General features: G+C 70.7%; 93 protein-coding genes and 2 pseudogenes (2 of these 95 cut by a window edge). 52 read left to right on the top strand and 43 right to left on the bottom strand.

Going from position 1 to position 115,343, the window contains the following annotated elements; genetic code table 11:
• Window positions 1-317, top strand: the end of a protein-coding gene (locus OG622_RS12145; protein WP_371575665.1) for an alginate lyase family protein. 943 nt of this gene lie to the left of the window's left edge; only the last 317 of its 1,260 coding nucleotides appear in the window; the start codon falls outside the window, past its left edge; its stop codon occupies window positions 315-317.
• Between the two features lie 176 nt (window positions 318-493).
• Window positions 494-2,104 carry a carboxylesterase/lipase family protein gene (locus OG622_RS12140; protein ID WP_371575664.1) on the top strand — a complete coding sequence of 537 codons (1,611 nt, stop codon included), beginning with the start codon at window positions 494-496 and terminating at the stop codon, window positions 2,102-2,104.
• Window positions 2,105-2,130: 26 nt separating this feature from the next.
• Here OG622_RS12140 and OG622_RS12135 read toward each other — a convergent pair whose 3' ends face one another.
• The gene (locus tag OG622_RS12135; protein WP_371575662.1) at window positions 2,131-2,889 is read right to left on the bottom strand and encodes a helix-turn-helix domain-containing protein; all 759 of its coding nucleotides are present in this window, start codon (window positions 2,887-2,889) and stop codon (window positions 2,131-2,133) included.
• Between the two features lie 227 nt (window positions 2,890-3,116).
• Between OG622_RS12135 and OG622_RS12130 the strand changes: the two genes are divergently transcribed.
• The 3 genes from OG622_RS12130 to OG622_RS12120 are packed head-to-tail and all read left to right on the top strand — an operon-like array spanning window position 3,117 to window position 5,606.
• Window positions 3,117-3,788, top strand: coding sequence for a DUF4097 family beta strand repeat-containing protein (locus OG622_RS12130; RefSeq protein ID WP_371575660.1), 672 nt, complete (start codon window positions 3,117-3,119; stop codon window positions 3,786-3,788).
• A 37-nt stretch (window positions 3,789-3,825) separates the two neighbouring features.
• Window positions 3,826-4,824 (top strand): ATP-binding cassette domain-containing protein, encoded by a 999-nt coding sequence (locus tag OG622_RS12125; RefSeq protein ID WP_371575659.1) that lies wholly within the window; start codon window positions 3,826-3,828, stop codon window positions 4,822-4,824.
• Entirely contained in the window at window positions 4,821-5,606 is a 786-nt protein-coding gene (locus tag OG622_RS12120; RefSeq protein ID WP_371575657.1) for an ABC transporter permease, read from the top strand. Before OG622_RS12125 ends, OG622_RS12120 begins: the two co-directional genes overlap by 4 nt.
• 159 nt (window positions 5,607-5,765) lie before the next feature.
• Here OG622_RS12120 and OG622_RS12115 read toward each other — a convergent pair whose 3' ends face one another.
• Window positions 5,766-6,851: a LacI family DNA-binding transcriptional regulator gene (locus OG622_RS12115; protein ID WP_371575656.1), complete on the bottom strand. Its 1,086-nt coding sequence runs from the start codon at window positions 6,849-6,851 to the stop codon at window positions 5,766-5,768.
• A gap of 184 nt (window positions 6,852-7,035) precedes the next feature.
• Window positions 7,036-7,989, bottom strand: a complete 954-nt coding sequence (gene mmuM, locus OG622_RS12110) for a homocysteine S-methyltransferase (protein WP_371575653.1) — start codon at window positions 7,987-7,989, stop codon at window positions 7,036-7,038.
• Window positions 7,990-8,126: 137 nt separating this feature from the next.
• Here mmuM and OG622_RS12105 point away from each other — a divergent pair, with 137 nt between their 5' ends.
• Window positions 8,127-9,620: an amino acid permease gene (locus OG622_RS12105; RefSeq protein WP_371575651.1), complete on the top strand. Its 1,494-nt coding sequence runs from the start codon at window positions 8,127-8,129 to the stop codon at window positions 9,618-9,620.
• A 151-nt stretch (window positions 9,621-9,771) separates the two neighbouring features.
• Here OG622_RS12105 and OG622_RS12100 read toward each other — a convergent pair whose 3' ends face one another.
• Entirely contained in the window at window positions 9,772-11,835 is a 2,064-nt protein-coding gene (locus OG622_RS12100; protein WP_371584075.1) for an autotransporter-associated beta strand repeat-containing protein, read from the bottom strand.
• Between the two features lie 299 nt (window positions 11,836-12,134).
• On the opposite strand from OG622_RS12100, the gene OG622_RS12095 reads away from it, so the two are divergent.
• Both OG622_RS12095 and OG622_RS12090 read left to right on the top strand, forming a co-directional pair.
• Window positions 12,135-13,223: a family 43 glycosylhydrolase gene (locus OG622_RS12095; protein ID WP_371575649.1), complete on the top strand. Its 1,089-nt coding sequence runs from the start codon at window positions 12,135-12,137 to the stop codon at window positions 13,221-13,223.
• Window positions 13,224-13,234: 11 nt separating this feature from the next.
• Entirely contained in the window at window positions 13,235-14,647 is a 1,413-nt protein-coding gene (locus OG622_RS12090) for an RICIN domain-containing protein (RefSeq protein WP_371575648.1), read from the top strand.
• A gap of 7 nt (window positions 14,648-14,654) precedes the next feature.
• On the opposite strand, the gene OG622_RS12085 is transcribed toward OG622_RS12090, so the two are convergent.
• Window positions 14,655-16,349 carry a rhamnogalacturonan lyase B N-terminal domain-containing protein gene (locus OG622_RS12085; protein WP_371575646.1) on the bottom strand — a complete coding sequence of 565 codons (1,695 nt, stop codon included), beginning with the start codon at window positions 16,347-16,349 and terminating at the stop codon, window positions 14,655-14,657.
• Window positions 16,350-16,541: 192 nt separating this feature from the next.
• Here OG622_RS12085 and OG622_RS12080 point away from each other — a divergent pair, with 192 nt between their 5' ends.
• Window positions 16,542-17,588, top strand: a complete 1,047-nt coding sequence (locus OG622_RS12080; protein WP_371575644.1) for a rhamnogalacturonan acetylesterase — start codon at window positions 16,542-16,544, stop codon at window positions 17,586-17,588.
• A gap of 99 nt (window positions 17,589-17,687) precedes the next feature.
• Entirely contained in the window at window positions 17,688-19,436 is a 1,749-nt protein-coding gene (locus OG622_RS12075) for a DUF2264 domain-containing protein (RefSeq protein WP_371575642.1), read from the top strand.
• Here OG622_RS12075 and OG622_RS12070 read toward each other — a convergent pair.
• The 9 genes from OG622_RS12070 to OG622_RS12030 all read right to left on the bottom strand — a co-directional run bounded on the left by OG622_RS12070 (window position 19,381) and on the right by OG622_RS12030 (window position 32,504).
• The gene (locus OG622_RS12070; protein WP_371575640.1) at window positions 19,381-20,781 is read right to left on the bottom strand and encodes a hypothetical protein; all 1,401 of its coding nucleotides are present in this window, start codon (window positions 20,779-20,781) and stop codon (window positions 19,381-19,383) included. The two genes, OG622_RS12075 and OG622_RS12070, sit on opposite strands and share 56 nt — an antisense overlap.
• A gap of 148 nt (window positions 20,782-20,929) precedes the next feature.
• Window positions 20,930-21,514 carry a TetR/AcrR family transcriptional regulator gene (locus OG622_RS12065; RefSeq protein WP_371575638.1) on the bottom strand — a complete coding sequence of 195 codons (585 nt, stop codon included), beginning with the start codon at window positions 21,512-21,514 and terminating at the stop codon, window positions 20,930-20,932.
• 174 nt (window positions 21,515-21,688) lie between these two features.
• Window positions 21,689-23,044, bottom strand: coding sequence for a jacalin-like lectin (locus tag OG622_RS12060; RefSeq protein WP_371575636.1), 1,356 nt, complete (start codon window positions 23,042-23,044; stop codon window positions 21,689-21,691).
• Window positions 23,045-23,473: 429 nt separating this feature from the next.
• A complete protein-coding gene (locus OG622_RS12055) occupies window positions 23,474-26,374 on the bottom strand; it encodes a glycoside hydrolase family 2 TIM barrel-domain containing protein (protein ID WP_371575634.1) in 2,901 nt (966 codons plus the stop codon).
• 20 nt (window positions 26,375-26,394) lie between these two features.
• Complete coding sequence (locus OG622_RS12050) at window positions 26,395-27,210, bottom strand: carbohydrate ABC transporter permease (protein WP_371584074.1); 816 nt, start codon at window positions 27,208-27,210, stop codon at window positions 26,395-26,397.
• A 59-nt stretch (window positions 27,211-27,269) separates the two neighbouring features.
• Complete coding sequence (locus OG622_RS12045) at window positions 27,270-28,238, bottom strand: carbohydrate ABC transporter permease (protein ID WP_371575632.1); 969 nt, start codon at window positions 28,236-28,238, stop codon at window positions 27,270-27,272.
• A 20-nt stretch (window positions 28,239-28,258) separates the two neighbouring features.
• Window positions 28,259-29,524, bottom strand: coding sequence for an ABC transporter substrate-binding protein (locus tag OG622_RS12040; RefSeq protein WP_371575630.1), 1,266 nt, complete (start codon window positions 29,522-29,524; stop codon window positions 28,259-28,261).
• Between the two features lie 249 nt (window positions 29,525-29,773).
• Entirely contained in the window at window positions 29,774-31,069 is a 1,296-nt protein-coding gene (locus OG622_RS12035; RefSeq protein WP_371584073.1) for an ROK family transcriptional regulator, read from the bottom strand.
• 190 nt (window positions 31,070-31,259) lie between these two features.
• Window positions 31,260-32,504: an FAD-binding protein gene (locus OG622_RS12030; RefSeq protein WP_371575628.1), complete on the bottom strand. Its 1,245-nt coding sequence runs from the start codon at window positions 32,502-32,504 to the stop codon at window positions 31,260-31,262.
• A 159-nt stretch (window positions 32,505-32,663) separates the two neighbouring features.
• Here OG622_RS12030 and OG622_RS12025 point away from each other — a divergent pair, with 159 nt between their 5' ends.
• The 9 genes from OG622_RS12025 (at window position 32,664) to OG622_RS11985 (ending at window position 42,814) form a co-directional block, all read left to right on the top strand.
• The gene (locus OG622_RS12025) at window positions 32,664-33,671 is read left to right on the top strand and encodes a hydroxyacid dehydrogenase (RefSeq protein ID WP_371575627.1); all 1,008 of its coding nucleotides are present in this window, start codon (window positions 32,664-32,666) and stop codon (window positions 33,669-33,671) included.
• A 460-nt stretch (window positions 33,672-34,131) separates the two neighbouring features.
• Window positions 34,132-35,478: a radical SAM protein gene (locus tag OG622_RS12020; protein ID WP_371584072.1), complete on the top strand. Its 1,347-nt coding sequence runs from the start codon at window positions 34,132-34,134 to the stop codon at window positions 35,476-35,478.
• A gap of 215 nt (window positions 35,479-35,693) precedes the next feature.
• On the top strand, window positions 35,694-37,211 hold the full coding sequence (locus OG622_RS12015) for a cellulose binding domain-containing protein (RefSeq protein WP_371575625.1): 1,518 nt from the start codon (window positions 35,694-35,696) through the stop codon (window positions 37,209-37,211).
• 261 nt (window positions 37,212-37,472) lie between these two features.
• Window positions 37,473-38,687, top strand: coding sequence for a cytochrome P450 (locus OG622_RS12010; protein ID WP_371575623.1), 1,215 nt, complete (start codon window positions 37,473-37,475; stop codon window positions 38,685-38,687).
• Window positions 38,688-38,846: 159 nt separating this feature from the next.
• Window positions 38,847-38,987: a hypothetical protein gene (locus OG622_RS12005; RefSeq protein WP_371575621.1), complete on the top strand. Its 141-nt coding sequence runs from the start codon at window positions 38,847-38,849 to the stop codon at window positions 38,985-38,987.
• The gene (locus tag OG622_RS12000; RefSeq protein WP_371575619.1) at window positions 38,984-39,241 is read left to right on the top strand and encodes a hypothetical protein; all 258 of its coding nucleotides are present in this window, start codon (window positions 38,984-38,986) and stop codon (window positions 39,239-39,241) included. The genes OG622_RS12005 and OG622_RS12000 overlap by 4 nt, the downstream gene beginning before the upstream one ends.
• A gap of 261 nt (window positions 39,242-39,502) precedes the next feature.
• Complete coding sequence (gene rsgA / locus OG622_RS11995; RefSeq protein WP_371575617.1) at window positions 39,503-40,690, top strand: ribosome small subunit-dependent GTPase A; 1,188 nt, start codon at window positions 39,503-39,505, stop codon at window positions 40,688-40,690.
• A 181-nt stretch (window positions 40,691-40,871) separates the two neighbouring features.
• A complete protein-coding gene (locus tag OG622_RS11990; RefSeq protein ID WP_371575615.1) occupies window positions 40,872-42,323 on the top strand; it encodes a bifunctional transcriptional activator/DNA repair enzyme AdaA in 1,452 nt (483 codons plus the stop codon).
• Window positions 42,320-42,814, top strand: a complete 495-nt coding sequence (locus OG622_RS11985; RefSeq protein WP_371575613.1) for a methylated-DNA--[protein]-cysteine S-methyltransferase — start codon at window positions 42,320-42,322, stop codon at window positions 42,812-42,814. The genes OG622_RS11990 and OG622_RS11985 overlap by 4 nt, the downstream gene beginning before the upstream one ends.
• Here the strand turns inward: OG622_RS11985 and OG622_RS11980 are convergent, their stop codons facing one another.
• The 3 genes from OG622_RS11980 to OG622_RS11970 all read right to left on the bottom strand — a co-directional run bounded on the left by OG622_RS11980 (window position 42,815) and on the right by OG622_RS11970 (window position 44,758).
• A complete protein-coding gene (locus tag OG622_RS11980) occupies window positions 42,815-42,967 on the bottom strand; it encodes a hypothetical protein (protein WP_371575611.1) in 153 nt (50 codons plus the stop codon).
• Window positions 42,968-43,290: 323 nt separating this feature from the next.
• Entirely contained in the window at window positions 43,291-43,773 is a 483-nt protein-coding gene (locus OG622_RS11975) for a DUF456 domain-containing protein (RefSeq protein ID WP_371575610.1), read from the bottom strand.
• 595 nt (window positions 43,774-44,368) lie between these two features.
• Window positions 44,369-44,758: a hypothetical protein gene (locus OG622_RS11970; protein WP_371575608.1), complete on the bottom strand. Its 390-nt coding sequence runs from the start codon at window positions 44,756-44,758 to the stop codon at window positions 44,369-44,371.
• 721 nt (window positions 44,759-45,479) lie between these two features.
• On the opposite strand from OG622_RS11970, the gene OG622_RS11965 reads away from it, so the two are divergent.
• Window positions 45,480-46,664: a protein phosphatase 2C domain-containing protein gene (locus OG622_RS11965; protein WP_371575606.1), complete on the top strand. Its 1,185-nt coding sequence runs from the start codon at window positions 45,480-45,482 to the stop codon at window positions 46,662-46,664.
• A gap of 505 nt (window positions 46,665-47,169) precedes the next feature.
• On the top strand, window positions 47,170-47,598 hold the full coding sequence (locus OG622_RS11960; protein WP_371575604.1) for an ATP-binding protein: 429 nt from the start codon (window positions 47,170-47,172) through the stop codon (window positions 47,596-47,598).
• A 230-nt stretch (window positions 47,599-47,828) separates the two neighbouring features.
• Here the strand turns inward: OG622_RS11960 and OG622_RS11955 are convergent, their stop codons facing one another.
• Together OG622_RS11955 and OG622_RS11950 are read right to left on the bottom strand one after the other, a co-directional pair.
• Window positions 47,829-48,884: a DUF2637 domain-containing protein gene (locus OG622_RS11955; RefSeq protein ID WP_371575602.1), complete on the bottom strand. Its 1,056-nt coding sequence runs from the start codon at window positions 48,882-48,884 to the stop codon at window positions 47,829-47,831.
• A 336-nt stretch (window positions 48,885-49,220) separates the two neighbouring features.
• Window positions 49,221-50,084, bottom strand: a complete 864-nt coding sequence (locus OG622_RS11950) for a (2Fe-2S)-binding protein (protein ID WP_371575600.1) — start codon at window positions 50,082-50,084, stop codon at window positions 49,221-49,223.
• Between the two features lie 195 nt (window positions 50,085-50,279).
• Between OG622_RS11950 and OG622_RS11945 the strand changes: the two genes are divergently transcribed.
• The gene (locus OG622_RS11945; protein WP_371575598.1) at window positions 50,280-51,131 is read left to right on the top strand and encodes a GntR family transcriptional regulator; all 852 of its coding nucleotides are present in this window, start codon (window positions 50,280-50,282) and stop codon (window positions 51,129-51,131) included.
• A gap of 176 nt (window positions 51,132-51,307) precedes the next feature.
• On the opposite strand, the gene OG622_RS11940 is transcribed toward OG622_RS11945, so the two are convergent.
• Both OG622_RS11940 and OG622_RS11935 read right to left on the bottom strand, forming a co-directional pair.
• Complete coding sequence (locus tag OG622_RS11940) at window positions 51,308-52,084, bottom strand: hypothetical protein (protein ID WP_371575596.1); 777 nt, start codon at window positions 52,082-52,084, stop codon at window positions 51,308-51,310.
• A 151-nt stretch (window positions 52,085-52,235) separates the two neighbouring features.
• Window positions 52,236-53,921 carry a PucR family transcriptional regulator gene (locus OG622_RS11935; RefSeq protein ID WP_371575594.1) on the bottom strand — a complete coding sequence of 562 codons (1,686 nt, stop codon included), beginning with the start codon at window positions 53,919-53,921 and terminating at the stop codon, window positions 52,236-52,238.
• A gap of 342 nt (window positions 53,922-54,263) precedes the next feature.
• Between OG622_RS11935 and OG622_RS11930 the strand changes: the two genes are divergently transcribed.
• From OG622_RS11930 to OG622_RS11905, 6 genes are all read left to right on the top strand, one after another.
• Window positions 54,264-55,151: a xanthine dehydrogenase family protein subunit M gene (locus tag OG622_RS11930; RefSeq protein ID WP_371575592.1), complete on the top strand. Its 888-nt coding sequence runs from the start codon at window positions 54,264-54,266 to the stop codon at window positions 55,149-55,151.
• The gene (locus tag OG622_RS11925) at window positions 55,151-55,753 is read left to right on the top strand and encodes a (2Fe-2S)-binding protein (RefSeq protein ID WP_371575591.1); all 603 of its coding nucleotides are present in this window, start codon (window positions 55,151-55,153) and stop codon (window positions 55,751-55,753) included. Before OG622_RS11930 ends, OG622_RS11925 begins: the two co-directional genes overlap by 1 nt.
• Window positions 55,754-55,756: 3 nt before the next feature.
• Entirely contained in the window at window positions 55,757-58,144 is a 2,388-nt protein-coding gene (locus tag OG622_RS11920) for a xanthine dehydrogenase family protein molybdopterin-binding subunit (protein WP_371575589.1), read from the top strand.
• A 365-nt stretch (window positions 58,145-58,509) separates the two neighbouring features.
• Entirely contained in the window at window positions 58,510-59,967 is a 1,458-nt protein-coding gene (locus OG622_RS11915) for an NCS2 family permease (protein WP_371575587.1), read from the top strand.
• Between the two features lie 59 nt (window positions 59,968-60,026).
• Window positions 60,027-61,181, top strand: coding sequence for an XdhC family protein (locus tag OG622_RS11910; protein WP_371575585.1), 1,155 nt, complete (start codon window positions 60,027-60,029; stop codon window positions 61,179-61,181).
• Window positions 61,182-61,306: 125 nt separating this feature from the next.
• The gene (locus tag OG622_RS11905; RefSeq protein WP_371575583.1) at window positions 61,307-62,038 is read left to right on the top strand and encodes a hypothetical protein; all 732 of its coding nucleotides are present in this window, start codon (window positions 61,307-61,309) and stop codon (window positions 62,036-62,038) included.
• Between the two features lie 29 nt (window positions 62,039-62,067).
• Here the strand turns inward: OG622_RS11905 and OG622_RS11900 are convergent, their stop codons facing one another.
• Together OG622_RS11900 and OG622_RS11895 are read right to left on the bottom strand one after the other, a co-directional pair.
• Complete coding sequence (locus OG622_RS11900; protein ID WP_371575582.1) at window positions 62,068-62,715, bottom strand: class I SAM-dependent methyltransferase; 648 nt, start codon at window positions 62,713-62,715, stop codon at window positions 62,068-62,070.
• Between the two features lie 69 nt (window positions 62,716-62,784).
• Window positions 62,785-63,240 (bottom strand): SRPBCC family protein, encoded by a 456-nt coding sequence (locus OG622_RS11895; protein WP_371575580.1) that lies wholly within the window; start codon window positions 63,238-63,240, stop codon window positions 62,785-62,787.
• A gap of 140 nt (window positions 63,241-63,380) precedes the next feature.
• Here OG622_RS11895 and OG622_RS11890 point away from each other — a divergent pair, with 140 nt between their 5' ends.
• The 3 genes from OG622_RS11890 (at window position 63,381) to OG622_RS11880 (ending at window position 65,994) form a co-directional block, all read left to right on the top strand.
• Complete coding sequence (locus OG622_RS11890) at window positions 63,381-64,679, top strand: cytochrome P450 (RefSeq protein ID WP_371575578.1); 1,299 nt, start codon at window positions 63,381-63,383, stop codon at window positions 64,677-64,679.
• 119 nt (window positions 64,680-64,798) lie between these two features.
• Window positions 64,799-65,227: an ankyrin repeat domain-containing protein gene (locus OG622_RS11885; RefSeq protein ID WP_371575576.1), complete on the top strand. Its 429-nt coding sequence runs from the start codon at window positions 64,799-64,801 to the stop codon at window positions 65,225-65,227.
• 275 nt (window positions 65,228-65,502) lie between these two features.
• Window positions 65,503-65,994 (top strand): MarR family winged helix-turn-helix transcriptional regulator, encoded by a 492-nt coding sequence (locus OG622_RS11880; protein ID WP_371575575.1) that lies wholly within the window; start codon window positions 65,503-65,505, stop codon window positions 65,992-65,994.
• 50 nt (window positions 65,995-66,044) lie between these two features.
• On the opposite strand, the gene OG622_RS11875 is transcribed toward OG622_RS11880, so the two are convergent.
• The 5 genes from OG622_RS11875 to iolC form a co-directional block, all read right to left on the bottom strand.
• Entirely contained in the window at window positions 66,045-67,049 is a 1,005-nt protein-coding gene (locus tag OG622_RS11875; RefSeq protein WP_371575573.1) for a LacI family DNA-binding transcriptional regulator, read from the bottom strand.
• A 303-nt stretch (window positions 67,050-67,352) separates the two neighbouring features.
• Complete coding sequence (locus OG622_RS11870; RefSeq protein WP_371575571.1) at window positions 67,353-68,123, bottom strand: GntR family transcriptional regulator; 771 nt, start codon at window positions 68,121-68,123, stop codon at window positions 67,353-67,355.
• A gap of 127 nt (window positions 68,124-68,250) precedes the next feature.
• Window positions 68,251-70,125: a 3D-(3,5/4)-trihydroxycyclohexane-1,2-dione acylhydrolase (decyclizing) gene (gene iolD, locus OG622_RS11865; protein WP_371575568.1), complete on the bottom strand. Its 1,875-nt coding sequence runs from the start codon at window positions 70,123-70,125 to the stop codon at window positions 68,251-68,253.
• 137 nt (window positions 70,126-70,262) lie between these two features.
• Window positions 70,263-71,141: a deoxyribose-phosphate aldolase gene (locus OG622_RS11860; RefSeq protein ID WP_371575567.1), complete on the bottom strand. Its 879-nt coding sequence runs from the start codon at window positions 71,139-71,141 to the stop codon at window positions 70,263-70,265.
• Window positions 71,142-71,446: 305 nt separating this feature from the next.
• A complete protein-coding gene (gene iolC, locus OG622_RS11855; protein WP_371575565.1) occupies window positions 71,447-72,403 on the bottom strand; it encodes a 5-dehydro-2-deoxygluconokinase in 957 nt (318 codons plus the stop codon).
• A gap of 332 nt (window positions 72,404-72,735) precedes the next feature.
• Between iolC and OG622_RS11850 the strand changes: the two genes are divergently transcribed.
• The 8 genes from OG622_RS11850 (at window position 72,736) to fxsT (ending at window position 84,951) form a co-directional block, all read left to right on the top strand.
• Window positions 72,736-73,755 carry a sugar ABC transporter substrate-binding protein gene (locus tag OG622_RS11850; protein WP_371575564.1) on the top strand — a complete coding sequence of 340 codons (1,020 nt, stop codon included), beginning with the start codon at window positions 72,736-72,738 and terminating at the stop codon, window positions 73,753-73,755.
• Between the two features lie 5 nt (window positions 73,756-73,760).
• The gene (locus tag OG622_RS11845) at window positions 73,761-74,837 is read left to right on the top strand and encodes an ABC transporter permease (RefSeq protein ID WP_371575562.1); all 1,077 of its coding nucleotides are present in this window, start codon (window positions 73,761-73,763) and stop codon (window positions 74,835-74,837) included.
• An 8-nt stretch (window positions 74,838-74,845) separates the two neighbouring features.
• Window positions 74,846-75,820: an ATP-binding cassette domain-containing protein gene (locus tag OG622_RS11840; RefSeq protein WP_371575560.1), complete on the top strand. Its 975-nt coding sequence runs from the start codon at window positions 74,846-74,848 to the stop codon at window positions 75,818-75,820.
• A 337-nt stretch (window positions 75,821-76,157) separates the two neighbouring features.
• A complete protein-coding gene (fxsA, locus tag OG622_RS11835; protein ID WP_063649857.1) occupies window positions 76,158-76,313 on the top strand; it encodes an FxSxx-COOH cyclophane-containing RiPP peptide in 156 nt (51 codons plus the stop codon).
• Between the two features lie 33 nt (window positions 76,314-76,346).
• Complete coding sequence (locus tag OG622_RS11830) at window positions 76,347-78,800, top strand: FxsB family cyclophane-forming radical SAM/SPASM peptide maturase (RefSeq protein ID WP_371575558.1); 2,454 nt, start codon at window positions 76,347-76,349, stop codon at window positions 78,798-78,800.
• A 232-nt stretch (window positions 78,801-79,032) separates the two neighbouring features.
• Window positions 79,033-79,620 carry a TIR-like protein FxsC gene (locus OG622_RS11825; protein ID WP_371575556.1) on the top strand — a complete coding sequence of 196 codons (588 nt, stop codon included), beginning with the start codon at window positions 79,033-79,035 and terminating at the stop codon, window positions 79,618-79,620.
• Between the two features lie 4 nt (window positions 79,621-79,624).
• On the top strand, window positions 79,625-80,965 hold the full coding sequence (gene fsxC / locus OG622_RS11820) for an FxsC protein (protein WP_371575554.1): 1,341 nt from the start codon (window positions 79,625-79,627) through the stop codon (window positions 80,963-80,965).
• Window positions 80,962-84,951 carry an FxSxx-COOH system tetratricopeptide repeat protein gene (fxsT, locus tag OG622_RS11815; protein ID WP_371575552.1) on the top strand — a complete coding sequence of 1,330 codons (3,990 nt, stop codon included), beginning with the start codon at window positions 80,962-80,964 and terminating at the stop codon, window positions 84,949-84,951. Before fsxC ends, fxsT begins: the two co-directional genes overlap by 4 nt.
• Window positions 84,952-85,053: 102 nt before the next feature.
• On the opposite strand, the gene OG622_RS11810 is transcribed toward fxsT, so the two are convergent.
• Together OG622_RS11810 and OG622_RS11805 are read right to left on the bottom strand one after the other, a co-directional pair.
• Entirely contained in the window at window positions 85,054-85,992 is a 939-nt protein-coding gene (locus tag OG622_RS11810) for an alpha/beta fold hydrolase (protein ID WP_371575551.1), read from the bottom strand.
• Window positions 85,993-86,334: 342 nt separating this feature from the next.
• Entirely contained in the window at window positions 86,335-88,092 is a 1,758-nt protein-coding gene (locus OG622_RS11805) for a DapH/DapD/GlmU-related protein (protein ID WP_371575550.1), read from the bottom strand.
• 211 nt (window positions 88,093-88,303) lie between these two features.
• Between OG622_RS11805 and OG622_RS11800 the strand changes: the two genes are divergently transcribed.
• On the top strand, window positions 88,304-89,776 hold the full coding sequence (locus OG622_RS11800; RefSeq protein ID WP_371575549.1) for a hypothetical protein: 1,473 nt from the start codon (window positions 88,304-88,306) through the stop codon (window positions 89,774-89,776).
• A gap of 143 nt (window positions 89,777-89,919) precedes the next feature.
• On the opposite strand, the gene OG622_RS11795 is transcribed toward OG622_RS11800, so the two are convergent.
• Window positions 89,920-91,725, bottom strand: a complete 1,806-nt coding sequence (locus OG622_RS11795) for a serine/threonine-protein kinase (RefSeq protein WP_371575547.1) — start codon at window positions 91,723-91,725, stop codon at window positions 89,920-89,922.
• A 143-nt stretch (window positions 91,726-91,868) separates the two neighbouring features.
• Between OG622_RS11795 and OG622_RS11790 the strand changes: the two genes are divergently transcribed.
• Window positions 91,869-92,300, top strand: a complete 432-nt coding sequence (locus OG622_RS11790) for a PPOX class F420-dependent oxidoreductase (RefSeq protein WP_371575545.1) — start codon at window positions 91,869-91,871, stop codon at window positions 92,298-92,300.
• Between the two features lie 57 nt (window positions 92,301-92,357).
• Window positions 92,358-94,775, top strand: a complete 2,418-nt coding sequence (locus tag OG622_RS11785) for a SpoIIE family protein phosphatase (protein WP_371575543.1) — start codon at window positions 92,358-92,360, stop codon at window positions 94,773-94,775.
• A gap of 177 nt (window positions 94,776-94,952) precedes the next feature.
• On the opposite strand, the gene OG622_RS11780 is transcribed toward OG622_RS11785, so the two are convergent.
• From OG622_RS11780 to OG622_RS11770, 3 genes are all read right to left on the bottom strand, one after another.
• Entirely contained in the window at window positions 94,953-95,327 is a 375-nt protein-coding gene (locus OG622_RS11780) for a hypothetical protein (protein WP_371575541.1), read from the bottom strand.
• A gap of 25 nt (window positions 95,328-95,352) precedes the next feature.
• Window positions 95,353-96,216, bottom strand: coding sequence for a PaaX family transcriptional regulator C-terminal domain-containing protein (locus tag OG622_RS11775; RefSeq protein ID WP_371575539.1), 864 nt, complete (start codon window positions 96,214-96,216; stop codon window positions 95,353-95,355).
• A 314-nt stretch (window positions 96,217-96,530) separates the two neighbouring features.
• Entirely contained in the window at window positions 96,531-97,898 is a 1,368-nt protein-coding gene (locus OG622_RS11770) for an MFS transporter (RefSeq protein ID WP_371575537.1), read from the bottom strand.
• A 295-nt stretch (window positions 97,899-98,193) separates the two neighbouring features.
• Between OG622_RS11770 and OG622_RS11765 the strand changes: the two genes are divergently transcribed.
• The 4 genes from OG622_RS11765 (at window position 98,194) to OG622_RS11750 (ending at window position 101,880) form a co-directional block, all read left to right on the top strand.
• On the top strand, window positions 98,194-98,862 hold the full coding sequence (locus OG622_RS11765; RefSeq protein WP_371575535.1) for an SDR family NAD(P)-dependent oxidoreductase: 669 nt from the start codon (window positions 98,194-98,196) through the stop codon (window positions 98,860-98,862).
• 197 nt (window positions 98,863-99,059) lie between these two features.
• A complete protein-coding gene (locus OG622_RS11760; protein WP_371575533.1) occupies window positions 99,060-99,875 on the top strand; it encodes a VOC family protein in 816 nt (271 codons plus the stop codon).
• Window positions 99,876-100,021: 146 nt separating this feature from the next.
• Window positions 100,022-100,933 carry an alpha/beta hydrolase gene (locus tag OG622_RS11755; RefSeq protein ID WP_371575531.1) on the top strand — a complete coding sequence of 304 codons (912 nt, stop codon included), beginning with the start codon at window positions 100,022-100,024 and terminating at the stop codon, window positions 100,931-100,933.
• 251 nt (window positions 100,934-101,184) lie between these two features.
• Window positions 101,185-101,880, top strand: coding sequence for an alpha/beta fold hydrolase (locus tag OG622_RS11750; RefSeq protein ID WP_371575529.1), 696 nt, complete (start codon window positions 101,185-101,187; stop codon window positions 101,878-101,880).
• Between the two features lie 64 nt (window positions 101,881-101,944).
• On the opposite strand, the gene OG622_RS11745 is transcribed toward OG622_RS11750, so the two are convergent.
• From OG622_RS11745 to tnpA, 3 genes and pseudogenes are all read right to left on the bottom strand, one after another.
• Window positions 101,945-102,730, bottom strand: coding sequence for an MBL fold metallo-hydrolase (locus OG622_RS11745; protein WP_371575526.1), 786 nt, complete (start codon window positions 102,728-102,730; stop codon window positions 101,945-101,947).
• A 414-nt stretch (window positions 102,731-103,144) separates the two neighbouring features.
• A complete protein-coding gene (locus OG622_RS11740) occupies window positions 103,145-104,944 on the bottom strand; it encodes a SulP family inorganic anion transporter (protein WP_371575524.1) in 1,800 nt (599 codons plus the stop codon).
• Between the two features lie 313 nt (window positions 104,945-105,257).
• Window positions 105,258-105,703, bottom strand: a pseudogene (gene tnpA / locus OG622_RS11735) (IS200/IS605 family transposase).
• Between the two features lie 25 nt (window positions 105,704-105,728).
• On the opposite strand from tnpA, the gene OG622_RS11730 reads away from it, so the two are divergent.
• Window positions 105,729-106,952 (top strand): RNA-guided endonuclease InsQ/TnpB family protein, encoded by a 1,224-nt coding sequence (locus OG622_RS11730; protein WP_371575522.1) that lies wholly within the window; start codon window positions 105,729-105,731, stop codon window positions 106,950-106,952.
• A 56-nt stretch (window positions 106,953-107,008) separates the two neighbouring features.
• Here OG622_RS11730 and OG622_RS11725 read toward each other — a convergent pair whose 3' ends face one another.
• Together OG622_RS11725 and OG622_RS11720 are read right to left on the bottom strand one after the other, a co-directional pair.
• A complete protein-coding gene (locus OG622_RS11725; protein ID WP_371575521.1) occupies window positions 107,009-107,374 on the bottom strand; it encodes a BTAD domain-containing putative transcriptional regulator in 366 nt (121 codons plus the stop codon).
• A 292-nt stretch (window positions 107,375-107,666) separates the two neighbouring features.
• A complete protein-coding gene (locus OG622_RS11720) occupies window positions 107,667-108,548 on the bottom strand; it encodes a radical SAM protein (RefSeq protein ID WP_371575519.1) in 882 nt (293 codons plus the stop codon).
• Between the two features lie 239 nt (window positions 108,549-108,787).
• Here OG622_RS11720 and OG622_RS11715 point away from each other — a divergent pair, with 239 nt between their 5' ends.
• From OG622_RS11715 to OG622_RS11705, 3 genes are all read left to right on the top strand, one after another.
• Entirely contained in the window at window positions 108,788-109,180 is a 393-nt protein-coding gene (locus tag OG622_RS11715) for a VOC family protein (RefSeq protein ID WP_371575518.1), read from the top strand.
• 86 nt (window positions 109,181-109,266) lie between these two features.
• Window positions 109,267-109,659 (top strand): nuclear transport factor 2 family protein, encoded by a 393-nt coding sequence (locus OG622_RS11710; RefSeq protein ID WP_371575516.1) that lies wholly within the window; start codon window positions 109,267-109,269, stop codon window positions 109,657-109,659.
• Window positions 109,660-109,733: 74 nt separating this feature from the next.
• On the top strand, window positions 109,734-110,159 hold the full coding sequence (locus OG622_RS11705) for a PPOX class F420-dependent oxidoreductase (RefSeq protein ID WP_371575513.1): 426 nt from the start codon (window positions 109,734-109,736) through the stop codon (window positions 110,157-110,159).
• Window positions 110,160-110,244: 85 nt separating this feature from the next.
• On the opposite strand, the gene OG622_RS11700 is transcribed toward OG622_RS11705, so the two are convergent.
• The 3 genes and pseudogenes from OG622_RS11700 to OG622_RS11690 all read right to left on the bottom strand — a co-directional run bounded on the left by OG622_RS11700 (window position 110,245) and on the right by OG622_RS11690 (window position 111,774).
• On the bottom strand, window positions 110,245-110,760 hold the full coding sequence (locus tag OG622_RS11700) for a MarR family winged helix-turn-helix transcriptional regulator (protein WP_371575512.1): 516 nt from the start codon (window positions 110,758-110,760) through the stop codon (window positions 110,245-110,247).
• A gap of 126 nt (window positions 110,761-110,886) precedes the next feature.
• Window positions 110,887-111,075 (bottom strand): annotated as a pseudogene (locus OG622_RS11695) (DNA polymerase III); the annotation flags it as partial.
• A gap of 165 nt (window positions 111,076-111,240) precedes the next feature.
• A complete protein-coding gene (locus OG622_RS11690; protein ID WP_371575511.1) occupies window positions 111,241-111,774 on the bottom strand; it encodes a GNAT family N-acetyltransferase in 534 nt (177 codons plus the stop codon).
• A gap of 726 nt (window positions 111,775-112,500) precedes the next feature.
• Between OG622_RS11690 and OG622_RS11685 the strand changes: the two genes are divergently transcribed.
• The gene (locus OG622_RS11685) at window positions 112,501-113,751 is read left to right on the top strand and encodes an MFS transporter (protein WP_371575509.1); all 1,251 of its coding nucleotides are present in this window, start codon (window positions 112,501-112,503) and stop codon (window positions 113,749-113,751) included.
• Between the two features lie 191 nt (window positions 113,752-113,942).
• Here the strand turns inward: OG622_RS11685 and OG622_RS11680 are convergent, their stop codons facing one another.
• Entirely contained in the window at window positions 113,943-114,824 is an 882-nt protein-coding gene (locus OG622_RS11680; protein ID WP_371575507.1) for a helix-turn-helix domain-containing protein, read from the bottom strand.
• Window positions 114,825-114,993: 169 nt separating this feature from the next.
• Between OG622_RS11680 and OG622_RS11675 the strand changes: the two genes are divergently transcribed.
• Window positions 114,994-115,343: the start of a zinc-dependent alcohol dehydrogenase family protein gene (locus OG622_RS11675; RefSeq protein WP_371575505.1), read on the top strand. Its footprint extends 667 nt past the window's final position; 350 of the gene's 1,017 nt are visible here — the first part of the coding sequence; its start codon is at window positions 114,994-114,996; its stop codon lies off the right edge, out of view.

Below are 115,343 nucleotides of genomic sequence, written 5' to 3'. Positions count from 1 at the left end.
ACCGGTTCATGAAGGGCGCCCAGTACGTCGCCAAGTACAACCTCGGCCAGGACGTCCCCTTCACCACCTACACCTGGGGCAGCGGCCAGAACTGCGCCCAGCAGACCCACACCGCCGTCTCCTCGACGAGCCGGGGCCAGCTCCGCCCGGTGTGGGACCTCGTCCACTACCACTACGCACGGCGCCGGGGCCTGTCCGTCCCGTACATCACCGCCATGGCCGAACAGGTCCGCCCCGAGGGCGGCGGCGGTGACTACGGCTCGGCCAGCGGCGGCTACGACCAGCTGGGCTTCGGCACCCTGATGTACGCCAAATAGAGCCCACCGCCCACCGCCCCCGGGCACGCAGAACAGCAAGCCGCTGACGCCGAACGGCCGCGCCGTCCCCCGAACGGCCGTCAAAGGTCCGGCACGACCGGAATACCGCGAAGGGATGTGGTGCTCTGAGGTGAACGACGGTTCACGAGCGGGCGGGCGTGAGGAGCTGGGGCGCGATGACGGCAGACCGGCAGGGCCCCGTGGTCAGGACACCGCACGGGACCGTACGCGGCACGTACGAGCACGGGGACGGCTACGAGGACGGGATAGCGGTCTTCCGGGGCATCCCGTACGCGGCCCCGCCCTTCGGCGCCCGCCGGTTCCGCCCACCCTCCCCGCCCGAGTCCTGGGCGGGGGTGCGTGACGCCGTCGACTTCGGGCCGACGCCTCCGAAACCGCCGTACTCGGAGGCGTTCGCCCGCTATCTGTCGGACCCCGTCGTGCCGGGCGACGACTGCCTCAACCTGAACGTGTGGACACCGGAGCCGGGCCGCGGCGCCCGCCTGCCCGTCATGGTCTGGATCCACGGCGGCGCCCTCACCCGGGGCTCGTCGGCGGTCCCGGTCTACGACGGCGCCGCCTTCGCCCGCGACGGTGTGGTGCTGGTGTCCCTCAACTACCGCCTGGGCGTGGAGGGTTACGGCCTCTTCCCGGACGCCCCGGCCAACCTGGGACTGCGCGACCAGCTGGCCGCGCTGGAGTGGGTGCGGGAGTCGATCGCCGGGTTCGGCGGCGACCCGGACCGGGTGACCCTGTCCGGCCAGTCGGCGGGCGCCATCAGCGTCGGCGCGCTGCTGGCCGTCCCCCGCGCGCGGGGCCTGTTCCGGCGCGCCGTCCTGCAGAGCGGGCCGCCGGAGGCCTTGGACCGGGACAAGGTGCGCCGCATGGTCCGTCGGATGGCGACGCGGCTGAAGGTGCCGGCGACCGCCGTGGCCTTCGCCGCGGTGGACCGGTCCACTCTCGTCGAGGCGCAGGCCGAGGTCGGCCGCCTCAGCAGCCCGGTGCTGGGCGGTCCCGCCTTCGGGATCGTCGTCGACGGCGAGCTGCTGCCCACCGACCCGCTGGAGGCCCTGACCGAGCACGGAGCGGCCCCCGGGGTCGACCTCCTCATGGGCTGGACCCGTGACGAACACCGTCTCTGGTTCGTCCCCGGCGGCCTCCAGGAACGCGTCGACCGCCTCGGCACGGTCGCCCTGGCCGGTGCCCGCGCCCGCTGCCGCTGCGGTCCCGAGCTGCCCCACGGCTACCGCGACCTGCACCCCGACAAGGGCACCGCCGACCTGGTCGGCAGGCTCGTCACCGACCACCTTCTCCGCGTCCCCCTGCACCGCGTGGCGGACGCCCGCCTCGGCCAGGCCCGGTCCTACCTCTACGAGTTCGCATGGTCCTCCGGCATCCCCGCCCTCGGCTCCTGCCACGCCCTCGAACTCGGCTTCGTCTTCGACACCTGTGACACCCCCGCCGCCGCCAGGCTCGCCGGCGGGAGCGCCCCACGCGACCTCGCCGACGCGCTGCACTCCGCCTGGGTCCGCTTCGCGACGGACGGCACCCCCGGCTGGCCCGCCTGGGACCCCACCCACCCGGTCCGCGTCTTCGACACGGCGGGCGGCCCGGACGCCCCGGGCGGCATCCGGGTGGCCCTCGGCCCCTACGACCCCGAACTCGCCCTCTGGGACGCGGACGCCAGACGCCCCCGAAGAGTCCAGGGCGCGGGCACCTTCGTCACCTCCGGCGGAGGCCCGCTCCCGGCCCTCCCGGCCCTGCGCCGCTTCCGCCGAAGTCCGTGAGGGCCGCTGCCCGTCCGTGAAGCTGTCTATCCGTGGTCCGAGCCGGGCTCGGCAGCGCCCTCCGCGGGCGTTCGGGGTTTGGTGTGGAGGACCTCGCGGGCCTGTTCCGCGGCGCGGGTGGTGTTCTCGCCGACGAAGTCGAGGAAGCGGGCGACGTTCTCCAGGCGTGCGGCGGCGGGAGTGCCGGTGCCGAGCACGCCGACGCCCTGGCGGGCGGTCTCCACGATCTGGGCGATGGCGCGGGCGCTGGCCATCATCGACTGGTACCAGACGTCGTCGTCGACGACGTAGCGCTCGCGGCGGCGTTCACCCTGTTCCCGGCGGACCATGCCCTGGCCGTCGAGGAACGTGATCGCCTTGGAGATGGACGCCGGGCTGACCTGGAGGTGCTGGGCCAGTTCTGACGCGGTGAGGCTGCCGCTGTCGGTGAGGGTGAGGCAGGCCATCACCCGGGCCATCATCGTGGGCATGCCCGAGGCCATCATGACGGTCGTGAACGTCTCCTCGTACTCGCGTACGGCTTCGGCGTCGCGTCCGTGAGCCTGCTCGGGCGCCTGCGCCTCACGGGGTGTGGTCTGGCGGCGGCGGCGGTGGGCGCGGCGTTCGGTGGCGCGGTGGGCCATCTCGGCGCGGTAGGCGCTGGGGCCGCCGTTGCGCATGACCTCACGTGTGATCGTCGAGGTCGGACGTTCGAGGCGTCTGGCGATCTCCGCGTAGGCGAGGCCGTCGGCCAGCCCCAGCGCGATCTGCTGGCGTTCCTGCTGAGTGAGCCTGCCTCCCGGCATCGCTGTCTCCTTCGTACTCTGCTCCGTGGTGCCCCCACCATAGCGTTCACTTCCATTTCATTGCAACGCGCGTCGTGGGGATTGTTGCGTTAGCTTCAAGCTCGTTGCAACAATTTCTAGCCTTCTACCTGCAAGAACTCACTTCGTTCGCAACGAGTTCGTTGCGAGATCTTTGAATGCAACGTAGCTTTTCCATCGTCAGAAACAAAGACGCGAAGGAGAGCACGATGCAGAAGTTCGACACCCCCGCCCCGATCTCCGCCGTTCTGAACATCCCGGCCGGGCGTGTGCAGTTCATCGCCGCCGACCGGACCGACACCACCGTCGAGGTCCGGCCCGCCGACGCCACCAAGGGCCGCGACGTCAGGGCCGCCGAGCAGACCACGGTCGACTACCGCGACGGGGTTCTGCGGATCGAGGCACCGAAGGCGAAGAACGAGCTCTTCGGCCCCTCCGGAACCCTGGAGGTGACGGTCCAGCTGCCCGCCGGCTCCCGGGTCGAGGCGACGGCGGCAGCCGCCGAGTTCCGCGGCGTCGGCCGGCTGGGCGATGTCGCCATCGACGGCGCGCACGGGAAGGTCAAGCTCGACGAGGCCGCGAGCGCCCGTCTGACCCTCCTGGCCGGCGACGCCCTGGTCGGACGTCTGGACGGTTCCGCCGAAATCACCAGCGGCAAGGGCGACCTGCGCATCACCGAGGCCGCGAGCGGCACCGTCACCCTGCGCACCGGGCACGGCGAGATCTCCATCGGCGCCGCTGCCGGGGTCTCGGCCTCCCTGGACGCCGGCACCTCCTACGGCCGGATCCACAACTCGCTCAGGAACGGCGAGGGCGCCGCCGCCCAGCTCGAGATCCGCGCGACCACCGGCTACGGCGACATCACCGCCCGCAGCCTCTGACCCCGAACCGCGCCCAGCCTCTGAAGGAGCAACCATCATGACCGACCCGGCCATCGCGGCGAACGGGCTGCGCAAGTCCTACGGCGACAAGGTCGTCCTCGACGGCATCGACCTGAGCGTCCCCGAAGGAACGGTCTTCTCCCTGCTCGGGCCGAACGGCGCCGGCAAGACCACCGCCGTCAAGATCCTCTCCACCCTCATCTCCCCCGACGCCGGCTCCGGCGAGATCCGCGTCGGTGGCCACGACCTCGCCGCCGACCCGCAGGCGGCCCGTGCCGCGATCGGTGTCACCGGGCAGTTCTCCGCCGTCGACGGCCTGATCACCGGCGAGGAGAACATGCTCCTCATGGCGGACCTGCACCACCTGTCCAAGCGCGACGGACGGCGCGTCACCGCCGAACTCCTGGACCGCTTCGACCTGGTGGACGCCGCGAAGAAACCCGCCTCCACCTACTCCGGCGGCATGAAACGCCGCCTCGACATCGCCATGACCCTCGTCGGCGACCCGCGGATCATCTTCCTCGACGAACCCACCACCGGCCTCGACCCCCGCTCCCGCCACAACATGTGGCAGATCATCCGCGAACTCGTCACCGGCGGCGTCACCGTCTTCCTCACCACCCAGTACCTGGAAGAGGCCGACGAACTCGCCGACCGTATCGCCGTCCTCAACGACGGCAGGATCGCCGCCGAAGGCAGCGCCGCGGAACTCAAGCGCCTCATCCCCGGCGGCCACGTCCGGCTCCGCTTCACCGACCCGGCCGCCTACCGGTCCGCCGCCTCCGCACTGTCCGAGGTGACCCGCGACGACGAAGCCCTCGCCCTGCAGATCCCCAGCGGCGGCACCCAGCGCGAACTGCGCACCGTACTCGACCAGTTGGACTCCGCCGGCATCGAGGCCGACGAACTCACCGTGCACACCCCCGACCTCGACGACGTGTTCTTCGCCCTCACCAGCCCCGCCACCATCCCCCACCAGCCCAACCAGCCCAACCAGCCCAACCAGTCCAACCAGTCCAAGGAGACCGTCCGATGAGCACCTTCTCCCTCGCCGTGCGCGACTCGTCCACGATGCTGCGCCGCAACCTCCTGCACGCGCGCCGCTACCCCTCCCTCACCCTGAACCTGCTCCTGACCCCGATCATGTTGCTGCTGCTCTTCGTCTACATCTTCGGCGACGTGATGAGCGCGGGCATCGGGGGCAGCGACCGCTCCGACTACATCGCCTACATCGTCCCGGGCATCCTGATGATGACCATCGGCGGCACCGTCGTCGGGACCGCGGTGTCCGTCTCCACCGACATGAACGAGGGCATCATCGCCCGCTTCCGCACCATGGCGATCCACCGCGGCTCCGTCCTCATCGGGCACGTCGTCGGCAGCGTGCTGCAGTGCGTCGCCAGCGTGGTCCTCGTCGGCGCCGTCGGCGTGGCCATCGGCTTCCGCTCCACCGATGCCACGGTCCTGGAGTGGCTGGCGGCGTTCGGGCTGCTCGCGCTGTTCTCCCTGGCGCTCACCTGGATCGCGGTCGGCATGGGCCTGTCCAGCCCGAACGCCGAGGCGGCCGCCAACAGCGCACAGCCGCTGATCCTCCTGCCGCTGATCTCCAGCGCCTTCATCCCGGCCGACACGATGCCGGGCTGGTTCCAGCCGATCGCCGAGTACCAGCCCTTCACGCCGGCCATCGAGACCCTGCGCGGCCTGCTGCTCGGCACTGAGATCGGCCACAACGGCTGGCTCGCCCTCGCCTGGTGCCTGGGCCTCGCGGTACTCGGCTACTTCTGGTCGGCCTCCAGGTTCAACAGCGACCCGAAGTAACCGCCATGACAACGCGGGCCACCTCCCGCAACCCGTCCCACCCGAGGCGGCGTACACCGACACGACGTCGGAGTACGCCGCCCGTTCGCATGCCGGGCAGTCCCGGGAGCCCGGTACGGACACCGAGATCGCATGCCCCGCCTCACCCGGCGCCTCACCTCACCCGGCAGACGCGAAGCCGCCCCCCACCACCCCCACCGATTCACGCACCACGACATGCGTCCCCAACAACAAATGCTCGTCGGGCGGCACATCGCGCCCCCGCCCCCGCTCCAACGCCGTCCGCACAGCGAGCCGCCCCAGTTCCTCGTACGGCACCCGCACGGTCGTCAGCGGCGGATACAGATCCCGCGCGAACGGAATGTCGTCGTAGCCCACGAGGGACACATCCCCCGGCACCGACATCCCGGCTTCGCGCAGCGCGGTGAGCGCCCCCGCCGCCACCATGTCGGTCGCCGCCATCACCGCGGTGAAGTCGAGCCCCACCTGCAACGCCCGCCGCATCGACCGGTACCCGGAGTCCCGCGTGAAGTCCCCGGCCAGCCGCAGCGCCGGGTCCGTCTCGACACCCCGCGCGCGATGTGCCGTCAGATACCCCCGCTCACGCCCCTGCGCGGTCGAGTGTTCCGGCATGCCACCGAGGAAGAGGATCCGCCGGTGGCCCTGGGAGAGGACGTGCGAGCACAGGGCGTAGGCGCCGCCCTCGTTGTCGTACTCGATGACTGTGACCGGGGCGCCGGGGTCCAGCGGCGGGCGACCGCACAGTACGAGCCGTGATCCGGCGGCCGCCAGCCCGTCGGCGACCCGGGCGGTGCGCGAGCGGTACTCGGGGGTGTCCACGCCGCCGCCGACCAGGATGACCGCGGCGGCCCGCTGCGCCCGCATCGTCTCGATGAATTCCAGCTCGTGCGCCGCGTCACCGTCGGTGCTGCACACCAGGCAGAGATGCCCGAGCCGGGTCGCCTCGCGCTCCACGCCGTGCGCCATCAGCGCGAACGAGGGGCCGGTGATGTCGTCGAGGACGAACCCGAGGGTGGGGGTGCCGACGCCGGCGATCGCCTTGGCGCGGGCGTCGGCGACGTAGTCCAGTTCGCGGACGGCCCGCAGCACCTGCGTACGGGTGGCCGCGCTCACCGGGTAGACCCCGCCGAGCACCCGCGACACCGTCGCCGCCGAGACACCGGCGCGCGCGGCGACGTCCCGGATCGTGCTGCGGCCCCCGCCATCAACGTTCTTCCTCGTCATACCCCGCCCCACCCCGCCTGTCGGCGCACTTTGGTAACCGGTTTCCCCGGAAGGGAGGCTAACAGCGGGGGAGCGGCGGGTACGCCGTGTCCGTCAGTTCGGAGTCTTCTCCCCGCGTCTTCTCCCAGAGCGGACCGCAGAGCGTTCCCACAGTGTTCCCCCCAGCGCCTTCAGCCCCGCGTCCTCAGCGCAGTGTCCTCGTGATCGCCGAGATCGCCTCGGGGCCCACCCGGCAGCACCCGCCGATCAGCCGGGCCCCGGCCGCCCGCCACCCCTCGACCTGCGCGGTGGTGAACGTCGTCCGCCCGGTCCAGGCCCGCGCGGACGCGTCCCAGGTCTCACCGCTGTTCGGGTAGACGACGACAGGTTTGCCGGTGACCCGGACGGCCGTCTCGATCGCGCCGTCCACGTCGTCGGGCGAGCAGCAGTTCACGCCCACGGCGACGACCTCCTCGGCGTCGGCGGCGAGCGCGAAGGCTTCCTCCAGCGGCTGCCCGGCGCGGGTGCGGTCGCCGGCGACGGTGTACGACAGCCAGGCGGGCACGTCCAGTCCGCGGATCGCCCGCAGCAGCGCCTCGGCCTCGTCGGTGTCCGGGATCGTCTCCATAGCCAGGACGTCGGGGTGGGCGGCGGCCAGCACCTCGAGGCGGGGCCGGTGGAACCCTTCCAGTTCGGCCACGCTCAGCCCGTACCGGCCCCGGTACTCGGAGCCGTCCGCGAGCATGGCCCCGTACGGGCCGACCGAGGCCGCCGCCCACAGGGGACGCGTGATGCCCTTCGCGGTGGCCTCCATCGCCGCGTCCAGGACCAGATCGACACTCAGGTGTATGAGTTCGGCCGCTCGTTCGCGCCGGATCCCGCGCTTGGTGAAGCCCTCGAAGGTGGCCTGGTAGCTGGAGGTGATCGCCACGTCCGCGCCCGCCTCGAAGTAGGCGAGATGGGCCTCGGTGATGGCTTCCGGCCGCTCCGCGAGCAGTCGCGCCGACCACAGTTCGTCGCTCAGGTCGTGTCCTGCCGACGCCAGTTGGTTGGACATGCCGCCGTCGAGGACGAGGACATCGGCGGCGAGGGCCGCGGCGAAGGGACCGACGGGAGGACCGGGGATGTGGGGGAAGCTGCCGGGTGCGTTGCTGGTCATGCGAACGACGGTAGTCGAGCCGTGGAGACGGGCCCACCCGTCTGTGTCCGGTCCATGAACGGATCGACCACCATGTGGACCGCGGCGGTACCATCGCGCCCTCTCCGTACCCGCCCGCCCCATCCCCGGGAACCGCCATGACCACCACCAGCACCCCCGAGGCCAGCGAGCCCGAACCGACCCCCGCCCCGGCCTCGTCCACGGCCCCGGAACCCGGGACCACCCCGGCGCCCGGGACCACCCCGGTGCCCGGGACCGGCACGAGCGCGGCGGCCCCGGGCCGCAGATTCGGCCTCACCGCGGCCACCGCCCTCGTCATGGGCAACATCATCGGCGGCGGCATCTTCACCCTCCCCGCCGCCGTCGCCCCGTACGGCACGGTCAGCCTGCTCGCCTTCGTCGTCCTCTCCGTGGCCGCCGTCCTGCTGGCGCTGCTCTTCGGCAAACTGGCCAGGCGCAGCCCGGTCACCGGCGGCCTCTACGTCTACCCGCGCGACGCGTTCGGCCCCTTCGCGGGCTTCCTGTCGGCCTGGTCGTACTGGACGATGTGCTGGGTCAGCATCGCGGCACTCGCCGTCGGTGTCGTCGGCTACGTCGACGTGCTGATACCCGTGGGCGACAGCAAGGTCGTCCCGGCGCTGGTGGCCCTGGCCGCCCTGTGGCTGCCGGCCGCCGCGAACTTCGCGGGCACCCGCTACGTGGGCGCCGTGCAGATCGTCTCCACCGTGCTGAAGTTCGTGCCGCTGCTGCTGGTCGGCACCATCGGTCTGTTCTTCATCGACACCGACAACTACGGACCCTTCAACGCCTCGGGCGAGAGCACCCCCGGCGCGGTCGCCGCCGCTGCGGCCCTCCTCCTCTACAGCTTCCTCGGCGTCGAGTCGGCCGCCGTCAGCGCCGGCGAGGTCAAGGACCCCGAGCGCAACGTGGGCCGCGCCAGCATTCTCGGCACCCTCGCCTCCGCGCTCGTCTACATCCTCGGCACGGTCGCCGTCTTCGGTCTGGTCCCGCACAAGGAACTCGTCGAGTCCGGGGCGCCCTTCGCCGACGCCGTCAACTCGATCGCCGGCGGCAGCTGGGGCGGCACGGTGATCGCGCTGGTCGCCGTCGCCTCGATCGTCGGCTGCCTCAACGGCTGGGTCCTGCTCAGCGCCCAGATGCCGTACGCCGCCGCCCGCGACGGCCTCTTCCCGGCGGCCTTCGCCCGCGTCGGCAAGGGCGGCGTCCCCGGCTTCGGCGTCCTCGCCACCGCCGTGCTCGGCACGCTCCTCATCGTCGTCAACTACGCGGACGACCCGGACACCGCCTTCCGCGTCCTGGTGCTCGTCACCACGTTCACCGGCTGCGTCCCGTACCTGCTGTCCGCCGCCGCCCAGCTGTACTGGCTGGCCAGGGGCACGCGAGAGCGGGTCCGCCCGGCCGGCCTGGTCCGCGACCTGCTCGTCGCCGGCCTCTCCTTCGCCTTCTCCTTCTGGCTGATCGCCGGCGCGGGCTACGCGGCCGTCTACCAGGGCACCCTGTTCCTCTTCGCGGGCATCCCGGTGTACGTGTGGCTGCGGGGGCGGCAGGAGGGGGCCGACGGGGCGAGCGGCGAGACCGCCGTCGAGGGCAGGGCGGACGCCGTCGCCTAGGGTCGGTCCCGAGACGAACAGCACGCAGCGGCGGGTTCCGGTATGCCGGAACCCGCCGACCTGTCATCCCGTCGTCCCGCAGACCCCCGCGCGGCGGTCGCCGGCCCCGCCCGTCTCATCCTGGGAGCGCGGGTCTCACCCCGTGTCCGGTTCAGCCCGTGGCCGCGTGCCTGCCGCCTCCACGCCGGCTGTTCCTGCGGCGCCTGGTCACCGGTATCAGGAGCCCGGAGAGTCCGCCGACGGCGAGGGCGTACGGCCACCAGCCGATGCCGCTGTCGGCGGAGGCGCTCGCGTTCTGGGTGCGGGTGTCCTGGGCGCCGCCGGTGCCGGACCCGGCGCCCGCGGCGGCCTTGACGGACGGTGACGGGCTCGCCTTCGCCGTGGTCAGGACGATGTCGTTGCCGTCGCCGCCCCTGTAGGTGATCCGGTACGTGTTGTCGGCGAGCTTCACCTTGGCGCCCTCGCGGAGCCCGGTGAACGTGCCGGTGTTCCCGCCCTTGCCGCGGTGGTCGAGCACGGTGATCTTCTCGCCGGGCCCGCCGGCGGCGGCCAGGGCCGCGAAGTCCAGCTCACCGGCGAGCCTCACCGTCCCGTTCACCTTCAACGGCTTCTTGCGCAGCACCAGTTCGCCCTTCGAGGTCTGGGTGTAGCCGCCCGTCACCGTGAGGCCGGCCACGACCACACCCGCGTTGGTCACCGACCCCTTCACCGTGCCTCTGCCGGACAGTGACCTGGTCACCTTCAGCCCCGCCGTGCCCACGTCGAGCTTCGCCCCGGCGGTGGCGAGCCGAATGGCCCTGCTACGGCTGAGAGTCGCTCCGGAGCGGAGCGCCAGGGTGCCCTCGGTGACGGTCGTCGCTCCCGTGTATGTCACCGCGCCGCCCGTCAGGGTCGTGGTGGCCGCGCCCGACTGGGTGAGCGAGCCACTGCCGCCGACTCGCGGCAGGGTCACCGGCTTCGAGGTGTTCCGGATGATCAGCGAACCGTTGTTGACCACCTTGTAGAGGTCGCCCTTGGTGTACAGGCCGCCGTCGCCGCCGGATCTGCCGCTGCCCAGCCGCAGCACGGCGCCCTTCTCGATCGTCGTGGAGCCGTTGTAGTACTGGACGGCGGCGAAGGTGACGTCGTTGCCCTTCGTCCCCCTGACGAGGATGTCCCCGGCGCCGGGCGCGGCCAGCGTGTCGTGGAAGCGGCCGCCGCCGATGGGGGCGCCCAGGGTGACGGGCCCGTTGTAGTCGAACGTGAGCAGTGAACGGGAGCGGGCGGCGAGGAGGTTGATGTAGACGGTCTCCGCCGTGCCCGGCATGAAGATCTTGTTCGTGGTGCCGTCGCCCCACTGGACGTTCGCGCCCTTGATGTTGGTGCCGCGCTTGTTGACGTTCTTCCGTGCCGGTGTCCAGTTCAGGGCGGGGTCGCTGAGCGAGGGGTTCGTGTCCCCGCCCCGGTCCGACCAGCTGTACTGGCCGGTGAGGATCACCTTGCTGCCGGGCCGGGACTGGACGTTGATGTCGCTGCCGTACTCGCGCTGGTAGAAGTCCATGCCCTGCGTGACGGTCTGGCCCAGTGGGGTGTCCACGGTCCAGGTGCCCTGGTTGAGGACCTTGCGCGCGTTCGGCAGGGAGGTCGCGAACTCCGGGCGTCCGGCGTTCACCTGCGTACCGTTGTCGATCACACCGGTGAAGGGATGGGTGCCCGACAGGTCCCAGGTGGCCCACAGGAACCTCGGCTGGCTGACCAGGCCCGAGCCGCTGATGGTCCCCAGGTTGTACGGGACGTTCTTCAGGGCGAGCCGCAGGGTGCCGTCGACCCGGATGTTGTTCTGGTTGAGCCGGAACGCCGGGGTGCCGTACGGGTAGTGGCCGATCACCCCGGTCGAACCGCTGTCGCCGTACTGGAGGGTCGCGCCCTTCGCGACGGTCACCGTGGGCGGGTCCGCGTTGGTGGTGGTGACGTACGGGTGGTTCCCGCCGAGCGTTCGCACGCTCTGCCGCTGCCGGGACTTCGGCAGGGTGAAGTCGCTGTCCTTGGTGAGGACCAGCGTCCCGGTGCCGCGCACGGTGAGCGTGCCGGTGCCGCTGAACACGCCGTCGTACGTGGTCGTCCCGGACGGCACGGTCACCACCGTGTCGCCGGTGAGGGTGACGTTCCGCCCGGCCAGTACGTCGGAGGTCGCGTCGCGAGGGCCGGCGGCGGACGCGGTCGGGGCGCCGAGCATCAGGGCGGTGACCGCCAGGGCGCCGGCGGCCGCCGCGGTCTTGTGGATATGGGTGCGCACATCGTCGGAGACGGCCCAGGGGCGCACCGATAACAGAAATTTCGTGTGCGCCGACGGGTTTGGACTCCGCGGTTCCGCACTTTCGCGCCGTCGGTACCTGTGAGCTTGTGCAGGTCTCGCCCGACCCGTTGACCTCCGCGTAACACGCCCTTACCTTTTCGCCGTTCGGAATGAAAGATCTTGTGCGATATGTCGAACATTTCTGTTTCCTTTTGTTCCCCCCTCCGAGAGGAAGCCGCATGGGCCGCGACCACACCGTCCCCGAACCCCCGAACCGCCGACTGCTCCTGAAGGGAGCCCTGGCCGCCGGCGCCCTCACCGCCCTGCCCGCCACCGCTGCCCAGGCAGCCCCGTCCCCGGCAGCCGGCTCCCGGCCGGCGTACGTCAATCCACTGGTCCGCAACCGCGCCGACCCGCACATCAACCGGCACACCGACGGCTTCTACTACTTCACGGCGACCGCGCCCGAGTACGACCGGATCATCCTGCGCCGGTCCCGCACCCTGCGCGGGCTGTCGACGGCCGCCGAGTCCGTGATCTGGCGCAAGCACGAGACGGGGGTGATGGGCGCCCACATCTGGGCGCCGGAGATCCACCGCATCGACGGCAAGTGGTACATCTACTTCGCCTCCGCGCCCGCCGAGGACATCTGGGCGATCCGCATCTGGGTCCTGGAGAACTCCCACCGCGACCCGTTCAAGGGCACCTGGGTCGAGCGCGGGCAGCTGAAGACGGCCTGGGAGACCTTCTCCCTGGACGCCACCACCTTCACCCACCGGGGTTCGCGCTACCTCGCCTGGGCGCAGCACGAGCCCGGGATGAACAACAACACCGCGGTCTGGCTGTCGAGGATGGCCGACCCGCTGACCCTGACCGGCCCTCAGGTCCGGCTCACCACACCGGAGCTGGACTGGGAGGTCATCGGCTTCAAGGTCAACGAGGGGCCGTCGGTCATCAAGCGCGACGGCCGGCTCTTCATGACGTACTCGGCGAGCGCGACCGACTTCAACTACTGCATGGGCCTGCTGACCATCGACGCGGACGCCGATCTCATGGACCCCGCCAACTGGTCGAAGTCCCCGACACCGGTCTTCACCAGCAACGACACCACCAAACAGTACGGGCCGGGCCACAACAGCTTCACCGTCGCCGAGGACGGCCGCACCGACGTCCTCGTCTACCACGCCCGCCAGTACAAGGACATCGTCGGTGACCCGCTCAACGACCCCAACCGGCACACCCGCATCCAGCGCCTCGGCTGGAAGCCCGACGGAACCCCCGACTTCGGAGTCCCCGTAGCCGACACAACCACCCCGAACACCCGGTAAGGAAAACTGACATGAGACGTGCGTACGCGATATTCCTCGCGCTCTGTCTGGCGCTGGCCGGCGCCCTCGTCACCGCCGGCCCCGCCCAGGCGGCGGCGCAGACCGTCACCAGCGGAACCCAGTTCACCGACAGCTCCGGCAATGCCCTGCACGCCCACGGCGGCGGGGTCATCAAGGTCGGCTCGTACTACTACTGGTTCGGCGAGAACCGGAACGCCGACAACACCTTCAAGTACGTGTCGGCCTACCGTTCCACGGACCTGAAGAACTGGGAGTTCCGCAACAACGTCCTGACCCAGGCCACCGCCCCGGAACTGGCGACCGCCAACATCGAGCGGCCGAAGGTCATGTACAACGCCTCCACCGGCAAGTTCGTGATGTGGATGCACAAGGAGAACGGCACCGACTACAGCGAGGCCCGCGCGGCCGTCGCCGTCTCCGACACCGTCGACGGCAACTACACCTGGCAGGGCAGCTTCCGTCCGCTCGGCACCCATATGTCCCGTGACATCACCGTCTTCGTGGACACCGACGGCACCGGCTACATGATCTCGGCGGCCCGCGAGAACTACGACCTCCAGATCTACCGGCTCACCGCCGACTACACCGGCATCGCCGCTCTCGTCGCCGACCCGTGGCACGGCGGCCACCGTGAGGCGCCGGCCCTGTTCAAGCGGGGCGGCGTCTACTTCATGCTGACCTCGGCCGCCACCGGCTGGAACCCCAACCAGCAGCAGTACGCCACCGCCACCAGCATCGCGGGCCCCTGGACGGCCATGGCCAACGTCGGCGACTCCACGACGTTCGGCTCGCAGACCGCGTACGTCCTGCCCGTGCAGGGCACCTCGACCACCTCGTACCTCTACATGGGCGACCGGTGGGGCAACTCCTTCAGCGGCACGGTCAACGACTCCCGCTACGTCTGGCTGCCGCTGACCTTCCCGACCTCCACCACGATGTCCATGTCCTGGTCCCCGGAGGTCACCGTCGACACGGCCACCGGCACGATCAGCGGCACCAGCGCCACGTACAACACGCTGATCGCCCGGCACTCCGCCAAGTGCGCCGACGTCACCAGTCAGTCGCTGTGGGCGGGTGCCCAGATCAAGCAGTACACCTGCAACAGCGGCAACAACCAGAAGTACTGGTTCAAGTCCGTCGGCAGTGGCTACTACCAGCTGATGACCCGTCACAGCTCCCTGTGCGTCCAGGAGAACGCCAACACCGTCACTCAGGAGAACTGCAACTCCTCGGCCACCAGCCAGCAGTGGTCGCTGACCACCTCGGGCAGCTACGTCAAGGTCGTCTCCCGCGCGAGCGGTGAATGCCTGGACGTGAACGGCGCGTCCACCGCCGACGGCGCCGCGATCATCACGTACACGTGCAACAGCGGGACGAATCAGCAGTGGACGCGCGGCACATGACGGTGTCTCAGCTCAGGAGGTCGATCGCGTCGATCGACGTACCCGCACTGAGATAGGACGTCGCCCCCGAACCGCTCACCACGTTGATCTTCAGCACGTTGTACTGACTGGTGTCCGACAGCCAGGCGGACGCCGGGACGCTGTAGGTGAACGTGTGGTTGTTGCCCCGGTAGGACCCGTTCGTCAGTGACCGGGTGTTCGGCTGGGTGGGCGGGGAGGGGATCGCCGAGGTCCAGGTGTCGTTGACGACGACCTGCGGCCGGCCGTTGGCGTAGGCCGTCGTCACACCGATGCGCAGGGTGTGAGCGGCGGCGGCCTGCGCGGCGGTCAGCCTGAAGTACACGAGGAGACCACTGTTCACGTCCTTCCAGAGGTAGCAGGGGAAGCCCGAGGTCTCGGTGCCGCTGCCGATGACCACGTTGCCGGTCCAGGCGGCGGCCCGGACGTCCGACGGATGCGCGTACGTCATCAGGTCGGCGTTCTTGAAGCCGCTCGGTGTGCCGTTCCAGTCGTTGATCCGCCAGATCACGCCCGCGTTGGACGGGTCGTTCGAGGACGGGACGGCGATCGAGTTCAGCGTCGTCGTGCCGCCCGCCGTGACCGTCACCGAGGTCGTGTACACGGCCAGCTCACCCTTGAAGACGGTGAGCGTGTACGTCCCCGGAATCACCCCCGGGACGGAGAACCAGCCGTCCGACGCCCGAGCCGAACCCCAGTACTGCGCCGCCGAGTTGGCGAGCCCGACCGTGTACGCGTACGACGTGTTCCGGCCGGTGATGCCGACGCCCGCCACCCGGCCCCGGCCGCTCGCGGAGACGTACCCGGACAGGCCGAGCGAGTCCGCCCACGACGTGGTCAGCGTGCCCGGGAACAGCGACGAGGAGGGCGCCCCGCCGTCCGTGAAGGCGATGACGTACGGGCCCTGGAGGCCGAACCGCTGCTCCTCGGTCTGGTTCTGGCCGTAGTACAGGATCTCGTAGAGGCCGCCGCCGTCCGCGCTCTGGTGGCGCAGCAGGGAACGGTAGAAGGGGCCGCCGGAGGCCTTCTCGTGGTTGCTGCGGACGACGTACAGGCCGACACTGCCGGTGGTCCAGCCGACGTAGTCGTAGTCGATCACCCGGAGCTTGGAGTAGTGCTTCGATCGGGTCTGGCCGTTGGACTTCGCGAAGACGTCCGAGGCCTCGATGGTGGTGGGCGCGTAGGTGTACGAGTCGGGCTCGTCGTTGAGGAAGAGGCCCGCCTTCACGCGCACGATGTAGCGGGTCGCCGAGACCGAGGTGTCGGCCTTGTTGGTCCACAGGTAGATGTTGTTCTCGCCACTGCGGGCCGCGTAGTAGTGCCTGAGCGTGCCGTAGGTGACGGAGACGAGGATCGTCGAGCCGGACTGCCTGATGGTGACGGTCGAGCTGCCGAGGCCGGACTCGATGTGCGAGTTCATGCCGCCGTAGCCCTGGTACTCCGTGCCCCGGTAGACGAGCGAGGACAGGTCGCCGTTGCTCTTGCGGACCTTGAACACGAGGTTCGCGCCGGTGTCGATCACGTAGTTGGTGCCGTCGTCGGTGTAGCCGAAGGCCGCGGCGCGGGCGGTGCCGGCCAGCGGCCCGGCGAGCGCGGCGCCGGCGGCCGTGGCGGCGGTGCCGACGACGAAGCCGCGCCGGCCCAGGCCGGTCGCGGTCGTTGGCCTGTCGGTGGATTCGGACATGGGGGTCCTCCTCGGGTGGTGTGGGGGGAGTGCGGGTGATTCGGAAGGGTGACAGTTGAATCGTTTTCGCGAAAGGGCTTTCGCCGCATGGAAGTTGGCAATCATGTGAATGCGTGCCGACATCTAGAAAGCGCTTGCCAAACGATGTACCGTCCAGCCGCCAGGCCTTGTCACTCTTCGGGAGGAGCCGCAATGAGACGTTTCACCATCGCCGCGCTGACGGTGGCGACGACCCTGGGCACCGTGCTCACCGCCGTACCGGCCGAGGCGAACGAGGGCCGGCCCGTGCTGGGCTTGGAGAACTGCGCCGCGAACGTCTGCCACTTCGACGTCCCCGCCGGCGCCTACGACGTGAGGGTCCGCCTCGGAGGTGAGAACGCGGCGAGCACGAGGATCACCGGCGAGACGCGCCGCACCCTCCTGGCCGAGACGGCGACGGACGCCGGCGAGCACGTCCGCCACAGCTTCACCGTCGACGTCCGCACCCCCGAGGGCGAGCCGACCGGCGCCGACGGCACCGCCGGCCTGGACCTCGTCATCGGCGGTTCGGCGCCCGCCCTCGCCGACATCCGCGTGACCCCCGCCAAAAAACCCCGCCAGATCTTCCTCGTCGGCGACTCCACGGTCTGCGACCAGCCCGGCGACCCGTACTCCGGCTGGGGCCAGCAGCTCCCGCAGTACCTCAGGAAGGGCGTCTCGGTCGCCAACCACGCCGACTCCGGCGAGAGCACGGTGTCCTACCTCGCCGACCCGCGCCTGTGGGCCACCGTCCAGCCGCAGATCCGGCGCGGCGACCTGGTCCTGATCCAGCTGGCCCACAACGACAAGCAGACCGACGAGGCCACCTACCGGGCCAATCTCGAAACCCTGGTCGCGGGCGTCCGCGAGAAGCGCGGGAAGCCGGTCCTGGTCACCCCGATCGTCCGCCGCTGGTTCAACTCCGACGGCACCCTCAACAACAACACGGCCCTGCTGGTCAACGGCCTCGGCGTCGACCACCCGGCGGTCACCCGCTCGGTCGCCGCCACCCACGACGTGCCCCTGATCGACCTCACCGCGAAGACGAAGGCGCTGGTCGAGTCCCTGGGCACCGAAGGCTCCAAGGCGCTCTACCTCTACAACGAGAAGCGCGACAACACCCACACCTCGACGCACGGCGCGACCGTCTACGCCGACCTCGTCCGCGACGAACTCGTCGCCCAGGGTCTGGTGCCCGAGGGCAAGACCAGGGTGGGATAGACCCCTGGGGCGTCCCGACCGGAACCGGGGCGCCCCAGGTTCGAACCGCAGAGCAACAGGTTCGAACCACAGAGCAACGACACAGGAAGCGTGCCGCACATGCCCTCCCAGCCCGCCGAGGACCGCGATCTCAGCCCGTACACCGGTTACACCCGCGCCCACTGGGAGGCGGCCGCCGACTCGCTGCTGGCGGCGGTGGAGCCGTACGCGACCGCCGACGGGGCGCTGTACCACTTCCCCGGCGACCGCCCCAGCTGGGCGGGCCGGCTCTCCGACGGCCTGGAGGGATACGCCCGGACGCTGCTGCTCGCCGCCTTCCGCCGTGACGAGAAGGCGCTCGCGCGGTACGCGGACGGCCTCGCGGCCGGAGTGTCGGGCGTCTGGCCCCGCATCGAGGACCGCAGCCAGCCCCTCGTGGAGGCCGCGTCGATCGCCTTCGCGCTGCGCGTGACGCGGGAGGTGCTCTGGGACCGGCTCGACGACGGCGTCCGTCAGCGGACGGCGGCCTGGCTCGGCGACGCGCTCACCGCCGAACCCTGGCCCTGTAACTGGGAGTTGTTCCCGGTCACGGTCGGCGGCTTCCTCGAAGAGATCGGCCACGAACCGGAGTTGTCCCGCCGGGTGATCGACCAGCGGCTCGACCGGATCGAGCAGTGGTACGTCGGCGACGGCTGGTACACCGACGGCGACGGCCGCAAGTTCGACTACTACAACGGCTGGGCCATGCACCTCTACCCGGTGCTGCACGCCTGGCTCGCGAACGACGAACGCCTCCTCGCCCGCTACGGTGACCGGCTGTCGGCCCATCTCGCCGACTACGCCCGCCTGTTCGGCGGCGACGGTGCCCCGCTGCACCAGGGCCGCTCCCTCACCTACCGTTTCGCGACGACCGTCCCGCTGTGGCTGGGCGCCCTCACCGGCCGTACGCCGCTGTCGCCGGGCGAGACGAGGCGGCTGGCGTCGGGCGCGCTCAAGTACTTCCTCGACCGGGGCGCGGTCGACGACCGGGGCCTGCTGTCCCTCGGCTGGCACGGTCCCGACCCCGCTGTCCTGCAGCGCTATTCGGGCCCCGCCTCCCCGTACTGGGCCAGCAAGGGTTTCCTCGGTCTGCTCCTGCCGCCGGACCACGCTGTGTGGACGGCGACGGAGGAGCCGGGCCCGGTGGAGCGGGAGGACGGACTGCGACCGGTCGGGCCGCCCAACTGGCTTCTCCAGTCGACGAGTTCGGACGGCCTGGTCCGTCTCCACAACCACGGCAGCGAGGACGTCCGCTACGACCCGTTCTACACCCGGCTCGCGTACTCGACGGTGACGGAGCCCGTCCCCCTGGCGGAGCCCGCCGAGTCCTACGACAACAGTGTGATCGTCGGTGGCGACGCGAGCCGCCTCGATATCGAGCCGCTGGGCGTGGGGGAGGGCTGGGCGGCCTCCCGGCACTCGGTCGGTGACAGCGGTGTGCGGGTCACGAGCCTCGTGGTGGCCCAGGGTGCGGTCGAGGTCCGGGCCCATCTGGTGACGGACGCCGCCCCCGGCACCGCGGTGCGGATCACGGGATGGGCGGGGGCGGAGGGCGTACGCACGGACCTACTCCCGGGGCACGGCCTGTCGGCGGACCCGGACGGACCCGGACTCGTCGGCCGGACCGGAGAGGGGGCGACCCTCTTCGTCGCCCTGGCCCGCCTCACCGCCGACCCCGGCCCCCTGCCCCTCCCGGAGCTGGTCTCCGTGGAGGTGCGGGGAGCGTACGAGGTGGCCGTGAACTGGACCCACGGTGCGCGGGCCCAGTACGTGTTCACGGCGTCAGACGGGCGATCTTCAGCGTCTTCGTGGTCGGTGACGCCCCGTTGAGGGCGGTCGTGTAGGACGGGGTGACGGGCGCGTACGCCCAGGTCAGCGTCCCGTCCTTCAGCACCGCGATGTCACCGGAGATCCGGGCCTTGACGACCTTGTCGGCTCCCTGGAGCTTGCCCTTCCAGTCGACGAGGCGGAAGTGGGTGCCCGTGAAGGTGCCGGTGCAGGTACCGCTCGCGCACTTGGCGTTCTTCAGGGTCTCGTACGAGACGAGGAGCCGGTCCTTGCCGTACGGGGCGACGCGCACGTTGACGTGCTCGGTGCCCTTGGCGGAGGTGAGGTAGACCGGCTTGCCCGACGGGGTGTCGCGGTTCTTGAGGAACGCGACGGCGACCTGGTGGGTGCTGGTCTTCGGCTTGACCGTCCAGCCCCGGCCGCTGGAGTCGTCCGGGTTCTTCTTGGCGGAGGCGGCACCGCGAGAGCCGAAGGCGGTGGCGTAGCGGCCCGTGGAGGACTTCACGAGGTCGCCGGTGCGGCCCGCGAAGGTGCCGCCGCAGTAGCCGGCCCAGCACTGCTCGCGCTGGACGACCGGGGCGTTGTCGGGGGCGGCGATACCCGTGGACACGAACAGGCCCGACCGCCAGTCGTCGAAGCAGAGGGAGGTGAAGTTCCCGCTGGTCTCGGCGCGCAGGGCTATGCCCTCGTTGTGGGAGCAGCCCCAGCCCCAGCCGCCGCCGAGCTTCTTGCCCTTCGGGCCCACGTACGACAGCTTGTCGCCGAAGTGGCCGTCGGCGAAGCCGCCCGCGCCGTGCACGACGAAGTAGGCGCCGTACTTCTTGCCGTTCCAGGCGAGCTGGCCGTCGAGCAGGGGGGCCGTGTCGTCGGACGAGGTGCCGGTGAGCTTGGTCCGCCAGGCCTGCTTGCCGTTCTGGTAGCGGATGAGCGCGGCGGCCGTCTCCTTCCACTTGTTGGTGTCGGAGACCCGGGTCAGCAGCGCGAACCCGTCGTTGTGCGCGATCAGACCACCGACCTCCTTCGTCCCCTTGACGACCGTGTCGGCACCGGAACGCTTTCCGGCCGCCGTCAGCGGCGTGACGTGGACACCGTCCGACGCGGGCCAGGCGACCCGCAGCGTGCCGTTCGGAGCCGCGGCCGTCGCCGTCCTCGTCCACTCCCGGCTGTTGTTGTAGCCGGCCGAGAGGTAGGGGAACTTCGCCGACAGGCTCACGGTCGTGTTCGTGACGGTGAGATCACCGGCGGCGGTGGGTGCCGCCCCGGCGGTCGCGTACCAGGCGCCCGCCAGCACGGACGCGGCCACGAGCGAGCCGATGACGGGCTTGCGCGCGAGGTGGCGACGGCGATGCCGGGACGGGGCGGAGGGGATGGGTGTTGCAGGTGTCATGTTCTGTGGTCGCCCCCGAGGCGCGGAAGGTTGCCGCCGGGACGAAAGTTGTTCGAGGCCTCAAGACAGGCCTCTCGTGAAGGGCTGTCCCCCGGTCTATCCCCCGCTCTCTCCCTCCGGTCTCTCCCTCCGGTCTCTCCCCGCCGGGCTACGCCCCTTCGCGGTCGTCCCGGGGCCAGTGCGTGAGGGCCAGATGCAGCGCCTCGACGGACCTGTCCCACGACCTCCGAACGTCGCGGGGCGCACCGAAGCCGCCCCCGGCCTCCAGGGCACAGAAGCCGTGGAAGGTGCTGCGCAACAGCCGTACGGCGTCGGTGAGATCGGGTTCTTCGAGGCCGTACGCGCGGAGCATGCCGTAGGTGATCTCGGCGGTGCGGCGCAGGGCGGGGGAGTCGGTGACGAGGATCTGGTCGACGGGGATCTGTGTGGCCGCGTACCGGCCGGGGTGGCGGAGGGCGTACTCCCGGTAGGCCCCGGCGAAGGCGGCGAGCGCGTCCTTGCCGGCCCGCCCGGCGACGGCCGCCGCGATCAGGTCGATCATCTCGCCGCCGGCGAGCAGGGCCATCCGGCCGCGCAGGTCCTGGAGGTTCTTCACATGCGAGTACAGGCTCGCGTCCTTGACCCCGAAGTGGCGGGCCAGGGCGGACAGCGAGACGTTCTCGAAGCCGACCCGGTCGGCGAGGTCGGCGGCGGCCGCGGTGACGCGGTCGGGGGTGAGGCCGACTCGGGGCATGGGCCACCTCTGGACGGGACAAGAAACCTAGGGGCTCTAGGTTATGGCCCGGTCGCCCTTGGTGTGCACGCGTGTCTCCGGCGGCCCGTGACGGGAACCGGCTGTGCGGGCGGGCCCCACCCCGTGGTGGGCGGGGTGGGGCCGAGGGAAACGCGCGGTCGTTGCGAACGGTGCTCAGCGGATCGGCGCGTACAGCACGCCCAGCTTGTCGATCTCGTCGCCCGTGCGGCCGGTGAAGCCGACGATCTGCCAGCCGGACGGGGCGGTGAAGGTCTTCGCGTCGGAGGTGGCCGTGCCGGAGGTGAGGGAGCGGCCCTTGTCCGTGCCGAAGGCGGCGGAGAAGATCCGGGTGCGGCCGTCCTTCTGGCCCTGCGTCAGCTTCACCGAGGTGAGGTGCTCGCCGGAGGCCAGGGTGAGGGAGGTCGCCGTGCCGCCCGTACCGCCGTGGGCCAGCGTCGTACCGCCGTCGTGCGTGAGCTGGACCGCGTCGAGGCGGGAGCCGCCGCGCAGGGTCAGGGTGCGGGGCGAGACCGTCGACGGGAGGTTGTCCGCGTCGTTGTACGCCGTGCCGTGCGGGCCGCCGAAGAAGTCGCTGGCGCGGAGCCCCGAGTTGAGCTTCCAGGAGAAGTCGACCGTGTGCGGGAAGTGGTCGGAGAGGTTGCCGCCCGCCGAGTCGAGGAACTTCGCCCACTCGTTGTTGTAGCGGCTCGCGGTCAGGTCGACCACGTTGCTGTCCCGGTAGAAGACCTTGTCGACGACCTCGCAGTCGTTGGTCGGGGCGGTCGTCGGGCAGACCAGCGCGTCGCTGCCCAGGGCGGGGGCGACACCGCCCTTGACCAGCTGTACCCAGGGGTCCGTGAGGGCGTTCTCGCCCGCCAGGGTGCGGATGTTGTCGCCGGTGCGCGTGTAGCGGGTGTTGGTGTCACCCATGACGATCACCGCGTTGCCTGCCGAGTTCGCCTTGATGAACTCCGAGAGCTGCGTGACGTTCGCCCGGCGGGCGGCGAGGGCGGCGTCGTCGGAGTCGGCGTTCGTGTGCACGTTGTAGAGGTCGACGAAGACGCCCTCGTCGAGCCGCACCCGGGCGAGCGAGAAGCCCTTCGGGGTCAGGCAGTTGGTGCCGGTGCAGCTGTTCCACTTCACCCGCTCGAAGTCGTCGAACGCGTAGTCCGAGAGGGTGTTGAGGCCGTCGCCGAACGGCACTCCGCCGCTGGTCGCCGTGCGGTACGGGTGGTTGTCACCCGCGTACAGCGCCGCGTGGTAGTTGAAGTCCTCCTGCACGTTCACGATGTCGTACGCCCCGAGGCGCGGCGCGAGCAGCGGGGTGTTCGTCGCCGGTTTGCCGGAGCTCAGCCCCTCCGGGAGGCCGGCGACGTTGTACGTCAGCACGTTGAACGTGCCGCTGGTGGCGGCCGCCGCGGGCGTCGCCCCGGTGGTGGCGAGACCGGTGACGGCCAGCGTGCCGGCGGCGAGGATGCCGAGCAGTCTTCTTGTGGGGCTCGTGGGGCTCGTGGGGCTCGTGCGGCTCATGGGGTTCTCCGGGGGACGGGGGACGGGGGACGGGGAAAGATGAGCGGTGCTCAGGTTCGATGGCAATCAGTGTGACGTGCAAGGTCAGTTGGGGAAACAGGGAAGGAGGTGGCGATCTGTCGTATCCATGACACCGGGTGGTCAACCCTTGATCGTTCGACGTTCACACGCCGCCGCCGACAACATCCCCGCCAACGACACCGCCAACGGCGGTCCGGGCGCCGACACCTGCACAACGGACCCCGGAGACACCCGCATCAGCTGCCCGTAGCCCGACGGACCCTCCACCCCCGACGGACCCTCCACCCCCGTCCGTCATGGGCCCCCGTTCGTCATGAGCCCCCGTCCGTCATGAGCCCCCGTCCGTCGGGGAGACGCGAGAGCGGCCGGTCGGCTTGATCGCCGACCGGCCGCCGTCCTTCGACTGTCCTACGAATCCGTCGTCGAGAACACGAACGAGAACTCCGTCGGCCCGGCCTGCAGGTGGTACTCGGGCAGGGCGCCCGGTCCGCAGGACTGGGAGCCGATGCCCATCTGGCCGTGGTCGAGGTTGACCCACACCGTGTCACCGGCCCGAAGGTCGGTCAGGTGTTCGGCGGCGTCCAGCTGTTCGGTGGTCCAGCGGCGGGCCGTGAACCCGAACTCCGGGTCGCCGTCGACGCGCAGGCCGCCCAGCTCCGCCCAGCGGACGTCGGGGCGGGCGCCGTTCTCCTGCGGCCGGACGTACGGGGTCTGCAACTCGTCGACCGTGGAGTGGTGACGGCTCACCATGGAGGCCGACTTGGTGTCGGGGTATCCCTCGCCGGGGCCGCCGCCGTACCACTTCACGGAGTCGGCGGACGACAGTCCGAAGCGGATGCCGAGCCTCGGCAGTGGAACGGTCCAGTCGCCCTCCGGGTCCACCGACACGGTCAGCTTCAGCCGGTCCCTGTCGGCGGTCCACCGGTACGTCGTGCGCAGGCCGATCTCCCGGGCGGCCGGCGCCACCCGCGTCCGTACGGTCAGCGCGTCGTCGCCCAACTCCACCGCGTCCAGGCGGTGTCGCATCCGGTGCAGGCCGAACTTGCGCCACAGCTCGCTGTAGCGCGTGTCGTCCTGCCAGGAGGCGCCGTCGTCGTTGTCGGTCGGCGCCCGCCACACGTCCAGGCGCAGCCCGGTCACATCGAGGCGGCCGATGGTCTTCAGGGCGCCCGTGCGGATGTCGAAGGAGGCCGGGCCCAGGTAGATCAGCTTCTCGCTCGCCGTGGGACCGTCACCCGGCACCACGGTCGGCAACGGCCGCTCCACGACCGGCAGTTGGGCCCACGCCACCTGGTGGTCCTTCCGGCCCCAGGACGTGTCCTCGGCCAGCAGCGCCCGTACGGTCCACAGCGCCTCGCCCGCCGGTCCGCCGGTCGGCGGCTGCGGCAGCTTCACCTCGGCCGACTCGCCGGGCTTCAGGGCGGGCACCGACAGGGTGCCGGCCTCCACCGTCTTCCCGTCGATCGCGTACGACCACTCGAAGGCCAGCGAGGACAGGTCGGCGAAGTCGAACGCGTTGCGCACCCGGACCGTCCCCGCCGAGCCGTCGCCGTCGATGCGGACCGGCTCGATGACCTTCTTGAACTCGATCAGGCCGGGGGACGGCGTCCGGTCCGGGAAGACCAGGCCGTCGCAGACGAAGTTGCCGTCGTGCAGCTCCTCGCCGAAGTCGCCGCCGTAGGCGAAGCCCAGCTCGGGGTGGGTGATTCCGTGGTCGATCCACTCCCAGATGAAGCCGCCCTGGATGCGGTCGTGGGCCTCGAAGATGCGCTGGTAGTCGGCGATCCCGCCGGGACCGTTGCCCATGGCGTGGCCGTACTCGCACTGGATGAAGGGGAGCCGGCGGCGCTTGTGGGTGCCGCCGTCCAGGCGCCGGCCGATGCGCTCGGTCTCGGCGTGGTCGGCGTACATCCGGGAGTAGATGTCGGTGTCGCGGCAGTCCCAGTCGCCCTCGTAGTGCACGAGACGCGAGCCGTCGCGGCCGTGGATCCACTCGGCCATGGCGGTGAGGCCGCGGCCGGTGCCGGCCTCGTTGCCGAGGGACCAGATGACCACCGAGGGGTGGTTCTTGTCGCGCTCGACCATCCGGGCCGCGCGGTCCAGGAGGGCCGGGGTCCAGCGGTCGTCGTCGACGGGGTTGTCCCGCCAGTTCTGCTCGGTGAAGCCGTGGGTCTCCAGGTCGCACTCGTCGATCACCCAGAGGCCGTACTCGTCGCACAGGTCGAGGAAGGCCGGGTGCGGCGGGTAGTGCGAGGTGCGGACCGCGTTGAGGTTGTGCCGCTTCATCAGCAGCACGTCCTCGCGCATGGTCTCCAGGTCGAGGGCGCGGCCCTTCTCCGGGTGCCACTCGTGCCGGTTGACGCCCTTGAACAGGATCGCCGTGCCGTTGACCTTGAGCAGGCCGTCCTCCAGCACGACCGTGCGGAAACCGATCCGCAGCGGGACGCGCTCGCCCTCGGTCACCAGCTCACCGTCGTACAGGCGGGGCGTCTCGGCCGTCCACGGCTCGACCGGCACGGTCACCGGCTCACCGGTCGTGACATCGATGTCGAGGGCAGGCACGAGGACCCGGCCGTCGACGTCGGAGTCGACACGCAGGGTCCCGATGCCGCCGACGTGGTCGTAGGAGGCGTGCACGAAGAAGTCGAGCGCGCTGCCCGCCGGGCGGCGCAGCAGGGTGACGTCCCGGAAGATGCCGGGCAGCCACCACTGGTCCTGGTCCTCCAGATAGGAGCCCGCCGACCACTGGTGGACCCGGACGGCGAGGACGTTCCCCGCCGGCTTCAGCAGGTGCCCGACCGCGAACTCGTGCGGCAGCCGGGAACCCTTGAACTCACCGATGTCCGTGCCGTTCAGCCACACCCGGGCACAGGACTCCACACCGTCGAAACGCAGCACCGCCCCGCCCTCCAGGAGAGCGGGCCACCCCTCCGGCAGGTCGAAGGACCGCAGATGGTCACCGGTCGGGTTCTCCGACGGCACCCTCGGCGGGTCCACCGGGAACGGGTACAGGTGGTTGGTGTAGATCGGCGCCCCGAAGGCCCCGTCGCCCTGCAGCACCCAGTGGCCCGGTACGGCCACCTCGGCCCAGCCCCCGGCGTCGTACCCGTCGGCCGCGAACGAGTCGTCCTCGGCGTCGGCGGTGGGGGAGAGCCGGAACCGCCAGCTCCCGTTCAGCGACAGGGACTGGGCGTCCGAGGACGCGTACCAGGCGCGGGGCGGAAGGGCCCCGCTGCCCGGTGAGACGTCCTCGACGTAGTCGACGGATGTGCCGGTGCTGCTGGTGGTGCCGGTGGTGCGGAAAGACATCGGTCTCCTTGCTGGTTTTCCTAGCCCTTGATGCCAGTCTGCGCGATGCCCTGCACCAGCCAGCGCTGGAGGAAGAGGAAGACGAGCACCAGGGGCAGGATCGAAATGGCCGTGGCCATGAAGATCAGGTGGTAGTTGACGGTCTGGTTCGTCGCGTACGACGAGAGCGCCACCTGCACCGTCCACGCGCTGGGGTCCTGCCCGATGACCAGAGGCCACAGGAAGGCGTTCCAGCCCGCGATGAAGGTGATCGTCGCGATCGCCGCGAAGAAGTTCAGCGAGTTGGGTACGACGACCCGCCAGTACGCGCCCATGTAACCGAGCCCGTCCACACGCGCCGCCTCCTCCAGCTCCTTGGGGAACCCCAGGAAGTACTGCCGGAACAGGAAGCAGGTGAAACCACTGAACAGGCCCGGAATGATCAGACCGCGGTAGGTGTCCACCCAGCCGAGCGACGAGACCAGCACGAAGCTCGGCACGAAGGTGACGGCCGTGGGCACCATCAGGGTGGTCAGGACGACGTAGAAGACCTTGTTGGCGTGCTTGTACGGGATGCGCGCGAGGCCGTAGCCGGCCAGCGAACAGATGAGCAGGATGCCCGCGGTGTGCAGGACGGCGACGACCAGGGAGTTCCACATCGACTGGGCGAAGTCGACCGTGACGTCGTCGAACGGCTCGCTGACGTTGCCCCACTGGATGTCGGTGGGGAACCACTTCCACTCCTCGCCCGTGATCTCCGGGTCCGTCATGAAGGCGTTGCGGAGGATCAGATAGAACGGGACGAGGAAGAGGAGGGCGGCCACGCCCGTCGCGATGTACAGACCGGTGTTGCCCATGACGCCGCCGACGCGCTTCTTCTTCGCCGGCTTCCTGACGTCGGGTGCTGTGGTGGTGGTCACTGGGACTCGTCACCCCTTCCAAAGCCCATGATCTTGCCCTGCAACAGGGTCACGAGGCAGATGAGTACGGTCAGGACCAGCGCACCCGCGCTGCCCGCGCCGTAGTTCTGGTTCTCGCCCAGAGCCATCTTGTACAGCTCCACCAGGGGCGGTTGGCCCCAGGTGGCCTTGCCGAGCAGGATGAAGAACTCGTCGAAGGCCTGGTAGGCGGCGACAAGCAGCAGCAGGATCACCGCGGTCGACGTCGCCCGCAGTTGGGGCAGCGTGATGTACCAGAAGGTCTGCCAGCCCGGCTTGGCACCGTCGATGGAGGCGGCCTCGTACAGCTCCCGCGGAATGTTCTGCAGCGCCGCGATGAAGAGGATCATGTAGAAACCGGACTGCAGCCACAGCCGGACGGTCACGATGACCAGCCAGTACCACGGCGGGTCGGGGTTGCCCAGCCAGGCGATGTTCTCGACCCCGAACCAGCCGATGACCGTGTTGGCCAGGCCGAAGCGGACGCCGTTGAAGATGGACATCTTCCAGATCAGCGCGGCGGCCGCGTAGCTGACCGCGGTCGGCAGGAAGAAGACCGACCGGAAGAACGCCCGCATGAACCGCAGCCGGTTCACCAGGAGCGCCAGCCCGAGCGACAGTGCCCAGGTGACCGGCACGATGATCGCGGCGAAGAGGGTGAAGGTGACCAGGGAGTTCCTGAAGTCCGTGTCCGTCAGGATCTGCCGGTAGTTCTCCAGGCCGACGAACTCGCTCGGCGTGACGGTGAACCGTGCCTCGAAGAAGCTGAGATACAGGCTCCAGCCGATGGGCACGAAGACGAAGATCACCAGGCCGATGAGGAAGGGGCCGGTGAAGAGCCAGAAGTTGAAGGTGCTGTTCGCCCGCAGGCCCCGCCTCGGCCGGTCCTGGGAGACCTTGGCCGGGGCGGGGGAGGAGGCGACCCCGCGTGTTGTGGTGGTCGACATGTCGAGATCCGTCCGATGACCTATCCGAAGAGCTTCTTGAGCTCGGTGTCGACCTTCTTCTCCGCAGCGGCGAGCTGGGCCTTCGGGTCCTCGTTCTTGCGGACGGAGTTCGCCATCACGTCGTTGACCGCGGAGATCATCGCCTGCGTCCAGCCGATGTTGTCGAAGTGGCCGAACTCGTTGAAGAGCTTGACGCCCTCGGCCGGAAGGCCGGTCTTCAGCTTGGTGGCGGACTCGGCGATGGAGGTGCGCGGCGGGATGTGGAAGCCGTAGGAGGTGGCCCAGTCCTCCTGGTACTCCTTCTGGTCGATCCACAGCCACTTGACGTATTCCTTGGCCGCCTCGACGTTGTCGCCCTTGGCGTTGACGAACATCGACCAGCCGCCGTTGGTGACCGACTGCTTGCCCGCGGAACCGACCTTCGGGAAGGGGAAGATGCCGATGTCGTCGCCGAGGGCCTCGATCATCGCGGGCATGGCCCACATGCCGCACCACTGGATCGCGGTCAGGCCCTGGGTGAAGGCCGACGGGTCCCACCAGTCGGTGGGGGCGTCGAGCAGCAGGTTGCCGCTGGTGAACAGGGACCGCAGCTGCTTCAGGCCGTCGGCGACGGCGTCGGTGTTGAAGGCGGGCTTGTTGTCCGCGGTGAGGGTGTCCGCGCCGGCCGACCAGATCAGCGGGTTCTGCACCGTGGTGATGTCGTTGCCGAGGAAGGCGCCCTTGACCTTGCTGGTGGTGAGCTTGTCGGCGGCCGCGATCAGCTCCTCGAGGGTCTGCGGCACCTCGATCTTCGCCTTCTCGAACACCGAGGGCCGGTAGAAGAAGAACTGCGGGTCGTCGATCATGCGGACGCCGTATATCTTCCCGTCGACCGTGTGCGACGCGATGTCGGCCTGGTTGAAGTCGTCCTTGACCGGCTCGATGATGTCGCTCAGGTCCGCCACCTGACCGCTCTTGATGAGCTGGATCTGCGGGTGGAACTCGAAGACGTCGGGCGCGTTCTTCGTGAGCAGCGCCGCGAACAGCTTCTGCTCGAAGTTGTTGCCGGTGATCCACTGCGTGGTCACGTTGGCGCCCTTGTACGCCTTCGCGTACTTCTTGATGGCCTGCTCGGTGCCCGCCTCGCCGTACGCGTGGAAGTACTGCGTCAGACCGGCGCCCGACCCTCCGCCGTTGCTGCGTCCGGTGTTGCCGCCGCACGCGGCCAGACCGCCGGCTGCGGCCAGGCCCATGGCGGCCCGCAGTACGGAGCGGCGGTCGAAGTTGCTGTTGCTCATTGCCGACATGCTGACGTCCTTGTCTCGAGTACGGCTGCGGCTCTGTGCCTGAAAACTCTGCGGCTCAGTGCCAGTTGACTCAGTGGCTCAAAGAGGCTTGCGGAGCGGGACGTTAACCTTCGGCTAAGGCTTCGGCAAGGGGTTGGACGAAGTCTGTTCGAAGCGTTGTATTCGGTCGGTGTTCCGAACGTCCGAGCACTGCAAAGGGAACTGAAGGGAAGGAGAGGGCCGCCGGGTCAGGGTCCGGCGGCCCTCGGCTCAGGGGTGGTGGTGTAGCCGTTCGCGCTCTTCGGGGCGGCCTCGGTGTCGTACGACCGGGTTGTCCCTCGCCGGGGCGGTGCGTTTGCCCGGCTTCTGCCCGACCGACTGGAGTGCCCCTTCGAGCGCGAACGTCGCCGCACCCAGGCATGCCGGGTCCGTGGGGATCAGGGAGAGCACGATGTCGGTGGCGGCCATCGGACGCGGCAGCGCGTGCCGGGCGACGGCCTCGCGCACCTCCGCGACCAGGGGCTCGCCGAGGGCGGCCGCGACCCAGCTGCTGAGCACGACCACCTCGGGATTGAACAGATTGACCAGGTCGGCGATCCCCGCACCCAGGTAACGGGCGGTGTTCCGTACCACCTTGACCGCCACCGGGTCCTGCCGGGCCACGCCCTGCGCGAGCGCCGCGATGGTGGCCGTCTGGTCCTCGGGATGGAGCAGCGTGCTGCGCGGGCTCAGCTCCCGGAGGTTCAGCATGATCCCCGGGGCGCCCACATACGTCTCCACGCACCCGTGGTTGCCGCAGTGGCACAGCCGGCCGTCCAGGACGATCGTGGTGTGGCCCCACTCCCCGGCGCTGTTGCTCACCCCCCGGTGCAGCCCGCCGCCCAGGACGAGCCCCGCGCCCACACCGGTCCCGAGATTGACGATCACGGCGTCCCCGCACCCTCGCGCGGCCCCGAACCACAGCTCGGCCACGGCGACCGCGCGCAGCGGGTTGTCCAGGTACAGGGGGTAGGCGATGTGCTCGGTCAGCAGGTCGAGCAGCGGCACGTCGTGCCAGTCCCAGTTGGGCGCGTACTCCGAGATGCCGGTGGCGCGGTCCACCTGCCCCGGCACGCTCACCCCGACGCCGAGCACCCGGGCGCCCTCGATGCCGGCCTGCGTGACCACCGAGCCGACGGCGGCGGCGACATGGCCCACCATCTGCTCGGGAAGACTCTCACCGGCGCGGACGTCCTCCTCGGCCCGCGCCAGGACGTTCAGTGCCAGGTCGAACAGCTCGACATGGACGTACGTCTCCGCGATGTCGACGCCGATCAACGCGCCCCCCGACGCGTTGACGGCCACCAGTCCGCGGGGGCGGCCCCCGGCCGAGTCCTCGAACCCGACCTCGGTGATCATGCGGAGGTCGAGCAGCTCTCCGACGAGCGTGGCGACCGTGGCCAGGCTCAGCCCGGTGGCCGCCGCCAGCTCCTGCCGGGAGGTGGGAGACTTGGCGATGATCTGCCGCAGCACCTCGTAGCGGTTCGCGGTGCGGATGTCGCGTGAGGTGCGCTTCACCGACGACATGATCCCCTCGACCCTCCAGGCCATGACGAGGCCTGATGCCCCGGCGCCGCGCCAGGCTATGGCGCGCGGGGACTTTCGACAAGGGGTTAGGAAAGGGGGTTTACGAAGTCTCCCCACGGCCCGCGCACCCGTGGCCGGAGACCGACCCTGCGGCGAGTCGCCAGGTGAGGGCCGCGCGGACCGACCGGCCTCAGGCGCCGAGCACATCCCGTACGAAGGTGTTGCGGAACTTGCCCGCCGGGTCCAGCCCGTCGGCCACCCTCCGGAAATCACCCAGCCGGGGGTACAGCCGCCCCAGTTCGGCCGCCGGCACGGTGAACACCTTGCCCCAGTGCGGCCGTGCCTCGAACGGCGCGAGCACCTCCTCCACCCGCCGCACCACCGGCAGTACGGGCGCCGCGTCCGCGATCCACGTGAAGTGCAGCGCGATCGTGTCCCGGCCGTGGGCGGGGCCGATCCACTGCTCGTCGGCGGCCATCGTGCGGACCTCGCAGACCTGCAGCACCGGTGCCACGGTGTGCCGGATCCCGTCGAGCGCGTTCAGGGCGTCCACCGCGAACGAGCGCGGCAGCAGATACTCCGACTGCAGCTCGTCCCCGCTGCTCGGCGTGAACTCGGCCCGGAAGTGCGGCAGCCGCTCGTGCCAGGGACCGGGCACCCCGAACTGCTCGGTGCAGTTCACCGCCGGCATCCCCGGCACCGGGTGCATCGCCTCGGTCGCGGGCGCGGCCCACGGAAAGTCCGAGTCGGGCCGGTCCGAGCGCCGCTTGACCCACGCCTGGTCGAAGCCGGAGTGCTGCCAGCGGGTGAAGAGACTCACGCTGTACGCCGCCCCCGACACGGCGGTGAAGTCCAGCCCGGCCAGGGGCAGTTCACCGAAGACATGCTGATTCACCTCGAAGGCGGGCTCCAGGTCGAGGGTGAGCGCGGTGACCACGCCGAGGGCGCCGAGCGAGGTGACCGCCGCGCCGAAGCGGTCGTCGCCGCGGGTGAGCGTCAGCGTCGTACCGTCCGCCGTGACCAGCTCGACCTCGCGGACGGCCGCCGCGAGTGGACCGTTCCCGTCGCCCGAGCCATGGGTGCCGGTGGCGACCGAGCCCGCCACCGAGATGTGCGGGAGGGAGGCCATGTTGTGCAGGGCGAGACCGTGGGCGTGCACCACCCGGGCCAGCTCCGCGTACCGGACACCGCCGCCGACCCGTACCGTACGGGCCCCCGAGTCCACCTCGATCGCCGGCGGCAGCCCGGTCAGGGAGAGCAGGACGCCCTCGGGGCCGGGCTCCGCGATCTCGTTGAACGAGTGCCCGCTGCCCAGCACCCGCACCCTCTCGCTGCCCGCGACCAGGGTTCGCAGCGCGTCGACGGAGTGCGGCCGGTGCAACTCCTTCGCGGTGTACGTGATGTTCCCGGCCCAGTTCGTCAGGGTCTCCGTCATGCTCGATGTCCTCCGCGATACGCGAGCCGTAGCTGTCGCGGGCCATCCTCTCCGCTTCGCCCGCATTCCGGTTCATTGACCCTGCCGCGAGCGCCTGCCTACCGTAGAGACCGGTTACTGTCGCCCGACCTCGTCCTCTCCCAGCCGGAAGGTCCTTCCTTGCCCGAGCGTCCGCTCGCCCTGTTCGCCATGACGGCCGAGAACGTTCCGCGGATCTTCCCGCCGGATGTGCTGTCCCGCCTGCGCGAGACCGTGGAGATCGATCCCGCCCTGGTCGCCGAGGACTTCACCGATCCCCGGGTCCGCAAGGCGCTGGCCGAGGTCGAGGTGCTGATCACCGGCTGGGGCTGCCCCCGTATCGACGAGGCGGTCCTGGACGCGGCGCCCAGGCTGCGGGCGGTGCTGCACTCGGCGGGATCGGTGAAGGGGTTCGTCACCCCCGCCGTCTGGGAGCGCGGGATCGCCGTCTCCACGGCGGCCGCCGCCAACGCCCTGCCCGTGGCCGAGTACACGCTCGCCATGATCCTGCTCGCCGGCAAGGACATCCTCGGCCGCCGTGAACGCCTGCGGACCGAGCGGGTCTCGCCGGGCTGGGGGTTCGTCCCCGGCATCGGCAACCACGGCCGCCGCGTCGGCGTCATCGGCGCCTCCCGCATCGGCCGCCGGGTCATCGAACTGCTGCGCCCCTTCGACCTGCGGGTGAGCCTCACCGACCCCTACGTCGACGAGGCCGGGGCCGCCGCCCTCGGCGTACCCCTGCTGCCGCTCGACGACCTGCTGCGCACCTGCGACATCGTCACCGTGCACGCCCCGGACACCCCCGAGACACACCGGCTCCTCGACCGCCGCGCACTCGCCCTCATGCCCGACGGGGCCGTCCTCGTGAACACCGCGCGCGGCGCCCTCGTCGACCACGACGCGCTCATCGACGAGCTGCGCGCCGGTCGGCTCTCCGCGATCCTCGACGTCACCGACCCCGAGCCGCTGCCCGCCGACTCCCCGCTCCTCGACCTGCCGAACGCCTTCGTCACCCCCCACCTGGCCGGCTCCCAGGGCAACGAGGTCGCCCGCCTCGGCCTCGCGGTCACGGAGGAGGCCGAACGGCTCGCCACCGGACGCGAGCCGGCGCACGCGCTCGACCGGGCGACGCTGGAACGCATGGCGTGATCACCGGGCTGAGGGCGCGCGCGGACGACCCGGGTGAGCCCCGGCGTCCGCGGACATGGAGGGACTGACGCCGTCCTGGTGCGGCGGACGCTGCCTAGCCTGCTTGCCGCCCACCCGGGTGAGGTGAAGACGGGGCATGCCCACAGCCGCCTGCGTCACGAGGGCGCATCGACGAAGAATCGCCACGCGGCGCTCTCGCCGCCGAGCCTGGCCGCCGACGCCCGGCGGGGCCTTCGGGGGCGGCACCGCGACCTACATGGCCGACCTCCGCTCCTCCACACCGCGGCCTGCCCGCTTCTCCGTCCTCACACCCCGTGCCCCGCGCAACGGGGGCGCGGGCCGTCGCGCGCCCCGCCGAGGGCCCCCGCTCCCACCTCCGCGCGGGCGGAGGCATACCGTGAGGAGGCGAACAATGACGACGGACGACCTCTCACATGACGTCGGGAGCGAGGAGAACGGGATGGGCAGCCGCACCGCACTGGTGGAGGACCTGATGGAGAGGTTCCCGGGCGTGCCACGGGAAGCCGTCTTCAAGGAGGACCTGCTCAGGGGTGGTGTGGCCTTCGACGCCTCCGCGCTGAGCGACAACGAGAAGGGCGACATCAAGCCGAAGTCGTACTTCATCTTCTCCTTCGACCACAGCACCCTCCCCGAGCTCGGCGAGGCCGCGCTGCGGCGGCCGCCGGAGGAGATCATCCTCACGGGTGGTCCGTACGACCTGCGCCGCACCGTCGTCTCCGTTCGCGTGAACCCGTCGTCGCCGTACCGCGTCGCCGCCGACGAGGAGGGCGTGCTCGGCCTCTACCTCGACGGCAAGCGCATCGCCGACGTCGGTGTGCCGCCGATGCCGGAGTACTACAAGCACAAGCTCTCCAACGGGAAGTCCGTCATGGAGGTCGCCCCCACCATCCAGTGGGGCTACCTCATCTATCTGACCGTCTTCCGGGTCTGCCAGTACTTCGGCGCCAAGGAGGAGTGCCAGTACTGCGACATCAACCACAACTGGCGCCAGCACAAGGCCGCCGGTCGCCCGTACACAGGTGTCAAGGACGTCGAGGAGGTCCTCGAAGCCCTGGAGATCATCGACCGGTACGACACCGCGAAGACCTCCACCGCCTACACCCTCACCGGCGGCGCGATCACCAAGACGGTGGCCGGACGCGACGAGGCCGATTTCTACGGCCACTACGCCAAGGCCATCGAGGAGCGCTTCCCGGGCCGCTGGATCGGCAAGGTCGTCGCCCAGGCGCTGCCGCGCGACGACGTGCAGCGCTTCAAGGACTACGGCGTGCAGATCTACCACCCCAACTACGAGGTGTGGGACGAGTACCTCTTCAAGCTCCACTGCCCCGGCAAGGAGCGCTACGTCGGCCGCGACGAGTGGCACAAGCGGATCCTCGACTCGGCGGAGATCTTCGGCGCGCGCAATGTGATCCCCAACTTCGTGGCGGGCGTGGAGATGGCCGAGCCCTTCGGCTTCAAGACGGTCGACGAGGCCATCGCGTCCACCACCGAGGGTCTGCGTTTCTTCATGTCGCAGGGCATCACGCCCCGCTTCACCACCTGGTGCCCCGAGCCGACCACCCCGCTCGGCAAGGCCAACCCGCAGGGCGCGCCGCTGGAGTACCACATCCGGCTGCTGCAGGCCTATCGCCAGACGATGGAGGACTTCGGTCTCTCCTCGCCCCCCGGATACGGCGAGCCCGGGCCCGGCCGCGCCGTCTTCTCCGTGAGCTCCTTCATGGACAGCCTCCCGGCCGTCGAGAAGAGCGCCTCGGAGACCGGCGAGGAGGTTTCCGCTCAGTAACTCCTGTGGCGGTTGAGTCGATCGGGGCCGGTGTACGTACAACTCCACAAGTGTGACCACTGGTAATCGCGTGGGAAGACGCGGCTTGTCAGTTGTGTGGGAACCGTGAAAAGCTCTGGGGCATTCGCAAGGTGGTCCCCCCAACTCCCTTGATTCAAAGGGCAGTTGACCACTTTTGCGGACTTCCCCCCTCGCTCTGTGGATGCAGGAGACCCATGCCTGACCTGCCGAAGCCTCAGGACGCCGCCGAGGCCGCGCTGTTTTCGGAATGCTGGGACGCGGTCCTGTCGTACGCCGACCTCTGCACGTCCGGTTCGACCGCGGCGACCCAACTGGCCACCGAGGCCTTCACGAACGGTATGCACGAGGCGCGCGCCCTGGAGTTCGACGCGTGGGGCGAACGCGGCGCCGGACGGCGTTCCCTGCGGCTGCCTCGAATACCGTTCCTCCTGACCTGGGTCAGGACCAGCGCCGCGACCTGGGAGGAGGGCGGCCAGGGCCACCGGCTCGACCCCGACCTGCGCCTCTGGCTCAACTCGGACAGGGCCGCGCGCTACACCGGCCCACCGCTGCACCGCCCCCTCGCCCTGCGTGCCCTGCGGGACATGCAGGAACCCGACGCGGCGCTGCTGTGGCTGGCCGAGGTCGAATCGCTGCCGCTGGGCTCGGTGGCCCGCCGACTCGGCCTCGACCCGGAGGTCGCCAGGAGCGAACTCGACCAGGTACGGGCGCTGTTCAGGGACCGCTGCCACCGCAGCCAGATCGACATGCCCATGAACCCCGACTGCCGCAGCTACACCCGGCTGCTGGACGCGGTCACCCGCTCGCCCGGCACCGACACCCCTGACGACCTGTCACGGCACCTCGCCACCTGCGTGGAGTGCGCCGAGGCCGCGGCCTGCCTCGGCCTGCACGGCGGCGGCCTGCCCGCCGCGCTCGCCGGCGGAGTGATCGGCTGGAGCGGACTCGCCTACCTGGAGCGCCGTCGCCGCGCGGCCGACGCCGGGATGCTCCCCGGGCGCGCGGACGCCTCCGGCAGCGACCGGGGACTCTCGCCGGGCAGGGAGCCCAAACCCCGGTTCGGCCGCAACGGGCTGCTCGTCGGAGCCGGCCTCGTCTCCGTGCTGGCGCTCGCCGTCTCCCTCATGCCCTTCGGCGAGGACGACACGGCCGCCGACGGCACGTCCGCCGGAGACTCGGCGGTGGTCCAGCGCGACCCACGGTCCCCGGTGACCCTGCCACCGTCCGGCGACGGGTCCGGACTGCAGAGCACGACCCGGCCCCAGGCGACCGGTTCCGGCGACGAGGACGACAAGGGAGAGAGCGGCAACAGCAACGAGGAGCCCCAGGGCGACTCCTCGACGCCGGCCCGCGTCTCCCACAAGCCGGTCGGCCCCGGCAAGTCGCCCGACGCCACCTGCCACGTCCGCTACCAGATCGTCAACGAATGGCCGGGCGGCTTCCAGGCCGCCCTCACCGTCACCTCCGCCAAGGCCGTCGACAGCTGGCACGTCGGCTGGACCTACGCCGCCGACCAGCGCGTCACCCAGATGTGGGACGGCGCCTTCGACCAGAACGGCTCCCAGGTCGCCGTCACCGCCGCCGACTACAACAAGACCGTCGCCGCGGGCGGCACCTTCGGCGTCGGCTTCCTCGGCATCTGGCAGGGCTTCGACAACCCCGACCCCGTGGACTTCACGCTCAACGGCAGGCCCTGCGAGCAGGGGGACTGAGCCCCGGCGGCGAGTGAACCCATCCGTCCGCCGGGGGCCATGAGCCCCCGTCGGGTGGGGCCACGAGCACCGCGGCCGTTCCGGGCTGACCCCGGGTCCGAAAGCATCGGCGTCCGAAAGCATCGGCGTCCGAAACGCGTCGGCGTCCGAAACGCGTCGGCGTCCGAGAGCGCGGGTGTCCACCGGCAACCCGGCGGGCTTCCGCGACGGTTCGCCGCCTATCTTGATCGAACTGCGGGCGCGCGACCGTAACATGGGGTTATGGGCACTCCCACCTCGCTGTTGCGGGCCTTTCGGCCTCAAGTACAAGAGCGTCTCTACGACTTCTACGAAGAGCTGAGAAGCGCCGACGATCTCTTCTGGGACCGCACCCTGGGCGCCTGGGTCGCGACCGGGCACGCGGTGGTCGGCAAGGCCACCGGCGACCCGGGGCTGTCCTCGGTGCGCTATCCCGACATCGAGGCCGTCCCCGAGGAACTGCGGCCGCTGGCCCGGGTCCTGAGCCGGCAGATGCTCTACAGCGACGCCCCCGACCACTCCCGGCTGCGCGCCCTGATCAGCAGGGCCTTCGCTCCCCGGGCAGTGGAGACCCTCCGCGCCCCGATCTTCGAAGCCGTCGACCGGATCATCACCCGCGCGGCGCCGACCGGGCGGATGGACATCGTCGCGGACCTCGCCCGGCCCCTGCCTCTCACCATCATCTGCGACCTCCTCGACGTACCGCAGGAGGACCGCCCCGCCCTCTCCGCCTGGTCCGAGCCGATCGCCGAGGCCATAGGCAACTCCCGGCTGGACGCCGACCGCAACCGCGAGGCCTCGCAGAGCATGACGGACATGCTCGCCTACTTCCGCGAACTCCTCACCCGCCATGACACCCCGCCGGCCCCCCACACCCTGCGCGCCCTGGTGACCGCCCAGGCCGGGAACTCCGACCAGGACCTCGACGAACTCCTCGCCAACTGCGCCCTGCTCCTGATCGCGGGTCACGAGACCACCACCCACTTCATCGGCAACGCCACACTCGCCCTGCTCCGCCACCCGCACGCGGCCGACCAGCTGCGCCGCCGGCCCGATCTGATGCCCGCCGCAGTCGAGGAACTCCTGCGCTACGACGCCCCGGTACAGCTGATGCTGCGCCGGGCGCGGCACGATCTGGACCTGGCGGGCCGCACCATCGCCGAAGGGCAGACGGTGCTCCTGGTGTGCGGCGCCGCCAACCGGGATCCGGCCGTGTTCCCCGATCCCCATGTGCTGGACTTCGAGCGGCCCGGCGGACGCCACATGGCGTTCGGACACGGCCCGCACTTCTGCCTCGGCGCCGCGTTGGCCCGGCTGGAAGGCGCGATCGTGCTGGAAGCACTCCTCACCCGGCTCCCCGGCCTACGGCTCGACGGCACCGCGCCGCAGTGGCAGCGCAGCCTCAACTTCCGCGGTCTCACCCGCCTGGACGTCGCCTTCACCCCGCCTACGGACTGATGCGGGCAAAGACGATCAGGCGAGCAGGCGAGCAGGCGACCACCGAGGGTCGGCTCGCGGCACCTCGGCCGTCGCGGGCCGGTTTCCATTAGCCGGACTGTAGTGCCACTTCAGAAAATCTCGCTTGTCGTGAAGCCCCACTGCACAGATGATCGGGCCATGAACGAAAGCGACGAGCTGTGGCGGACGACCGCCGACACCGGCACGTACCGCGCCGGGACGGGCACCCTGCCGGTATGTGCCCACGGGCTGGTCGACCACGAGGCGGGCGGCGGCGAAGGCCGGGGTCAGGGCCGGTGATCCGGGCCGAGGAGGTCGTCGTCGCCGCCATCGGCTGGGGCGGAGCAGGGCTGTTGCTCACCGCGTACGCGATGGCGTCGACCGAACGGATCCACGCCGGAGGCCGGGCCTTCCAACTGCTGAACCTGTTCGGCGCCGCCGCCCTGACCGTCAACTCCGGATACCACCAGGCCTGGCCCTCCGCGCTGCTCAACACCGCCTGGATCGTCATCGGCCTGGCCGCACTCACCCGCCGCCCACCCCGGCTCCCGTGACCGCGTACCGGCGGGTGTGCCGTAATGCGATGGCGTCGAGACGCGCGTACCTCTAAGGTCGTGGTGTTCGAGCGGCAACCCGGGGTTGCCGCAGGTGACTCGGCTTGGTTCGGGAGGTGTGACCGATGGCTGTCTCTGAGATGGGCGCTGCCCGCATCCGGAAGTACATCAAGTCCACTCCCGTGGCCTCCGGCTGATCTCTCCTTCTTCTCCCGCGCCTGTGAGCGCGGTGCCGGGGCCACCCTTGTGAAGGGTCACCCCTTGTCTTTCTCTTCTCTCCCGGGTTCGTCCTCCTCTTCTCTCCCGGGTTTGTCCTCGTCTGCTTCGCATCCGCTCGTGCCGTACGGCTGGGACGCGGGCTGGGAGGCCGAGTTCGCTCCGTATGCCGGGCAGGGTCTGCTGCCCGGTCGGGTCGTCCGGGTCGACCGTGGCCTGTGTGACGTCGTCACTCCGGCGGGCACCGTCCGCGCCGACACCGAGTTCGTCGTGCCCCGTGACCCGATGAAGGTCGTGTGCACGGGGGACTGGGTCGCCGTCGACCCTGCGGACAGCGACCCGTGCTACGTGCAGACACTTCTGCCGCGCCGTACCGCCTTCGTACGCTCGACCTCGTCCAAGCGCTCCGAGGGCCAGGTACTGGCCACCAACATCGATTACGTCGTCATCTGTGTGTCGCTCGCGGTCGAACTGGACCTCGGGCGGATCGAACGGTTCCTGGCGCTGGCCATGTCCGGTTCGGGTGGTGAGGCCCCGCTGCACGCGTCGGCACTCTCCTGGGAGTCCGGGGCGCGGCCGGTGGTCGTGCTCACCAAGGCCGACCTCGTGCCGGACGCGGTCACGCTGGGGCATCTGGTGCAGGACGTGGAGACCGTCGCGCCCGGCGTCGCCGTGCTGCCGGTCAGCTCCGCGCTCGGTGAGGGCCTCGACGTCCTCGCCGCGGTGCTCTCCGGCGGCACCTCCGTACTGCTCGGGCAGTCCGGCGCCGGCAAGTCGACCCTCGCCAACGCGCTGCTCGGCGAGGACGTCATGGACGTCCAGGCCATCCGCGACGCGGACGGCAAGGGACGGCACACCACGACGACCCGCAACCTCCTCGCCCTGCCCGGCGGCGGAGTCCTCATCGACACACCCGGCCTGCGCGGCGTCGGCCTCTGGGACGCCGAGAGCGGGGTCGGGCAGGTCTTCTCCGAGATCGAGGAACTCGCCGCGGACTGCCGTTTCCACGACTGCGCGCACATCGCCGAGCCCGGCTGCGCGGTCCTCGGCGCGGTCGAGTCCGGTGAACTGTCCGAGCGACGCCTCGACAGCTACCGCAAGCTGCTCCGCGAGAACCAGCGGATCGTCGCGAAGAGCGACGCGCGGGTCCGGGCCGAGATCCGCAAGGACTGGAAGCGGAAGGGAGCGGAGGGGCGCGCGGCGATGGAGGCGAAGCGGGGTGGGCGCCGCTGATTTCCGGCTGCGGGCCGGTGGGGGCTGATCGCGCGGCTCCCCTCGCCACTGGAGAAGCAGGGCTTCACCCCCGCTTCTCCAGTGGCCTTTCCAGTGGCCTTTCAAATGGCCCTTCCAGTGGCGAAGCGTCGTGTCCGAATCCCGCCAGCCGCGGCGGTCCGCATGGTCGACACTTGATGTCATGAAGGACGAGGACACCAGGTACGAGGCCGTGCGCAGCAGGGACGCGCGGTTCGACGGGGAGTTCTTCTTCGCCGTCGGGACGACCGGGATCTACTGTCGGCCGAGCTGCCCGGCGGTGACGCCCAAACGGGAGAACGTCCGCTTCTACGGAACCGCGGCCGCCGCCCAGGGCGCCGGATTCCGGGCCTGCCGACGGTGTCGCCCGGACGCCGTGCCCGGGTCGGCCGAGTGGAACGTGCGCGCGGACGCCGTGGGCCGGGCCATGCGGCTCATCGCGGACGGTGTCGTCGACCGGGAGGGCGTCGCCGGCCTGGCCGTGCGGCTGGGATACAGCGCACGCCAGGTCCAGCGGCAGCTGACCGCAGAGGTCGGCGCCGGGCCCGTCGCCCTGGCCCGCGTCCAGCGGGCCCACACCGCCCGTGTCCTTCTGCAGACCACCGCCCTCCCGGTCACCCAGATCGCCTTCGCGTCCGGCTTCGCCAGCGTGCGCCAGTTCAACGACACGATCAGGGCGGTGTACGCCATGACGCCGAGCGCCCTGCGCGCCGGGGCGCCCCGGCGCTCCGCCGGGTCGCCGACCGCCGGAATCCCGCTCCGGCTCGCGTACCGGGGCGCGTGCCAGTCCACCGCGCTCTTCGACGTCCTCACCGCCGAGGCCGTCACCGGCGTCGAGGAGATGACCGGCGGGCGCGGCCACCGCGTCTACCGGCGCACCCTCCGCCTTCCGTACGGCACCGGCATCGCCGAGGTCGACGAACGGCCGCCGAGCGGACGGCCGCGCGCGGTGTCGTCCCCGGCCCGGCACGCGGCCCCGCATCCCGGCGGCTGGCTCGACGCCCGGCTCCATCTCACCGACCCCCGGGATCTCACCACCGCCGTGCAGAGGCTGCGGCGACTGTTCGATCTGGACGCCGATCCGTACGCCGTGGACGAGCGCCTCGGGGAGGACGCGCGACTCGCCCCGCTCGTCGCCGCCAGGCCGGGGCTGCGCTCGCCGGGGGCGGCCGATCCGGAGGAGTTCGCGGTACGGGCGCTCGTGGGCCGCGAGGAGGCGGAACTGCTCGTGCGGGCGTACGGGAAGACGCTGGACGCCCCGCACGGGACGCTGACCCACCTGTTCCCCGAACCGGCCGCACTGGCCGGCGCGGGCGGCCCGCTCGGCGCCCTCGCCACCGCCCTCGCCGACGGCACCGTCCGCCTCGACGTGGGCGCGGACCGTGACGACACCGAGGCCGCACTGCTCGCGCTGCCGGGCCTGGACGCCCGTACCGTCGCGGAGATCCGCACCCGCGCCCTCGGCGACCCGGACGTGGCACCGCCGGACGAGTCCGTGCCGGACACCTGGCGGCCATGGCGGTCGTACGCCCTCCAACACCTACAGACGCAGGCACAGGCACAGGCAGAGACGCAGGCGCAGGCGCAGGCACAGAAACAGGGAGTTCAGTCGTGACCACCGAGCAAGGCACCTACTACACCGTCGTCGACAGCCCCGCCGGGCAACTCCTCCTCACCGCCGACGAGTTCGGCGCACTCACCTCCCTCTCCGTACCCGAGCAGAAGGGCGGCCGGGTGCCGTCGGCGGGCTGGCTGCGCGACCCGGCGCCCTTCCGGGCGGCCGAGGAGCAGCTCGCGGCCTACTTCGCCGGTGAACTCAAGGAATTCCAACTGGAGTTGCGCGGCGAAGGCACCGACTTCCGGCGGCGGGTCTGGGCCGCGCTCGACGACGTCCCGTACGGCGCGACCACCACGTACGGGGCCATCGCCGCCCGTATCGGGGCGCCCCGGGCCGCCGTCCGGGCAGTGGGCGGTGCGATCGGCGCGAACCCCCTCCTCATCCTCCGCCCCTGCCACCGGGTGATCGGCGCGAACGGCGCCCTCACGGGGTACGCCGGCGGCCTCGACCGCAAGCGCCTCCTCCTGGGGCTGGAGGGTGCGCTCTAGCTATGGCTGGGCCGGGAGGAAGAAGCCGGTGATGTCGGCGAGGCCCTCGTCCTCGTGGTGGCGGGCGGCGCTGATGGCGGTCGACGCAGTCTCGTCCTGCCCGCCGAGCCGGGGACACCCTCGTGCTGCCTCTCCGCAGCTGTCTCTTGGCATCAATCAACCAGTGCGGCCAACGCTGTGAGGGCGCGTGCACGGGGCCGCCGCGTCTTCGACGCGGTCGACCACTTCGACCGGGCCGTCCGCGACCCCCGCCCGCCGTACAGGATCCGCCCCGCCCGCCCACGACCCCGGCGATCACCTGCACTCGACGACGCGGGCATGCGCGCCCCGGCCGACGCGATCGACCTGTCCGGCGTGACTCCCTGCAGCGACGCGATCGAGCCGTCCGAGATTTCCCCAGAGGCCGAGCGTTCCACCTCCGGCCGGAACCTCGAGCCGGATCCGGCGGATCCGGCGTCTCAGCGTTTCGGCCCGTCTCAGCCCCCGAACACCACACCCACCCACGCCCCCGCCACCAGCAGGCACGCGAAGAGCTCCGCCAGGACGCTCGACCCGCCCGAGCGCATCGCCGTGCGTGTGGCGGCCTTCGCCGCGTCGGGGCGGCCCAGGCGGAGCCGCTCGGAGAGGTAGATGCCGGCGACGAAGCCGGGGATCGCGCCGAGCGCGGGGAGGAGGCAGAAACCGAGGAGGGCGCCGGAACCGGCGTACACGCCCATTCGGGGGGTGGCGCCGCTCTCCGCCAGGCGCCTGGGCGGCAGGGACCAGCGGACCGCCCAGGACGCGAGCAGTACGACGGTGGCACCCACCAGCACCCACCAGGCGGCGGGCCGCGGGTCCTCCAGCGCCCACCACATGACCCCGGCCCATACGAGCCAGGACCCCGGCACGCCGGGCACCAGCACTCCGCACAGGCCGAGCAGCAGTACCACCGCGACCAGCAGGAGTTCCCACGCTCCCATCTGCCCAGAGTGCCGGATCGCGCGAGAATGCGCAGGTCAGTGGTGTCAGTCCCGAGTCATCCAGGCCGGGCCCGCTCGTACGCGTGCCGGCCGGGCCGCAGCCGGGTCCCGATCGCCCGGCGGGAGACGAGGCCCTCCCTGCCGAGCCCTTCCGGCGCACTGCCACACCACCTCGGCACATCATCACCGCACCGCGCATCGCGTCCCGCCGATGGGGTGGGGCCCCACAGCGGAATCCCAGGAACATGCCGCACACTCGGGCCGACCGGTCCACGCGCCCGCACCGCGCCCCGGTCACCCCGGCGCCGCCGGGCGGTTTCTCCTGTGGGGGGTGGCGCCGCCCGGCGGTCTCCTCCGGCGTTCTCGGAGGGAGATGGTCTCTTCCGGCGCCCTCGGAAGGGCCCGCGCATTCGGCCGGACCCCACCGATCCCTCGACTCCCTTGTCCCGCTTGTCTCGCACCGGAGTTCGACGAGTAGTCCGACACGCCGTGCGATCGTCGGCTCTGCGAGCCGATTTTCCGGATGCCCCGTTTTCATACGGCTCCTGAGGTGGACAATTAGGGGCATGAGCCAGCAGGGGGAGAGGCCCACCGGTCACGAGGACGACTGGTGGCGGCAGTTGTACGACGACACCAACGGGGACGCGGGCCCCTCGGTCGCGGCCGATTCCCTCGATGACCGCTTCGCCTCGGCGGCGGACACGGTCGGGAAGCCGCCGACGACTCCGGCAACACCGGCCGATCCGACGAGCCCGCCGGGAGTGCCGGATACGCCGGGTGCGACCCATCCGGCGAGCGCGCCGGGTGCCTGGAGGGCCGTACCCGGTACGTCGGGCGCCTGGGCAGCCGTGCCGGGTACGTCGGCCGCGTCGGGTGGCGGGCCCGTCAGGAGGCCCGACAGGAGGCCGGAGGGATCGGGCGCCGGGCCGAACGCCACGAGCGGACCACGCGCGACCCCGCAGACCTCGGGCCCGGCCCCGAGCACCCCGGGGCCCCTCTCGGACAGGGTGCCTCCGCAGGGGTCACCCGGCGGACCCAGGGGTTGGGGAGGCCTGAGCGAACCAGACGGACCCGGCGAGCAGAGCGGATCCGGCGGATCCGGCGGACCTGAAGGGCGCGACGGGCGGGACGAGTCGAACGGGCGGGACGGGCAAGACGGGCCGGGCCGCCAGAGCGATCTCGGCGGACCCGGCGGACCCGGTGGCCTCCACGATCAAGGCAGGCAGGAGGAACGAGGCGACCAGCAGGACTACCCCCTGGTTCCCCCCTCCGCCCCCACCTCGTTCACGGGCCCCGCCTTTTCTCCCACCCCTTTGACTCCTCCCGGTCCCACTTCTCCTCCTGTCCCCGCCTCTCCTCCCCGTCCCGCCTCTCCTCCCCGTCCCGCCTCTCCTCCTGCCCCCGCGTCTCCACCCGGTCGCACCCCGTTCACCGACCCCACGCCTTCATCTCCTCCAGACCGCACTCCTCCCTTCGCCCCCGCCTCAGACCTCCTCCGCCGCAGCGGTCTCGCCCCGCAGCCCGCGCCCTGGGAGCCGCCGCCGGTCCAGCCGGCGGGGCCGGTGACCTTTCCGCCCGGGCCCACTCCGCCGGGCTTCCGCACGGCCGCGCCCTGGCGACGCCCGCCCGCGCAGCGATCCACGGGCGGGGTACCCGCCGTGAGGCCCGCGACGGACACACCGTCTGCTTCCGGCGGCAGGCCACCCATGGACGGGTCTCCCGTCGGTACGCCCCCACACGACGCGGTCCGCGGCGGTACACCCCCGCTGGACGCGTCCCCCAGCGGTACACCGGCCCCGCCCGCCCTGCCGTCCTCCTCGGCACCCGGCGCCGCCGCCGAACCGTCCGACGCCCGGCCCCCCACCCAGCTCGACCCGCTCACCCTCCAGGCGCGGGAGGTCACCCTGGTCACCGGGGATCAACGCGTGCGGGTCGAGTACGTGGGGTCCGGACCGCCCACGTATGACGCGGAGCCGACCGCGCTGCCGCCGGCGGACCCGGAGGATCTGGGGGATCTGGTCGCGGACACGGTGCTGGACGGCGCGCGCTACGGGGCGTGCACGCTGCGTGCCGCGTCGGTGCGCGGCGACTCGGCGCGCTACCGGGGCGAGCCGCGCCGGGATTCGCTCCTGACCGCCCGCTTCGGCTTGGGCGAACAGGCGCTCGTACTGGTGGCCATGGCGACCGGCGCCCGGGCCACGCCGGGTGCGCACCGCGCGGCGGCGGAGGCGTGCCGGTGGATCGGGCGGGCCGTCGGGCTCAGCCACGCACGGCTGGTGGAGGACATCCGCGCGGCCCGGCGCGGCGACCTCAAGTCCGGGCTGCACCGGCTCACCGACCGCAGTCTCGGCAAACTGCGCGCCAGCGCGGTCGAACAGGGGCTCGACCCGGAGGAGTACACGGCGAGTCTGCGCTGTCTGCTGATCCCGGCCGACCCCCGGTGCCGTACGCGCGTGTTCTTCGGGGTCGGCGCCGGGGGACTGTTCCGGCTGCGGGACGGGGAGTGGCAGGACATAGAGCCCCGGGTCACCGACGCGGCGGGCGCGCCGGTGCTCGGCTTCGGCTCGCTGCCGCACGAGACCCCCGACGGTGACCGCCTCACCATGGACCTCGGCATCACGACGCCCCCGAGCCCGTACGAACCCGCCTCCGCACCACCCCGGGAACCGTTCCGCTTCCGTGCCTCCGTGGCCCGGGAGGAGGATGTCCTGCTTCTGTGCACCGGCGGGTTGGCCGAACCGTTGCGGGGGGAGGCCCCGCTCGCCGAGCATCTGGCGACGCGCTGGGGAGCCGCCGAGCCACCCGGCCTCGCCGCCTTCCTCGCCGACGCCCAGGTCAGGGTCAAGGGCTACACGGACGACCGTACGGCCGCCGCCGTGTGGGAGGCCTGACGGCGGCTGCCCGTGGGACGGGGAGGGGCGTCAATCAGCCGCGCTCTGCCGCACGTTGGCCTGTACCGGCGCAGGATTCCGGCCAATCAACATCATCGGGACGGGCGGCCCGTCCGAGGCTCGGAACGCGGCGCGCGCACGGAAGTCGTGTCCCGATGGCACACGGCCGGATCGGCAGCCCCGCGTGGGCAGTTGGGCCCGACCGCGGCGATCGGGGGAGGGCGCCCGGAGCGGGGAGGGGTGCCGGGTTCGTTGCGCTGTGCGGTGGTTTCGTGGGCCGGGAAGCGCTGTCACACGGTACCGACAGCTGGCTTGACTCTGTGCGTTTGAGAGCGTACGGAGGGTCGTTGACGATTCGACATGAGTGCCGCGATCCGGACGGGGCATGGATCCCCGTGTACGTGTTCGGAACAGGAGGGGAATCGTCATCGGCGCGTGGGCGGGGGTCATGAAGAGGCAGGCACGAGGAGGCGGTCCCATTGCGATAGGGGCCTCCTCGGCAGAGGTGGCGGAGGAAGTAGCCGGCGACTCGACGGACAGGGCCGGTGCCGAAGAGCTGAAACGCAGACTCGGGCGGGCGGACCTGAGGGCGGTGCCCGAGGCCCGCAGGGCCCTGCGGGAGCTGCTGCGGCAATGGGGGCGGCCGGGAAGATCGGAGATTGCGGAACTGCTGACGAGCGAGCTGGTCACCAACGCGCTCATTCACACCGACCACGACGCGGTGCTGACCGCCACCGTCTCACCGTGCGGACTCCACGTGGAGGTCCGGGACTTCGTGGGGCGCAGACCCAAACCGAGGGTGCCGAACGCCGACGACAGCACCCATGGGCGCGGCCTCTTCCTCGTCCAGGCCCTCGCCGACGCCTGGGGGGTACGGACGCACGGGGTCGGCAAGTCGGTGTGGTTCGACCTCGACGGCGGACTGACGCAGTGACACCCGGCGCCCGTCGAACAGGGCGCCGACCATGAGGCCGACCGCGAGGCCGGACGTCGGGCCGGACATGAGGCCGAACGTGACACGGCTGCGAACCGGACCGTGAATCGTACGCGAGACGGATCGCGAAATGGACGGCGAAATGGACGGCGAAACGGACGGCGAAACGGACGGCGAAACGGACAGGGGCGCGGCTTGTGCCGCGCCCCTGTCCGATGTGTGGCTCGTGATCAGCCGAACTGCTGCTCCAGGTCCTTGAGCTTGCGCTCCAGGGAGTCGAGCCGCGGCAGGGCCATGGTGTCGTCCTCGGCGGTGAGGTCGACGGTGAGCGACTTGTCAGCGTTGCGTACGGGCTGCAGGGAGGGACGGGAGCGCACGGGCAGCTGCTCCGGTGTCGATATGGCAGGCTCCGAGCCGACCTGGGCCGCCGGGACGCGCTCCACGGTGGTGTCCACCTGGCGCCCGCCACCGCCACCGCCGCCACGACCGGGCAGACCGGTCCGGTGGCCCCGGCTGATGGCCTTGAGGTGGGCGCGCTCCAGACGCTCCTGCTCACGCTTGCGCGTACGGCTCTCGGCCTTGATGCGCTTGTCCTCGCGTACCTCGTCCACGGCCTCGTCCAGGCTGCGCACACCCTCCAGAAGCATCAGCGACCAGGCCTTGTACGTCTCACGCGGGGCCCGCATCCAGCGGACGACACGGATCTGCGGCAGCGGACGCGGCACGAGGCCCTGCTCGCGCAGCGCGGCCCGGCGGGTCTGCTTCAGCGCGCGGTCGAAGAGCACCGCGGCGGACATGGACATGCCTGCGAAGAACTGCGGGGCGCCGTCGTGGCCGAGACCCCTGGGCGCGTGCACCCAGTTGAACCAGGCCGCCGCACCGGCGAACGTCCAGACGAGTATCCGCGAGCCGAGGGCCGCGTCACCGTGGCTGGCCTCGCGCACCGCGAGCACCGAGCAGAACATGGCGGCGCCGTCCAGGCCGAACGGAACCAGGTACTGCCACCCGTTGGTGAGGCCCAGGTTCTGCTCGCCGAAGCCGACCAGGCCGCGGAAGGAGAGCGCGGCGGCCACCGCGGCACAGCAGAAGAGGAGGATGTAGGAGGCCGTGCCGTAGAGGGCCTCCTTGCGCCTGCGGCGCTCCTCACTGCGCTCCCACGAATCCTCGGTCTTCGCGTGCTCCCCGGCGCGCTTGCCGCGCGCGAGCACCGCAACCGCCGCCAGCATGCCCAGGAGCAGTACGGCGCCCGGAAGCAGCCAGTTCAGCGATATGTCGGTCAATCTCATCAGGGGTCCCTTGCATTGGGATAGGGCGTAACGCCCGCCATAGTGGCCCAATCCTCGCGGCCCTCAGAGGGTTTCGGGGCAAGAGACCGCCAAAGAAGTGCAATGAGTGACGCCAGGCGGCATTCTGCTCGAACTACCGCGCGAGGGACGGGAGTAGAGTGCGAGTGAGATTACCCGTTCGAGTGGTTCCACGGAAAGTTCCTGAGGCAAGTGAGGAATTTGTGAACCACCTGTAACCGAACGAGGGTCCCAGCCGGAATTGATCTTACGGCACATGCCGCGGGCGATCGCCGGGGGGTCGCTCGGCGAGAAACCGCCTCGTCCCGAGAGGGTCCGTCAACTGGCGGCGGCCGTCAGTTTGGTGATCCGGTCCGCCTCGCAGGTGCGCGGACAGGTGACGCAGGTGTCGTCCGGGGCCAGTGTGTAGAACATACAGCAGCTCGCCCGGTCCCGGGTGGGCAGCGACTCGCCGCCGGGGCCGGTCAGTTCGCGGAAGCCCGCGGCACCCACGTACGGCCGGGTCGCACCCGGCAGCAGCAGCTCCAGCTCGCGCCGGCAGCGCTCCTGCTCGTCGGCGCCCAGGAGTTCGGCGACATACCAGATCCCCTCGACGACCTCGTCGGTCGCCATGCCCCACAGCGCGCGCCCGCGCCGCCGCATCCGCGGACCGAAGCCGCCGAGAACCGGCTCTATGTGCTCGGCGAACGCCGCCCGTACCTCGGCCCGCAGCGCCTCCTCGTCCGGAACCACCCGGGCGCCCGGCGCGCCGGCCGCCGGATCGCCCGGCAGGCAGCTGAACGTTTCGCCGCGCACCACCAGTCGGCTCTGCTCGCGATGGAACGCCACCTGCCCGGCGGGGAACCGCGGCACCCGGCGCTCCAGGAACCAGGGGACCGTGAAGAGCAGGCAGGCGTACCAGGAGTACCGGTGCAGCCCGAAGGTCGCCACCACGTCCGGGCGGCCCTCGCGGCCGTGCTCCTGCCGTATCTGGGTCTCGTCCCACGCGAGGAACGCGTCGAGCTCGGCTCCGGCCGCCGCGAGCCCGGCGGCGGAGACCCATCCCTCGCCATCGGGCAATGGATCCATGGGAGAGAGTTCTGTCACGCTCACCATCGGCAGGACCTCGGTCAGACGCGCGTACGCGGCCGTCACGGGCGACGTGCGCGAAGTGGGGGCCGGTGCCGGAGCTGAGTGGGGCATACGGGGACCGCCGTTTCACCGTCGCTGTCAAGTAAGGCTTACCTTACCCGAGTGGTCGAGGTTTGAACTGAGGTCATGTGCGCCTATGGTGCTTTACGACCGGTAACAACCCCAGTAGTGACCTAAGCGCCCCCATGTACCCGGTCGGCCGCACTTTCGGTCCATTCGACACACGACTCGCTCGGAGGAGGACCCGTGGAGCAGGCCGGACCGCGCTCGCGCCAGGCCGCCGCCGCGAGTGCGCCGGACGTCACCGCCGCCCGTCCGGCGTCGGCCTACCGCGTCCCCATGCAGCCCGGAGTCGCGGACGTCGACCGGGAGCGGGGCATCGCGGCGGACGGCACCGCGGCCCGGGGCGAGCACACACACAGCGAGACGCCCATCCCGCTGCCGCGCACTCCGGAGCGCGCCGTCGTTCAGCGGGCCTCGGTGCGGGGGCAGATCCTCGACGCCCTGCGGGCCGCGCTCGCGGGTGGGGAGCTGACGCCGGGGGAGGTGTACTCGGCACCCGCGCTCGGTGACCAGTTCGGGGTCTCCGCGACTCCCGTGCGCGAGGCGATGCAGCAACTGGCCATCGAGGGCGCGATCGAGGTCGTGCCCAACCGGGGGTTCCGCGTCGTACGGCGGGGCGCCCGGGAGCTGGCCGAGCTCGCGGAGGTGCGGGCGCTGCTCCAGGTGCCGGTGATCATGCGGCTCGCGCGTACGTTGCCGGCGGACCGCTGGAGTGAGCTGCGACCGCTCGCCGACGAGACGGCTCGCGCGGCGTCCTCCGGGTGCCGGGCGACGTACGGGGAGGCGGACCGGGCCTTCCACCGCGGGGTGTTGGGGCTGGCCGGGAACGAGCAGCTGCTGCAGATCGCGGACGATCTCCACCGGCGTACGCAACTGCCTTTGGGCGTCGGCCGCCTGGGTGATGTGGGGAGTGGTGGCCGCGTCGAACTCATGGCCGACGCGGCGGAACACATCGCGTTGTTGGACGCGTTGATGGCGGACGACCTGGAAGCGGCCTGCTGTTTGGTGGAGAAGCATTTCGGCATGGTGGGCTGAGGTCGCGTTTTCGACTGCCGGTCGGCTGTGACTGGTCGCGCACTTCTCCGCGCCCCTGAAAGACGAAGACCCGGCCCCGCGGGCCGAAAGGCAAGGACGCGGCCCTGCTTGTCAGGGGCGCGGGAAACCGCGCGAACAGCCCCCGCGCGCCCGCGGACGAACAGCCTCCCGACCGGTCATGCCGTAGCGGCCGGTGGTGGTGCCAACTGCCGGGCCAGCCACGTCGGTACACCCCCCAGAAGACGGAACAGCCGCCCGGCCTCCTCGCGGAGCCGGGACGCCTCCGGTTCGGATTCGGTGTCGGCCAGGGAGACGAGCGCCGGAGCGGTACCGACGAGGTAGCCCAACTCCTCACGGATACGCAGCGATTCGGCGAAGCCGTGGCGGGCCTCGGCCAACTCGCCGTCGCGGAGGGCGAGTCCGGCGAGGTGGCGCCAGGTGGAGGACTGCAGGAGCAGGTCGTCGTGGGCGGTCGCGCCCGCGTGGGCCCGGCGGTACGCGGCACGGGCGGCCTGCGGGGAGCGGGCGAGGTTCTCGGCGAGGACACCCCGGCGGAAGTCCAGCAGGGCCCGGCCCGGCGCGCCGGGAGCGATCAGGGCCGCCGCCCGGCCGAGCGCGGCCCGCGCCTCGTCGGCGCGGTCGCGGACGTGGAGCAGCGTGGCCGCGTACGCCAGTTGGCCGCGCTCACAGGCCGCCGCGCCCCGCTCGTCGTCGGTCCGGGCCTGTGCCTCGGCCGTGCGCAGCGCGTCCTCGGCCTCCTCCCAGCCCTGCTCGGTGTAGAGACAGCGTTCGACGAGCAGCGCGGTCCGCTGCAGCGAGGCCTGTGGGGTGTCGGGCTCGATCAGGGCTGCCGCGTCGACCCAGCAGGCGCGTGAGCGCAGCCGCCATACCGCGGTCTGGAGTGGATCGTCACCAGCAGTCGTTCCGTTACCAGACATGGCGGTATGCGCCACGTTGCCCTCCCCGAGCACGCCCTTGAGCTTTGAGTGGTGGCCGCATCTCAGCACGGATTCCGGGGCCTGGCCAAGGGGGTGGGTGAAGGAATTCACAAAGTCATGGGGTTGCGGACGGCGCACTTCGATCTTCGTCCACCACCCCATGACCTCAGCTCATGCGCAGGGCCAGGAAGAAGTCCAGCTTGTCCTCCAGCCTGGAGAGGTCCCGGCTCGTCAACTGCTCGATGCGGCCCACCCGGTACCGCAACGTGTTGACGTGCAGGTGGAGCCGCGCGGCGCAGCGCGTCCAGGAGCCGTCGCTCTCCAGGAACGCCTCCAGGGTGGGGATCAGCTCGGCGCGGTGCCGGCGGTCGTAGTCCCGCAGCGGGTCGAGGAGACGGGCCGTGAAGGCGCGGCGCACGTCGTCGGGGACGAAGGGGAGGAGCAGCACGTGCGAGGCCAGTTCCTGGTGGCCGGCCGCGCACACCCGGCCGGAGCGGGCTGCCGCCACCCGGCGGGCGTGCCGGGCCTCCTCCAGGGCCCCGCGCAGGCCCTCCGCCGAGTGCACGGCCGCGCTGACGCCGAGGGTGAGCCGCCCGTCGTCGTCGAGACCGGCGGTCAGCGGGTCCCGTACGGCGGCGAGGAGGGTGTCGGCGTGGATGCCGGGCTCGGGGCCGTCGGGCTCCGAGGGGACCGCCGGGAGGGGGACGAGGGCGACGGCCTCCTCGCCCGTGTGGGCGACGGCGATCCGGTCCGAGGGCTCGGGGCCCGTCGCCCGGGGATCGACGAGGATCTCCTCAAGGAGCGACTGGGTGACCGGGCCGCTGTCGACCTCGCCGCCGTCCCACTCGACCCGGGCCACGACGATCTGCCAGTGCGGCGCCGACCCGAGGCCGGGCAGCAGCACCGGCGCGGCGACCCGCAGCCGGGCCGCGATCTCGGCCGGGGCCGCCCCCGCCTGCACCAGCTCCAGGACCTCCTGGGCGAGCCGGCGCCGTACCGTACGGGCCGCGTCGCGCCGGTCGCGCTCGATCGCGATCAGCTGGGTGACGCCGTACAGCAGGTCGAGCCGCTCGGCGGGCCAGTCCCCGGCGTCGGCCTCGACCGCGAGGAGCCAGTCGGACAGTACGGTCGCGCGCACGTCATGGGCGGCGGCCCCGCCGGGGCCCGTGCTCCGGCCCGCGCCGCCGATCGGGAAGAGCGAGTACGTCGTGGTGCCGACGGCCACGCGGTGCGGTCCGAGCCGCCCCGTGCGCGTCGCCGCCAGATGTTCGGCGGACAGGCGCGCGCACAGCTCGGCGGGCAGGGCGGGCCCGGCGAGCTTGGGGCCCGCGACGAGCCGGCCGGCGGGGGAGAGCACCCAGGCGCGGAGGTCCAGGTCGGAGCCGAGCAGGTCCAGGACGACGTCCGGGCCGCCGCCCGCCGGGCCGGAGGTCATCATCCGGCGGTGCCGGTCCACCACGGCCGCCAGATCCCCGGCGCGCTCGCCGGAGACCTGCCGTACGACGTGCTCGGTGATGGTCGCGAAGGCCACCGACTCGTTGACCGCGAAGAGCGGGATCCGGTGCCGGGCGCAGGCCACCACGAGGTCCTCCGGGATGTCGCCCAGCTCGGCCTCCCCGGCCGCCAGCGCGGTGACCCCGGCGCCGGCCAGGAGCCGTACGAAGGGCTCGGAGTCGGCCGCGTCACGGCGCCACGCGAGGCCCGTGAGCACCAGCTCGCCGCCGGAGAGATAGCGGCTGGGGTCCCTGAGGTCGGTGGTCATCACACCGCGCACGGTGCGGTCCAGCTCGTCCCCGCCGCCGAGCAGCCGCAGACCCAGCGCGTCGGTGTCCAGCAGTGCGCGCAGGCGCATTCTCGTCGCCGCCGTTCTTGTCTAGAAAACAACGTTCGGTTCGCCCGGGGAGCGTGCCCGTGACTTCCGGAGGAGGGTGGTCGTGAAGGCCGGGGGCCCGTGTGTGTACTGGATGTTTCCAGCCGAAAACGAAGAGGTTGCTGAGGGCCTCCGTTCATACGAATCTACAAGATGCGCCCCTTGGCCAGCCAACTCCTTCATGTTTTCCGTGACTGACCGGGGTGGGGGAGCGCGCTGTGTACTGAAGCTCGACACACGTGAACAGCCCATGAACGAGCCGGGCCCGCCGCACACGATCTGGCTCAAAGAGAACGACACAAGACGAAGAAGAGAGCCGGTCAGATGGACTTCCTTCGCCCCGCCAGCTGGGAGGAGGCGCTCGCCGCGAAGGCCGAGCACCCCACCGCTGTGCCGATCGCCGGCGGCACCGATGTGATGGTCGAGATCAACTTCGACCACCGTCGGCCCGAGTATCTGCTCGACCTGAACCGCATCGGCGAACTCTTCGAGTGGGAGGTCGGCGAGGAATCGGTTCGCGTCGGCGCGTCGGTCCCGTACACCCAGATCATGGAGAACCTCCGTACCGAGCTGCCCGGCCTCGCCCTGGCCTCGCACACGGTCGCCTCCCCGCAGATCCGCAACCGCGGCGGCGTCGGCGGCAACCTCGGCACAGCCTCCCCGGCGGGCGACGCCCACCCGGCCCTCCTCGCGGCGGGCGCCCAGGTCGAGGCCGAGTCCGTACGGGGCACCCGGCTCATCCCCATCGACGACTTCTACACCGGCGTCAAGCGCAACGCCCTCGCGCCGGACGAGCTGATCCGCGCGGTGCGCGTCGCGAAGGCGGACGGCCCGCAGCAGTACTCGAAGGTCGGCACCCGGAACGCCATGGTCATCGCCGTGTGCGCCTTCGGGCTCGCCCTGCACCCGTCGTCGCGGACCGTCCGGACCGGCATCGGCTCGGCCGCGCCGACCCCCGTCCGGGCCAAGGCCGCCGAGGAGTTCCTGAACGCCGCGCTCGACGAGGGCGGCTTCTGGGACAACGGCAGGATCATCACCCCGTCGGTCGCCAAGCAGTTCGCCGACCTGTGCGCCGGCGCCTGCAACCCGATCGACGACGTCCGCGGCACCGCGAGCTACCGCCGCCACGCGGTCGGCGTCATGGCCCGCCGCACGCTGATGTGGACCTGGGAGTCGTACCGCGGCACCGCCGCCACGGAGGGAGCTGCGTAATGCGCGTCAATTTCACGGTCAACGGCCGTCCGCAGGAAGCCGACGACGTCTGGGAGGGCGAGTCCCTGCTGTACGTGCTGAGGGAGCGGCTGGGACTTCCGGGTTCGAAGAACGCCTGTGAGCAGGGCGAGTGCGGGTCGTGCACCGTCCGGCTGGACGGCGTGCCCGTGTGCTCCTGTCTGGTCGCCGCCGGACAGGTGGAGGGCCGCGAGGTCGTCACCGTCGAAGGGCTGGCGGATTTCGCCAAGCAGCGGGCGGAGCACGGCGGTTGTGCGTCGGGAGCGTGCGGTACGGCTGGTACGGGCGGGACCTCGCTCGACGCTGCCAGGCAGTGGGCAGCACGGGGGGCCGACTCACAGACCGGCGAAGGGGTGGAACTCGCCCCGATCCAGCAGGCGTTCATCGACGCCGGCGCCGTCCAGTGCGGCTTCTGCACGCCGGGGCTGCTCGTCGCCGCCGACGAGATGCTGGAGCGCACCCCCAACCCGAGCGACGCGGACATCCGCGAGGCGCTGTCGGGCAACCTGTGCCGCTGCACCGGCTACGAGACGATCATGGACGCGGTCCGTCTCGCGGCCGCCCGGCAGTCCGAAGGGGTCTGAATCATGGCAACCACCGGCCTGCCCACCAACATCACCCAGGGCTCCCGCACCAGGGGCGGCATCGGCGAGTCGACGCTCCGCCCGGACGGCACCCTGAAGGTCACCGGCGAGTTCGCGTACTCGTCCGACGTGTGGCACGAGGACATGCTCTGGGGTCAGATCCTGCGCTCCCCGGTCGCCCACGCCGAGATCGTCTCCATCGACACCGCCGAGGCCCTCGCCACTCCCGGCGTCTACGCCGTCATGACCTACGACGACCTGCCGACCGAGGTGCGGAACTACGGCCTGGAGATCCAGGACACCCCCGTTCTCGCCCACGGAAAGGTCCGCCACCACGGCGAGCCCGTCGCGATCGTCGCCGCCGACCACCCGGAGACCGCGCGCCGCGCCGCCGCCAAGATCAAGGTGGAGTACCGCGAACTCCCGGTCATCACCGACGAGGCCTCGGCGACCGCGCCGGACGCGCTCCTCATCCACGAGGGCCGCGACGACCACCACAGCGGGCATGTCGCTCACCCGAACATCGTCCACCGCCAGCCGATCGTCCGCGGCGACGTGGCGGCGGCCCGGGAGCGAGCCGATGTGATCGTCGAGGGCGAGTACGTCTTCGGCATGCAGGACCAGGCCTTCCTCGGACCGGAGTCCGGGCTCGCCGTGCCCGCAGAGGACGGCGGCGTCGACCTCTACGTCGCCACCCAGTGGCTGCACGCCGACCTGAGCCAGATCGCGCCCGTCCTCGGCCTGCCCGAGGACAAGGTACGGATGACGCTGGCCGGCGTCGGCGGCGCCTTCGGCGGTCGCGAGGACCTGTCGATGCAGATCCACGCCTGCCTGCTCGCACTCCGCACCGGCAAGCCGGTGAAGATCGTTTTCAACCGTTTCGAGTCCTTCTTCGGCCACGTCCACCGCCACCCCGCGAAGCTGTACTACGAGCACGGGGCGACGCGCGACGGCAAACTCACCCACCTCAAGGCCCGCATCGTCCTGGACGGCGGCGCGTACGCGTCCTCCTCCCCGGCCGTCGTCGGCAACGCCGCCTCGCTCGGCGCGGGCCCGTACGTCATCGAGGACGTCGAGATAGAGGCCATCGCCCTCTACACCAACAACCCGCCCTGCGGCGCGATGCGCGGCTTCGGCGCGGTCCAGGCGTGCTTCGCGTACGAGGCACAGATGGACAAGCTGGCGGCGAAGCTCGGCATGGACCCGGTGGAGCTCCGGCAGATCAACGCCATGGAGCAGGGCACCCTCCTGCCGACCGGCCAGGCCGTCGACTCCCCGGCCCCGGTCGCCGAACTCCTGCGCCGCGTCAAGGCGATGCCCCTGCCGCCCGAGCAGCAGTGGCTCGCGGCGGGGGAGGCGGCGGACGTACGGCAGCTGCCGGGCGGCCTGTCCAACACCACGCACGGCGAGGGCGTCGTCCGGGGAGTCGGCTACGCGGTCGGCATCAAGAACGTCGGCTTCTCCGAGGGCTTCGACGACTACTCGACCGCCCGCGTCCGGATGGAGGTGGTGGGCGGCGAACCCGTCGCCACCGTCCACACGGCCATGGCGGAGGTCGGCCAGGGCGGCATCACCGTCCACGCCCAGATCGCCCGTACCGAGCTGGGTGTCACCCAGGTGACCATCAACCCGGCGAACACACAGGTGGGTTCGGCCGGTTCGACCTCCGCGTCCCGCCAGACGTACGTCACGGGCGGCGCCGTCAAGAACAGCTGCGAGCTGGTCCGGGAGCAGGTCCTTGAGCTCGGCCGCCGCAGGTTCGGCACGTACCACCCCGCCTGGGCGACCGCCGAACTCCTCCTGGAGGGCGGCAAGGTCGTCACCGACGCCGGTGAGGTCCTGGCGGACCTGGTGGACGTCCTCGGCGACGACGCCGTCGAGGTCGAGGCGGAGTGGCGGCACCGGCCGACCGAGCCCTTCGACCTCCGGACCGGGCAGGGCTTCGGCCACGTCCAGTACTCCTTCGCCGCACACCGCGCGGTCGTCGAGGTCGACACCGAGCTGGGCATGGTCAAGGTCGTCGAACTGGCCTGCGCACAGGACGTCGGCAAGGCCCTCAACCCGCTCTCCGTGGTGGGCCAGATCCAGGGCGGCACGACGCAGGGCCTCGGCATCGCGGTGATGGAGGAGATCGTCGTCGACCCGAAGACCGCGAAGGTCCGCAACCCCTCCTTCACGGACTACCTCATCCCCACGATCCTCGACACGCCGACCATCCCCGTCGACGTGCTCGAACTCGCCGACGACCACGCGCCGTACGGGCTGCGCGGTGTCGGTGAGGCGCCCACCCTGTCGTCGACTCCGGCCGTGCTCGCGGCGATCAGGAACGCGACGGGGCTGGAGCTGAACAGGACGCCGGTACGCCCGGAACACCTGACGGGTACGGCGTAGGTCGGTCGGGGCGCGGATGAGCTCGGGGGGTTCGGTTCGTCGGCGGGTGCGGGTGCGGGTGCGTCGTGGTCGCTCGCGCAGTTCCCCGCGCCCCTGAAAGCCCAGGCCCTGCGGGCCTGAAAAGCAAGGGGCGCAGCCCCTGCTTTTCAGGGGCGCGGGGAACTGCGCGAGAAGCCCCACCGGACCCGCACCCGCCGACGAACCGAACCCCCCGAGCTCAAACGCGGCGACCCCCAACGCCAACCGCGCACCACACAAGCACCCCGTTCGTCTCGGGCCGTCCCCCGGGTCGGGCACCTTCCCAAAGCCCGCCCAAGTCAAGTGCAACGAGCGGGTGTCCCTGTGAACCTTGGGAGAAGGCCCACATGACCCAGCAGTCACTCCGGTCGAAGTCCACGGCCGAGGACGCCACCTCGGAACCCCGCGTCCCCGCCGACAGGCTCCGGCTGGACCGGTACTTCCACATCACCCGCCGAGGATCCTCCGTCGCACGCGAGGTCCGCGGCGGCGTCACCACCTTCATGGCGATGGCGTACATCCTCCTGCTCAACCCGCTCATCCTGTCCGGCCCTGACGCCGCGGGCGCCACCCTGGGCCAGAAGGCCCTGATCACGGCGACCGCGCTCGCGGCGGCCGTCACCACCCTCCTCATGGGCTTCGTCGGCAGGGTCCCGCTCGCCCTCGCCGCCGGCCTCTCCGTCTCCGGTGTCATCGCCTCGCAGGTCGCCCCCCGGATGTCCTGGCCGCAGGCGATGGGCATGTGCGTGATGTACGGCGTGATCATCATGCTCCTGGTCGTCACCGGCCTCCGCGAGATGATCATGAACGCCATCCCGCTGGCACTGAAGCACGCCATCACCATGGGTATCGGCCTGTTCGTGGCCCTGATCGGCTTCTACAAGGCCGGCTTCGTGCACCAGGGCGAGGCGACCCCGGTCAGCCTCGGCCCCACCGGCGAACTCGTAGGCTGGCCCGTCCTCCTCTTCGCGGTCACCCTCCTCGCGATCTTCATGCTCCAGGCCCGGGGAGTCCCCGGCGCGATCCTGCTCGGCATCGTCGGCGGCACGGTCCTCGCCGTGATCCTCAACGCCCTCGACGTCATCGACCCGAAGCAATGGGCCGGTGGCGCACCGGAGTTGCACGGCAGCGCGGTCTCGATGCCCGACTTCTCGCTGTTCGGGCACGTCGAGTTCGGCGGCTGGGGCGACGTAGGTGCGATGACGGTCGGCATGATCGTCTTCACCCTCGTGCTCGCCGGGTTCTTCGACGCGATGGCCACCATCATCGGCGTGGGGACCGAGGCCGGGCTCGCCGACGACAAGGGCCGGATGCCGGGCCTGTCGAAGGCGCTGTTCATCGACGGCGCGGGCGGAGCGATCGGCGGCGTGGCCGGCGGCTCGGGCCAGACCGTCTTCGTCGAGTCGGCGACCGGCGTCGGCGAGGGCGCCCGCACGGGTCTCTCCTCCGTCGTCACCGGCCTCTTCTTCGGGGCCTGCCTGTTCTTCACCCCGCTCACGGCGATCGTGCCCGGCGAGGTCGCGGCCGCCGCGCTCGTCGTCATCGGCGCCATGATGATGACGAACGCCCGGCACGTCGACTGGTCCGACCGCGCCACCGCCGTCCCGGTCTTCCTGACCGTCGTGATCATGCCGTTCACGTACTCCATCACCGCGGGCGTCGCCGCCGGAGTCGTCTCCTACGTCGCCATCAAGCTCGCCCAGGGCCGGGCGCGGGAGATCGGCGCGTTCATGTGGGGCCTGACGGCGGTCTTCCTCGTCTTCTTCGCCCTCGACCCGATCGAGAGCTGGCTGGGCGTGCACTAGGACCCGCCCGGCACGTACCGTCCGCGCAACCGCCGCCAGTTCCCCAAGGAGACCGAGAGATGCTGGACATCGCCGAAGAGCTGCACCGGTGGGTCGAGCAGGGGCGCGACTTCGCCGTGGCCACCGTGGTGGCCGTCGGCGGCAGCGCGCCCCGCCGGCCGGGCGCCGCCCTCGCGGTGGACGCCGACGGCACGGCGATCGGCTCGGTCTCCGGCGGCTGCGTGGAAGGTGCCGTCTACGACCTGTGCCAACAGGCGCTGGCGGACGGCGAGCCGGTCCTCGAACGCTTCGGCTACAGCGACGAGGACGCCTTCGCGGTCGGTCTGACCTGCGGCGGCATCATCGACATCCTCGTCACACCGGTGCGGACCGGCGACCCCGTCCGCCCGGTGGTCGCCGCCGCGCTCTCCGCAGCGGCGAGCGGGGAGGCCGCGGCCATGGCCCGGATCGTCTCCGGCCCGGCGGACCTGCGGGGCCGCGCCCTGCTGGTCCGCCCGGACGGCTCCTACGACGGCGGCTACGGCGCCCACCCCGAACTGGACCGCACGGTCGCCGCCGAGGCCCGCGCCCTGCTCGACGTCGGCCGCACGGGCACCCTGGAGATCGGAGAGCAGGGCTCACGTTGCGGAGCACCGCTCACGATTCTCGTCGAGCCGTCCGTCCCGCCACCCCGGATGATCGTCTTCGGCGCGATCGACTTCGCGTCGGCGCTGGTCCGTGTCGGCAAGTTCCTCGGCCACCACGTCACCGTCTGCGACGCCCGCCCCGTCTTCGCGACCCGTACCCGCTTCCCGGAGGCGGACGAGATCGTCGTCGAGTGGCCCCACAGGTATCTGGAGCGCACGGACGTCGACGGTAGGACCGTCCTCTGCGTCCTCACCCACGACGCCAAGTTCGATGTCCCCCTCCTCCAGCGCGCCCTACGGCTCCCCGTCGCCTACGTCGGCGCGATGGGCTCCCGCCGCACCCATCTCGACCGCAACGAACGACTACGGCAAGTAGGCGTCACCGAGCTGGAGTTGGCGCGGCTCAGGTCCCCGATCGGGCTCGACCTCGGGGCACGGACACCGGAGGAGACGGCCCTGTCCATCGCCGCCGAGATCGTCGCCGCCCGGCGTGGCGGCAGCGGGGTCCCCCTGACCGGCGCGCACACCCCGATCCACCACGACGGCTCACCCGACGTCATGGAACTGCCGAACCTGCGGGTCTCCTGACCCGCACCCGCACCCCTACCCGCGCCCGCGCCCGAATCGAACCCGAGCCACCGTCCGTGACTTGACCCCCGGGGGCGCCAGGGCCGACCGTTGCGATACGACAACAGCACTACAGGGGCGGACAGTTGAGTACGGCGAGCAGCGGAGAGCGCCCGGCTGCGGGCGAGAGCGAGAGCCGAGAAGGCGCGACGGCTCCGAATACGGACACGGACACGGACACGGACACGGACGCGGATACGGGCGACGGCTCGGTCGAGCCCGGAGACGACGGTGCCCGTGACAAGCGGCGGCTGTCGACCGTGTCGACGACCCTGCTGGGCCTCTTCCTCCTCGCCGACGTCGTCTTCGTCTGCGGAGCCCTCGTGACGCTCTGGCCGGCGGTGCTGACGACGGTGGAGCCCGGGGCGGCCCCCACGGCCACCGCGCACTGGTCGCCCTTCGGCCTCGGGAACTGGGCGCTGACCGCCGACACCGCGATGCTGCTCGCGGTGGTCGTGTGCAGTGCGCTCGGCAGCTTCGTCCACGCGGCCACGTCCTTCGCGACCTACGTCGGCAACCGGCGGCTCTACGCGAGCTGGCTTTGGTGGTACCTCCTGCGTGCCGGCATTGGTGTGGCCCTCGCCCTCCTCGTCTATTTCCTGCTGCGCGGTGGACTGTTCGCCGGTAACTCCGGAGCCGGTGCGACCAACCCTTACGGCTTCTCCGGCATAGCCGGGCTCTGTGGACTGTTCTCCAAGCAGGCCACCGACAAGCTCCGCGAGATCTGCGACACCCTCCTCAGCACCACGGGCGACGGCGACCGCGACCGCCGCGACGGCCTGGCCACCGTCCGGAACGGGGACCCTGGCGCGTCCTGACCGGGGCCCGTCCTCCGGAATCCGGCAGCTCACTCCGGCTTTCGCGCCAGCACATACGCCTGCGGGGTGTTGGCCGTGGGTCCGTCGGCCTCCCGCACCAACCGCGCCGCCTCGACGAACCCGGCGTCCCCCAGCAGCCCGGCGATCAGATCCGGTGGGAAGCGGTAGACGTCGAGGTCGAGGGGGTGGCCGTACGCGTGCGACAGGTGAACGGACTCGTCGCCGACCTTGTACGCCAGCGCGAGGAGGCCGCCGGGGGCGAGAACCCGGTGGAACTCGCTGAAGAACACCGGGAGTTCGGCGGGCGGGGTGTGGACCGTGGAGTACCAGGCGAGGGCGCCCGCCAGGGAGGCGTCCGCGAAGTCGAGTGCGGTCATCGTGCCCACGTCGAAGCGCAGTCGAGGGTGGGCCCAGCGGGCCACGGCGATCATCTCCGGCGAGAGGTCGATCCCGCAGATGTCGAGCCCCAGCGAGGCCAGATGCCCGGTGACCCGCCCCGGGCCGCACCCCAGGTCCGCCACGCGTCCACCGCCGGCGCCCAGCACCCGCTCGGCGAACACCCCCAGCATGGCCCGCTCGAACGGGCTGTTCGCCAACTCGTCCCGCAGCAGCTTCTCGTAGTCGGCGGCGACGGTGTCGTAGGACGTCCGGGTGGCGTGCGGATGCTCTGTGGTCATGGCGCCGGACAGTAGCCGGATGGTCTGACAACGGCCTCGAACACCGGTCGGGGGCAGGCCCGATGGGGCTCAGCGCGGACGCCGGCTGTCGGGTGCGAGCAGCCCGTCCATCGCCCGCCCGAACATCCGCCGCGCCAACCGGCCCAGCGGCCGGTCGAAGAGGCTCGGCAGCCATCGCACCCGCAGGTCCTCGCGCCACACCACACGGGACGCGCCGTCACCGTACGGATGGACCTCGATCTCGGCCCACCCGGTCACGAACGAACCGTGCTTGACGAGACGGCACTTCCCGCCGGCCTCCCCCTCGGGCGGCTGCCAGACCGTGACCTCCATCGGGTCGTCGAAGGCGAGCGGGCCGATGCCGGTGCGGGCCACGAACACCGTGCCCTCTCCGGTCGGGGGAGGCATGCGGACGGTGACGCGGGTCAGCGGGACGACGTCGGCGTGCCGGGGCCAGTCGGTGAGGCGCTGCCAGGCGTGGTCGGCGGGGAGCAGGGGGAGGCGTTCCACGAGGAAGAGAACCACGGCGTGATCGTAGGCGAACAGGACCGGCCCACCCCCGCCCGACCCGCAGGACAGTCCCGCCGCAGAGCCTCTACCGCACTGCCCCGCCGTACGGCACCATGAGCGCGACCGCACGCCCGCCCCTGGCCGGAAGGTGCTCAATGGACCCTGAACTGCACGACAGACTCGACGAGTTGCAGCGGGATCCCTATCCGCACTACGCGCGGGCCAGAGCGGCGGAGGGGCTGACGTACGTACCGGAGCTGGACTCCTGGCTGGTGGCGCGGGACGCGGACATACGGGAGGTGCTGCGGCGCCCGGAGGACTTCTCGTCGGCCAACGCGCTGCGCCCCGACGTCATGCCCGCACCCGCCGCGCTGGCCGTGCTCAGCGGCGGCTTCGGCGGCCGCCCAGTCGTCGTCACGGCCGACGGAACCCTGCACCAGGAGCTGCGGGCCCCCATCGTGCGGGGGCTGTCGCCCGCGAGGGTCGCCGCCGCGCTGCCGTACGCGGCCGAACGGGCAGCCGCCCTGGTCGACGGCCTCATCAAGAACGGCGAGGAGGGCGGGGGCGGCGACCGCGGGAACCAGGCGGACGGCGAGGACGGCAAGGGGAACGGTGACACGGGCGGCCGGGTCGAGCTGATGTCCGCCTACGCGGGACGGCTCCCCGGGGAGGTCATCGGGCACCTCGTCGGGTTCGAACCGGACGACGTACCGGCGTTGGTCCAGGGTGGTCATCGGGCCGAGCAGCTGCTGTTCCGGCCCATGACGGAGGCCGAGCAGGTCGCGGCGGCCGAGGACGTGGTCGCCACGGCCCACCGCCTCGACGCGTTCGTGCGCGCCCGGCACGCCGATCCGCGCGAGGACCTGGGCACCGAACTCATCACGTCCGTCGTCGGACCGGACGCCGACGAGCTGACGCTCGATCACCGCCACCAGGTCGTCGGCCACTTGCAGAACCTGCTCATCGCCGGACACCTGACCACGACCGCCCTCATCGGGACGACCCTCCTCCACCTCCTGCGGGACCGCCGGCAGTGGGAGCTGCTCTGCGCGGAACCGGAGCGCATCCCGGCCGCCATCGAGGAAGCCGCGCGCTACGACACCGCGTTGCAGGGCTTCCGTCGCGTCACCACCCGCCAGGTCACCCTCGCCGGCACCGAACTCCCCGCCGGGGCACCGGTGTTCCTCGCGTTCGGCAGTGCCAACCGCGACGGCTTCCGCCACCCGCGCCCCGACGACTTCGACATCACCCGCCCCACCGGCAGCCGCCACCTCTCCTTCGGCTTCGGGGCCCATACCTGCCCCGGATCCCAACTCGCCCGCGAACAACTCCGCATCACCCTGGAACAGCTGACCAGCCGCCTGCCGGGCCTACGCCTCGTGGAGGACCAACAGATCACCATGCGCCCGACATTGATCCACCGCTCCCCGGAACGCCTCGAACTCGTCTGGTGACCTTCGCGTACGCGCGGTCCGCAAACGCGCTGTCGGCGTACGCGGAAAAGAAGTCGCTGCGCACCAGGGTGTGTGATGGGCCGGCGGCTTTGGGTGCCCTCGGGAAGGGGAGTCGCGCGGTGAACAGACGGCAGCGGAAGAAGAAGTCCCGGCGGCTGGTGCTGGCCGCGATGATCGGTGACACCGCCGGTGTCGACGCGCTGCTGCGTGCCGGAGCGCCCGCGGAGACGACCGACGCCGAGGGGACGACGCCCCTGTACGCGGCGGCCGTCCACGGAGCGGCCGACACGGTCCGCCGACTGCTGGCGGCCGGGGCCTCGCCCGACACCGAGAGCGGGCACGGCACGGAAGGCACACCGCTGTGCGGCGCCGCGTGCTGGGGACACACCGAAACGGTGCGCGAACTCCTCGCCCACGGCGCCGACCCGAACCTCCGCGAGGACCAGGGCACGGGCCGCTCCCCGCTCGACTGGGCGGAGGGCGGACCTCACCCCGAGACGACGGCCCTGCTGCTCGCCGTGGGCGCGCGTCGTTCTCTGAGCGTGTAGGACCGCGCAGACACCTACGGACCGCTCAGAACGCGTACGGCCCGAACCGGCCCCATGCCACCACGGCCGGGAGGATCAGGCCGATGGCGGCCAGGCCCTCCAGCGCGCCGATGGTCTTGAGCATGCACGGGGAGAAGTCCTCGACCAAGGGCCCGGACTCTCTTGCTATGAGTTGAATACTCAAGTGAAATGGGGGGTTCGACCTAGGCCATGCGAGTTGAAGCGTCAAGTCAATCAGCGTTTGATCACTTGAAGCGGCACGTAGGGTGGGCGGCATGGAGACACCGCAGCAGCCGTGTGGGCTGACCGATGAGGAGATGGAGGTCTGGCACGTGCTGGCGGGCGTGATGGTCAGACTGCCGAGCGCGCTGGACGCGCAGTTGCAGCGGGAGTCGGGGGTCAGCCACGTGGAGTACCTGGTGATGGCGATGCTGGCCCAGGCGGAGGAACACACCCTGCGGATGAGCGACTTGGCCGGGTACGTCGGTTCGTCGCTGTCCCGGCTGTCTCATCTCGTGAAGCGGCTGGAGAGGAGCGAGTGGGTGCGCCGGGAGCCGGACCCCTCCGACGGGCGTTACACGCTGGCCGTCCTCACGGACGCCGGACACGCCAAGGTCGTCGAGAGCGCCCCGGGCCACGCCGACACCGTACGACGCTTCGTGTTCGACGCGATCAGCAAGGCCCAGCAGCGGCAGTTGCGGGAGATCGGGCGGCGTATCTGGCAGACCGTCGCGCCGGACGACCACTGTCTGCTGCCGCCGAACTGACCTGCTCGCCACGACTGGAGGCGGGGAGTCGACGGATCGCGGCGGCCGGCTCAGCGGCCGACCGGCGGGCCCGTCGTCCCGCGGACCTCCAGGGTCGGGGTGGTCAGGACGACCTTGCCGGCGTGGGCCGGGTCGGCGATGCGGTCGATGAGGCACTGGGCGGCGGTGCGGCCGACGTCGTGGCTGGCATTGTCCACGGTGGTGAGCCAGAGGTGGCGCAGACGTGAGACGTAGGTGTTGTCGTAACCGACCAGGGAGAGGTCACGCGGCACCTTCAGCCCCAGTTCTTCGGCGGCGGAGAGGGCGCCCACGCAGGCCATGTCGTTGAACGCCACGATGGCGGTGGGGCGTTCGGGGGTGCCGAGCAGCCGGACCGTGGCGCGGTAGCCGCCCTCCTCCGTCAGGTCGCCCCGCTCGACGGACGCCAGGTCGCTCAGCCCGTGCTCGCGCATGACCGTCTCGAAGCTGCGGCGGCGCAGCGCGCCGACCACTCCGTCCCCCGCGATATGGGCGATACGCCGGTGCCCGAGGTCGATGAGGTGCTCGGTGGCGAGTCGGGCGCCGTGCTGGTCGTCGCCCGCGACGACGTCCACATGGGGGAGCGTGGGCTCGCGGGCGCCCGCGACCACGGTCGGGATGAGCCCGGCCGCCGTACGCAGGGCCTCGGACGGCGGCAGGGTGCCGACCGCGATCAGCCCGTCGACCCGCAGTTCGGTGAAGGTGCGGGTGAGATCCTCGCCGAGCCGCCGGTTGAGATGGCCGTCGGCCAGCAGCATGCGCAGACCGTTGTCGTGCAGGCGGGAGTTGAGGCCGTCCAGCAGCTCGACGAACCAGGGGTTGCGCATGTCGTTGAGGAGGACGCCGACCGTGCGGGTGCGGCGCTCGCTCAGGCTGCGCGCGGCGGCGTTCGGCCGGTAGCCCAACTGGTCCACGGCCGCCAGCACGGCCTCCCGCTTCTCGGGGCGCACCTGGTCGGAGCCACGCAGCACCAGCGAGACCAGCGACTTCGACACACCGGCCCGTTCGGCGACGTCGCGGATGGTCGGGGCTCTCATGTTGTGGACCGTTCCATAGCCGGAGCGCGGTTGTCAAAGGGGTCGGCAGCGGTGGAGACGGCCCGCACGGTGAGCGACGTAGCCTCTGGAGCGGTCCAAGCCGCGGTGCGAAGCCCCAGTGACGGTCGGGGGCAGGTTCGAGGCAGGTCCGGGGAAGTCCCGAAGAAGGCCCGGAGAGGGTCCGAGGGTCGAGTCGGAGGCGTGGGGGACCTCTGGGTCCTGGAGCCTTTGGACCGTTCCCAAACCGGTCCTGGGCCGCTCCTGGACTCGAACTGCCTTCGCTCAGGCGTCTTCGCCCAGGCGTCAGTTGCGGACGAGGAGCTGGAAGTCGAAGGAGTAGCGCGAGGCCCGGTAGATGTGGGTGCCGTACTCGACCGCGCGCCCGGTGTCGTCGTACGCCGTGCGCTGCATGGTGAGGAGTGCGGCGCCTTCCGGTTCGCCGAGGCACTCGGCCTCGTCGGGGGTGGCGATGCGGGCGCCGACGCTCTGGTGCGCGCTGTGCAGGGTGATGCCGGCGTTGCGCATCATCCGGTACAGGCCCGTCGACTCCAGGTGCTCGGTGTCGAGGACCAGCAGCCCGGCCGGCACGAAGTTGGACAGGAACGCCACCGGTTGGCCGTGGGTGAGGCGCAGCCGCTCGAAGAGGTGTACCTCGGCGCCCTCGGCGATGCCCAGGGCGGCCGCGACCTCGGCGGAGGCCTGCCGGATCTCGCTCAGCAGCACCTTGGTCGTGGGCTGCTGACCGGCCGCCTCCAGGTCGTCGTACAGGCTGCTCAGCTCCAGCGGCCGTTTGACCTGACTGTGCACCACCTGCGTGCCGACGCCCCGGCGGCGTACGAGCAGGCCCTTGTCGACGAGCGACTGGATGGCCTGCCGGACCGTCGGCCGGGACAGGCCGAGCCGGCCCGCGAGCTCGATCTCGTTGCCCAGCAGGCTGCCCGGGCCGAGGGCGCCGTGCTCGATCGCCGACTCCAGCTGCCGGGCCAGCTGGTAGTACAGCGGCACCGGGCTGCTCCGGTCGACGCTGAGGCCGAGACTCCCTGTACTCCCCGTAGTCGCGCTGGTCACGCCCATGAGAGTAGCCGTCCGTCCGCATGACAGGAACCCCTGTCATCGCATTGTCCTTACATGGTCCGGAGATTGGCCGGGAGAGGCCACCGAGGGGCACCGGAGAGGCCCCTCGGCGACTCACTCCGACCTGTCAGAGGTGGCGGCGCCGGTTGGCCACCTCGCGGTCGTACGTCGTGCGCGCGTCGACCGCCGCCGGGCGGGAGGCGGTCTCCGCGACCGGGACGTCCCACCAGGCCTCGGCCGGGGGAGCGGTGGGCGCCGGGTCGGTCTCGACGTACACGCAGGTGGGCCGGTCCGAGGCGCGGGCTGTCGCGAGCGCGTCGCGCAGTTCCTTCACCGTCTTGGCGCGGATGACATCCATGCCGAGACTGGCCGCGTTGGCCGCCAGGTCCACCGGGAGCGGGGCGCCGGAGAAGGTGCCGTCGGCGGCGCGGTAGCGGTAGGCGGTGCCGAAGCGCTCGCCGCCCACCGACTCGGAGAGGCCGCCGATGGAGGCGTATCCGTGGTTCTGGATGAGGACCAGGTTGACCGGCAGGCCCTCCTGGACGGCCGTCACGATCTCCGTGGGCATCATCAGATACGTGCCGTCCCCGACCAGCGACCAGACGGCCGTGCCGGGCGCCGCCTGCTGGACACCGATCCCGGCGGGGATCTCGTAGCCCATGCAGGAGTAGCCGTACTCCAGGTGGTACTGGCGGGGGCTGCGGGCCCGCCACAGTTTGTGCAGGTCGCCGGGGAGCGAGCCGGCCGCGTTGATGACGACGTCCTCGTCGCCGACGACCGAGTCCAGGGCGCCGAGCACCTGGGTCTGGGTGGGTGCGGCGTGTTCGTCGGCGGCGGTGTAGGCGGCCTCGACGATCTGTTCCCACCGCTCCTTGCCGGCCCGGTACTCGGCTTCGTACGCCTCGCTCACCCGGTGGCCCTCCAGCGCCTCGGTGAGCGCCGTGAGCCCGGCCCGCGCGTCGCAGACCACCGTTCGGGCGGCCAGCTTGTGGGCGTCGAAGGCGGCGATGTTGAGGTTGACGAAACGGACGTCCGGGGTCTGGAAGAGGGTGTTCGAGGCGGTGGTGAAGTCCGTGTAGCGGGTGCCGACGCCGACGATCAGGTCGGCGGTGCGGGCGAGGTCGTCGCAGACCGCCGTGCCGGTGTGGCCGATGCCGCCGAGGTCGCCCGGATGGTCGAACCGCAGGGACCCCTTGCCGGCCTGGGTGGACGCGACCGGGATGCCCGTGGCGTCGACCAGCGCCTTCAGAGCCTCCTCGGCCTCGCTGTGGTGGATGCCGCCGCCCGCGACGATGAGCGGACGCCGGGCGGCGCGGATCGCCCGGACCGCCTCCGCCAGCTCCACCGGGTCGGGCACGGGACGCCGTACGCGCCACACGCGCTCGGCGAAGAACTCCTCCGGCCAGTCGTACGCCTCCGCCTGGACGTCCTGCGGCAGGGCGAGGGTGACGGCGCCGGTGTCGGCCGGGTCGGCGAGGACCCGCATCGCGTTCAGGGCGGCCGGGATGAGGGCCTCGGGGCGGGTGACACGGTCGAAGTAGCGGGAGACCGGACGCAGGGTGTCGTTGACCGAGACATCGGCCTCGGTGGGGTGCTCCAACTGCTGGAGCAGTGGGTCGGCGGTGCGGGTCGCGAAGTAGTCGCCGGGGAGGAGGAGTACCGGCAGGCGGTTGATGGTGGCCAGGGCGGCACCGGTGACCAGGTTGGTGGCGCCGGGGCCGATGGAGGTGGTGACCGCCTGCGCGGAGAGCCGGTTCAGCTGGCGGGCGTAGCCGACGGCGGCGTGCACCATGGACTGCTCGTTGCGGCCCTGGTGGAACGGCATCGTCTCCTCGCCGGCCTCCAGGAGGGCCTGGCCCAGCCCCGCGACATTGCCGTGGCCGAAGATGCCCCAGGTCCCGGCGATCAGCCGGTGGCGCACACCGTCGCGCTCGGTGTACTGCGCGGACAGGAACCGCACCAGCGCCTGGGCGACGGTCAGACGGCGGGTGGGCTGGGACATCGGGACCTCACAGGGGCGAAGGGTTGTGTGGTGGCGGCGGGGCTTGTGCGGGGCGGATTCCGTGGGCCGGTTTTCGTGGGCCGGGCATCGGGTGAGCGGCGGATTCGTGTCGCGGTGGCTTCGGGCGGTCCGGGGCTTCAGAGCAGCCCGACCGCGGTGTCGACCGCGGTCTCCACGCTGCCATCGGCGGGGTAGAGCAGCGAGCGGCCGACGACCAGGCCCTGGACGGTGGGCAGACGCAGGGCCTTGCGCCACTTCTCGTAGGCGCCCTCCTGATCCTTGCCCACTTCGCCGCCGAGCAGCACGGTCGGCAGGGTGGAGGTCTCCAGGACCTCGGCCATGGCGTCGGGGTCCTCGGTGACGGGCAGCTTGAGCCAGGTGTAGGCGGACGTGCCGCCGAGCCCGGCCGCGATGGCGATGGAACGGGTGACGGCCTCGGCGCTCAGGTCGTTGCGGACCTTTCCGTCCACCCGGCGGGAGACGAACGGCTCGACGAACAGCGGAAGCCGGCGTGCCGCCATGTCGTCGACCGCCCTGGCCGTGGAGTACAGCGTCCGCAGGGAGCCGGGGTCGTCGTGGTCGACGCGCAGCAGCAGTTTGCCCGCGTCGAAGCGGAGCCGTTCGATGTCCTGCGGGCGGTGGCCGGTGAAGCGGTCGTCCATCTCGAAGGAGGCGCCGGCGAGTCCTCCGCGGTTCAGGGAGCCCATGACGACCTTGCTCTCCAGGACTCCCAGGAGCAGCAGGTCCTCCAGGATGTCGGCGGTGCCGAGCACGCCGTCGACACCGGGGCGGCCCAGCGCCACGCAGAGCCGTTCGAGGAGGTCGGCACGGTCGGCCATGGCGAGCGGGCGGTCGCCGACGGCGAGCGATCCGCGGGCGGGGTGGTCGGCGGCGACGATCATCAGGCGGCCGGTGTCGCCGATCAGGGGGCGGCGGGTGCGGTGCGCTGCCGCTTCGGCGATGGCCTCGGGGTGCTGGGCGCGGATGCGTGTGAGGTCGGGGATGCGGATGGTCAAGTGGGGCTCCGTTCCAGGGGCGGCGCCCCTTTGCCCCCTGGGGCGGCTGAGAGCTCGGGGGTTCGGTTCGTTGTCGGGTGCGGGTTCGGTGGGGGCTGGTCGCGCAGTTCCCCGCGCCCCTGAAAAGCAGGGGCTGCGCCCCGTGCTTTTCGGCCCCCAGGTCCGTCGTCGTTCAAGCGCGCGGGGCCTGATCGTGCAAGCCCGTGGGGCCTGAATGTCCAGGGCCGCATGGCCTGACCGTTCAGGGGCGCGGGGAACTGCGCGACCAGCCCCCACTCACCCGCGGCCGAAGGCGAACCGCATGGTCACCCACCCGTCAACAGCTCCTCGACCTCGTCCTCCGTCGGCATCGCCGAGGAGCAGGCGAGTCGGGACGCGACGATCGCGCCCGCGGCATTGGCGTGGCGCATGATCCGCTCCAGGTCCCAGCCGCGCAGCAGCCCGTGGCAGAGGGAGCCGCCGAACGCGTCGCCCGCGCCGAGCCCGTTGACCACCTCCACCGGTACCGGCGGTACCTCGGCCACCGTGCCGTCGCGGTGGACGGCGAGGACCCCCTTGGGCCCCTGCTTGACGACGGCCAGCTCGACGCCCGCCTCCAGCAGTGCCTCCGCGCACGCCCGCGGCTCGCGGACCCCCGTGGCGATCTCGCACTCGTCGAGGTTGCCCACGGCCACGGTGGCGTGCCGCAGGGCCTCGGCGTAGTACGGTCGCGCCGCCTCGGGGTCCGTCCAGAACATCGGGCGCCAGTCGAGGTCGAAGACCGTGATGCCGGACCTGCCGCGGGCCTTGAGCGCGGCGAGCGTGGCCGAGCGGCTGGGTTCCTCGCTCAGACCGGTGCCGGTGATCCAGAAGATACGGGCCGCACGGATGGCGAAGCAGTCCAGCTCGTCCGTGCGGATCTCCAGGTCGGGGGCCTTGGGGCGGCGGTAGAAGTACAGCGGGAAGTCGTCCGGGGGGAAGATCTCGCAGAACGTGACCGGGGTCGGGTACTCCGCCACGGGAGTGACGAAGCGGTCGTCGACACCGAACTCCTTCAGCGCCTCGTGCAGAAACGTGCCGAAGGGGTCGTCGCCGGTCCGGGTGATCACGGCGGTGGTGTCGCCCAGCCGCGCGGCGGCCACCGCGACGTTGGCGGCCGATCCGCCGAGGAACTTTCCGAAGGACTCGACGCGTGCGAGCGGGACGCCGGTCTGCAACGGATAGAGATCGATTCCGATACGGCCCATCGTGATCAGATCGAAGGATTCGGCGGACTCGGGCATGCGCGTCGCTCCTCGGGTGGGGGGATGCGGGCCTCCGGAGGTACGAGGCGCGCGGGGATGCGAGCACTCGGGTCCGGATGTATCCCAGGTGTAGGACCCGAAGCGACCCCCTGTCAAGACTTTGTACTGACATCCTGACCTGCTCGTGAAATAATGTCTTAACAAAGTCTTGACAGGGGGATCTGCCAGGGGTTGTATCCCGTCCCAACGAAACAGCGCAGTCGGCCAACCGGCAGAATGATCCGGACTTCGAAAGTCCGGGCTCGCGCGGGCACTCCGCCCGACGCTGTCCCGTTCCCTTTCCCCCTGTCGCACAGTGAGGTGCAGGAAAGATGGACCGCACGTTTCACTCCCGCTCACGCAGAGTGGCCCCCTTTTTCGCCATGGCCGCGGCCTCCGCGCTGCTGATAGCCGGCTGCTCCAGTGGTTCCGGCGGTAAGGATTCCGAGGAAAGCGCGGCGGACGCCTCTGCGGGCAAGGCCGACACCCCCCGGATGAAGGTCGCGCTGGTCACCCACCAGGCCCCTGGCGACACCTTCTGGGACATCGTCCGCAAGGGCGCCCAGGCGGCGGCCGACAAGGACAACATCGAGCTCATCTACTCGGCGGACCCGAACGCCGGCAACCAGGCCAACCTGGTGCAGAACGCGATCGACCAGAAGGTCGACGGCATCGCGATCACCCTCGCCAAGCCCGACGCGATGAAGGACGTCGTGGCCAAGGCGACGAAGGCGGGTATCCCCGTGGTCGGCCTCAACTCCGGTCTGAGCGACTGGCAGAGCCTCGGTCTGATGTCGTTCTTCGGGCAGGACGAGGGCGTGGCGGGCGAGGCGTTCGGAAAGCGGCTGAACGACGTCGGCGCCAAGAAGGCCGTCTGTGTCGTGCAGGAGCAGGGCAACGTCGGCCTGGAGCAGCGCTGCGCGGGCGTGGAGAAGACCTTCGAGGGCGACACCGAGATCCTCAACGTCACGGGCACCGACATGCCGTCCGTGAAGTCGACCATCACCGCCAAGCTCAAGCAGGACACCGCCATCGACTACGTGGTCGCCCTCGGTGCCCCCTACGCCCTGACCGCGGTCCAGTCGGTCGCGGACGCGGGCAGCAAGGCGAAGGTCGCCACCTTCGACCTGAACAAGGAGCTGACGGACTCGATCAAGAGCGGTGACATCGAGTTCGCGGTGGATCAGCAGCCGTACCTGCAGGGCTACTTGGCCGTGGACTCGCTGTGGCTCTACAAGAGCAACGGCAACTACAGCGGCGGCGGCGAGGAAGCGGTGCTGACCGGCCCCGCGTTCGTCGACAAGAAGAACGTCGACACGATCGCCAAGTTCGCCGCGAAGGGCACCCGGTGATCTGAATGACCCAAGCAACGGCTCCGGCGGCGAGTTCCTCGCCGCCGGCTCCGCCGGCCGGCACGCAGAAGGACGGGCGCACCGTACAGCGCTCGCTCGGGCGCCGGTTGATGGCCCGCCCCGAGGTCGGGGCGCTGATCGCCGCGATCGGTGTGTACGTCTTCTTCTTCTCGGTGGCCCCGTCGTTCCGTGAGGCCAGTTCGCTGGCGACCGTGCTCTACCAGGCCTCCGTCATGGGCATCATGGCGATCCCGGTGGCCCTGCTGATGATCGGCGGGGAGTTCGACCTGTCCGCCGGTGTCGCGGTCACCACCTCCGCGCTGACCGCCGCGATCATCAGCTTCCAGCTGACGGTGAACGTGTGGACCGGTGTCTTCGTCGCGCTGATCGTGTCGTTGGCGGTGGGAGCGTTCAACGGCTGGTTGCTGATCAAGACCGGGCTGCCCAGCTTCCTCGTCACACTCGGGTCGTTCCTGATCCTTCAGGGCTCGAACCTGGCGGTCACGAAGATCTTCACCGGCAATGTCGCGTCCGACTCCATCAGCGACATGGACGGCTTCGACCAGGCCAAGAGCGTCTTCGCCTCCGAGGTCGGCATCGGCGGCGTCGATGTCAAGGTCACGGTCTTCTACTGGCTGGCGTTCGCGGCGATCGCCACCTGGCTGCTGCTGCGCACCAAGTTCGGCAACTGGATCTTCGCGGTCGGCGGCAGCAAGGACAGTGCGCGGGCCGTCGGCGTGCCCGTGAACTTCACGAAGATCGCCCTGTTCATGGGTGTCGGCGCGGGCGCCTGGTTCGTGGGCATGCACCTGTTGTTCTCGTTCAACACGGTCCAGTCCGGCGAGGGCGTCGGCAACGAGTTCCTGTACATCATCGCCGCGGTGATCGGCGGCTGCCTGCTGACCGGCGGCTACGGCTCGGCCGTGGGCCCGGTGATCGGTGCCTTCATCTTCGGCATGGTCTCCCAGGGCATCGTCTACGCCAACTGGAACCCCGACTGGTTCAAGGCCTTCCTCGGCGTGATGCTCCTGATCGCCGCCCTCGTCAACTTGTGGGTCCGCAGCCAAGCGACCCGGAGGTGAACCACCCCATGACCAACACCAACGGCTCAGCGGCCGACGGTACGCCCGCGAAGGACCTGGCCAAGGACGCCGACAACGGCGAGCAGGGCGCCGGCCAAGCCGTCGTCCAGGACGCGGCGGTGCCCGGCCAGGACAAGCCGATCGTCGAACTGCGTGACGCGGGCAAGGCGTACGGCAACATCCGCGCCCTGCACAGCGTGAACCTCACCGTCCACCCCGGCAAGGTCACCTGCGTGCTGGGCGACAACGGCGCCGGCAAGTCCACCCTCATCAAAATCATCTCCGGGCTGCACCAGCACACCGAGGGCGAGTTCGTCATCGACGGCAGGCCGGTGCGCTTCTCCACCCCGCGCGAAGCCCTGGACGCCGGAATCGCCACCGTCTACCAGGACCTGGCGACCGTGCCCCTGATGCCGGTGTGGCGCAACTTCTTCCTCGGCTCGGAGATGACCAAGGGCCCCTGGCCGATCCGCCGTCTCGACATCGAGAAGATGAAGAAGACCGCGGACGAGGAACTGCGGAACATGGGCATCGTCCTGGACGATCTCGACCAGCCCATCGGCACCCTCTCCGGCGGCCAGCGCCAGTGCGTCGCCATCGCCCGCGCCGTCTACTTCGGCGCCCGCGTCCTCATCCTCGACGAGCCCACCGCCGCCCTCGGCGTCAAACAGTCCGGCGTCGTGCTGAAGTACATCGCCGCCGCCCGGGACAAGGGCCTGGGCGTCATCTTCATCACCCACAACCCGCACCACGCCTACATGGTCGGAGACCACTTCAGCGTCCTGCGCCTCGGCACCCTCGAACTCTCCGCCGCCCGCGACCAGGTCAGCCTCGAAGAACTCACCAACCACATGGCCGGCGGCACCGAACTCGCCGCCCTCAAACACGAACTCGCCCAGGTACGCGGCGTCGACGTCGACGAACTCCCCGAGGAAGCAGACCTGAGCGCATCCGTGGTCTCCTCGAAGGACGGGGCCGCGTAACACCGACGGCCGCTCCCCGCGAGCGGCCACGCCACCGACGACGGCCGCGGTCGTCAGGACGACTCTCCTGGCAGGACAGCCCCTTCGACCGAAGGGACGTCCAGGAGGGGCATCCTGACGACCGCTGCCGTTCGTGCCGACAGTGCTCCGGGCGGCGACATCCACTGCCGGTCACCGCGGCCCGACAGCCCGGCACCTGCGTATCAGCCCTTGCCGCAACGGCGTTCGACAGTGTCTCTTCGATACACGGACTTGGCTGGTGATGGCCTTGCTGTTCGGTTACCGGGCCGTCACCATGGGGTGTGCCGCCCGGAGCCGTACGCTCGAGGAGACGCCTATGGACAGGTACGAGCAGCCCTTCGCCACGAGCGTCGTCAGGGACTTGCACGACACCTCACTGGATGAGGTACCGGAGTCCGCTCAGGAGTCGGCCATGGCAAGGACGCTCGCAGGTGGCGGAGAGCCGGTGGCCGCCTTCCAGTCGTCGCTCTGACCGGCCTGGCCGGAACGACGAGGGAGCCTACCGGTGACGGTGGCGGCGCGGCCCTTCCGCCAGTTCGTGATCAAGGTGCACAGCCGTTGCGATCTGGCCTGTGACCACTGCTACGTCTACCAGCACGCCGACCAGAGCTGGCGCGGGCGTCCGGGGACGATGTCCGAGGCGACGCTCCGCCGTACGGCCGACCGGATCGCCGAGCATGCCGCCGCGCACCGGCTCACCCGCGTCCATGTCGTGCTGCACGGCGGTGAGCCCCTGCTCGCCGGGCGGGAACGACTGCGCGGCTTCGCCCGCGCACTGCGCTCGGCGTTGCACGGCGTGGCCGAACTCGATCTGCGCATGCAGACCAACGGGCTCCGACTGGACGACGCGTTCTGCGCGATGCTGGTCGACGAGTCCATCGTCACCAGCATCTCGCTCGACGGGGACGAGGTGTCCAACGACCGCCACCGGATCAGGCGGGACGGCTCCGGCTCCTACCGGGACGTGGTGCGCGCGGTGCGCCTCCTGGGCGCACCGGACCACCGCAGCGCCTTCGGCGGGCTGCTCTGCACGATCGACGTCGAGAACGACCCGGTGGAGGTGTACCGGGCACTGGCCGAACTCCGCCCGCCCGCCATCGACTTCCTGCTGCCGCATGCCACCTGGGAGTACCCGCCGCCCCGCCCGGGCGGCGAGACCGACTACGCCGACTGGCTGATCGCGGTGCACAAGCAGTGGACCGCGGACGGCATGCCGACGCGCATCCGGATGTTCGAGTCGATCAGTCGGCTGAGCCGCGGCCGCGGCAGCCTGACCGAGGCGCTGGGGCTGGGCAGTTCGGACCTGCTCGTGGTGGAGACCGACGGCGCCATCGAACAGGCGGACTGGTTGAAGACGGCCTATCCGGGAGCCCCCGCGACCGGCATGCACATCACCACCCACCGTCTGGAGGAGGCCGCCGAACACCGGGGCATCCAGGCCCGCCGCGCCGGCCTGGACGGGCTGAGCGCGCAGTGCCGGGCCTGCCCCGTCGTGTCGGTCTGCGGCGGCGGCCTCTACGGACACCGCCACCGTGGGTCCAACGGTTTCGACAACCCGTCCGTGTACTGCGCGGACCTGCTGAAGATCATCGAGTACGTCCAGGTCACGGAACACCACGACGCCGACGTCCGCCACGGCTGGCACGGCCTGTCCTGGACGCACTTCGACGAACTGGCCGCCGGACACGGCAGCACGGCGGCCGTCCGGTCGCTGGCCGCGGCACAGAACAGCCAGCGTCGGGCGTTGCTGGCGGCTGCCCGCCGTGCGGACACCCAGGGCCCGGCCCCCGACCCCGGGCCGGCGCCTGGCACGGCCGCGGGGCTGCGTCCAGGTCCGATCCCCGGCCCGGGGATCGGGCCGGGGATCGGCGTCTCGGCGGATTCGGCGCCCGGCTGGGAGGCGATCCTCGCGCTGCCCGCCGCCGCACTGGACGTGCTGCTGGCCGACCCCTATCTGCGCGTGTGGGCCCTCGCCTGCGGTCAGTCGGTGCGACGGCGGGCCGAGGGCCATCCGGCCGAGGCCGCGCTGTCGGCCGTCGCGCGCACCGGCGGACAGCTGACCCTGGCCGTGCCGCTGCGGCACGGACCCGAGGGCGCGGCGGTCCATCTGCCCGGCGTCGGGCGGCTGTTGCTGCGTGACGACAGCCGCGACCGGCGGTCCGGGACGGTCACCGTGACGGCCGCCGACAGCGCGCTCACCGTCGAAGGGCACACCCTGGGCCGGGAACAGCCGCCCGACGGCATGATCTGGCAGCCGCTGCGACACCTGTCCACGGACGGGCCGGAAGTCGCCCTGGACGACCTGGACCCCGCCCGTGACTGCTACGGATACAAGCCCCTGCCCCGGCTGCCCGAGGCCGAATTCCGACGCTGGGAGGCGATGTTCGCAGAGGCCTGGCAGCTGGTCCGGACCGAGTACCCCGACTACGCCCAGGGGATCGCCGCCGGCCTGACCACGGTGACCCCGCTCGCGCCCGCACCGTCCGGGGACGACGTCAGCGCCACCTCACGGCACGCCTTCGGGGCGGTCGGTATCGCGCTGCCCCGCTCGGCCGAGGATCTGGCGATGCTGCTCATCCACGAGTACCAGCACGTCAAACTGGGCGCCATGCTCGACATGTTCGACCTGCTCGACGGCCTCGACGGGGGCCGCCACCGAGTGCTGTGGCGGCCCGACCCCAGGCCGCTCGACGCCATCGTCCAGGGCGCGTACGCCCACCTCGCGGTCGCCGACGTGTGGCGGATCCGGGTCCGCCGCGGTGCGGCCGACGTCGGCGCCGCCCTGTACGAACGCTCCCGCGCCGAGGCGGACACCTGGCGCACGGCCGTGCTGGACGCCCTCGACACCGTGGCCGGAACCGGATCCCTGACCGCCCTGGGGCACCGCTTCGTGCGCGGCCTTCGGGGCGAGGCCGAAACATTGGGCGGAGTGGCCGAAACCGGTCCGATCGCGGTGTAATGGTGGGCCAACTCCCGTTCTCCACACCGGTGGCCGGTGCAAATGGCTGTGGTCAACCCCTGGCACGCGCAGTGGTTTTCGCGTTCCAATGGATCCGGGAGGAGATTCAGCTGTGATGCTCGGGGTGGGGAGGCCCGAGGTGGGCGACGGGGGAGGGAAAGGCGAGTCCATGATTCATCCGGCTTCTCAGGCTACTCAGTCGGCGGATTCCTCCGATCCGTATGTGTTCTTCATGAGCTATGCACGGACGCCGCTGGCGGGTATGCGGATCAGGAAAGACGCGTCGGATGTGGCGCTGGAGCAGTTCCATGTCCAGTTATGCAGCGACATCATGCAGTTGACCGACCATGACGGTCAGGAATTGCCCGGATTCCTGGACAAGAGAATGCATCCCGGTGACGACTGGGAGGGCAGACTCAAACAGGCTCTGGCCACCTGCCGGGTCTTCGTGCCGATCTACAACAGCCGGTACTTCAGGAGAGAGTGGTGCGGAAAGGAATGGGACGCCTTCGCGCGGCGTCAGCAGCTCCGTACCAGGCCGTACACGGGCAACGCGATCATCCCCGTCCTCTGGGTGGGGGAGCAGCATCTGACTCTGCCGACCGTGGCGGCCAAGGTGCAGTACGCCCACCCCGATCTGGGTAAGGACTACCTGCAGTCCGGCCTCTACGGACTGAAGCAGGCGGGCCGCCACGCCAAGTACCGCAGCTCCGTGTGGGCGCTCGCCCAGATGATCGTCAAGGTGGCTCAGCAGACCAGCCTTGAACCGTGTGACGTGGAGCTGTTCAGTGACCTCCGGAACGTCTTCGAGGGGGAGTAGCGGGATGCCGATGTTCTTCATGAGCTATGCGCGGGTTCCTGCTCCCCGGCACCGGGACATCTCGCAGGACCCCAATCGTCTGGTTTTCCAGTTCTTCGACGAACTGTGCGGGAAAGTGGCGCGTCACGCGAGAGTGTCGCGGGAGGAGGCCGGTTTCGTCGAGCGGCCCGGGGCGCCGGGAGAGAAGTCGATCAAAGCACTCCTCGACTGTCAGGTCTTCGTCCCGCTGTACTCGCGGCGGTACTTCAGCAATCCGCAGTGCGGGCGTCAGTGGACCGCTGTCACCCAGACAACGGCTCAGAGGGCCCGGCCGAGCATCGTCCCGGTGCTGTGGACGCCGTACTCGCCCACGTCGCTCCCCGAGAGGGTCAAGGAGCAGTACCCCGAGATGCCGGAAGGCTTCGGTGAGGCCGCCGAGAACTACGCCTCCATGGGACTGCACCGACTGCTCGACCAGGTGCTCGACCTGACCGAACCGCCGGACCCGGAGGACGAGCACACGGCGGCGCAGTTCTCCGCCCAGGTCGCCCAGATGACCGACTGGCTCGCCAGGCGCATCGTCGACGAGGCGGCCACGGTGCCCAGGCGGTCCCGGCCGTCCTCCGGCGGGGGGCGGACGACCGACCCGACGACACTGGCCGGACTGGACGACGCCTTCGCCGACCCGCCCTTCGCCTCCCCGCTGCACATCACGGTGCTCGCCCCGACCGAGGAACAGTTACCGGTCGGCCGGGACAACGCCCGCTACGGGCCACGGGTCGACGACTGGCGGCCCTACGGCCAGGCGGTGGGACCGCTGGTCGAGCAGATGGAGGCCCTGGCCCGCAACCTCGGCTTCGAGCCCACCGTGCATCCCTTCCACAAGCATCAGGCAGAACTGCGCAGCGCGGAGATCCCGACGGCTCCCTGGATACTGGTGGTGGACCCCTGGGCTCTGGAGAATGCCCAAATGGCCGGCCAGGCACGGGAGTTCGACAGGGCGCGGCAACCGTGGACGGGGGTGCTGAGTACCCTGGCGGGAGACGATCTGCAGACCAAGGAGCAGTCCGATCGGCTGCGCGGACTGCTGCTGACGCACTTCCCCCGCTTCCTCAGCGAGGGGCGGGCGGGGGAGCAGGAAGCGGTACGCGGTCTGGCCGGGGCGGATGTCTTCACCCGCTGCTTCAGTGAGCTGGCCGAGGCAACCAAGATCAGGTATCTACGGTACATTCACTCACAATTATCCCGGAGCGGCGCTGACGCCCGGGATGTTCCGGAATCCGGTGCGGACCTGTCCCCACGGCCCGACGCCGGCAGGGACGACGGGGCACCGAGCGACGGACGTCGCGTGGAGGGCAGGCCATGACCGGCGACGACGCGGGCAGGATCATCACGTTCTACTCGTACAAGGGCGGTACGGGACGGACGATGGCGCTCGCCAACACGGCCTGGATTCTGGCGTCCGCGGGCAAGACGGTCCTGGTCGTCGACTGGGATCTCGACGCTCCCGGGCTGGACCGCTTCCTGCACCCCTTCCTCAGCGAGAACCAGCTGCGTTCCACGCCCGGGGTGCTCGACCTGGTCAGCCGTGCCACCCAGTCCATGCTCCAGTCCTCCGCAGTCGCGGAGCAGAAGCGCACGGGTGAACCGGATTCCGAACCGTCGATCTCGGTCGACATGTGGGCGGCCGACGGCATCCCTCTCAACAGCTGTCTCATCCAGGTCGACTGGGACTTCCCCGAAGGCGGCCAGCTCTACTACCTCCCGGCCGGAACGAAGAACAAGGGCTACCTGTCGGCGTTCTCGCAGTTCGACTGGAAGCCCTTCATGGACGGGCCGCTGGCCACCAGGTTCCTGGAAGCACTCAAGCGTGAGTTCGTCGGGAACTTCGACTACGTCCTCATCGACAGCCGCACCGGCCTCAACGACATCTCCGACATCTGCACCGTCAACCTGCCGCACACGCTGGTCACTTGCTTCACCCCGAGCAGCCAGAGCATCGAGGGCGCGGCCGGAGTGGCCGAGCGCATCGACGGGATGTACGGCAACCGGGACATCCGGATCCTGCCCGTCCCCATGCGGGTCGAGAACGCCGAGGCCGACCGCCTGGACGCGGCCCGAGGACAGATCCAGTACCGCTTCGACCGGATCGTGCGCAAGCACATCGCCCCCCAGGACCCGGAGGACTACTGGGGAAGCGTGGAGATCCCCTACCGGCCCATCTACTCCTACGAGGAGACGCTGGCCCCGTTCCGCGAACAGCCCGGGGACCCCAAGAGCCTGCTCGCCGCCTACGAGAGACTCACCGAAGTCATCACGGAGGGCCAGGTCGACTCGATGCCACGCATCGACGAGCCGCTGCGCCGCAAGACCCTGGAGCGGTACACCCGGCACCGCCCGCCGCGCATCTCCGACGTGTACGTCAGCTTCGTTCCACAGGACCGGAGTTGGGCCCACTGGGCGGGCGCGGTCCTGGAGCAGGCCGGTTTCAAGGTGCACCTGGCGCAGGAGGGCACGGTCGAGGGTCCGCAGGTCAGGGACGAAGTCGAACGCGGAGTGGAGTCGGCCTCGCACACCCTGGTCATCCTCTCCGAGGCCTACCGCAGGTCGTCCCGTTTCCGTACCACCTGGGAAGCGGTCTACGCGGAGAGCGACCGGCGCGCACACCAGCTGGTGTCCATGAAGGTCGACCCGAACGTGACACTGGAGGCCCCCTTCACGGAACAGCTCGCCGACATGACGCGCTGCGACAGTGGGGAGGTGGGCCGTGACGTCCTGTTGACCCGGCTCGGTCGAAGCGCGGAGTCGCTGACGCGCAATCACTTCACCGGGAACGATACGAAACTGCCCAGATTTCCGAAGACCGAACCCCGGGTCTTCGGGGTCCCGTTGCGTACGTCGTCCTTCACCGGTCGTACGGAACTGCTGGACGGCATTCGGGAGAAACTGTGGAGGGAGGACACCAGGGCTCTCGTGCTCAAGGGCATGGGAGGGGTCGGGAAGACCCTGCTGGCCCAGGAGTTCGCGCATCGCTACAAGAGCGACTACGACGTCGTCTGGCACATCCAGGCCGAGCAGCTCATGCTGGCCGTCGAGCGGTACGCAGGTATGGCCGAGGAACTGAAGCTGCCCGTGCGGACGAACCCGACCGACACGGCCAGGAGCGTGTACGAGACGCTCAACCATGGTGACGAATACGGCAGTTGGTTGCTGATTCTGGACAACGTCCCGGAGGCCGACCACCTGCCAGAGTTCATGATGGACGGCCGCCGCGGTCACATCCTGGTCACCAGCCAGCGAGCCGAGGGCTGGGGCCGTTTCGTGGGCACCGTCGACATTCCGGTGTTCGAACGCAACGAGAGCATCGCCCACCTGCACAGCCGGCTGCCCGACTGCGGTTGGACAGAGGCGGACCAGATCGCGGAAGCCCTGGGGGACCTGCCGATCGCGATCGAGCGGGCCGCTGCCTACATCGAGCAGACCAGGGCCGACGTCCGCGGCTACATCAAGCAGATCCAGCCCCAGGCGACCGGATCCCCTGACGACAACCCGGTCGGCGCAGTCGTCAAGTCGAACACCAACACCTGGGAGTTCGGCCTCCGGCAGCTGAGGGACAGCTTCCCCCCGGCCGTGAAGCTTCTGCAGATCTGTTCGTACTACAGTCCCGAGCCGATCTCCATGGATCTGCTGGAGGGCTACGAGGTCTCCCGAGCGCTGGGCGGCGTTCGCACGGTCTCGCGCGCGTACAAGGAGCTGAGCAAGTTCTCACTGGTCACCGTGGACCGCAAGGCCCGGAGCGTCACGGTGCACCGGATGATGCAGAGCGCCATGCGCGAGGAGATGACCGAAGCGGAGCGAGAAGCGGCGCAAGAGGTGGTCTACCGCTCGCTGGTCGCCGCCAGGCCGAGCGGCGACGACCCCGAGAACCCCAACACCTGGGAGAAGTACCGCATCATCTGGCCACACCTCGGCACACCGTGGGCCGAGCGGGCGCCCGACGAAGGCATCAAGGAACTCTTCGTGGACCGGGTTCGGCAACTGCGCCGCAGGGGCGAGCTGAGCCAGGCCATGGACTACAGCCGCAGGCGGGTGACCGCCTGGTCCGCGGACGACTCGCCGGACGAACGCTGGACGCTGCACATGCGCTTCCAGATCGCCAACATCCTGCGCGCCCAGGGCAGGTACGAGGAGTCACTCTCCCTGGACCAAGAAGTCCTGGGGCGTCAGCTCGCGGTGCTGGAGGACGTGGACGACCAGCACATCCTCATGACCACCAGTAGCATCGCCGCGGACCTGCGCGGTCTGGGCCGGCTGACGGAGGCTCTGCGGTACGACGAGGAGACGTACCGGAGATACGAGCAGATCTATGGAGAGGACCACGCGCGCACTCTCAGCGCGGCCAACAACCTCGCCGTTGCCCTGAGGCTCTCCGGCGACTACTCCAGGGCCCGCGACTACGACCGCAGGACACTGGAACTTCGTGAGGCGATCCAGCTCCACGACCATCCCCTGACCATCGAGTCGTCAGTGAATTTGGGCCGTGACCTGCGTGACTGCGGTGACTACGACGAATCCGTGACGCTCCTGAGGCACGCCTACGAGCGGTGTCTGCGTAATTCCCGTCTCACCCAGGGCTCGCCGACGGTGCTGAACACGGCCAAGGGCCTGGCCGGTTCACTGCGCAGGGCTGGCCGGGCGGCTGAGGCCGAGGAACTCGTGCGACACGTGCTGAGGAGCACTCCTGACGGAGAGAAGCAGTCCTCCTCGGAACAGCTGCTGCTGCAGATGAGCCTGGCCGGCGACGTGGCCGCACAGGGCCGCGTGGACGAGGGGCTGGGTCTGATCCGCAAGGTTCAGGAGAGCCTGAGAGACAGCCTCGGGGAAGGTCACTCCCACACGGCTGCCTGCTCCGTCAACTATGCGGTTCTGCTGCTCCACGATGTCGGGTCCATCCGCCCGGAAGCGGCCTCCGAGGCAGAGGAGTTGCTACGCCGGGCCGAGGAGAGGTTCGCCGAGCTCAACGGAGACCACCACCCCTATGTGCTCATCTGCCGTGCGAACCTGGCCGTCGCGGAGGCGGCGCTCGGCCGGTGGGAGGAAGCCCGGAGGACCAGCCTCGCGGCGTACGAACTCCTCAAGGAGATTCTCGACCCCGTTCACCCGTCGACGCTGACCTGCGCGGGGAACCTCGCCGTCATCCTGAGCCATCTGGGCCGGGCCGACGAGGCCCGCACCCAGCACTATGACACTCTGGCCGCGCTGAGCAAGCGCATCGGCGGTGAGCATCCGCGAGTGGTGGCACTCCAGGAGTGGAAACTCAGCTGTCTCGACCTGGAGCCGCACCCGATCTAGGAGCGACGCCGCGGTATGCGCGGACGCTCCGGTATGTGCGGACGCCTTGGTATGTGCGGCTGGTCCCGTTGTCGGCAACGGCCGCACCCATGGCGGAAGTTGTCAGCTCCCGGCCGTGTCGCGAGCCCAGACGAGCACCTGTGGCAGGGCCGGCAGCGCCGCGAAGTGGGCCGCGGACGGCTGGAGCACGGCCTTGGCCGAGGGAATCTTCTTGGTGAGGTAGTGGAAATGGGCCACGGGGGCGAAGACGTCGCGCTCGCCGTGCCAGAGCATCACGGGCACGGAACCGTCGATCGCCTCTAACGCGAACCCCCAGTCCGAGCGGAACGCGACCAGGTCGTCGACCCAGCCCATCGGCGCGCGCGGATCGACCGTGGCTCCCTCGCCCTTCTCGGCCTGCCCCACCGCCGACAGATAGTTCCTGAGGAGATGCTGGCGGATACCGGCGTCTTCCACGATCGCCCGGTCCACGCTCGGCATCTCCTGGTGGAGCGACGCGAGGAACACGGTGGGATCGCGGCGGATGGTCTCGGCGTTACGGGCCAGCAGCGCACCCAGCTCGGTCACGTCGGGGGCATGGCGGTCGAGCAGGGCATAGGTCGACACATTGGACTCGGACATCTCCTTGTGCCAGTCCAGTCCGTCGTTCTCGGCATCCCGCGGGGCGATCGAGACCAACGCGGCGACGCTCGCCACCTGGCTGCCGATGTTCCGGGCCGCGCAGGCCAGGGCGTGCGGCGCGCCTCCCGATCTGCCCACCACGGAGTACTTCTTGAGATCCAGGTCCCCGGCGATGGCATTGACGTCCTCGGCGGCGTCGACCACCGTGCGGTTCTCATGGCGGTCGGAGTCGCCATACCCCGGTCGGTCGTAGGCGATGAGCCGCACACCGAGCTTGTGGAGGTCGAAGGTGCGCAGTCGGGGCCCGAGTCGGCTTCCGGGAGTTCCGTGCAGCAGAAACACCGGGTGTGCGTCCGGATCGCCCCAGGTCTCGTAGGCGATGTTCCGTCCGCTGGACGGCGTCTTCACTGTCTTGACCACCCGATGCCCTCCCGTGCCAGCGGCTGTGGAGTGAAGCGCGGGACCTCCCAGCATCACGCATGGGAAGCCCCGCTCCTAGTAGCTGCTCAGCCGTTCTGGCTTTATGTGGCAAGAATTGGGTAAACGTGGGCCGCTCGGCTGTTCACGCCCCAAGGTAGTGCACCGAGGCACGGGTCGCCGGATGAGGGTGGAATTCGTGGTGACCGAGTGAGTCATGGGGTATGCCGCCTCATCGCGCTTCCGACAACCGTTCCGCACCTTCGTGATGCCCTGCACCTGGGTGAAAACACATCCACCCGTACGGAGCAGGACGGACGCTGACGTTCCGGAAAGTGGCGCGTCTCACGCTCCGCCCGCCGGTTCGGGGCGGTGCACTCCACGTGGCCGATAGCCCAGGAGTTCGGAGCGGCCCAGCAGATCGGCCAGCAGCCAGACGATGGCCAACCACATCTCGGTGCCCTGCAACCCTGGTTCCGGGCCCGGCCCCGCCGTACCCGGTCCGAATCCGAACCCTCTTCCGTCCTGCCAGCGGGTCAGGACGGCAGCGAGTCGCGGTTCGGCCCACCTGCGGATCTCGGCCGACCGGTAGCTGTCATCGCTCCCGCCTCCGCCACTCAACTGCCGTGTGCACAGCCACAGCGGATGCGCGACGTCCAGAACGTTGCAGGCGTTCTCCCGGCCCGCGCCGAAGTACCGGGTGTCGCGGGCGTGGTCCAGGACCGCGTCCACCACCCTTTCCGGATGGGGGACGGGTACCCCGAACTGTGCGAAGGAACCGCGTGTGAGCCGGTAGTAGCCGTTCACCACCTGGAGGCGGCCGGTGGTGGTCGAAGGGCTGCCCCACATGCCGGTCCAGGGGTCGGCCCGGGTGAGGAGCCAGCCGAAGAGGGCTTCGAGGGTGCCCGGGGTGAGGCCGGTGCTGACGGGGTGACGGAGGTTCCAATGGGCGGCTGTGGACCAGGAGTCGATCCAGGCACCGGCACCCCACGCGTTGTCCCGCCAGGGCAGGTCATCGAGACGCGCGACGAGTTGATCAGCCGTCATGTCACTGACGCCGCGAATCGGTTGGGGGAAGGAAGCGCCCAGGAGATCCAGCGCGTAGCCCACCGACAGGACGTGGTACAGCGCCGGGCCCTCGCCGATGAAGCCGTCGCTGTCCAAGGGGGGCGGCTGCTCGCCGAGTTCGGGTACCAGGCCGGTTTCCCGGTCCTGGAGAGAGACGAGGCGCTCGATGTGTCGCGCCCGGTCCAGTTGCTCGGGGACGGATGACAGCAGGAGATCGGCGATCTCCACGGCGTCGCAGTGTGCGCGCACGGTGGGCGTGGCGCCGGGGCGGTCGGTGTAGTGGTCGCCGTTCCAGCGGCTCGCGAGGATGTCGGCGGCCTGGGCGCGGGCGGTGTCGGCGAACCGGGCCAGGACGTCACCCCCGACCAGGCCTCCCGTCCCCCGCCCCGCAGCCACTCCGCCCTCCCGGGCCCGGCCCTCCGCCTGCTCCCGGCCCCCCGTCTCCCGGCGGTCCCGAATCCGCCGGGCGGGATTCCCCGCCGCCACCGTCCACGCCGGCACGTCCTTCGTCACCACAGCCCCGGCGCCGATCACGCAGTGGTCGCCGATCGTGACGCCGTCGACGACGACCACGTGGGAGCCGATCCAGACGTCGTCGCCGATGGTGATGCCCTGGCTGCTCTGGGGCTGTCGGTGGATCGGCCGGTCGGGGGCCATGGAGTGGTTGAAGCCGAGGAGCGAGGTGTGGGCGCCGATGCGTACGCCGGTGCCCAGGGAGATGGTGCCGCGGGCAACGGTGAACGGGTTCAGCGTGCAGTCCGCGCCGGTGGTCAAGGTGCCGGTGACGTAGGCGTGGGCGGCGATGTACGAGTCGTCGCCGAGTCGCAGGAGGTCGGGGAAGACCGCCGCCGACCCGGCCACATAGCAACGCTCGCCCACCTCACTGTCCCCGCCGAGCGACCGCTGCCGCTCCCGCTGCGCGGCCCGTTGCTCCTTGGGCGCCTCCGTCTCGAACAGCCAGGGGCAGTGGTCGAAGCGGTCGGAGTGGTCGGAGCGGGGGAAGGAGCCTGCGGGCGGCCGCTGGTGGTGATCCATGAGGCGCACGCTAGGCAGACGTGCGTCCTGCGAGGAAGAGGGCCGCCGGGAGAGAGGGGGCGTACTGGGCCGGGCGGGTGAGGGAGGCCTGCGGCCGGTGCGTCGTGCCTTCCGGTTCGTGGTCGGCATTCCATCCTTTTGTCTCTTTAGGGGTTGTCTTTTCAGAGGTTGTCTTTTCAGAGGCTGATCGTCATCGCTCCGGGATGGGTCCATGCGTGTGAATGCGAATTCCGCTCCGGTCGTCGCACCCGTCGTCCTTCCGGCGGCCGACGCGCGTGGGCTCGGCCCCCTCGGCGTGGTCGCCGGAGCCTTCACACTGGCCCAGCTCCTGCTCGTGGCGCCGGAGATGGGGCTCGGCTGGGACGAGACGGTGTACGTCAGTCAGGTCAGTCCGCACGCGCCGTCGGCGTTCTTCAGCGCGCCACGTGCGCGGGGGGTGCCGCTGTTGGTGGCGCCGGTCGCCTTGTGGTCGTCGTCCACCGCGTTGCTGCGGGTGTATCTGGCGGTGCTGTCGGGGGTGGGACTGTACTTCGCCCTGCGCGCGTGGCGGGGGCTGTTCCCGGTGGGGGTGCGGGCGGTCGCGGGTGCGCTGTTCGCGTCCCTGTGGGTGACCCTCTTCTACGGGCCGCAGGCCATGCCCAACTACTGGGTCGCGGTCGGTGCGCTCGTCTGCGTGGGGTGCTGTCTGCGGGTACGGAAGAACCCCGGGGACCGGGCCGCGTTGTGGGGTGCGGGCGCCGGTGCGGCCTTGATGGCGTGGATGCGGCCCATGGACACCGTGTGGGTGACTCTCCCGCTGTTGGTGCTGCTGCTGGGCGTACGGGAGTGGCGGCGGCCGCGGCTCCTGGGGGCGATGGCGGTCGGGCTCGCCACCGGTGCGGGGGCGTGGGTCGTCGAGGCGTACGCCCGGTACGGCGGGCTCGTGCGGCGGCTTGCCGACGCGTCTCGGGTGCAGGGCGGGCTGGGCTGGAACATCGCTGTCGACGACCAGCTGCGGAGCCTGGTGGGACGCACGTTGTGCCGTCCGTGCACCGGTGACATGCCCCACCCGGCGATCACCGCGTGGTGGTTCGTGCTGCCGGTGATGGCCGCGATCGGGCTGGCGGTCGCGGTCAGGGCCGGGCGGGCGACGCCCACGGCGGTGGCGCTGGTCTGCGCTGCCACGGCCGCCGTTCCGTATCTGTTCCTGATCGGGTACGCCGCTCCGCGCTTCCTGCTGCCTGCGTACGCCCTGCTCGCGATCTCCGTCGCCGACGCGCTCCTGAGTCTCGTCAGGGGTCCGGGCGGGACCTGGCGGCCACTCGTGGGAGCCGCCGTGGTGCTCGGGGTCGTCGGGCATCTGGTGGTGCAGTACGCGGTGCTTGCGCGCACCGTCGAGCGCACCACCGCCTCCCACCGCGACTGGGACCGCACCGCTGCCGAGCTGCGGCGCCTCGGCGTACGGCCGCCCTGTCTGCTGACCGGCGGTTACGCCATCCCCATCGCGTACTACGCGGGCTGCGCCTCCGCCCACACCCGCGGCAACAACGCCAACATCACCCGTAAAGGCATCCTGGAGACCGCCGAGCACATCCCGGTGGCGGCCCTCGTCGCACCGGGCGGCGACCCGCCCGAGTTCGCGCGGTCCTGGCCCGCTCACCAGTTCGCAGGGTTCCGACTGCACGTGGCGCCGACGGGGCGCTAGGTGAGGCGGTGGGCGCGCCCGGAAGGCGTGCCGGTTCCGGCGCGGATGCCCTCGGCACCGCCACAGCTCGTCACTGACCACGACACGGCTTCCGTCGTGCCACGAGAGACGCTGCCCCCTCCCTTGCGGTCAGGGGCTCCGCGCTACGAGGGAAGAGGCACGATGAAGCCGTCCCTGACCCTGTCGAAGACTGGGCGGTGGGCGTCCCAGTCCGCGTCCGGGGCCGAAAGGTAGATGTCGTACTCCCGTTCGCCTTCCCGGCCGTAACCGAGGTCGATGGCGCGGAAGGACCGGGCCCGTCCCTGGAAGGTGAACTCCCACACCGCGGCCGGCTGCCCACGGAAGGTGGTCTTCTGCATGCGGAGCTTTCGGTACGAGGTGGGGTAGTTGACCTTCGTGTTCGCTTCGATGTCTTTGAAGTGGGTCATGGGGTGTGAGCCGGCGGGGTCCACGACGCCGACGGCGAGGCGGACCAGCCCGGTCTCGTCGGTGTAGACGACTTCCCCGGACGTCCGCTTACTGGCCTTCCAGCCGTCCGGAACGGGGAATGACACACCGAGCCCCTTCTCCGTGACGAGGTGGAAGCCGTCGGGTAGGGGGGAGGGGGAGTAGGACGGGGTGGCGGACGGTCCCCTGCCCGGTGAGGCGGTCTCCCCGTCGGGGTTCGACGTCACGTAGAGCGCGGCCCCGACGGTCATGGCGGCCACGGTCACGGCGGCGACCGGGACGAGGATCCGGCGCTTCTTCCGGCTCGGGCGGGTCGGCCGGCCTCCCTCGGAGCCCGCGCCTCCCGTGGCGTGCGCGTCGTTCGGGGAGCCGGGCGAGCCACCCGGGCGGCCGTCGAGGCCCGGTCCGCCCCGGCCGCCGCCGTGGTCCCTCTCCCGATCGGCCACCGGGCCGGTTGCCCGGTCCGTTCGGCCACCCGTTCCCGTGCCCGTGCCCGAGAGTGTCCTCTGGCCCGTGTGCCGACCACCGGTCTCCCGCTCGTCGTACGAGACCGCGCCGTACGGGACCCCGTACGAGCCCTCGTGGACCCGGCCCCCGGCCCCCGGCACCGGCTGGGCGATCGTCGCCTGGCCCGACACCACGGCCCGCAGCGCGTGTTCGGTCTGCTCCGTCGTGGGGCGGTCGGCCGGGTCCTTGGCGAGGAGGGCCTCGATGAGGGGTTTCAGGGCGCCGCCCTGCTTCAACGGCTCCAGGGGGTCCACGGCGATGGCGTACGCGGCCTCCATGGCGGTGAGGCGGCGGAACGGCGGGCGGCCCTCGACGGCCTGGTAGAGGGTCGCGCCCAGGGCCCACAGGTCCGAAGCGGGGCCGGGCTTCTGGCCGCGGATCCGCTCCGGGGCCATGTAGTGGATGGAGCCGACCATCTCGCCGGTCTTGGTCAGGGTCGAGGCGTCCGCGGTCATCGCGATGCCGAAGTCGGTGAGGACGATCCGGCCTTCGGCGCCGAGGAGGACGTTGCCGGGCTTGACGTCGCGGTGCAGTACGCCGGCGGCGTGCGCGGCGCGCAGCGCGGCGACCATGCCCAGACCGATACGGGCGGCCTCCTCGGGAGGGAGGGTCCGGCCGTCCGTGAGGAGATCGGCGAGTGTGGGCGCCGGGACGTACTCCATGACGATGCAGGGCCGGCCGTCACCGGTGCCGCTCTCGAAGCCGCCCCGAGCACCGTCCACCCGGTCGTCCACGCGGTCGTCCACGACGTCATGGACGACGATCACGTTCGGGTGCGTGATCCGGGCCGCGCTCCGCGCCTCGCGGCGCGTGCGCTCGTACAGGGTGACGAGGTCGTCGGGGGACAGATGCGGCTGCACATGCAGTCGCTTCACCGCGACCTGGCGGCCGAGGACCTCGTCCCCGGCCCGCCACACCGTGCCCATGCCGCCGCGGCCTATCTGCTCCGTGAGCCGGTAGCGCCCGGCGACGAGCCGCCCTACGTCCGACACCACGTGCCCTCCGCCAACCCTGCGTACGTTCGATTCGCCTCGTCACAATAACCGGCCCCGGGTAAGAGCCAGGGAGGAGGACCGGTCCGGGGGCATGAGGTGGGCGGTGGGGCCCTGGATCCCATGCGAGGGTCGATGATTGTCGTATGACCGCCACTTCGTTCAACCCGCGTGCCCTGCTGGCGAAGAGCCGGCTCGGTGTCCTCGCCACCCTCAAGGCGGACGGCCGCCCCCAGCTGTCGCCCGTCATGCCCTCCTACGACGAGGAGGCCGGAGTCATCCGCATCTCCACCACCGAGGCGACCGCCAAGACCACCAACCTGCGCCGGGACCCGCGCGCCGCACTGGAGGTGACCAGCGCCGACGGCATGTCCTGGGCCACGGCCGAGGGCACGGTCCACCTCACCGGACCGGGCACCGACCCCGAGGGCCCGGAGGTCCAGGCCCTGGTGGACTACTACCGCGCAGCCGCCGGGGAGCACCCGGACTGGGACGAGTACCGCTCGGTGATGGTCTCCGACCGCCGGGTCCTCATCACCCTGACGGTCGACCACGTGTACGGCGCCGCGATCGGCTGACGGCGTCCGCGGGCCGGCGGTGGGGTGTGGGCGCGTGTTCGGCGTACCGTCGTGACTGTGGACTCCACGGCTGACGGTCTCGTGTCCCGAGTCGCGCGTGAGCTCGTCCCGAGGGCGGACGTGCTGATCGGCGAGGTGGAGCAGTGCCTGCGCCACGAGATGCCCGAGCTGTGGGAGCGCCCCGACGCCAGGGTCTCGGAGAGCGTCGCCGAGCACGTCGTCGCGGTGCTGTCCGCCCTCCGGTACGGCGTCGACCCGGGCGGCATCGAGGTACCCGCGACCGAACTGGAGCGCGTCCGCCGCGTCGCCCGGCACGGTATCCCCGTCAGCGCGGTGCTGCGGGCCTTCCGGCTCGCCCAGGGCATCCTCCTCGACCGCCTGCTCGAAGAGATGGCCCGGCGCACCGACGACGCGGCCCTGATCAGCGAGGCCACGCGCAGCCTGATCGCCACGGCGACGGGGTACGTGGACCGCACCTCCGAGCAGGGCGTCGTGGCGTACGAGGAGGAGCGGGACCGGCGACTGCGGTGGCGGCTGTCGATGGTGAACGAGGCGAGCATGCGCATCGGCACCACCCTGGACATCGCCCGCACCACCCAGGAGCTGGCCGACTTCGCCACCGAGCACTTCGCCGACCTCGTCACCGTCGACCTGCTCGACTCCGCGCTCAACGGGCACGACACCCCGGCGGACGACCCCCTCGCACCGCCCGTACTCCACCGGGTCGCCCAGCGTTCGGCCGCCCACCCCGACCGGGCGCCGGAGCCCGCCCGCCCGCAACCCCACACCTTCCCGCCGGATTCACCAGCGGCCCGCGCCCTGACGACGGGCCAGCCGACCAGGCACCGTCTCGACGGCCGTCGCCGAGGACCGCACGAGACCCCGGAGCCTGCGACCGGTGCGTGTGCCGGGAAGGGCGACAGGGGCGCGGGCAGCGCTGACGCTGTGGGCGGTGGCGATGTCGGGCGTGCCGATGGTGACCGTGCCGTGGACAGGGGCCGGGCGGCCGTGGACGGGAGTCCCGTCGGCCGTGCCCACCCGGTCCACTCCACGCTGGTGGTGCCGTTGCGTGCCCGGGGCGCCACCCTCGGGGTCGCGCAGTTCTGCCGGGACCACAACCCCGCCGCGTTCGACGACGAGGATCTGCTGCTGGCCCAGGAGATCGCGGCGCGGGCGGCGGTCGCCGTGGACAACGCCCGCCGCTACACCCACGCCCGCGCCACCGCCCTCACCCTGCAGCACAGCCTGCTCCCGCGCCGCACCCCGAGGCAGTCCGCCGTCGACGTCGCCTTCCGCTACCTCCCCGCCGACGCCCACGGCGGTGTGGGCGGCGACTGGTACGACGTCATTCCGCTCTCCGGGGCCAGGGTCGCCCTCGTCGTGGGTGACGTCGTGGGCCACGGCATCCACGCCGCCGCCACGATGGGTCGCCTCAGGACCGCCGTACGCACCCTGGCCGACATCGACCTGCCGCCCGACGAACTCCTCACCCATCTGGACGACGTGGTGATCCGCCTGGCCGCCGAGGCGGAGGAGAACGGCGCGGACGACGACGCCGGGGCCGTCATGGACACGGACACGGCACCCTCCGCCGCCGCCCGGGACACCGGAGCCGCGGAAGCCACCGCGGACGCCGCCACGGAAGCGGCCGAAGCCGCCGCCGGAGGAGGCGGGGACATCGGTGCCACCTGCCTCTACGCCGTGTACGACCCCGTCTCGCGCCGCTGCACCCTCGCCCGCGCGGGGCATGTGCTGCCCGCCGTGGTGAGGGCGGACGGCACCGTCGACATCCTGGACCTGCCCCCGGGGCCGCCGCTCGGCCTGGGCGGGCTGCCGTTCGAGGCGGCGGAGATCGAACTGCCCGAGGGCAGCCTGCTCGCGCTCTACACCGACGGTCTGATCGAGGCACGGGACCACGACATCGGCGCGGGCCTGTCCCGGCTCCGCGACGCCCTCGCCCGGCCCGCCCCCTCCCTGGAGGCCACCTGCGACGCCGTACTCGAAACCCTGCTGCCCGCCAGGCCGCCCGACGACGTAGCCCTGCTCCTGGCGCGGACCCGGGCCCTCGGCGCGGGCCAGGTCGCCACCTGGGACCTGGAGGCCGAACCCGCCGCCGTCGCGAGGGCAAGGGTGAACGTCACCCGGCAGCTGAGCGACTGGGGCCTGGAGGAGCTGGAGTTCACCGCCGAGCTGGTGGTCAGCGAACTCGTCACGAACGCCATCCGCTACGGCCGGCCTCCCGTCCGGCTGCGCCTCATCCACGACCGCACCCTCATGTGCGAGGTCTCGGACTCCGGCGGGACCACCCCGCACCTGCGCCGCGCCCGTGTCTTCGACGAGGGCGGGCGGGGTCTCCTCCTGGTCGCCCAGCTCGCCGAGCACTGGGGAACCCGTCGGGCCCGCCAGGGCAAGACGGTGTGGGCCGAGCTGAACGACTCCGCCACCGCCGTGTTCCCGGCGCTGACCGCCCTCTAGCCCACGCGTCCGTCCGCCCGCGGAACTGCCGCCCTCCAGCGGCCTGTTCCGCGCCGCCGCGGCCACCGTGAACAGTCGAGGACGCCGAAGAAGCGGCCCGCCGGATGTCCGGCGGGCCGCTCGCGGAGGTCGGGGCGCAGGGGGAGCGGCCCTGACGCGGCTTCGGGAGCCCTCGGCTCACATGTGCACGGCGGGGGCCGCGTCGGGGTCCTGGACGGGGGCGCCGCGTCGGTAGAGCAGGAAGCTGACGGCCACGCCCGCGACGAAGAAGACGGCGGACCACCAGTACGCGGTGGAGTAGGCCTCCAGCCCGGCCTGGGCGACGACGGTGGGGTCCTTCGGGTTCCTGCCGACCAGGTAGTCCGCGGCGGCACTCGTGCTCGACGGGTTGCTCGGGACGGGCCCGGAGGGTGGGTCCTGAACCAGGAGGGTGGGTCCTGAACCGGCAGAGGATGCGACGCGACCCGTCGAGCGGGCGGACGCCGAGCCGGCGGACGCCGAGCCGGCGGACGCCGAGCCGGCGGACGGCGCGACCTCCGCATGATCCGGCACGCCGCCCCAACCCGGCCAGGCGCGGTCAGCGCAGCGGCATCGTGTCGAGGAGTTCCCCGGCCATCCGTGCGGCGGGTGCCGCGGTCTGGTCGGCGACGCGGCGGAAGGTGTCCTCGGCGGGGCGGGCCGGCCAGGCGTGGGGAAGATGGCGGGCGGGGAGGCGGGGGTCGGTGCGGATGGTCCAGAGCCACTCGCTGACGAGCCGCAGACGGGTCCCGATCGGGTCGTCACCGGAACCGCCGCCCAGGTGGGCCGTCCAGCGCTTGTCGAAGGTGACGTAGCGGGCCGCGATGCTCTCCAGGTCCCAGGTGTCGCGGATCATCAGCTCGATGTCGGTGGCCACGTTCGCCTGGGCGTGGAAGATCTTGACGTGGTCGGTGAGTCCGAGCTCCGCGACGACACCGGCGATGTCGACGTTCCCCGGGGCGATCCACAGCCCGCTGTACAGGGCCCCGAACCCGGACCAGGTCAGCCGCGAGCGAAGGTCGTGCCGCTGGCGCTTCCAGGAGTCGGGGAGGGAGAAGCCGAGGAGGGTCCAGGTGCCGTCCCAGTCGTCGTTGACCGCGCCCTGCTTCCAGATGCGGGTGCGGCCGTCCCACAGAACGCGCGTCGCCTGCGGTGTGAGACCGAAGTACATCCTGCGGCCCTCGCGCTGGCGCCGCAGCAGACCGCGGTTGACCATGCGGGTCAGCGTGGAACGTACGGCCTGTTCACCGACGCCGACACGGCCGAGTACGTCGATGATGCTGCCCGAGTACACGCACAGGTCACGGTCGTCCTCCTCCAGCACGTGGTTGCCGAAGAAGGCGAGCATGAGCGACTGCGGGCGCGGCTGCGGGCCGTCCGTGGTGTCGCTGTCCGGGGTGTCCAGGATGTCGTAGTCCTCCACAGGGGCAAGCGTACGGCCGCCCTCCGACACTCCGGCGGGCGGCCGTACCAGGTCACCGGCCGTCGGCGGGGTGGGCGGGGCCGTCGTACGGCCGCGGGCAGGGGTTCGGGCGGTACCGCGCAAACCGGGCCGGGGCTGTCGCAACGGCCGACGCCGCACGGGAGTTGCGGGACTCCGCGTCCGTGCCACGCCGACCGAGGGTGGTGATCAGCAGAGCGGCACGACGCCGTTCCAGTTCGCGGGCAGGTCCACCAAGTGCGGTGTACTGGAAGGAAGTTGGCCCTCGGCGTGACTCGGTCCCGGGGTGTCGGTCGTCATGCGGAGATCTCCTGGGTGTGGGGGACGGCGGGGCGTTCGGTGGGGTCCGGGTCCGCGAGCGAGGTCTGGGCGCTCTCGCGGACGAAGCAGACGGTCACCGCGGTGATCAAGGCGCCGCCGCACAGCAGCAGGGCGACGGGGGTGCTGTTTCCGCTCCCGGCCACGAGGCTCCCGGCGATCATGGGGGAGAATCCGGCGCCGATGAGGGTGGCGCCCTGGTAGCCGAGGGAGGCGCCGGTGTAGCGGACCTTGGTCCCGAACATCTCGGTGAGCAGTGCGCCCAGGGGTCCGTACATCACGGACTGGGCGAATCCGTGGCCCAGGACGACCGCGAGGACGAGCAGTCCGGGTGACCTGGAGTCCACCAGCGCGAGCACGGGGAAGGCGAGCGCGGCGGAGGCGAGGGCTCCGGTGAGGACGACCGGGCGGCGCCCGACACGGTCGGAGAGCGCCGACGCGCACGGCAGGACGACGAGTGCGACGGACGCGGAGACGGTGAGCGCGGTGAGCACCTGCGGGCGGGGGTAGCCGATGCCGGTGGCGTAGGCGATCAGGTAGCTGGTCAGCAGGGACTGCGCGGTGAACGCGCCGATGCCGACGCAGCAGGCCAGCAGCAGGGGGCGCGGGCGCCGCAGGACGTCGACGATCGGCAGCCGGGCCTCGGCCCGGTCCTTCTTGACCTGGGTGAACAGGGGGCTTTCGACCACCTTGAGGCGGACGAAGAGTCCGACGCCGAGCAGGACGACGCTGAGGAGGAACGGCACGCGCCAGCCCCACGCGGCGAACTCCTCACGGGGCATGGCGACGACGAAGGTGACGACGACCGAGGAGAGCAGGGAGCCGAGCGGTGCTCCCATCTGCGTGAAGCTGGACCACAGTCCGCGCCGTTTCTCGCCGGCGTGCTCGACGACCATGAGGGTGGCGCCGCCCCATTCGCCGCCGATGGCGATGCCCTGCAGCACCCGCAGGGTGATCAGCAGGACGGGTGCCCACACGCCGATGGTGTCGTAGGTGGGCAGCAGGCCGATGAGGAAGCTGGCGCCGCCCATCAGGCCCATGGTCAGCAGCAGCATGGACTTGCGGCCCAGACGGTCGCCGAAGTGCCCGAAGACGATGCCGCCCAGCGGGCGGGCGAGGTATCCGGCGGCGAAGGTGCCGAACGCGGCGATCGTACCGACAGCCGGGTCCGCGCCCGGGAAGAACAGCTCACCGAAGACCAGCGCGGCGACCGTTCCGTACACCAGGAAATCGTAGAACTCGACGGCCGTACCGAGCAGACCCGACAGCGCCACACGACGCAACTGGCTTCTGCGTTCGGCCTGTTCGGGGTTCGGGGGTGGTGGGACGACGGGGGACGAGGGCATCGCGGTCTCCCTTGACCGGGGGAAGGACAACCGTGAACTTAGGCGCTTGAATAACCATCGTCAAGAAAGTGCCCAACATTGACGGTCGCGGGACAGGTGCGTGACAGTCGCGGGCCGAGGGCGCCCGGAACTTTGCCACCGCAAGCGGGCGTTACATCACGATGAAGACCGCCGAGGGTCGTCGAGGACCGTTGGGAGCCGTCGAAGACAGTCGAACGTCGCCGAACACCGTCAGGCCCGTCCAGGGGCCGACTCGGGACGAGAGCCCGACCCTTCTCCAGGAAGCAAGGAAGCCATGACCACCATCGCCGTCATCGGAGCCGGACCGGGTCTCGGCGCGGCGGTCGCGCGTCGCTTCGGCCGTGAGGGGTTCGCCGTGGCGCTCGTCGCCCGCGACCCTGAGCGGACGAAGGCGCTCGCCGCCGACCTGACCGGCCAGGGCGTCCCGGCGCAGGGGTTCGCCGCCGACGTACGCGACCCGGAGGCCCTGACCGCCGCACTCGACGCGGCGCACACGGCGCTGGGGCCGATCGAGGTCCTGCAGTACAGCCCGCTGCCGCACCGCGACTTCATGCTGCCGGTGCTGGAGACCGGTCATGCCGACCTCGTCGGCCCGATCGAGTTCTCCGTCTACGGCGCGGTCGCCGCCGTACGGCAGGTGCTGCCCGGTATGCGCGACCTCGGCCGCGGCACCGTCCTCTTCGTCAACGGCGGTACGGCCGTGGTCCCGCACCCCGACCGGGCCGGCACGTCCATCGCGTTCGCCGCGGAGAGCGCGTACGGCCACCTGCTGCACGACACCCTCGCGCGCGAGGGCATCCATGTCGCCCAGCTGGTCGTCCCGGGCGCGATCGTCCCCGGTCACCCCAGGAAGGACCCGGCCGTCCTCGCCGACACCCTGTGGGGCCTCCATCGCGACCGCCACGGCTTCCGCCACTTCGCCGACGACCTCGACGCCTCGTAGGGCGGCCCGCGACACGGCCGACCGGTAATGGGCCGACCCCCGAAGGGCTGACCCGCGACGGCCCCGGCCTCCCGCGTGACGGCCTCCCGCGTGACGGCCTCCCGCGTGGCGGGCTCGCGCACCGCGGTCGACGCGCGGTCGTCCGGGGCGGGTGTCAGGCTGGCATCACCGGATCCGCGAACGCGAAGGGGAATCCCGTGATCACTACCGACCTCACTCCCGGCTCCCCCTGTTGGCTCGACCTCGGCGTCCCCGACGTACCGGCCACGGCGGCCTTCTACGCCGCGGTGCTCGGCTGGGAGTACGAGCCCATGGGTGACGGCGGGGGCGAAGGGGAGGAAATGGCAGGCGAGGGCGGGGTCTTCCGGAAGGACGGCAAGATCGTCGGCGGGCTCGGTGAACTCACCGAGAAGGGTGCGCGTCCGGCCTGGATGATCTACTACGCCGTCACCGACGCGGACGCCGCGACCCAGGCCGTGGAGCGCGCCGGCGGCACGGTGCGGGTGGCGCCGAAGGACCTCGGCGACTGGGGCCGGATGGCGCAGTACAGCGACCCGCTGGGCGGCCAGTTCGCCGTCTGGCAGCCGGGCAGCAACGAGGGGTTCGAGCTGGCCGACGAGCCGGGCTCACTGTCCTGGACCGAGCTGTACACGACCGACGCCGCGGCCGCCAAGGAGTTCTACGGCGGCGTCTTCGGCTGGCAGTTCGGCGACATGCCCCTGCCGGGCGAGGCGGGCACGTACAGCCTCGTCACGCCCTCCGGACTCCCCGAGGAGCGGATGCAGGGCGGCGTGATGGAACTCCCGGCGGAAGGCCTCGCCCTTACGGCCGGACGGCCCTACTGGCACCCCGTCTTCGCCGTCACCGACTGCGACGCGGCGGTCGCCGCCGTCACCGGGAGCGGCGGCAGTGTGCAGATGGGACCGCAGGACATGGAGGGTGTCGGCCGACTGGCCGTCTGTCTGGACCCGTCGAACGCGGACTTCGTGCTCCTCGCCCCTGCCGAGAGCTGACCCGAGCCGCGCAGGTCCCCACGCCCCGCGAGGCCCCGCGTACGCGAGAGGCATCCCAAACCGTTGCGCAAAACAGGATTCGCGTCCATCATCCCACCAACAGGAATCCTGTTAATTCAACGTTGTAGCGATGGGTGGGACCGATCATGTCGTTCAGTGCCAGAATCCAGGCCAGAGGGGTTCAGCTGCTGCTCAGCGGCGTCATGTCCCGTGTCCACAAGGACCTGCGCTTCACCGACGTCCCGAAGCGGACGGAAACCCTACGGGTCGAGACCGGTGCCGGGCCGGTCGACTGCACCGTCTACCGCCCGCCGGCCGGCATCGGCACCCCCGCTCCCGTGTACATCAACTTCCACGGCGGCGGCTTCATCGTGGCCCGCCCCGAGCAGGACGACCACATCTGCCGCTACATAGCCGCCACGGCCGGCTGCGTCGTGATCAACGTGGACTACGCCGTCGCCCCGCAGCGGGTCTTCCCCGTCGCCGTCACCCAGGCGTACGACGTCACCGAGTGGGTCGTCGAGAACGGCACGGCCAACGACTGGGACGGTTCACGGGTCGCCGTGGGCGGACACAGCGCGGGAGCCAACCTGACCGCCGCGGTCTGCCGTACGGCCCGCGACCGGGGCACCTTCACGCCGCGACTCCAGATCATCGACTCCGCCCCGGTCGACCTGGTCGCCGATCCGGCCACCAAGGTGTCCCGCATCGCCAAGCCGCTGCTCAGCCCCCAGCTGATGCGGATCTTCACCGCCGCCTACGTCCCGGATCCGGCCGACCTCTCCGATCCCCTGGTCTCGCCCGGACTCACCGACGACCTCGCCGGACTGCCGCCCGCGCTCGTCATCACCGCCGAGAACGACCGCCTGCGCGACGAGGGTGACGCCTACGCCAAGGCCCTGGAGGCCGCGGGCGTCCAGGTCGACCACCGCGTCTTCGAGGGCGTCGACCACTACTTCACGCACACCGGCCCGGTGCCGGCCGGCAAGGAAGCGATCGAGCTGATGGCCGACGCCCTGCGCACCGCCCTCGGCGCGGCCACCCCCGAGGCGGGCTGACACCGGCGCGGGCTGGCGTCGGCGGGGCCTTGCGCCGAAGTGGCCGCACGTCGAAGTGGCCCGTCGGCGACGCGGGTTCACGGCCGGCCGAGGTGCCGTGCCGCCGGTGGACGCTTGTACGGGGGGCAGCCGGCCGGTACGGTTACGTGTAACGGACAGCTATCCGCTTCGCGGCAACCCGCAACAGGGGGAGCCCTGGGGCGACGCCCGAGGCCGGCCCCCTGATCGACCCCACGAAGGAAAGGCACGACGTGCGGCTCAACACCCGCGAGTGGGGCGCAGGTGACCGGACGGCTCTGCTCGTCCACGGCATCATGTCCGACTCCCGCACCTGGCGGCGGGTGGCCCCGGCACTTGAGGAGCACGGCTACCGGGTGATCGCCGTGGACCTGCGCGGCCACGGAATCTCACCGCGCGGCGAGTACGGTCCGCAGCTCTTCGCCGACGACCTCGTCGACACGCTGCCCCGCCAGGCCGACCTGGCCATCGGCCACTCCCTGGGCGGGCTCGCCCTCTCGCTCGCAGTGGAGCGGCTGCGGCCCTCGCGGGCGGTCTACTCGGACCCGGCATGGTCCTCGGCCGACCCGGGCCGGCACATCGGCCCCGAGGTCTTCGCCTCCTTCAAGCACGCCACCCGCGCACAGACCACCGCGCTCAACCCGCGCTGGGACACCGAGGACGTCGACATCGAGATGGCCACGCTGGCCGCCTGGGACGCAGCCTCCGCGCACTTCCTCGGTGGCCGCCCGCTCACGGGCTTCGTCCCCGACCGTCCCGCCGTGCCCTCCCTGGTCCAACTCGCCGACCCCAGCTTCCTGGTCGGAACCGAGGACGCGGACCGGCTCCGGGCGAGCGGCTTCGAAATCCGTACGGTCGCCGGCGCGGGACACACCATCCACCGCGACGACTTCGACGGTTTCATGCAGTCCCTGGACGGCTGGATCTGACCTCCTCGCCCTCGACTCCCACGTGTCCGGACCACCTGCTCCTGGGTGGCTCCGACTCCGACTCCTACGCCGTACCGCGAGCCCTCTCGTACAGGACGGGGTCGTGCGCGTTGACGACGGTCAGGTCGGCGTCGTCGCGCCGGTGCAGCTCGGCGAGGCGGGCGTGGTTGTCGCGGACCTTCCTCAGGTCGTACGCCACCAGGTTCTCCATGGTGCGAAGGGCGCGCGGTACCGGGGAGTGCCCGTCGAGCGTTCCGCGGTGGTAGAAGGCGTCGCCGGCGTGCAGGATCCAGCGGGTTCCGGTGCGTACCGCGACGCAGGCGTGGCCGCGGGTATGTCCTGGCAGGGAGACCAGGACGATTCCCGGGGCGATGGTGCCGAGTTCCTTGGCGGCGGCGAATCCGCGCCACGCCTCGCCGTCCGGGGTGTGCTCGACGATCTTCGGGCCGTGGGCCCACTGGGCCGCCCGGTACCGGAACCGCTCCCGCCGGGAGGGGGAGATCACGGACCCCAGGGCCTCGGCCGCGGTCGTGTGGACCTGGGCGTCGGGGAAGTCGGACAGCCCTCCGATGTGGTCCGAGTCGAAGTGCGTGACGACGATGTGGCGGACGTCGTCACGCCGGAACCCGAGAGCCTCGACCTGGCGCGCGGCCGTCTCCTCCGCCCGGAGCACGGGCCTGATCAGCCGCCGGGCCGGCCCCACACGGCGTCCGGGATCGGCGATGTCGCGCAACCCGAACCCGGAGTCCACCAGGACCAGTCCGCCCGGCGCCTCGACGAGCAGGACGTGGCAGACCAGCGCGCCGGTGAGCGGGAGCATGGTTCCGCAGTTGAGATGGTGGACCTTCACGGCAGTACCGCTTTCGGGGTGTCGACGAGAGAAGGACGCGGCTCGCTCCCGGCCCTCCTTCCGGGAGGCCGGGCAGACAGCGTACGGCCAGGATCCCGGTCGGGAGGTGGGCGACGGGAACCCCGTCGGGATCGCGATGGGATCCCGTGGGCATCCCTCGGCATTCCGTCGGGCGGCGAGCGTCCGGCCGCCCGGTCCTTGTTGACCTCAGCAGTCCAGTACGACACATGCGTGATCGCGGCCCCCGCCTGTCGCGGGCATGGCCGCCAGAGCCCCCCGGCCACCGACGCCCTGCACCTGGCCCCCTCGCCTGCGGGGTCCCCGCCGCTTGAGAGAACCGTTGAAAGAAGACGCCCCGGAGCGCTCTCGGGGCTGGGAGACCACCGGATCGTGCCCGACCCGTCCGTTCCGTGATCACTGCTCGTCGGCGGGCGGAGGAGCAGCGGTGTCCGGTTGGGGCCGGGTGGGTTGTCCGGGGGTGGTGAGGGGTGTCCACTCCGCTCCGGTGCGCAGGCGGAAAGCGGCGACGGCGGCCTCCACCGTGGGGAAGAAGTGCCGGGGGTCGATGGTGCGGGTGAGCCCGTACCGTTCGATCTTGCGGCGTACCGGGTCCTTGAGTTCCGCGAACACCAGGTGCACGTCCTGGGCGTTGAGGTTCTCGTCGAGTTCCTGCAGGACGTCCGCGGCGGTGGTGTCCACGTCGGTCATGGGCTCCGCCGCGATCACGATCCAGCTCGGCCGCGGGTCGGCTTCGGCCAGCCGCCTGACCTCGTCGCGGAAAGCCCTGGCGTTGGCGAAGATGAGCGGGGCGTCGAACCGGTAGATCACCAGGCCCGGCAGCTGCCCGGACCCCGGGTAGGAGCGGACGTCGTGGTAGCCCTCCAGGCCCTGCACCCGTCCCAGCACGGTGTTGTACGGCCACCAGGCACGCCGGAAGACGTTGAGGACGGACAGGGCCACGGCCACGGCGATCCCGGGCAGCACACCCAGCAGGGCCACGCCGACGAAGGCCGCGAGGCACAGCAGGAACTCCTCCCGGCGCTGCCTCCACAGCCGTACCGCCCCCGGTACGTCGGCCAGCGAGAGCGACGCGGTGATGACCACGGCGGCCAGGGCCGGCTGGGGAAGATTGCGGAACAGGCCCGGAGCCAGCACGAGCATGAGGACGATCAGCGCCGCTCCCACGACGCCGGTGAGCTGGCTCCTGGCCCCCGCGCGCTCCGCCACCGCCGTACGGGATCCGCTCGTACTGACCGGGAACCCCTGGAAGAGACCGGCCGCCAGGTTTGCGACACCGACCCCGGCCATCTCCTGGTTGCCGCGGACCTCCTGACCCGTGCGGGCCGCGAAGGCCGACGCGTTGGAGATCGTGTCCGCCAGGGACACCAGGGCGATGCCCAGCGCACCGCCCAACAGCGGTACGAGGTCGGAGAGTCGGATGGCGGGGATCGTGAACGGCGGGAAGCCCTCGGGCAGTTCTCCGACCAGGCTGACGCCGTGCGCGCCGAGGTCGAGGACGGTCGTGGCGGCGATCGCCAGGACCACCATCGCGAGCACGGCCGGGATCTTCGGCAGGAGGCGTTGCAGGACCAGGATGAGGACGATCCCGCCGCCGCCGACCGCGGCGGCGGCCGGTACAACCGCCCCGTCGGCGAGTTTCCGCACGAGGCCGACGCACTCGCCGATCAGGTTGTCCGCCTCGACCTTGAAGCCGAGCAACTTGGGCAGCTGGCCGATGAGAATGGTCAGGGCCAGGCCGTTCATGTAGCCGATCATCGTCGGTTTGGAGATCAGATCGGCGATGAACCCGAGCTTCGCGACCGAGGCCAGGATCATGATGGCCGCCACCATGAGCGCGAGCATCGACGCCAGCGCGACAGCCCGGTCGGGGTCCCCGCCCGCCGCCACCAGGGGCAGTACGGTGGCGGCGATCATCGGCCCCAGGGAGGAGTCCGGGCCCAGCACCAGGATCCGGGACGGCCCGCACACCGCGTATCCGAGCAGGCAGAGAATCGTCGTGTACAGACCGGTGATGGGCGGCAGGCCCGCCAACTCGGCGTACGCCATGCCCTGCGGCACCAGCAGCGTGGTCAGGACGACCCCCGCGACCAGGTCCTTGACCAGCCACTCGCGCCGGTAGGACGACACCGCACGGACCCCGGGAACGGCCCGTACCCGGGAGAGAAGCCCTCGGCTCTTGCGCTGGGTCGTCACAGACCATCCTTCCGTTCGGACAAGCGTGGCACGTGAACGGTGATGCCCGTATGCGCGCCGTGAAGTGTCGACCGGTGGGAGTTTCATCGCCGAGGCGGAGGGAGGCAGATCATGAGTGCCGCCCCGCCTGTGACGGATCAACGGCGCTACCGGGATTCATTCGCAGTGCATCGGGCTTCAGCCCGGTGGTGAAGCGAATCTGATGGCTGCGACGCGGAGCGTCGCAGGTTCCTGTCCGGCGGAGCCGGACGACGTGTTCCTCACTCCTGGCGCGGAGCGCCGCGAGGCCGGTCCCGGTGGAGCCCGGTGATGCTCACACGGGCCGGTTCTGCCGTTCGATGTACTGCCTGACCACGGTGAGCGGGGCGCCGCCGACGGTTCCGGCGAAGTAGGAGCCGGACCAGAGTTTGTTGGCGCGCCAGTAGTGGCGTACCAGGTCGGGGAATTCTCCCCCAGCCTTCGGCCGGGAGGTGCCCCCAGGCGCAGTCGGCGGGAGGAGACGCCCTTGAGGGAGTTGACGAGTTTGGTGACGGTGACCTTGGGCGGGAAGTTCACCAGAAGGTGGACGTGGTTGTCCTCGCCGTTGAACTCCATCAGCTCGCACTCGAAGTCCGCGCACACCGACCGCATGATCTCCTCCATCCGCGTCAGGTGAACATCCGTGAACACCTTGTGCCGGAACTTGGTCACGAAGACCAAGTGGACATGCATCACGAAAACACAGTGCCGGCCAGTTCTGATCTTCTGGATCTCGCCCATAACCCAAGTATGTAGCGTGATGGTCATGCAGCTTCGGTACGCCTTCAGGTTGTACCCGAACGCCATCCAACGCATCGCGTTGGCGAGGGCGTTCGGGTGCGCCCGCGTCGTCTTCAACGACGCGGTGCGCGCCCGCGAGGACGCCCGGGTGGCAGGGACTGCGTTCCCGAAGGCCGGCGAGCTGTCCAGGAAGCTGATCACCGAGGCGAAGCAGACGGACGCACGGTCGTGGCCGGGCGAGGTGTCCGCCGTCGTGCTCCAGCAGTCCCTGCGCGATGCGGAGGCCGCCTACAAGAACTTCTTCGCCTCCCTCAAGGGCGAGCGCAAGGGCGTGAAGAGTGGTGCGCCCCGGTTCAAGTCCCGCAAGGACAACCGGCAGTCGATCCGCTTCACGGCCAATGCCCGCTGGTCGGTCACCGCCTCCGGGAGGCTGAACCTTCCCAAGATCGGTGCGGTGGCAGTGAAGTGGTCACGGACCCTGCCCGCACAGCCCTCCTCGGTCACGGTGATCAAGGACGCGGCCGGGCGGTACTTCGCCTCCTTCGTCGTCGACACCGACCCGCACGCCGACGCCGCCCGCATGCCCGACACCGACCGGAGCGTCGGCATCGACCTGGGTCTCACCCACTTCGCGGTCCTCGACGACGGCACGAAGATCGACAGCCCTCGGTTTCTGCGCCGTGCCGAGAAGAAACTCAAGCGCGCCCAGCGCGAGCTGTCCCGCAAACAGAAGGGATCGAACAACCGAGAGAAGGCCCGCCTGAAGGCCGCCCGCGCCCACGCGCACGTGGCCGACGCCCGCCGCGAGTTCCACCACCAGCTCTCCACGAAGCTGATCCGCGACAACCAAGCGATCGGTGTGGAGGACCTGGCGGTCAAAGGACTGGCGCGCACCAGGCTGGCCAAGAGTGTGCATGACGCGGGCCGGGCGCAGTTCGTGCACATGCTGGAGTACAAGGCGGTCAGGTACGGCCGGACCCTGGTGAAAATCGGCCGGTTCACACCGACCAGCCAGGTCTGTTCGGCGTGCGGGGCGAAGGACGGCCCCAAGCCCCTGCACATCCGGACCTGGACCTGTGCCGCCTGCGGTGCGGTCCACGACCGGGACCACAATGCCGCGAAGAACGTGAAAACGGCCGCCGGACTGGCGGTGACAGCCTGTGGAGCGCAGGTCAGACCAGGACTCGTCCCGGCACAGCGCGACGAAGCAGGAAGCCACGGATTCCCCTCCGAAGACTGTGCCGCGTAGCGGCACAGCAACGGACGGGAAGGCCAGAATCCTCGGGCTTCAGCCCGAGGAGCAAGTCAACGCTGTAGCCGCTTGAGCAGCTTGCGGGTGCTGGGAGAGGGCGTCGCGTCGATCTGGGCCAGTGCTGTCTCGCAGCCCTGGAACGCCGCGAGGACGCCGTCGTCGTCGCCCAGCGCGTTCGCTGCGCGTATCCGTACACGCCAGGCCACCTCGCGGAGCGGGTCGATCGCGGTTGCCTGGGCGCACAGGCGGACGGCGCCGCCGAACCGGTGCAGGTGCAGGTGCAGGGCGAGGTCGGCCGCCGATGAGAGCGCGTCGGCGGCTTGCCGGGACAGTGCCCGGCGCCGCTGCCCCTTCCACTGCGAGGTGCGCCCTGGCAGGTAGCCGTCCTCGTTGCGGGCAAGCAGCGCCTCGCCTGCCATGCCTCGCCCTGCCGGCCGGTGAGCCCTGGCGAGGTCGGCTGCCATCGGCAGCGACTGACACGGCATCAGCCCCACACCCTGACCAGCCGACTGCGCCGGTTCGAGACCCACGGCATCGTCATCCGCACCGCCTACGCGGAGATCCCCCCCACGCGTCGAATACCGGCTCCCCCTCGGTGACGGGTTCCGCGACGTCCTCAACGCCATGGGCGCTTGGGCGCAGGCGGGCCCCGGCCCCGGCCCTGAGCCCGACGCCGTCACCTGACTATCCCGCCGACGGGACGCGACGCGCTCACGCCGGGTCGGCCAGCCTCTGCCGCAGGGCGTCGTTGTCGTCGTGGTGGACGACCTCGTCGAAGCGCAGCCGCAGCCCGTGCTTGGCCAGCAGCCCGGCCACGATCGCGTCGAGTTGCTCGCGGTGTTCCTTGGTGCGGGCCTGTACGTATGCCTCGCGCACCTCGTCGGGTTCATCGGCGAGGACCTGGTCCATGCGCTCGCGGATGTACCGCTTGAGGTTGATGTGCTCCATGAACACCTCGGTGATGCCCGCTTCGACGAGCTGTCCGAAGAGCTGGTCCAGGAGTTCGGGCTGGGTGGCGAAGTGGGGCAGGAGCGGGCCGACGAAGGCGAAGGTGGGGACGCCGGCCTCGCATAGTTCCGTGAGGGTGCGCAGGCGGCGGGAGGCGAGCGGGGCGCGGACCTCCAGCCAGCGGCTGACCTTGTCGTCCGCGGTGGTCACGGTCATGCCGACCTCCGCCCGGGGCAGGCTGGTGAGCAGGTCGATGTCGCGGGTGACCACGGGCGACTTGGTCAGGATGCGTACCAGGCCCGGGTACTCGACCGACTTCAGCTCGTGCAGGATGCCGCGGGTGAGCCGGTAGCGCGTCTCGTGGCCCTGGTAGGGGTCGGTGACCGAGCTGAGCAGCATCGTGCCGTGGCGCTTGTGCTCGGGCATTCTGGCCAGCTCTCTGCGGGCCAGGTCGACGGCGTTCTTCTTCACGTACAGGTAGTCGCCCCACTCGTTGGCCGTCCGGCCGAACTGCCGCCCCGCGAAGGAGGCGAAGCAGTACGCGCAGCCCAGAACGCAGCCGGTGTAGGGATTGATCACGTAGTCGTTCGACGGGGTCTTCGACTTCTGGATCAGGGTCTTCGCCTCGATCTCGACCGGTTCCATGACGGGCTTCCTCTCCGATGTCGGCCGCCCGCTCCCGGGCCGGCCTCGTTCCTGTGCTGTGCGCGGGGCGAGGCGACTGGACGCCGGACCTGCATCACAGGGAACAATAATCTCAGGAAGTTGATTCCATGGAATCTAAATGGTTTGCTGGGCGGGCGGCTGATCCGGGGCCTCGGTTGCCTGCTCCAGCGGGCAGGCCCTGTGAGCCATTCCAGTGAGGCCGTAAAGGAGTGAGTGCCATGACCGTTCCCGCCTTCAACTCGGTCGCCTGGTTCGAGTTCGGCACCGACCAGCCGGAGAAGGTCAAGGAGTTCTACGGAGAGCTCTTCGACTGGAACTACGTCCTCAACACCAGCACCCCGGGCGTCACCTATCACTCGGTGATGCCGCCCGGTGCCCAGCAGCCGGGGGGCGGCGTGTGGGAGTCGGAGGGCAAGTTCCCCAACTACGCGATCTTCTACGTCCTCGTCCAGGACGTCGCCGCGACAGTCGAGCGCGCCGGCGAACTGGGCGCCGAAGTGCTCATGGAGCCGGTCTCCGACTCTGCGGGCTTCAGCTTCGCCCGGCTGCAGGACACGGCCGGCAACCACTTCGGCGTCTTCTCCGCACCCGCCTCCGCACCCGCCTCCTGACAGGCCGCGCAGGCTGCCGCACGGCACCGTCGGGCCGCCAGACATAGCCACCCACCCCCGCCCAACAACCCCAAGGAGCACACGACATGACCAGCGCGAACATCGACATCGCCCGCACCTACTTCCAGGCCGTCCAGACCGGAGACATGGCTGCTCTCGGCGGACTCCTCGACGCCGGCATCGTCTGGCACCAGCCCGGCGCCAACCGGTTCTCCGGCGAGCACAAGGGCCAGGGCGCCGTCTTCCAGATGCTCGGCAGCATGATGGAGGCCAGCCAGGGCACCTTCGCCATCGACAAGATCCACACCCTCATGGGCAACGGCGACCTGGTCGCCGCCACCATCCACTTCACCGGCCGCCACGGCGACGCGTCGATGAGCATGGACGGCGTCGACGTCCTGCGCATCGAGAACGGCAAGATCGTCGAGATGTGGCTCTTCTCCGCCGACCCGGCCGCCGAAGACGCCTTCTGGGGCTAGAACCCGTGGTGCCCGGAGCCGACTCGGCCTCGGGCACCCACAAGCCGATCCGTACGCACACGAAAGGCACCCGCATGCGGAAGATGACCGAGCAGCAGTGGCGGGCGTTCGTCACGTACGGCACCCGCACCGGCAAGCTGTCCACCGTCCGCGCCGACGGCAGCCCCCACGTCACACCGGTCTGGTTCCTCCTCGACGGCGACGACATCGTGCTCACCACCGAGAAGAACGGGGTCAAGGGCCGCAACCTCGCCCGTGACGGACGGTTCGCCCTCTGCGTCGACGAGGACCGGCCCCCGTACGCGTTCGTCCTCCTCCAGGGCCGCGCGACGATCTCCGAGGACCCGGAGGACATGGCACGCTGGGGCGGCCTCCTCGGCGCCCGATACATGGGCGACGACCGCACGGAGGAGTACGCCGCACGCAACGGCGGCCCCGGCAACCTCCTCGTCCGGGGCCGCATCGACAAGGTCATCGCCTTCGACGGCATCGCCGACTGAATCGTGGGCCGACGGGCCCGGGCCGGGAGTGGTGTTCGTCCGGCCCCGGCCCGTCAGCCCACGGGCACTGCGGAGCCGTCGCCGCTCACGATGCCGGTCGGCCGGACTGCTTCGGCGCCCGCACGGCCGGCACCGGCGACTTCCCAGCGCCCCTCCGCTCCGCGTTCAGGGCGCGTCCGGCTGCCCGCAGCGTGCTGAGGACCGCGGTCACCTCGCGTACGGAGTGCTCGGGAATCACCGACCCGATCCGCAGTTCCAGCTCTTCCTCGAAGACCTTCAGTGCCCCGTCCACCAGCTTCCGCCCCTCGGACGTCAGCTCGACGATCGAGGAACGGCGGTCGTTCGGATTGGCCCGCCGCTCGCACAGTCCCGCCGCCTCCAAGCGGTCGACCACCTTGCTCGTGCCGCCCACCGTGATCGAGAACGCCTCCGCGATGTCCTGGATCCGCCGCCCGGGCCGCCGCAGCAGCAGGTGCAGTACCTCGAACGAGGTCAGCGCCAGGTCGTACTCGGCCCGTAGTCGCCCCTCGATGCCGTCCCACAACTCGATCTCCAGCGAGACCAGTTCCCGGTACAGCAGCTTCAGGTCGGCGTCAGCCATCACTCATCTTCCGAAGAATCATCTTCCATGGACAGTTAATTGTAGGCTACCGCCATTCCGGTCGTGCGGACTGAGTTACCACCCGTACGGCCCGACCTGGTTGCGGAGTTCACTGCCGACGAGCCTCCAGTCGGCGCTGTGCACAGGAAGGCCAAGGGCGGCGATGCGACTCATGCGCCGGTCTGCTTCACCACCGGGAAGCGCGACGACGTCGGACACACTGGCCGACAGGTTGACGGCTGCGGAAGCGCCGAGAGCCACGGCCTGACCACGTGCTTCCGCGGCTGCCTCGTGAGGGCCGCCCAGGACCAAGACCCACCATGATCTGGCTGACCTCGTTCGCGGCTACGGAGTTGACGTCGCCGAATGACCGACGGGCCCGGTGAGGGAGGGGCCGGCCCTCAAGGTTCCGGGCCCCGGTGCGCTTCGCCGCATCCCGGATCGGGGAACCTGCACGCCGCTGACCGGGCTTCCGCAGGATCAGCCCGGTGCCTGGAACACCACGATGTCGGTCTCGGAGCCGGGAAGAGGGTCGGGCTCCTGCCAGCCGAGGTGGCGGTAGAACGCGAGGGTGTCGAGTGCCTCGCTCCAGGTCAGCAGCCACGCCCGGCCGTGGGGAGCGGTGGTGGTGATGGCGGACAGCAGGAGTCGCGCCAGACCTGTGCCCCGGGCCCGCGAACGGACACCCAACTCGTCGATTTCGAAGCTGCCGACCAGAAACTCCTCCACCCAGTCCGCGCCGAGTCGACGTATCACCTTTCCGTAGGCCCGATCGGTGCGGAACGGGGCTTGGGTGAGCCAGCCAGTGGCGAAACCGTCCACCTCGCCGTCAGCAGATACAGCGAGAACTGCCCGGAATCCCGAGCGGCGGGCATCTGTCTCCAAGCGTTCCCGGAACGCCGAGCGTGTCGCATCGGGATCCCGCTGATGCCAGGGTGGGGCCGTGAAGATCTCGACGTACGCGTCGGTGAGCTCGTCGGCCACGGTGAGGATGTCCGAGTCGAAGTACCGCATGGAGGTCAACCTGTCTGTCGATGCCACTGTTCGTGCCGGGCAGAGTATGCCGAGCGACGAATGTGGAGCTGACGCCGTATCACTGTGCCTGGACAGCCTGACGATCGTCATGATCGGCTGGAGGGCGAATTGACACGTCACACGGTCCAGGAATGGCGCCCCAGCACTGGCATGGTTGCGAGGTCTCCGCGCCGAGCGGGCCTGCTTCCCGGGAACAGGAGCGTGAGCGGTCTCGAAGACGGGGGACTGACCGGTTCGGGGTTGGTCGGGCAGGTACGTCGGCTGCTCGTCTCGTACACGGGTGACAACGGTGCTTCCCCTGGGTCGCTCGTGCTGAAGACTCCGCTTCCGCGGGTGGCCGAGGGAGAGGCCTTCGCGGCGGTGGAACAGAGGTTCTACGAACTCGGCCTCGCGGGAGCGGCTGCGGTGCCGTGGGTGCTGCACTGCGGGCGACGCCGGTTCAGTGCTCATGGAGGATCTTGGCAGGGAGGGATTCGTACGGCAGTCGGACGGCTGCACGAGGGACGAGGCCGTGCGGGCTGCTCAGGAGATTGCCAAGCTCCATGGGTACTTCCGGGGCCGAGCGCTTGATCGGAATGCCAGTTTTCCATATTCGGCAAGGGAGAAATTCCTCCCCCTCACAGAACGGATGTCCGGTGCGAGGCTGTGCGGCGTCCGCGCTGCTCGCGGATCATCGCAATCCGCTCTGGAAGAGAACTCCGCCACATGCCACCCTTGCTCCGCGACCGCTCCAGCAAGCTTCCTTCGGTCGTCCTGGTACTGGCCGCCGGGACCTTTCTGATGGGCACCACCGAATTCGTCATCGCGGGCCTGCTGCCCGAGATCGGCGACGATCTGGGTGTCAGCGTGTCCCACGCGGGCCTGCTGATCACGGCGTTCGCGGCGGGCATGATCGTCGGGGCGCCGGTGATGGCGATCGCGACGCTGCGCCTGCCGCGGCGGTCCACACTGATCCTCGCGCTCGTCGTCTTCGCCCTCGGCCATGTGGTCGCCGCGCTCAGCTCGTCCTTCACCGTTGTGCTCGCGGCCCGCGTGGTGACCGCACTGGCCACAGGTGCCTTCTGGTGCGTCGGGGCGGTCGTTGCGACGACCGCGGCGGGACCAGCGGCGACCTCACGGGCCCTGGGCCTGCTGCTGGGGGGAATGAACCTCGCCAATGTCGCCGGCGTACCGCTGGGCTCGTGGCTGGGCCAGGTGTCGGACTGGCGAGGGCCGTTCTGGGTGCTGGCCGCTCTGTCGGCCGGTGCCGCGGTGGTCATCGGCCGTTTCATCCCTGACGAGGAGCGGTGCGAGAGGCGCTCCGTGCGGGCGGAGCTGACCGTGCTGCGCCAGGGCCGGGTCTGGCTGGTGCTGAGCGCCACGGCCCTGCTTCTGGGAGGCGTCCTGGCGACCTACACCTACATCTCGCCCCTGCTCACCGAGCGCGCCGGGATTCCTGCATGGGCGGTGCCCCTGGTCCTGACCGGTTACGGCCTGGGTGCCCTGCTGGGCACCACGGTCGGCGGACGCCTGGGTGACCGTCGACCGCTCGCCACGCTCATCACGGCCGCCGCCGCCAGCACGGTGGTCCTGTTCTTGCTGGTGTTTCTGTCCACGAGCCCGGTGGCGACCGTGGTGCTTGTGACGGTCATGGGGGTGACCGGTTTTGCCGCGGCCCCGGTGCTCGGCGCGCTGATCATGCGCTTCGCCGGTTCCGCGCCCACGCTGGCCTCCGCGCTGGGCAGTTCGGCGTCCAACGTGGGTATCGCCATCGGCTCCGCAGTGGCGGGTATCGCCCTGGCGTCGTCACTTCGGCAGGCAGGGCCACCGCTGGTCGGCGCGGTCGCTGCCGCACTCACCCTCGTACCGTTGACGGCCCTCGGGCTGATGCGCGCCACCTGTTCCGGCGTACCACTGCCCGGGCCGGGAAGTCCCGCAGATCAGTCCGTAGAGGCCGGCCATCAGGACAGTGTCTGAAGACCTCGCAGAGGAGCTCTTGATGCGGCGCTCGCCGATCGGCCTTGATCTCGATGCGCGCACCCGAGGAAACGGGAATGTCCATCGCCGTGGAGCTCATCGCCCACACCGACCAGATCGCGGGTCTGCCGCTGTGACAGGCCCCAGTCACGATCCACCGGCCGCTCCTGCCACGCGGCGGCCCGTAGCGGTCAGCCGAGGGGCGAGGAGGCCGGCAGATCCTGGTCGGCGGCCCAGGAGGCCAGTATGCGGAGCCGTTCGTGGGTGGGGGAGCCGGGGGCGGCGGTCCAGACGGTGAGGTGCTGGTCGGGGTCGGTGTTGGCGGTGAGGGTGTCCCAGTCGAGGACGAGTTCGCCGACGGCGGGGTGGTTGAGGGTTTTCGTGCCCACGGTGCGGGCGGCGACGTGGTGATCGCCCCACCAGCGGGCGAACTGCTGGTCACGCATGGAGAGTTCACCGACCAGCTCGATCAGGCGAGGGTCCTCGGGATACTTCGCGGCCTCCATCCGCAGTTGGGCCACGGAGATGTGTGCCGAGGTCTCCCAGTCGGCGTACAGGGTGCGCATGGCGGGATCGGTGAAGATGATCCGCGGGTAGTTGCGGTGCTTCTCCGGGATGCGGGAGAAGTCGGTGACCAGGGCGGCGGCCAGCGCGTTCCAGGCCAGGATGTCCCCGCGCCGGCCCTGCACGACGGCGGGAGTGGCGGTGAGGTCGTCCAGGACCCGCTGCAGCTGCGGCTGGACCTTCTGCCGACCACGTCGCCGGGCGCGCGTGCTGGTCCTGCCCGCGAGCTGGAAGAGGTAGCCGCGCTCGTCGTCGTCCAAATGGAGCACGCGGGCGAGGACGTCCAACACGGGTGCCGATGCCTGCATGCGGCCCTGTTCGAGGCGGGTGTAGTAGTCGGTGCTGATGCTGGCGAGCTGGGCGACCTCCTCGCGGCGAAGTCCCTCCACCCGGCGGGCCCTGTCGGTCTCGGGGAGACCGACCGTTCGCGGGCTCAGCTCGGAGCGGCGCTTCTTGAGGAATTCTCCCAGCTCATTGAGGGGGACGTTGGCGGTCATGCTGCCCAGCATGACACCGATCCCACCCGTCGAAGGGGGGAGAAAACACTCCCAGGATGTTCCCTTCCCAGGATGAATTTCTCCGCTTTTCCCGCCTGCCCTCAAGTGTGAGGCTCGACCGTGAGCAGCCGTTCCTGACTCCGGCTGCGCACATCGACACTCGCACCGAAGGAAATGCCCCATGCACGGAGCAGTCATCCACGCCCCCGGCGACGTGCGCTTCGAAGACCTCGACGACCCGAAGATCATCCAGCCGACCGACGCGATCATCCGTACGGTCGCCACCTGCGTGTGCGGCTCGGACCTGTGGCCCTACCGCGGCGCGGAACCCATCGGCGACCCGCACCCGATGGGGCACGAGTACGTCGGCATCGTCGAGGAGGTCGGCAGCGAGGTCGCCGACGTCAGACCGGGCCAGTTCGTGGTCGGCTCCTTCGCCACGTCGGACAACACCTGCGTGAACTGCCTGAACGGCTGGCAGTCCTCCTGTCTGCACCGCGAGTTCATGAGCACCTGTCAGGCCGACTACGT

Origin of the sequence: Streptomyces sp. NBC_01314 (assembly GCF_041435215.1) — a bacterium.
Taxonomy (GTDB): domain Bacteria; phylum Actinomycetota; class Actinomycetes; order Streptomycetales; family Streptomycetaceae; genus Streptomyces.
Note: the sequence above shows the minus strand (reverse complement) of the source record. Positions and strands in the feature narration are given on the sequence as shown.

What these genes read in the sequence shown, in the direction of transcription:
- OG622_RS12005 (WP_371575621.1), top strand. Translation starts at nt 38,847, where the DNA reads ATGAACGAAAGCGACGAGCTGTGGCGGACGACCGCCGACACCGGCACG.
- OG622_RS11710 (WP_371575516.1), top strand. Translation starts at nt 109,267, where the DNA reads ATGACCAGCGCGAACATCGACATCGCCCGCACCTACTTCCAGGCCGTC.
- mmuM (WP_371575653.1), bottom strand. Translation starts at nt 7,989, where the DNA reads ATGACCAGCAACGCACCCGGCAGCTTCCCCCACATCCCCGGTCCTCCC.
- OG622_RS11790 (WP_371575545.1), top strand. Translation starts at nt 91,869, where the DNA reads ATGACCGCCACTTCGTTCAACCCGCGTGCCCTGCTGGCGAAGAGCCGG.
- OG622_RS12140 (WP_371575664.1), top strand. Translation starts at nt 494, where the DNA reads ATGACGGCAGACCGGCAGGGCCCCGTGGTCAGGACACCGCACGGGACC.
- OG622_RS11980 (WP_371575611.1), bottom strand. Translation starts at nt 42,967, where the DNA reads ATGCCAAGAGACAGCTGCGGAGAGGCAGCACGAGGGTGTCCCCGGCTC.
- OG622_RS12020 (WP_371584072.1), top strand. Translation starts at nt 34,132, where the DNA reads ATGGGCAGCCGCACCGCACTGGTGGAGGACCTGATGGAGAGGTTCCCG.
- OG622_RS11700 (WP_371575512.1), bottom strand. Translation starts at nt 110,760, where the DNA reads ATGGCTGACGCCGACCTGAAGCTGCTGTACCGGGAACTGGTCTCGCTG.
- OG622_RS11990 (WP_371575615.1), top strand. Translation starts at nt 40,872, where the DNA reads ATGAAGGACGAGGACACCAGGTACGAGGCCGTGCGCAGCAGGGACGCG.
- OG622_RS11955 (WP_371575602.1), bottom strand. Translation starts at nt 48,884, where the DNA reads ATGAGATTGACCGACATATCGCTGAACTGGCTGCTTCCGGGCGCCGTA.
- OG622_RS12035 (WP_371584073.1), bottom strand. Translation starts at nt 31,069, where the DNA reads ATGTCGTCGGTGAAGCGCACCTCACGCGACATCCGCACCGCGAACCGC.
- OG622_RS11920 (WP_371575589.1), top strand. Translation starts at nt 55,757, where the DNA reads ATGGCAACCACCGGCCTGCCCACCAACATCACCCAGGGCTCCCGCACC.
- OG622_RS11725 (WP_371575521.1), bottom strand. Translation starts at nt 107,374, where the DNA reads ATGGCAGGCGAGGCGCTGCTTGCCCGCAACGAGGACGGCTACCTGCCA.
- OG622_RS12045 (WP_371575632.1), bottom strand. Translation starts at nt 28,238, where the DNA reads ATGTCGACCACCACAACACGCGGGGTCGCCTCCTCCCCCGCCCCGGCC.
- OG622_RS11965 (WP_371575606.1), top strand. Translation starts at nt 45,480, where the DNA reads ATGGACGGGTCTCCCGTCGGTACGCCCCCACACGACGCGGTCCGCGGC.
- OG622_RS12130 (WP_371575660.1), top strand. Translation starts at nt 3,117, where the DNA reads ATGCAGAAGTTCGACACCCCCGCCCCGATCTCCGCCGTTCTGAACATC.
- OG622_RS11755 (WP_371575531.1), top strand. Translation starts at nt 100,022, where the DNA reads ATGTCGTTCAGTGCCAGAATCCAGGCCAGAGGGGTTCAGCTGCTGCTC.
- OG622_RS11800 (WP_371575549.1), top strand. Translation starts at nt 88,304, where the DNA reads ATGCGTGTGAATGCGAATTCCGCTCCGGTCGTCGCACCCGTCGTCCTT.
- OG622_RS12055 (WP_371575634.1), bottom strand. Translation starts at nt 26,374, where the DNA reads ATGTCTTTCCGCACCACCGGCACCACCAGCAGCACCGGCACATCCGTC.
- OG622_RS11880 (WP_371575575.1), top strand. Translation starts at nt 65,503, where the DNA reads ATGGAGACACCGCAGCAGCCGTGTGGGCTGACCGATGAGGAGATGGAG.
- OG622_RS11900 (WP_371575582.1), bottom strand. Translation starts at nt 62,715, where the DNA reads ATGACCACAGAGCATCCGCACGCCACCCGGACGTCCTACGACACCGTC.
- OG622_RS11770 (WP_371575537.1), bottom strand. Translation starts at nt 97,898, where the DNA reads ATGCCCTCGTCCCCCGTCGTCCCACCACCCCCGAACCCCGAACAGGCC.
- OG622_RS12040 (WP_371575630.1), bottom strand. Translation starts at nt 29,524, where the DNA reads ATGTCGGCAATGAGCAACAGCAACTTCGACCGCCGCTCCGTACTGCGG.
- OG622_RS11845 (WP_371575562.1), top strand. Translation starts at nt 73,761, where the DNA reads ATGACCCAAGCAACGGCTCCGGCGGCGAGTTCCTCGCCGCCGGCTCCG.
- OG622_RS11930 (WP_371575592.1), top strand. Translation starts at nt 54,264, where the DNA reads ATGGACTTCCTTCGCCCCGCCAGCTGGGAGGAGGCGCTCGCCGCGAAG.
- OG622_RS11935 (WP_371575594.1), bottom strand. Translation starts at nt 53,921, where the DNA reads ATGCGCCTGCGCGCACTGCTGGACACCGACGCGCTGGGTCTGCGGCTG.
- fsxC (WP_371575554.1), top strand. Translation starts at nt 79,625, where the DNA reads ATGCCGATGTTCTTCATGAGCTATGCGCGGGTTCCTGCTCCCCGGCAC.
- OG622_RS11950 (WP_371575600.1), bottom strand. Translation starts at nt 50,084, where the DNA reads ATGCCCCACTCAGCTCCGGCACCGGCCCCCACTTCGCGCACGTCGCCC.
- OG622_RS12125 (WP_371575659.1), top strand. Translation starts at nt 3,826, where the DNA reads ATGACCGACCCGGCCATCGCGGCGAACGGGCTGCGCAAGTCCTACGGC.
- OG622_RS11850 (WP_371575564.1), top strand. Translation starts at nt 72,736, where the DNA reads ATGGACCGCACGTTTCACTCCCGCTCACGCAGAGTGGCCCCCTTTTTC.
- OG622_RS12030 (WP_371575628.1), bottom strand. Translation starts at nt 32,504, where the DNA reads ATGACGGAGACCCTGACGAACTGGGCCGGGAACATCACGTACACCGCG.
- OG622_RS11730 (WP_371575522.1), top strand. Translation starts at nt 105,729, where the DNA reads ATGCAGCTTCGGTACGCCTTCAGGTTGTACCCGAACGCCATCCAACGC.
- OG622_RS12015 (WP_371575625.1), top strand. Translation starts at nt 35,694, where the DNA reads ATGCCTGACCTGCCGAAGCCTCAGGACGCCGCCGAGGCCGCGCTGTTT.
- OG622_RS12100 (WP_371584075.1), bottom strand. Translation starts at nt 11,835, where the DNA reads ATGCTCGGCGCCCCGACCGCGTCCGCCGCCGGCCCTCGCGACGCGACC.
- OG622_RS11715 (WP_371575518.1), top strand. Translation starts at nt 108,788, where the DNA reads ATGACCGTTCCCGCCTTCAACTCGGTCGCCTGGTTCGAGTTCGGCACC.
- OG622_RS12085 (WP_371575646.1), bottom strand. Translation starts at nt 16,349, where the DNA reads ATGTCCGAATCCACCGACAGGCCAACGACCGCGACCGGCCTGGGCCGG.
- iolD (WP_371575568.1), bottom strand. Translation starts at nt 70,125, where the DNA reads ATGTCCCAGCCCACCCGCCGTCTGACCGTCGCCCAGGCGCTGGTGCGG.
- OG622_RS11870 (WP_371575571.1), bottom strand. Translation starts at nt 68,123, where the DNA reads ATGGGCGTGACCAGCGCGACTACGGGGAGTACAGGGAGTCTCGGCCTC.
- OG622_RS12060 (WP_371575636.1), bottom strand. Translation starts at nt 23,044, where the DNA reads ATGAGCCGCACGAGCCCCACGAGCCCCACGAGCCCCACAAGAAGACTG.
- OG622_RS12080 (WP_371575644.1), top strand. Translation starts at nt 16,542, where the DNA reads ATGAGACGTTTCACCATCGCCGCGCTGACGGTGGCGACGACCCTGGGC.
- OG622_RS11910 (WP_371575585.1), top strand. Translation starts at nt 60,027, where the DNA reads ATGCTGGACATCGCCGAAGAGCTGCACCGGTGGGTCGAGCAGGGGCGC.
- OG622_RS11875 (WP_371575573.1), bottom strand. Translation starts at nt 67,049, where the DNA reads ATGAGAGCCCCGACCATCCGCGACGTCGCCGAACGGGCCGGTGTGTCG.
- OG622_RS11680 (WP_371575507.1), bottom strand. Translation starts at nt 114,824, where the DNA reads ATGCTGGGCAGCATGACCGCCAACGTCCCCCTCAATGAGCTGGGAGAA.
- OG622_RS11720 (WP_371575519.1), bottom strand. Translation starts at nt 108,548, where the DNA reads ATGGAACCGGTCGAGATCGAGGCGAAGACCCTGATCCAGAAGTCGAAG.
- OG622_RS12120 (WP_371575657.1), top strand. Translation starts at nt 4,821, where the DNA reads ATGAGCACCTTCTCCCTCGCCGTGCGCGACTCGTCCACGATGCTGCGC.
- OG622_RS12090 (WP_371575648.1), top strand. Translation starts at nt 13,235, where the DNA reads ATGAGACGTGCGTACGCGATATTCCTCGCGCTCTGTCTGGCGCTGGCC.
- OG622_RS11825 (WP_371575556.1), top strand. Translation starts at nt 79,033, where the DNA reads ATGAGCTATGCACGGACGCCGCTGGCGGGTATGCGGATCAGGAAAGAC.
- OG622_RS11805 (WP_371575550.1), bottom strand. Translation starts at nt 88,092, where the DNA reads ATGGATCACCACCAGCGGCCGCCCGCAGGCTCCTTCCCCCGCTCCGAC.
- OG622_RS12070 (WP_371575640.1), bottom strand. Translation starts at nt 20,781, where the DNA reads ATGACACCTGCAACACCCATCCCCTCCGCCCCGTCCCGGCATCGCCGT.
- OG622_RS11890 (WP_371575578.1), top strand. Translation starts at nt 63,381, where the DNA reads ATGGACCCTGAACTGCACGACAGACTCGACGAGTTGCAGCGGGATCCC.
- OG622_RS12115 (WP_371575656.1), bottom strand. Translation starts at nt 6,851, where the DNA reads ATGACGAGGAAGAACGTTGATGGCGGGGGCCGCAGCACGATCCGGGAC.
- OG622_RS12105 (WP_371575651.1), top strand. Translation starts at nt 8,127, where the DNA reads ATGACCACCACCAGCACCCCCGAGGCCAGCGAGCCCGAACCGACCCCC.
- OG622_RS11765 (WP_371575535.1), top strand. Translation starts at nt 98,194, where the DNA reads ATGACCACCATCGCCGTCATCGGAGCCGGACCGGGTCTCGGCGCGGCG.
- OG622_RS12065 (WP_371575638.1), bottom strand. Translation starts at nt 21,514, where the DNA reads ATGCCCCGAGTCGGCCTCACCCCCGACCGCGTCACCGCGGCCGCCGCC.
- OG622_RS11925 (WP_371575591.1), top strand. Translation starts at nt 55,151, where the DNA reads ATGCGCGTCAATTTCACGGTCAACGGCCGTCCGCAGGAAGCCGACGAC.
- OG622_RS12075 (WP_371575642.1), top strand. Translation starts at nt 17,688, where the DNA reads ATGCCCTCCCAGCCCGCCGAGGACCGCGATCTCAGCCCGTACACCGGT.
- OG622_RS11705 (WP_371575513.1), top strand. Translation starts at nt 109,734, where the DNA reads ATGCGGAAGATGACCGAGCAGCAGTGGCGGGCGTTCGTCACGTACGGC.
- OG622_RS12050 (WP_371584074.1), bottom strand. Translation starts at nt 27,210, where the DNA reads ATGGGCAACACCGGTCTGTACATCGCGACGGGCGTGGCCGCCCTCCTC.
- OG622_RS11840 (WP_371575560.1), top strand. Translation starts at nt 74,846, where the DNA reads ATGACCAACACCAACGGCTCAGCGGCCGACGGTACGCCCGCGAAGGAC.
- OG622_RS11915 (WP_371575587.1), top strand. Translation starts at nt 58,510, where the DNA reads ATGACCCAGCAGTCACTCCGGTCGAAGTCCACGGCCGAGGACGCCACC.
- iolC (WP_371575565.1), bottom strand. Translation starts at nt 72,403, where the DNA reads ATGCCCGAGTCCGCCGAATCCTTCGATCTGATCACGATGGGCCGTATC.
- OG622_RS11975 (WP_371575610.1), bottom strand. Translation starts at nt 43,773, where the DNA reads ATGGGAGCGTGGGAACTCCTGCTGGTCGCGGTGGTACTGCTGCTCGGC.
- OG622_RS12095 (WP_371575649.1), top strand. Translation starts at nt 12,135, where the DNA reads ATGGGCCGCGACCACACCGTCCCCGAACCCCCGAACCGCCGACTGCTC.
- OG622_RS12010 (WP_371575623.1), top strand. Translation starts at nt 37,473, where the DNA reads ATGGGCACTCCCACCTCGCTGTTGCGGGCCTTTCGGCCTCAAGTACAA.
- OG622_RS11690 (WP_371575511.1), bottom strand. Translation starts at nt 111,774, where the DNA reads ATGCGGTACTTCGACTCGGACATCCTCACCGTGGCCGACGAGCTCACC.
- fxsA (WP_063649857.1), top strand. Translation starts at nt 76,158, where the DNA reads ATGGACAGGTACGAGCAGCCCTTCGCCACGAGCGTCGTCAGGGACTTG.
- fxsT (WP_371575552.1), top strand. Translation starts at nt 80,962, where the DNA reads ATGACCGGCGACGACGCGGGCAGGATCATCACGTTCTACTCGTACAAG.
- OG622_RS12135 (WP_371575662.1), bottom strand. Translation starts at nt 2,889, where the DNA reads ATGCCGGGAGGCAGGCTCACTCAGCAGGAACGCCAGCAGATCGCGCTG.
- OG622_RS11685 (WP_371575509.1), top strand. Translation starts at nt 112,501, where the DNA reads ATGCCACCCTTGCTCCGCGACCGCTCCAGCAAGCTTCCTTCGGTCGTC.